General features: G+C 71.0%; 66 protein-coding genes and 1 pseudogene (2 of these 67 running past the window's edge). 18 read left to right on the forward strand and 49 right to left on the reverse strand.

Annotation, left to right across the window (positions count from 1 at the left end):
• A protein-coding gene (locus WME98_RS14330) for a hypothetical protein (protein WP_437951809.1) crosses the window boundary here: on the reverse strand, positions 1 to 1,204 show its 5' portion. 92 nt of this gene lie to the left of the window's left edge; 1,204 of the gene's 1,296 nt are visible here — the first part of the coding sequence; it begins with the start codon at positions 1,202 to 1,204; its stop codon lies off the left edge, out of view.
• A gap of 375 nt (positions 1,205 to 1,579) precedes the next feature.
• On the opposite strand from WME98_RS14330, the gene WME98_RS14335 reads away from it, so the two are divergent.
• The 4 genes from WME98_RS14335 to WME98_RS14350 all read left to right on the forward strand — a co-directional run bounded on the left by WME98_RS14335 (position 1,580) and on the right by WME98_RS14350 (position 4,169).
• Positions 1,580 to 1,789 (forward strand): hypothetical protein, encoded by a 210-nt coding sequence (locus tag WME98_RS14335; RefSeq protein WP_063823571.1) that lies wholly within the window; start codon positions 1,580 to 1,582, stop codon positions 1,787 to 1,789.
• Positions 1,790 to 2,069: 280 nt separating this feature from the next.
• Positions 2,070 to 2,585: a hemerythrin domain-containing protein gene (locus WME98_RS14340; protein ID WP_061621474.1), complete on the forward strand. Its 516-nt coding sequence runs from the start codon at positions 2,070 to 2,072 to the stop codon at positions 2,583 to 2,585.
• Positions 2,586 to 2,767: 182 nt separating this feature from the next.
• Positions 2,768 to 3,052 carry a hypothetical protein gene (locus WME98_RS14345; protein WP_437951810.1) on the forward strand — a complete coding sequence of 95 codons (285 nt, stop codon included), beginning with the start codon at positions 2,768 to 2,770 and terminating at the stop codon, positions 3,050 to 3,052.
• A gap of 280 nt (positions 3,053 to 3,332) precedes the next feature.
• The gene (locus tag WME98_RS14350; RefSeq protein WP_437951811.1) at positions 3,333 to 4,169 is read left to right on the forward strand and encodes a CAP domain-containing protein; all 837 of its coding nucleotides are present in this window, start codon (positions 3,333 to 3,335) and stop codon (positions 4,167 to 4,169) included.
• 15 nt (positions 4,170 to 4,184) lie between these two features.
• Here WME98_RS14350 and WME98_RS14355 read toward each other — a convergent pair whose 3' ends face one another.
• The 22 genes from WME98_RS14355 to kduI all read right to left on the reverse strand — a co-directional run bounded on the left by WME98_RS14355 (position 4,185) and on the right by kduI (position 48,196).
• Positions 4,185 to 4,886, reverse strand: coding sequence for a tRNA-uridine aminocarboxypropyltransferase (locus tag WME98_RS14355; RefSeq protein ID WP_437951812.1), 702 nt, complete (start codon positions 4,884 to 4,886; stop codon positions 4,185 to 4,187).
• A gap of 128 nt (positions 4,887 to 5,014) precedes the next feature.
• Positions 5,015 to 5,824, reverse strand: a complete 810-nt coding sequence (locus WME98_RS14360) for a thioesterase II family protein (RefSeq protein ID WP_437951813.1) — start codon at positions 5,822 to 5,824, stop codon at positions 5,015 to 5,017.
• The gene (locus tag WME98_RS14365; RefSeq protein WP_437951814.1) at positions 5,821 to 7,446 is read right to left on the reverse strand and encodes a (2,3-dihydroxybenzoyl)adenylate synthase; all 1,626 of its coding nucleotides are present in this window, start codon (positions 7,444 to 7,446) and stop codon (positions 5,821 to 5,823) included. The genes WME98_RS14360 and WME98_RS14365 overlap by 4 nt, the downstream gene beginning before the upstream one ends.
• 36 nt (positions 7,447 to 7,482) lie before the next feature.
• Positions 7,483 to 8,214 (reverse strand): VOC family protein, encoded by a 732-nt coding sequence (locus tag WME98_RS14370; protein ID WP_437951815.1) that lies wholly within the window; start codon positions 8,212 to 8,214, stop codon positions 7,483 to 7,485.
• A gap of 30 nt (positions 8,215 to 8,244) precedes the next feature.
• Entirely contained in the window at positions 8,245 to 9,390 is a 1,146-nt protein-coding gene (locus tag WME98_RS14375) for a Gfo/Idh/MocA family oxidoreductase (RefSeq protein ID WP_437951816.1), read from the reverse strand.
• The gene (locus tag WME98_RS14380; RefSeq protein ID WP_437951817.1) at positions 9,387 to 10,577 is read right to left on the reverse strand and encodes a cytochrome P450; all 1,191 of its coding nucleotides are present in this window, start codon (positions 10,575 to 10,577) and stop codon (positions 9,387 to 9,389) included. Before WME98_RS14380 ends, WME98_RS14375 begins: the two co-directional genes overlap by 4 nt.
• 5 nt (positions 10,578 to 10,582) lie before the next feature.
• On the reverse strand, positions 10,583 to 12,859 hold the full coding sequence (locus WME98_RS14385; RefSeq protein ID WP_437951818.1) for a methyltransferase: 2,277 nt from the start codon (positions 12,857 to 12,859) through the stop codon (positions 10,583 to 10,585).
• A gap of 20 nt (positions 12,860 to 12,879) precedes the next feature.
• Positions 12,880 to 15,042 (reverse strand): methyltransferase, encoded by a 2,163-nt coding sequence (locus WME98_RS14390; RefSeq protein ID WP_437951819.1) that lies wholly within the window; start codon positions 15,040 to 15,042, stop codon positions 12,880 to 12,882.
• The gene (locus WME98_RS14395) at positions 15,039 to 16,148 is read right to left on the reverse strand and encodes a saccharopine dehydrogenase NADP-binding domain-containing protein (RefSeq protein ID WP_437951820.1); all 1,110 of its coding nucleotides are present in this window, start codon (positions 16,146 to 16,148) and stop codon (positions 15,039 to 15,041) included. Before WME98_RS14395 ends, WME98_RS14390 begins: the two co-directional genes overlap by 4 nt.
• A complete protein-coding gene (locus WME98_RS14400; RefSeq protein WP_437951821.1) occupies positions 16,145 to 17,884 on the reverse strand; it encodes an ABC transporter ATP-binding protein in 1,740 nt (579 codons plus the stop codon). Before WME98_RS14400 ends, WME98_RS14395 begins: the two co-directional genes overlap by 4 nt.
• Before the next feature lie 6 nt (positions 17,885 to 17,890).
• The gene (locus WME98_RS14405) at positions 17,891 to 19,654 is read right to left on the reverse strand and encodes an ABC transporter ATP-binding protein (protein WP_437953983.1); all 1,764 of its coding nucleotides are present in this window, start codon (positions 19,652 to 19,654) and stop codon (positions 17,891 to 17,893) included.
• The gene (locus tag WME98_RS14410; RefSeq protein WP_437951822.1) at positions 19,651 to 25,191 is read right to left on the reverse strand and encodes an amino acid adenylation domain-containing protein; all 5,541 of its coding nucleotides are present in this window, start codon (positions 25,189 to 25,191) and stop codon (positions 19,651 to 19,653) included. The genes WME98_RS14405 and WME98_RS14410 overlap by 4 nt, the downstream gene beginning before the upstream one ends.
• A gap of 145 nt (positions 25,192 to 25,336) precedes the next feature.
• Positions 25,337 to 31,942, reverse strand: coding sequence for an amino acid adenylation domain-containing protein (locus tag WME98_RS14415; protein WP_437951823.1), 6,606 nt, complete (start codon positions 31,940 to 31,942; stop codon positions 25,337 to 25,339).
• A gap of 82 nt (positions 31,943 to 32,024) precedes the next feature.
• The gene (locus WME98_RS14420; protein ID WP_437951824.1) at positions 32,025 to 33,410 is read right to left on the reverse strand and encodes a salicylate synthase; all 1,386 of its coding nucleotides are present in this window, start codon (positions 33,408 to 33,410) and stop codon (positions 32,025 to 32,027) included.
• 4,208 nt (positions 33,411 to 37,618) lie between these two features.
• Complete coding sequence (locus WME98_RS14425; protein ID WP_437951825.1) at positions 37,619 to 38,506, reverse strand: ABC transporter ATP-binding protein; 888 nt, start codon at positions 38,504 to 38,506, stop codon at positions 37,619 to 37,621.
• 21 nt (positions 38,507 to 38,527) lie between these two features.
• Positions 38,528 to 39,844: a hypothetical protein gene (locus WME98_RS14430; protein WP_437951826.1), complete on the reverse strand. Its 1,317-nt coding sequence runs from the start codon at positions 39,842 to 39,844 to the stop codon at positions 38,528 to 38,530.
• An 11-nt stretch (positions 39,845 to 39,855) separates the two neighbouring features.
• Positions 39,856 to 40,827, reverse strand: coding sequence for an energy transducer TonB (locus WME98_RS14435; protein ID WP_437951827.1), 972 nt, complete (start codon positions 40,825 to 40,827; stop codon positions 39,856 to 39,858).
• Complete coding sequence (locus WME98_RS14440; protein ID WP_437951828.1) at positions 40,820 to 41,275, reverse strand: ExbD/TolR family protein; 456 nt, start codon at positions 41,273 to 41,275, stop codon at positions 40,820 to 40,822. Before WME98_RS14440 ends, WME98_RS14435 begins: the two co-directional genes overlap by 8 nt.
• A 2-nt stretch (positions 41,276 to 41,277) precedes the next feature.
• Complete coding sequence (locus WME98_RS14445; RefSeq protein ID WP_437951829.1) at positions 41,278 to 42,033, reverse strand: MotA/TolQ/ExbB proton channel family protein; 756 nt, start codon at positions 42,031 to 42,033, stop codon at positions 41,278 to 41,280.
• 20 nt (positions 42,034 to 42,053) lie between these two features.
• Entirely contained in the window at positions 42,054 to 44,807 is a 2,754-nt protein-coding gene (gene mxcH / locus WME98_RS14450; RefSeq protein WP_437951830.1) for a TonB-dependent siderophore myxochelin receptor MxcH, read from the reverse strand.
• Positions 44,808 to 45,103: 296 nt separating this feature from the next.
• On the reverse strand, positions 45,104 to 46,495 hold the full coding sequence (locus WME98_RS14455) for an MATE family efflux transporter (protein WP_437951831.1): 1,392 nt from the start codon (positions 46,493 to 46,495) through the stop codon (positions 45,104 to 45,106).
• 855 nt (positions 46,496 to 47,350) lie between these two features.
• Entirely contained in the window at positions 47,351 to 48,196 is an 846-nt protein-coding gene (gene kduI, locus WME98_RS14460) for a 5-dehydro-4-deoxy-D-glucuronate isomerase (protein WP_437951832.1), read from the reverse strand.
• Positions 48,197 to 48,650: 454 nt separating this feature from the next.
• Here kduI and WME98_RS14465 point away from each other — a divergent pair, with 454 nt between their 5' ends.
• Positions 48,651 to 49,016, forward strand: coding sequence for a hypothetical protein (locus tag WME98_RS14465; protein ID WP_061628992.1), 366 nt, complete (start codon positions 48,651 to 48,653; stop codon positions 49,014 to 49,016).
• A 101-nt stretch (positions 49,017 to 49,117) separates the two neighbouring features.
• Here WME98_RS14465 and WME98_RS14470 read toward each other — a convergent pair whose 3' ends face one another.
• Positions 49,118 to 49,987, reverse strand: a complete 870-nt coding sequence (locus tag WME98_RS14470; RefSeq protein ID WP_437951833.1) for a DUF998 domain-containing protein — start codon at positions 49,985 to 49,987, stop codon at positions 49,118 to 49,120.
• On the opposite strand from WME98_RS14470, the gene WME98_RS14475 reads away from it, so the two are divergent.
• From WME98_RS14475 to WME98_RS14485, 3 genes and pseudogenes are all read left to right on the forward strand, one after another.
• Positions 49,986 to 50,966 carry a LysR family transcriptional regulator gene (locus tag WME98_RS14475; RefSeq protein ID WP_437951834.1) on the forward strand — a complete coding sequence of 327 codons (981 nt, stop codon included), beginning with the start codon at positions 49,986 to 49,988 and terminating at the stop codon, positions 50,964 to 50,966. The two genes, WME98_RS14470 and WME98_RS14475, sit on opposite strands and share 2 nt — an antisense overlap.
• A 196-nt stretch (positions 50,967 to 51,162) precedes the next feature.
• Positions 51,163 to 51,723, forward strand: a complete 561-nt coding sequence (locus tag WME98_RS14480; RefSeq protein ID WP_437951835.1) for a hypothetical protein — start codon at positions 51,163 to 51,165, stop codon at positions 51,721 to 51,723.
• A 106-nt stretch (positions 51,724 to 51,829) separates the two neighbouring features.
• A pseudogene (locus tag WME98_RS14485) lies at positions 51,830 to 51,988 on the forward strand (glycoside hydrolase family 3 C-terminal domain-containing protein); the annotation flags it as partial.
• On the opposite strand, the gene WME98_RS14490 reads toward WME98_RS14485, so the two are convergent.
• The 7 genes from WME98_RS14490 to WME98_RS14520 form a co-directional block, all read right to left on the reverse strand.
• Positions 51,973 to 52,338, reverse strand: coding sequence for an SUMF1/EgtB/PvdO family nonheme iron enzyme (locus tag WME98_RS14490; protein WP_437951836.1), 366 nt, complete (start codon positions 52,336 to 52,338; stop codon positions 51,973 to 51,975). The pseudogene WME98_RS14485 and the gene WME98_RS14490 sit on opposite strands and share 16 nt — an antisense overlap.
• Before the next feature lie 284 nt (positions 52,339 to 52,622).
• Complete coding sequence (locus WME98_RS14495; RefSeq protein ID WP_437951837.1) at positions 52,623 to 52,778, reverse strand: hypothetical protein; 156 nt, start codon at positions 52,776 to 52,778, stop codon at positions 52,623 to 52,625.
• A 615-nt stretch (positions 52,779 to 53,393) separates the two neighbouring features.
• Positions 53,394 to 53,528: a hypothetical protein gene (locus WME98_RS14500; protein WP_437951838.1), complete on the reverse strand. Its 135-nt coding sequence runs from the start codon at positions 53,526 to 53,528 to the stop codon at positions 53,394 to 53,396.
• Positions 53,529 to 53,782: 254 nt separating this feature from the next.
• Positions 53,783 to 55,018, reverse strand: a complete 1,236-nt coding sequence (locus WME98_RS14505) for a GDSL-type esterase/lipase family protein (protein ID WP_437951839.1) — start codon at positions 55,016 to 55,018, stop codon at positions 53,783 to 53,785.
• 327 nt (positions 55,019 to 55,345) lie between these two features.
• Entirely contained in the window at positions 55,346 to 56,185 is an 840-nt protein-coding gene (locus WME98_RS14510; RefSeq protein ID WP_437951840.1) for a hypothetical protein, read from the reverse strand.
• A gap of 158 nt (positions 56,186 to 56,343) precedes the next feature.
• Positions 56,344 to 61,905, reverse strand: a complete 5,562-nt coding sequence (locus WME98_RS14515) for a hypothetical protein (RefSeq protein WP_437951841.1) — start codon at positions 61,903 to 61,905, stop codon at positions 56,344 to 56,346.
• A 163-nt stretch (positions 61,906 to 62,068) separates the two neighbouring features.
• Positions 62,069 to 62,986: a hypothetical protein gene (locus tag WME98_RS14520; RefSeq protein WP_437951842.1), complete on the reverse strand. Its 918-nt coding sequence runs from the start codon at positions 62,984 to 62,986 to the stop codon at positions 62,069 to 62,071.
• Positions 62,987 to 63,884: 898 nt separating this feature from the next.
• Here WME98_RS14520 and WME98_RS14525 point away from each other — a divergent pair.
• From WME98_RS14525 to WME98_RS14535, 3 genes are all read left to right on the forward strand, one after another.
• Entirely contained in the window at positions 63,885 to 64,988 is a 1,104-nt protein-coding gene (locus WME98_RS14525) for an IS1 family transposase (protein ID WP_437951843.1), read from the forward strand.
• 785 nt (positions 64,989 to 65,773) lie between these two features.
• Positions 65,774 to 66,529, forward strand: a complete 756-nt coding sequence (locus WME98_RS14530; RefSeq protein WP_437953984.1) for an AAA family ATPase — start codon at positions 65,774 to 65,776, stop codon at positions 66,527 to 66,529.
• The gene (locus tag WME98_RS14535; RefSeq protein ID WP_437951844.1) at positions 66,526 to 67,110 is read left to right on the forward strand and encodes a DUF4276 family protein; all 585 of its coding nucleotides are present in this window, start codon (positions 66,526 to 66,528) and stop codon (positions 67,108 to 67,110) included. Before WME98_RS14530 ends, WME98_RS14535 begins: the two co-directional genes overlap by 4 nt.
• A gap of 421 nt (positions 67,111 to 67,531) precedes the next feature.
• Here WME98_RS14535 and WME98_RS14540 read toward each other — a convergent pair whose 3' ends face one another.
• The 6 genes from WME98_RS14540 to WME98_RS14565 all read right to left on the reverse strand — a co-directional run bounded on the left by WME98_RS14540 (position 67,532) and on the right by WME98_RS14565 (position 79,484).
• A complete protein-coding gene (locus WME98_RS14540; protein ID WP_437951845.1) occupies positions 67,532 to 67,999 on the reverse strand; it encodes an RNA polymerase sigma factor in 468 nt (155 codons plus the stop codon).
• Between the two features lie 743 nt (positions 68,000 to 68,742).
• On the reverse strand, positions 68,743 to 69,591 hold the full coding sequence (locus WME98_RS14545) for a formylglycine-generating enzyme family protein (RefSeq protein ID WP_437951846.1): 849 nt from the start codon (positions 69,589 to 69,591) through the stop codon (positions 68,743 to 68,745).
• Positions 69,592 to 69,695: 104 nt separating this feature from the next.
• Positions 69,696 to 70,805, reverse strand: coding sequence for a PEGA domain-containing protein (locus WME98_RS14550; RefSeq protein ID WP_437951847.1), 1,110 nt, complete (start codon positions 70,803 to 70,805; stop codon positions 69,696 to 69,698).
• Between the two features lie 483 nt (positions 70,806 to 71,288).
• Positions 71,289 to 74,054: a hypothetical protein gene (locus WME98_RS14555; protein WP_437951848.1), complete on the reverse strand. Its 2,766-nt coding sequence runs from the start codon at positions 74,052 to 74,054 to the stop codon at positions 71,289 to 71,291.
• Positions 74,051 to 77,638, reverse strand: coding sequence for a poly-gamma-glutamate biosynthesis protein PgsC/CapC (locus tag WME98_RS14560; RefSeq protein WP_437951849.1), 3,588 nt, complete (start codon positions 77,636 to 77,638; stop codon positions 74,051 to 74,053). The genes WME98_RS14555 and WME98_RS14560 overlap by 4 nt, the downstream gene beginning before the upstream one ends.
• A 73-nt stretch (positions 77,639 to 77,711) precedes the next feature.
• The gene (locus tag WME98_RS14565; protein WP_437951850.1) at positions 77,712 to 79,484 is read right to left on the reverse strand and encodes a S53 family peptidase; all 1,773 of its coding nucleotides are present in this window, start codon (positions 79,482 to 79,484) and stop codon (positions 77,712 to 77,714) included.
• Between the two features lie 527 nt (positions 79,485 to 80,011).
• Here WME98_RS14565 and WME98_RS14570 point away from each other — a divergent pair.
• From WME98_RS14570 to WME98_RS14580, 3 genes are all read left to right on the forward strand, one after another.
• Complete coding sequence (locus WME98_RS14570) at positions 80,012 to 82,432, forward strand: hypothetical protein (protein ID WP_437951851.1); 2,421 nt, start codon at positions 80,012 to 80,014, stop codon at positions 82,430 to 82,432.
• Positions 82,433 to 82,900: 468 nt separating this feature from the next.
• Entirely contained in the window at positions 82,901 to 89,176 is a 6,276-nt protein-coding gene (locus WME98_RS14575; RefSeq protein ID WP_437951852.1) for an AAA family ATPase, read from the forward strand.
• Positions 89,173 to 91,194, forward strand: a complete 2,022-nt coding sequence (locus WME98_RS14580) for an ATP-binding protein (RefSeq protein ID WP_437951853.1) — start codon at positions 89,173 to 89,175, stop codon at positions 91,192 to 91,194. Before WME98_RS14575 ends, WME98_RS14580 begins: the two co-directional genes overlap by 4 nt.
• A gap of 205 nt (positions 91,195 to 91,399) precedes the next feature.
• Here the strand turns inward: WME98_RS14580 and WME98_RS14585 are convergent, their stop codons facing one another.
• The gene (locus WME98_RS14585) at positions 91,400 to 94,075 is read right to left on the reverse strand and encodes an SNF2-related protein (protein ID WP_437951854.1); all 2,676 of its coding nucleotides are present in this window, start codon (positions 94,073 to 94,075) and stop codon (positions 91,400 to 91,402) included.
• A 729-nt stretch (positions 94,076 to 94,804) separates the two neighbouring features.
• Here WME98_RS14585 and WME98_RS14590 point away from each other — a divergent pair.
• The gene (locus WME98_RS14590) at positions 94,805 to 95,452 is read left to right on the forward strand and encodes a hypothetical protein (RefSeq protein WP_437951855.1); all 648 of its coding nucleotides are present in this window, start codon (positions 94,805 to 94,807) and stop codon (positions 95,450 to 95,452) included.
• A 30-nt stretch (positions 95,453 to 95,482) separates the two neighbouring features.
• Here WME98_RS14590 and WME98_RS14595 read toward each other — a convergent pair whose 3' ends face one another.
• The 6 genes from WME98_RS14595 to ppdK all read right to left on the reverse strand — a co-directional run bounded on the left by WME98_RS14595 (position 95,483) and on the right by ppdK (position 105,123).
• Entirely contained in the window at positions 95,483 to 96,688 is a 1,206-nt protein-coding gene (locus WME98_RS14595; RefSeq protein ID WP_437951856.1) for a type II toxin-antitoxin system HipA family toxin, read from the reverse strand.
• Positions 96,689 to 96,691: 3 nt separating this feature from the next.
• Positions 96,692 to 98,320 carry a DUF262 domain-containing protein gene (locus tag WME98_RS14600; RefSeq protein WP_437951857.1) on the reverse strand — a complete coding sequence of 543 codons (1,629 nt, stop codon included), beginning with the start codon at positions 98,318 to 98,320 and terminating at the stop codon, positions 96,692 to 96,694.
• A gap of 358 nt (positions 98,321 to 98,678) precedes the next feature.
• Positions 98,679 to 99,377 (reverse strand): hypothetical protein, encoded by a 699-nt coding sequence (locus WME98_RS14605; RefSeq protein WP_437951858.1) that lies wholly within the window; start codon positions 99,375 to 99,377, stop codon positions 98,679 to 98,681.
• Positions 99,378 to 99,693: 316 nt separating this feature from the next.
• Positions 99,694 to 100,425: a PspA/IM30 family protein gene (locus WME98_RS14610; protein ID WP_061623882.1), complete on the reverse strand. Its 732-nt coding sequence runs from the start codon at positions 100,423 to 100,425 to the stop codon at positions 99,694 to 99,696.
• 169 nt (positions 100,426 to 100,594) lie between these two features.
• Positions 100,595 to 102,130 (reverse strand): hypothetical protein, encoded by a 1,536-nt coding sequence (locus WME98_RS14615; RefSeq protein WP_437951859.1) that lies wholly within the window; start codon positions 102,128 to 102,130, stop codon positions 100,595 to 100,597.
• Between the two features lie 197 nt (positions 102,131 to 102,327).
• The gene (gene ppdK / locus WME98_RS14620) at positions 102,328 to 105,123 is read right to left on the reverse strand and encodes a pyruvate, phosphate dikinase (protein ID WP_437951860.1); all 2,796 of its coding nucleotides are present in this window, start codon (positions 105,121 to 105,123) and stop codon (positions 102,328 to 102,330) included.
• Between the two features lie 159 nt (positions 105,124 to 105,282).
• Between ppdK and WME98_RS14625 the strand changes: the two genes are divergently transcribed.
• The 3 genes from WME98_RS14625 (at position 105,283) to WME98_RS14635 (ending at position 108,351) form a co-directional block, all read left to right on the forward strand.
• Entirely contained in the window at positions 105,283 to 106,218 is a 936-nt protein-coding gene (locus tag WME98_RS14625) for an FKBP-type peptidyl-prolyl cis-trans isomerase (protein WP_437315575.1), read from the forward strand.
• Between the two features lie 66 nt (positions 106,219 to 106,284).
• Positions 106,285 to 107,514, forward strand: coding sequence for an AAA family ATPase (locus WME98_RS14630; protein WP_437951861.1), 1,230 nt, complete (start codon positions 106,285 to 106,287; stop codon positions 107,512 to 107,514).
• Positions 107,515 to 107,688: 174 nt separating this feature from the next.
• Entirely contained in the window at positions 107,689 to 108,351 is a 663-nt protein-coding gene (locus WME98_RS14635; protein ID WP_437951862.1) for a PE-PGRS family protein, read from the forward strand.
• A gap of 15 nt (positions 108,352 to 108,366) precedes the next feature.
• Here the strand turns inward: WME98_RS14635 and WME98_RS14640 are convergent, their stop codons facing one another.
• The 5 genes from WME98_RS14640 to WME98_RS14660 all read right to left on the reverse strand — a co-directional run.
• The gene (locus WME98_RS14640) at positions 108,367 to 109,014 is read right to left on the reverse strand and encodes a hypothetical protein (protein WP_437951863.1); all 648 of its coding nucleotides are present in this window, start codon (positions 109,012 to 109,014) and stop codon (positions 108,367 to 108,369) included.
• Positions 109,015 to 109,188: 174 nt separating this feature from the next.
• Positions 109,189 to 110,928: an ABC transporter substrate-binding protein gene (locus WME98_RS14645; protein WP_437951864.1), complete on the reverse strand. Its 1,740-nt coding sequence runs from the start codon at positions 110,926 to 110,928 to the stop codon at positions 109,189 to 109,191.
• Between the two features lie 286 nt (positions 110,929 to 111,214).
• Positions 111,215 to 113,020 carry an acyl-CoA mutase large subunit family protein gene (locus WME98_RS14650; RefSeq protein WP_437951865.1) on the reverse strand — a complete coding sequence of 602 codons (1,806 nt, stop codon included), beginning with the start codon at positions 113,018 to 113,020 and terminating at the stop codon, positions 111,215 to 111,217.
• A gap of 99 nt (positions 113,021 to 113,119) precedes the next feature.
• A complete protein-coding gene (locus WME98_RS14655; RefSeq protein ID WP_437333852.1) occupies positions 113,120 to 113,626 on the reverse strand; it encodes a hypothetical protein in 507 nt (168 codons plus the stop codon).
• A gap of 79 nt (positions 113,627 to 113,705) precedes the next feature.
• Positions 113,706 to 115,343, reverse strand: the 3' portion of a protein-coding gene (locus WME98_RS14660; protein WP_437951866.1) for an OmpA family protein. Its footprint extends 435 nt past the window's final position; 1,638 of the gene's 2,073 nt are visible here — the last part of the coding sequence; its start codon lies beyond the right edge, outside the window; its stop codon occupies positions 113,706 to 113,708.

Here is a 115,343-nt window from a genome sequence, read left to right on the forward strand (position 1 = left end):
TCTCGAAGACGTCGGCGAGGGCGAGGCCGAGGATCACGATCTGCTGGGGTTTGTCCAGCGCGCCCACGGCCGGCGCCACCGAGCCGAGCAGCTCGAACGCCCGCCGCCACGCCTTCGCGGCGGCGTCCGGCATGTCGGCGTTGAGCGCCGCGTGCCCGGAGCAGCGGTGCATGTCCGCCGCGAACTCGTGGCTGCCGCGGCGGTCGGCGAGCTCTCCGGCGCGGGCGTACGCCTCCGACGCGTCGAGGAAGCGCCGTTGCTTGCTGTGCAGGCTGCCGAGCGAGGCGTAGGCCTCGGGGACGATCGCGGACAGCCCGCGCCGCTCTGCCTCTTTCAGCGCGGCGACGAACACCCGATGTCCCTCGTCGACCACGCCCGCGGCGATCAGCGAGCGCGCGCGCTGCATGGCGACGTGGATCGCCTCCTCGCCCAGCCCGCGGCCCGCGAGCAGCTCCTCGGCTTGCTTCTGGACCTGCGCAGCCTCGGCGTGCCGCCCCGCTTGAAAGCACTTGTCGGCCTCGTGCAGGAGGCGCCGCGCGGGGAGGAGATCCGGCGCGCGAAGGGGGGAGTCGGGCGCGATGCGAATCTCGAGGTCGGCGGGGAGGCGCTGCCCGCGCGCCGAGAGGTCGGTGAGCAGGCGCTCGAGCTCCATCATGGCCGCGCTGTCGGCCTCCGGCCACACCACGCGGGACGCGCCCTCGCCGAAGCGCGCGAGCAGGTCGCCGACGCTCGAGTGGACCGGATCGACGAGGACCCAGCGCACGAGCGCGAGCTCGGGCCGCTGCGCGAGCCAGAGGACGTCGTGGGCGTACGCGCGGGGGTCGTCGACGTGCTGCGGCGCGAGCACGAGGACGGCGGTCGCGTCCGGCGCGCGGGCGGCGAGGTGGGCCGCGAGCGCGCCCGCGAAGGCGTCGAGCGGCTCGCGCAGGGGGCCTGGCTCCGCGGTCGAGGCGGGCGGCTCGGCTGCCGCCGGGGCGCCGAGCTCGCGCGCCAGCGAGCGCTCGCGGGCGGCCCAGCCACGGCTGGGCCCGTAAACCGGGTCGGCCAGCACCCAGACGGGGCGGGGCGCCGGGCCTGCTTCGCCGAGCGCCCGCAGCAGCGCCAGCGTGTGCCCGTGGACGTGCGCCGGGACGATCACGTGCAGCAGGCGGGCTCGTTCGCCTGAGAAGATGGCGCTGAGCGCGCGGGCGATGTCGTGGATCATGTCGCGTCCCGGGGCGGATTCTTGCGCCGATCGGCACCGAGGCCAAGCGAATGCGCGCGCTCCGGCGCGCGGCCTCGCCGGCGCCTGCGCTTTCGCCCGCGGAGCGCCGCGCCCCGGCGATCGGGCGGCCGTAGCGCGTCGCAGGACGCCACGGTCGAGGCGATATGTCTCAGGGGACCTCGCGCCGGGGCGGGCGCGCGGCGCGGAGCGCGCGGCGGGGAGCGCGGAGGAGGACGCGCGGGCGCTCGCCCCCGCTTGGCCCGCGCATTGCTGAGCGGAGGAGGCTGAACCAGGCGTGAGCGTCGTTGAAGAACCGCCGAGCGCGATCGGGGCGAGGTGCCGCTGGTCGCGTTCCGGCTCGGAGGAGAAGGTACCGTGAGAACTCTGTATCTGTCGCTGCTCGTGGGCGGCGTGGTCTTGGGTTGCGGTGGCAGCAAGCCTCAGCCGGAGGGCCCGGCCGAGAAGGCCGGCGAGGCCGTGGACGACGCTGCGCGCGACGTCAAGGACGAGGCGAAGGACGCGGCGGAGTCGACCGGCGACGCCGCCGAGGAGGCGGGCGACAAGGTCGAGGACAAGACGGACTAGAACGACGACCGGGTTGAAACCCCGAAAATCGAACCACAGAGGCACAGAGGACGCAGAGGAACCACAAAATAACTCTGTGCCCTCTGTGCCTCTGTGGTTCGAATCTCTTCATTCATAAGCGTTCAAGTTGATCGGCGTCTAGCAGGGCCGGCCCCTCGGCGGCGTTGCGGTGTGAAGAAAGCGGGCCGGAGCGCCTGCGCCCGAGGCGCTCGCGGCCGAAGGTTGAACCCAGAGGACCCCGGCCGCGCCGCGGCGCGGCTCGCAGCGTGGAGGCAGGAACATGAAAGCGACATCATTGCTCGAGAAGCAGCACCGCAAGGTGGAGTCGATCTTCAAGCAGCTCGAGAGCGGCAAGGCGGAGCCGGCGCCCCTGCTCGCCGAGCTCGCCAACGAGCTCGTCGCGCACATGGCGATCGAGCAGGAGAGCTTCTATCCCGCCGTGCGGCAGATCAAGGAGGACCTGATCCTCGAGAGCTACGAGGAGCACGCGATCGCCGAGCTCGCCCTGAAGCGGCTGCTCTCGACGGACCCGGAGGACATCTCGTTCAAGGCGCGCGTGACGACGCTGAAGGAGCTCATCCAGCACCACGTCGAGGAGGAGGAGGAAGAGCTCTTCCCCAAGGTCGAGGAGGCCATCGACGAGAAGCGCCTCCTGGAGCTCGGCAAGGAGCTGAAGGCGGAGTTCGAGCAGCGGCTGGCCGAGGGGTACGAGGCGCTCCTTCCGGCGGGCTACAAGAAGACGTCGGCGGACAAGGCGAGCCACGCGAAGCACGCGAACGGCGCCAACCCGGCCTGACGGGGCCTGCGCGCGCAGAGGGCGAGCGCGCGAGATACCGGGTTCGAGCCACGGGGGCAGGGAGGACGCAGGGACGGCCAAGGCCCTGCGTCCTCCCTGCCCCCGCGGCCGTTTTGTGGGCGTTCAGGAGGGCGCGCGGCGCGTCGGCCCGGGGCGCGCGAGCGGCCGTTCGGCGGTCGACCATGGTAGAAGCAATCGGCTGGATCAGCTCCATCATCCTCGTCCTGACGGTCGGCAAGCAGGTCCACAAGCAGTGGAAGAGCAAGACGAGCGAGGGTGTCTCCAAATGGCTCTTCCTCGGCCAGCTGGCCGCCTCGGTCGGGTTCGTCGTCTACAGCTGGCTGGTCGAGAACTGGGTCTTCGTGGCGACGAACCTGCTCATGGTCGCGAACGCCCTCGCCGGCGCGCTGATCGTCTATCTGCAGCGGCGGCGGGGCGCGCCTCGGCCGGCGGGCGAAGGGCGCTGAGCCGCCGAGACGCCAAGGAGGAGAGAGCGAGAGAGAACCTTTCGCGCGCTCCTCTCCCGACCGCCTTGGCGTCTGTTTTTTTCTCCGCCCGGACACATGCACTTATCCCGCTCGACTGAAACCAACACCAACAGACGCACCCCCTGTGCGACACCCGCACTTTCCTCCGCACAGAAACGCCGCACGCTCACCAGCTGCGCCAAAACTGCTCTGAATCTACAAAAGTCCAGCACGATCGGTCGAAGTTGAGCATGAGTCCAAAGCACCATAGACTCAGCACATGCTTAACCCTTCGACTCACTCCTACGCCATCGCGCTCGCCGCGACGTTCATGGCCTCTGTGCTGTCGGGCTGCATCGGCGAGCTTGGCAGCGCGCCGCCCGAGGGCGAAGGCGACGAGCTGACCAGCGGCGCCGGCATCGAGGACGGCAACGGACCGCCGGGCGGCGGCACGACCGCGGGCAGCGGCGGCTCGACCGCCGCGGGCGCCGGCGACGGCGCCGGCACGGGCGGCTCGCCCCCCGGCGGCAGCGCCGGCTCCACCACCGCGGGCCCCGGCGGCGGCGGCTCCGCCACCGCGGGCGCCGGCGGCAGCGGCGGCGCACCCGCGGGGGGGGCCGGCGGCAGCGACGGCTCCACCACCGCGGGCGCCGGCGGCAGCGGCGGCTCACCCGCGGGGGGCACCGGCGGCGCCGGCGGGTCCGGCAGCGGCGCCGGCGGCGCGGGCGGCAACGGCGACCCGACCGGCGCGGCGCAGCTGTGCGTCGATACGATCAACCAGCACCGCGCCACGCTCGGCCTACCGCCCCTCGCGCGCTGGACCGAGGCGGAGTCGTGCTCCGACGAAGAGTCCGAGTCCGACGGAAACACAGGCCAGGCGCACGGCGCGTTCGGCGCTTGCGACGAGCGGGCTCAAAATGAGTGCCCCGGCTGGAACGGCCCGCCCGAATCGATGATCGTCCCGTGCTTGCAGCTCATGTGGGACGAGGGGCCCGGCGAGGATTTCAACAAACACGGCCACTACATCAACATGAGCAACACCGCGTATACCAAGGTGGCTTGCGGATTCCACACGTTCCCGGACGGCAGCGTCTGGGCCGTGCAGAACTTCCGGTGACCGGCGCGCGGCCGCTCACCCGCTCTCCGCGTCGTCGACCTCACGCCCGAGGAGGACCTCGGAGCCGTCCTCGGCTCCCTGGGCCGCCGCCCCGTCCGTGAGCTTTCCGGTGAGCCGCACGCACCTCGCGCGGTGCACCCAGACGTCGAACGCCTCCATCATTCGCCGCTCGACCTCCGCGCCCTCGAGCAGGCCGAGCGCGCGCGCGACCGCCTCCAGCGTCGACAGGGCGCCCTCGTGCGGGGCGCGCCGCAGCCCGTAGCGGCTCGGCGCGCCCTGCGGCAGCGCGACCGGCTCGGCGCCCTGCGCGTCCGCGTCGCGGTGAACGACCCGGCGCGCCTGGTTCCAGTTGCCGTCCGGAACGAGCAGCACCACCGGCCCGCCGCGCGCGTCGTCGGGCGAGAGGGCGCGCGCCCCGGGCGACGGATACAGCACGAGCCGGCGCCCCTCCGGCAGCGGCGGCCGCGCCCGCGGCGCGATCTCGCCGCGCACGCGCACCTCCGCGCCCTCGAGCAGGCGCGCGACGAGCCGGCCCGTGTTGGTGCTCCTCGTGCGCTCGATGCGGTGGGTGAGCAACACGACGCGCGTGCGCACCGCGAGCCGGGGCAGCGCGCCGCAGAGGCACATCGATCGCGGCAGACCGCAGCCGCGGCAGCGCGGCGTGCCCCGCGCGCGAATGGGGGGCAGATCGGGCGGCTGCAGCGGGACGAACGTCATCTCGACTCGGGACCGGGCGTTTTCGCACGCGCAGCCCTCCCCGGTCAAATGGCCCCGCCTCTGACCCGAGGCCCCGTCCGCCCCCGACCCGAGCGCGCGCCCGGCCGCTTCCGCCGCGAGCACGAACCTCAGGGGAAATAGCTCGACGGCATCTGCGCCAGTCCCACGGGACCGGTCGACCTGGACGGCAGACGGAACGTGCGCAACACCTCCGAGACAAACGCCCGCGGGTCGTGAGTGATGTAGAAGTGGTCGCCGTCCAGCGCGCGCAGCTCGGCGCGACCCTCCAGCCAGCTCTTCCACGCTTCCACCTCGTCCCGACGGGCTTCGTCGTCGGACGATCCGTAGAGCAAGAGCGTCGGCGTCCGGAGACGCGTGGTACAGCGGTCCAGCGCGAGGCGGTAGCTCTCCGAGGCGAGGAAGTCACCGCGCAGCATCGGCAGGAACACCCCTCTGAGATCGGCGCTGGTGCGGAGCTCCGCGGGGCAGCCTCCCAGGCGGATCAACTCCTCGATGAATCCATCGTCGTCGAGAGGGCTGAGCATGCGACGCGGGATCAGGTGTGGCGCGTGGCAAGCGGAAAGGACGAGGCCGGCTGGCGCGCGCCCCCACTGCTCGAGCAGGCGGCATGCTTCGAACGCGATCTGCGCCCCGACGCTGTGGCCTACCAGGAACCATGGGCCGCTGGGCGGCTCCGCGCACAGCTCGTGAGCCAGCTCGGACGCGGTGTGCTGGACGCTCCGCATGGCCGCCTCGTCCAGACGATGGTCTCGCCCCGGATAGGTCACGAGGGACGCGGAGACGTCCAGCTGAGACAGCGCCTTCCAGCTGCGGAAGGCGGTGTAGCTCCCACCGCCGAAGGGGCAGACGATCAGGTGCGGGCTGAAGGGGGTCGGAGCGCTCAAGATGCGGCGCAACATTCGAGGCGAAGTGTTCATGAGATGTCCGTGGTTGTGGCTGGAGAGGCGACGCAGACCTGCTTCACCAAGGCCCCCTTGTTGACCTTGCCCACGCTCGTCTGCGGGAAGCTCTCCAGGACCACCAAACGATCCGGCAGCTTGAACGCGGCCACGCCCAGACGGCTGAGGTAGGCGTTCACCTCGGCCAGCGCGGGCGCTTTGCCACGCGCGATGATGCATGCACAGGTGCGCTCCCCCATGGTGGAGTCCGGGACGCCGACGATGGCGACGTCACGGATCGCCGGGTGGGCCATGAGATAGTTCTCGATCTCCTCGACCGGGACCTTCTCCCCTCCCCGGTTGATCACGTCCTTGCTACGGCCTTCCACCACCAGATGACCGCTGGCCAGCCGCCGCACCAGGTCCCCGCTCCGATAGAAGCCGTCGGCGGTGAACGCCCGACGATTGTACTCTTCCGCACGATAGTACCCGCGTATGGTGTAGGGACCGCGGACCTGCAGCTCACCGACCTCGCCGTCCGCCACCTCGACATCCGAGGCGTCGACGATCCTCACCTCGTCGTCCGCGGCGACCGGCCGGCCTTGCGTGTCGATGACGATGGATTGGGGATCGTCGAGCCGCGTAAAGTTGAGCAGCCCTTCTGCCATGCCGTAGACCTGCTGCAACCCGCAGCCGAGGACGGGCCGCACGCGCGCCGCCGTCTCCGCCTTGAGGCGAGCGCCTCCTGCCTGGAGCCACTGCAAGCTGCTCAGATCTGCCTGCACCCACTCCGCCGCCTCCAGCCACAGCACGACGAGCGGCGGGATGAGGGCGGTTACGGTGATCTTCTCCTTCTCGATCAGCCGGAACGCGGTCTCAGGGCTGGGGTCTTTGCAGAACACGACGGTGCCGCCGGCGTGCAACGTGCCCAGGGCTCCAGGACACCCCAGAGCAAAATTGTGGGCGATGGGGAGGCTCACCAGGTAGCGGGTGCTCTCATTCAGGCCTGTCACCTCGGCGCTGAGGCGGACGTTGCAGACATAGTCGTCGTGCGTGCGCGGGATCAGCTTGGGAGCCCCGGTCGTTCCGCCCGACAGCAAGAGCAGGGCTACATCGCGGGGTGCCGGCCCGGCCATGGCCTCCGGCGGCGCGTCCACCTCCGACAACGACACGAACTCCTGCGCATCGCCCACCACGAGGACGTGCCGGAGGCTCGCCACCTTCTTGCAGACCGCGCGGGCGAGCGCCCGGTAATCGAAGCCTACGTGCATGTCTGCGATGACGTAGGCGACCGACTGTGAGAGCTCCGCCAGATGCACGATCTCCGTCTCTCGATGTGCCGGCAATGTCAGCACCGGGATGGCGCCGATCCGGAACAACGCAAAGCACAGCGACAGGAATTCGGCGATGTTGGGCAGCTGCACGAGGACCCGCTGCTCCTTCGCGATGCCGAGCCGGCGCAGCCCCGCGGCCATGCGATCCGCGCGCTCGTCGAGCTCCTGGTAGGTCCAGAGGCGCGCCCCGTCGACGACTGCCAGGCGCGTCGGCGCCGCTTGGGCCCGCGCGCGCAACATCTCTCCCAGGCACTCGCCCCGCCAGTAGCCCGCCTCCCTGTAACGAGCCACGAACTCATCCGGCCAATCCACACATCCACTCAACATGAGAGATCCCTCGCTTCCACCGACCCTCGTCGGCTCTCACGGTCCGGCGCTTCGTTGCGCTTGGCTCGGGTCGGACATCGGACGGGCCGGCAGCACGATCGCGCCGTGCAGCAGGGTCGGGTCGAGCTCAGCCGAAAGGCCCGTGATCTCGATGGCGCGGACCCCCGTCGCCTCGGCGGGCTCGAGCACGAACGTGGGGTCGTCGGCGACGATCCGGCGCACCGCATCTCGATCCTCGGCACGGACGCCCAGCTTCACCCGGCTGAGCCGCTTGGCGCCGTTCGGATGGCGGCTCTCTCTCGGATGTTGAGGCGGATCGTAGGGGCTCACGACGAACGGGAGGCGATCGTTCGCCGGATATGCAAACTTGAAGCGGATCTGCTGGCCGTCCGGCTTCGTTCGTCTCCACCCGACGGCTCTGCCGACGGGGACCCCTGCATTCCGCAGCGCGGCGAGCTCACGGTCGAGAGCGTGCGTATCCGTCACGACCGCGACATCGCAGAAGCCTTCGCCGTTCTCGGACCAGCGGATCATCCGCCGGCCTGAGCCGCGTCCGGCCATCAGCTCGATCGGCCACTTGAACCACTTTGCGCTGCGCGGGGTCGTGAGCAGCTCAATGATGGGGCCTTCGGTGAACCAGATGTGGGCGTGCTGAGCCTTTCGCTCGGCCGTCGCGTAGTCTACCTTGAACCCGAGCTTTCTGTAGTCGCGCACAGCTTGATGAATGTCGCGTACCCATAGCAATACGTGGCTGCAAGAAGTCGCCATGTTCACTCCTCCCGAGCGCCAGGCTCTCGTTCAACGCGCGCCGCTCCCGGCCGCCTCGGCGACCGCAGCGCGCGCCGCCGCGCGCAGCTCGTCGACGGGGAGCGGCTCCGGGGTCTCCGGACGGATGAGCTCGGGCATCCCGATCCGCTCCGTCAGGTCCCGCCACGCCAGCGACACGCCCAGGGCCCACTGGCCGCTGCGGACGCGGCGGGCCGGGTCGGCGATGTCGCCGCACAGGTCGTGCAAGGCGACGACCACGGCGTCAGGCCACGTCCGTGCAAACACGTCGTGATAGCTGCGCGTATCCTGGTCGCCCAGGATCGAGGTGCTCTTCACGGCGAGGCGGTCGGTGCCGGAGCCGCTCATGATCAAGCGCCCGGTCGCGTCGCGCGGCGAGTGCAAGCGCGGATTCCAAAGAACTGGTCCGTGCGTGTCGGCCAGGGTCAGCACGCCGGCATCACACCCGAGCGAGATCCTGTGCATCAGCAGAGAGTGATTGTCTGGATCCTCCGGGTGGACCTGGTTCTGCACGCGGAGCGTCACGGGCACTCCGCCGACGGTCGCGGTGAGGCTCTGGAACGGCTGGCCCGCGGCCGATGAGGACCGGTCACCTCGCGGCGCGCATTCCGAGAACGACCACGGTCGCAGCTCGCCCGCGGCGCGGCCAATCACGTCGAGGAGCGGATACGCGACCTGGCTGTTGCAAGCGGCGTCGATGAACTGGATACGCTGTCGTTTCCTGAGGTACTCAGCCGCCGCGAGGAACTGCCGGATCGGGCGCACGTTCGGGTAGAGCGTGTTGACCGCGTAGGCAGCGCCCCCTCGCTTCGCGGCCTTCATGCATGCGGTGATCTCCGTGGCGTGCACGGGATGCTCCTGCAATACGTGGATCCCACGCTCGAGCAGCGCCTTGGCGATGTCGGAGCCTGGGCCGCCGGTCGCCCCCGAACGCACCACGACGCAGGCGATGTCGACGTCGTCGGGGATGTCCTCCACCTTCGTGTAGAGCGGCGCGCCGTAGCGCTCCGCGCACTCCCGGGAGAAATCGCTGCCGCGCGCGAGCAGGCCGGCGAGCGTGAACGAGCCCTGCGCCGACGCGACGGCATCCAGGTAGATGCGACCGAAGGCCGTGCCGGCGACGACGACGCGCTTCTTCTTGCCGGAGCCGGCGCTCACCAGGTCACCTGCATCGTGAGCGGCCCGCGGAAGAACGTCGCGGTCTTCCACTGGACGTCCGCGGCGAGACGGAGATCCGGCATGCGAGTCACGAGCGCGCGCAACGCTTCCTGAAGCTCGATCCTGGCCAGCGACGCGCCGATGCAGTAATGCATCCCAACGCCGAACGCGCAGTGCGCTCGCGCATCTCGCTCGAAGTCGAGCCGGTCGGGAGCAGAGAACTTGCGTGGATCATGGTTGGCCGCGCCGACCGACGCAAACACGGGCTCTCCCGCGCGCACGAGCGTCTCGCCTACGTGGACGTCCTCGGTGGCGTAGTGCGGGAACATCGCCGCGGACGCGACCGGCACGAAGCGGAGCATCTCTTCGACGGCCTGCGCCACGAGGCCAGGATCGGCCTTGAGGCGCGCGAACTGCTCCTGATGGGTCAGGAGCGTGTAGATGAAGTTCGGGATCTGCGAGGACGTGGCCTCGTACCCTGCGATGAGGATGGCGATGCAGAGCTGGACCATCTCGCGCTCGTTCAGGCGATCGTTCACGTCGTGAGCCTCGATGAGCGCACTCATCAGATCGTCGCCGGGCTCGGCGCGGCGCAGACGGATCAGGCCCATGATGTACTGGGACAGCTCGCCGAGGTTCCGCTGCGTCTGTTCAGCGGTCTGCGTGTTGGTCGAGAGCAGGGAATCATTCCACTCCTTGAACTTGGACTGGTCCGCCACCGGCACGCCCAGGAGCTCGCAGATCACGGACATGGGGATCGGCAGCGCGTAATCCCGCACGAGATCCGCAGGGGGACCTTTGGCCACCATCTTGTCGATCAGCTCGTTGGCGAGATCGCGGACGTGGGGGCGCAGCTGCTCCACGCGCCGGTTCGTGAACGCCTGGGTGACCAGGTTGCGGATGCGGGTCAGCTCAGGCGGATCCATCATGACGATCCCGCCGGCGATGCGCGGGAGCGCCCTCGGAGCCTCCGGGCGCTTCGCGGCCTCCTCGCGGCTGAACCTCCGGTCGGAGAGCACGAAGCGGACGTCCTCGTAGCGGGTCGCGAGCCACGCCGGCTCGCCGTAAGGCAGCTTGACCTTGAGCAGCCCCGGCGTTCGCTGAGCTTCAGCGTACTCGGGCGCGAGCGCAATGCCGTTGAACAGGTTGAACGGATACGGGATGGGGGAATTCGGTGTGGTCGTCATTGCGATCATGCCTGTGATGCCGCCGTGGGGTTCGAGCGGGAATCGAGGCCCTGACGGCGAGCGGCCCAGTCCCGCAGCCGCTCGCGGTCGAGGGTGCCACCTGAGGTGAGCGGCAGTTCATCCACGATCTCTATCCGGGCTGCGGCCCCTACGCGCTCGCCGAGGTGTGCAGAGAGGCGCTCCGAGGTCAGCGGCACCCGATCCATCTTGGCCCGGGCCGCGAACACGCGATGGCCGAGCCGCTCCAGCGGGTGCGCGTCCCCGGGTAGCCCGAGGACGCGCTGCAGGCCAGCGCCGTCCAGCACCGCGTTCCATTGAGGCAGCGAGAGGAACGTCGACTCCGTCTCGGCCCTGCCGTCGCTGGCGTCGTCCAGCATGAACGCCTGGGACGCCATCACCCAGAACTCTTCGACCGTGGGCTCGGTGAGGACGAGCCAGCCGCCGGGGCCGAGGAGCTCGTTGAGCCAGCGGACCGAGGCGTCCGTGTTCCGCGCAGCGTTGAGCACGCCCCCGCCGATGATCACGTCGAACGAGTTCGGCTCGAAGCCCTGTTCTCGGGGCGGGGCGTTGATGTCGTAGCGGCCGAAGCGCACGGAGGGGTATCCGGCGAGCCGCGGCGCGGCCTGATCGAGGAAATACCTGGATACGTCGGTGTAGAGATAGTCGACGTCGGCGCCCGAGAGCTCCGGCAGGAGCGACTCCGATGTCGCCCCCGTGCCGGCGCCGACCTCGAGCAGCCGGATCGGTCGCTGCCCGGGCCACTCCTTGGCGATCCTACTCACGAGATGGCTCACTGCGCGATGCTGATACCGGGCGGCGATGCTCTCGCGATACAGGGCCCTGGCGAGATCGGTGCGCCCTTCCGGGAACAACAAGTGGACGGCCCGCACCGCGCCGGAGATCAGATCAGGCAATCGCTCGGCATTGCGAAGCGCATAGTCGATCGTGCCGGTCGCGCCGACCGTGGCCAGCCATTCACCCTTCAGCTCCTCCCACGCGCGCGCCAGCGCGGCGTCCGAGTATTCGCCGACCGGGCGCGCGGCGCTGAGCACGTCGCCGTCCCGGCGCAGCAGCTTCTGCTCGGTGAGCACCCTGATCCAGCGACGGATGAGCGGCCGATGCTCGGCAGCGACCCGCGCCCGCGCGAACACCTCGTCCACGGTATGCACGGCGGCCGCGTCGGTGAACAGGCCGCTCTGGCTCAGCGCGTTGAGCATCGAGAGCAGCGACGTTTGCCCCAGCCGCTCCACGGCCGCGATCGCCCTGTTCAGGTCGGTCCCGGCGAACTCGGCCTCCAGAGCGGCGGTCGCTGCGGAGACGACGCGCTGTTCGGTCGCGTCCCCGTCGGCGTCGCCGCGGGCGCGCTTCGCGGGGACCGCGAAGATCGCCCAGCCGGCGCTCTCGGACGGGATCACCGCCGCCGCCGCCACGCTGGGGCAGCTCGTCACGAGCTCGGCGATGCGCGCCGCTTCCTGCTCGGCCCGGCGCAGCTCGCGCTCCACCGGCACGAGCCCGGCTTGGCTGGCGATCCGGTCGGCGAGCTCTGCGCCAAAGACGCGCCGCACGGCCGCGGACGACTCGGCGGAGAGCGCCCCACCGACGCCGGCGTCGACCACGACGCGTCGTAGCGAGCCGAGGTCGGCGAGCGCGGCAGCCGGGTGAGCCACGAGGCTGCGCAGCAGCGTCGCGGAGAGGATCGCGCAGTCCGGAGCCGCTCGCTCGAGGAACGCCAGGGCCTTGGCCGGGTTCGCGGCCGCCGGGTGGTGGTGGACGGAGGCGCCGGCGCTGAAGCTCGCGAACGCAGCATCACCGCCGAACCCGGCCAGCGACGAGAGCACCGCCGTGCGCGCAGGAGAAGGGCCGAGCGCGTCGCGCATCGCGGCCAGCGACTCCCAGAACACCCCTGCAGACCACACGAACGGTCCGCGAACGACGGAGAACGGCGCGTCGTCCGCTATTCGGGGCTCGCAGGCTCTCGCCGCATCGAGCGCGGACAGGTCAGCGCCCGTGATCGTCAGGACATCTCCGCCGTCGCTCGCCGGCTGCTCGGCGGAGAACCGCGCGCCGAGCAGCATCGCGGCCAGCCGGGTGGGCAGGGCCTGCGGCACGTCTCCAGCGCTCCAGCGCAGCGAGCGGCCGGCGGCTCCGCGCTGGCGCAACGCCGTCACGGCGCGGTAGGTCCAGTCGAGCATCTGTGCTCCGGTCCACTCTCGCCCGCCGGAGACCAGCGCCGCGCGGATCCCAAGGCGCTCCAGCCCATCGATGATCTGTCTTACCGTCATGGCACCTCGTCCGGAGGTCGTCAGCAGGCGGTCGCGAAGAACAAGTGCTGGCCTGCCACGGCCAGCGGTGAATCGAGCGAAGGAAGGACGAACCGCGGCGCGAAGGCAGACGCCAAGAGCTCCGCATTCCAGCCGGGTGCATCGACGAACACCTGATCGGTCCCGGCGCGCCGGTCCTCGCTGCCAAGCGGCGGCGAGCCAGCCGGGGGAGACAGAAGGAACTGCATCGCCGTGAGGATCGCGAGGTTCTCTCGTGTGGAGTCCGTGAAGATGAGCCATCCCCCGGGGGCGAGCGCGCGGCGGACTCGGCGCAGCGTCCGACCCACATGCACCGCGTTGTGAAGGACGTTGCCCGCGAGCACGACGTCGGCCGCATGCGGCTCCACCCCCTGCGCCGCGAAATCGGCGTTGATGTCGAGCGTGGCATAGCGCATCCCGCGATGGCGGCCGAACCGCTCCTGCGCTGCGACCGTGAACGCGCGCGATATGTCGGTGAACAGATAATCGACCGGCGCGGCGTCGAGGGCACGCAGCGCGGCCGCCGTGGCGAGCCCGGCGCCGCCGCCGAGCTCGAGCACGCGCAGCGGCCTGTTCCGCAGCTCGGCGCAGCAGCGCACGAGGTGAGCGCCGGCGGCGCTCAGGTACGCGGTGAAGACGTTGTCCTGGTAGGCCGCGACGGAGGAGAGATCCTGCCGGTCGCGAAACAAGAGCTGCTGGATCGAGACCTCATCGCGGACGAGCTCATGCAGGCGGCGCAGCGCCACCTGGTGAACCTCCGCCATCGCGGGCGGAAAGCCGAGCGCGGCGTAGGCGTCGGGCAGGTCTGCGGCCGCGCCGGCGTCCCGCAGGGCCCGTCGCCACACGTACCGATCCGCGGTCTCGCCGAGGACACCTCGATCCGTCAGCGCGACGAGCCACCGCCGGACGAGCCATGCGTGTCGCGGCGCCGCCCCCAGCGCGCCGACGATCTCCTCCGCGGTGCGCTCTTCGCCTCCCGGATGCACGGCGCCGCTCGCGAGGAGCAGCTCCCAGATGGCCCGCAGGCTGATCGCCTCGAGCCGCTGCATCGCCCCAGGGAGGTGCGCGAGCGCAGCGCTTCCCGATGCTCGTTCCAGCAGCCCGGTGCGCCTGAGCCCCGCCTCGTGTACCTCCTCGCTCGTCGGCGCGTCGGCAGCCGCACAGCCGGCGTCGTCGGCGGCGGCCTCCACAGCCGCCGCAGCCAGATCGGCGCTCGGGACGACCGTCGCGTCAGCGCGCGCCGCCGCGGGGCCGAGCGCCGCGAGGACATCGTGCCGGAGGCGGCACAACGTGAGCTGAACCTGAGCCTCGCTGACGGCTGCGCCTGGGCTCGCCATCTCGCTGGCGAAGCTCGTCAGCTCGCCGCTGATCGCGCGGAGCCAGCTCACGGTCTCACGCTCCGCCGGCGCGTCCGGTCCGCCGAGCAGCGCGCCAGCCCCCGTAGAATGCGGGGTCCAGACGACCTGCCCATGAACCCCTGTCAGCGTCAGCTCGCCGGCGTCGCTGCCCATGACGATCTCGATCGCCATCTGCGCCTCTGGCGACGCCTCGTTGCGCACCCGCAAGACGAGGGGCGTACCCGCGAGGCTGCCCCCGAGCACGACGAGCCCGCTCGCCACCTGCATCGGCGCATGGATCTGCCAGGGACGCAGGGCGCCGAGCGCGTCTCCCATCAGGCGGAGCAGCGCCTGAATCGACGCTCTCGTGCAGCTCGCCGCGATGTACCTGACCGGCGTGCGCGCGCGGAGCGCCTGCGCTGCGCCGAGAAACCGCCGGGACGACGGCGCGGCGGAGGCGACGGCTGCCAGCCGGAAGGCCGCTCGGGCGAGGCGCGCCTGCCGCATGCACGCCGCGAGCTCATCGTGCTCGAGCGGCGCTTCGACCAGCACAGCGCTCCCACGCCCCAAGAGCTCGACCGCGCGCTCGGCGACGGGCACGCCGTGTCCGATCGCCGATACCCAGCAGCTCACGCCCGCGCCGACGGGGAGCTGATCCGGCCGGGTCCAGAGCGCTATCCTGGCCTGATCGGCGAACCTCCGGGCCTCCTCGCCGCCGTCGGCGAGCTGACCGACGAGGTGAAAGCGCCCGTTCAAGCGCCGAAGCGCGGCCAGGTGCAGAGGACCGAAGCCGGCGCCGCACAGCACAAGCGGGATTCCGGCGGTCACAGCGAGCCCTCCTCGGTAGCGCCGAGCGCGTCGATCGACGTGTCCAGCAGATCGAGCGTGCTCACCGCGCCGCTCTCGCGAAGGCGGCCCACCGCCGACACGGGTTCGAGCACGGCCGCGGCGAAGTGGCGTCCAGCGGGCACCTCCCCCTGGTCCACCGCCAGCGTGGTGAGCGCGGCCATGCTCCCGGTGAGCTCGGCGTTGCGCCGCCCGCGCATGACCAGCGTGCGCGTAACCGGGGTGCCATCTCGCAGGCCGTCGAGCTGCGCGAGGAGAACGACGTGCGGATCGCGTCCAGCGAGGTCGAGCAAGCTGGCCCGGCGCAACGCCGCGACCGCCTCGCGACGTACGAGGCTGCGCGCGCGGTCGAAGGCCGTGAGGATGTGCTGGCCGGTGAGGACAGTGTACCAGTCCCCCCGAGCAAGCCGGAGCGACGACGCGAGCCGCTCACCTTCGGTGTTGAGATGAGGCAGCAAGGTCGCCGGGCCAGGGAAGAACGGGACCTCTACGTTGCGCATCCGGGTCAGCACCCCGGAGCGACGTCCCTCTCGCCATGCTGCGAGCGGCTCGCTCACCCCGTCCGTGGCAGCCTGGAGGTAGTCGTCCGCGGCGACCTCGGTGAAGTGATCCAGCACGCCGAAGTAGCTGCGCAGGCCCTGGACCTGGCTGAACGCTCGATGCGCCGCCCAGCGCGGCAAGAGCGCGGTGAGGCCAGGCTGCAGCCCTGCTGAGAGCACCGCCGCGCGCCGCCGGCGGCGGTACTCGTCGCCGTCCAGAAGCGCGTACAGCGCATCGTCGCCGGCGGCGTCCACGTAGTCGGCTCCTGCTTCCAGGGCTGCCCGCGCCGCGCGGTCGGCGATGGAGTGCGACGGACCGGCGCAGTTGAGCACGATCCGGCACCCAGCGACGAAGCGGCGCAACGACGCGTCGTCCCGAACATCGACGGCCTGGTGATCGACCGCCTCCGCGGACAGCTCATTCGCGAAGCGGCGAGCCGCTTCGAAGTTGCGTCCACCGATGCGCAGCGGCCTGAGGCCGAGCGACAGGAGCCGCCGGGCCGCATGCGCTCCGACGTCGCCGTAACCGCCCAAGATGCCGATCGTCATCCTTCAGCCTCCACCAGCCGCCATCCGTGGGCGCGGCGGCGCTCGCTCCAGAACGCCGTGTACCGCCCGTCGCGCGCCAAGAGCTCATGGTGCGTGCCCGCTTCGGCGATACGGCCGCCGTCGAGCACGAGGATCTGATCTGCGGACACGATGGTCGGCAGCCGGTGCGCGATGACCAGCAGGGTCGACCGATCCATCAGCGTTCGCATCGCGCTCTGGATGTAGCGCTCGTTCTCCGGGTCGAGCGCTGCGGTCGCCTCGTCCAGCAGCACGATGGGCGCGTTCTTCAGCACGGCTCGCGCGACCGACACCCGCTGGCGCTCCCCGCCGGACAGCGACGCGCCGCCCTCGCCGACGCGGGTCTTCATGCCCTGCGGGAGGCGCTCGATGATCTCGTCCACGCCCGCCAGGCGGACGGCCTCGCGCACCTCCTCGTCCGTGGCGTCCAGCCGGCCCACCCGGATGTTCGCCTCGAGCGTGTCATCGAACAGATAGACGTCCTGCATGACCAGCGACAGCTGCGCCATCAAGTCCTCGGTGGAGAGCTCGCGGACGTCCACGCCGCCCACCCGGACCGATCCCGCGTTGACGTCGAAGAAGCGCGCGATCAGCCGCGTGATCGTGGTCTTCCCGGAGCCGGATGCCCCGATGATCGCCGTCATCGTCTTCGGCGCTATCCGGAACGACACGTCGCGGAGCACAGGCGCGCCCGTCTGGTAGCCGAACACGGCGCCGGAGAGCTCGATTTCCCCCGGGGCCGTGACGGGCTTGGAGCGCTCCGGCTCGGCGAGCGGCGCCTCTTCGAAGATGGCGGAAAGCCGCTCCAGATCGTTGCCCGCCATCCGGAGGAGCCCGCTCCTCCCCGCGGCCTCGGCCAGCGGCCCCACGAACCGGGCGGCCAGCGCCAGCAACGCCATCAGCTCGATCGGGTCGATGGACCGGTCGAGCGCGCGCACGACGCCGACGGCGATCAGCGCGGCGAACGCCAGCTGCACCGACAAGCCGCCGGCGAGCAGCCTGGGGAAGGTCTGGCGCAGCATCGACCCGCCCGCGACGCGCTGCGCCTCGATCGCCTCCTCCAGCGGCGCATAGCCCCCCGTCGCCCGACCGAAGGCTCGCAGCACCTGCTGGTTGCGCGCGAACTCGACCACCCGGTTGCTGGCGAGCGCCCCCGCGGCGTCGACCTGCTCCTCCGTGCGGCCGATCCACGCCGATGACCAGCGGTGCGTCAGGTAGATCAGCGGAGTGCAGACGATGGCCGTCAGCCCCAGCTGCCAGTCGAAGAACAGCATGGCGACGGCGATGGTCGCGGGCGTCAGGATACCGCTCACCACCGGCGTGAGGAGATGAGCGAACACGTTGGTGACCATCATGGTGCCGCCCGTCGCGCTCCGCGACAGGCGGCCCACCTTCTCCGAGGAAAACCAGCCGAGCGGCAGGCGGGCGATATGGTTACCGAGCCGGTTGTGCAGCGTGGTCAGGACGACCAGCGCAAGCGCGAAGCCCTTCATCGTCTGCTGGTAACGGGCGATGCAAGTCACCGCGACGACCGCGGCCAGCAGGAGAAGCCAGCGCAGCGCCGCGCCCAGGTCCCCGCTGAGCAGCGCCTTGAGCACGGGCACGAGGAACGCCATCGCCACGCCCTGGACGACGGAGTAGACGATGAGCCAGCCGAAATAGACGTGCAGCGCTTTGGTGTGCTGCGGCCCCAAGATCTTGGTCAGCTGCCGGATCATCAGGCTTCACCCCACGGCTGCGCCGGCAGCCGCCATGTCGCTCTCGACATAAGAACGCCACATCCTTGCGTAGAGCCCGTCCGCGGCGAGCAGCTCGGAGTGCTTACCGCGCTCGCGCACGCGGCCCTCGTCGAGCACGACGATCTGGTCGACGCCGGTGATCGTCGCCAGCCGGTGGGCGATGACGATCACCGTGCGCCCGCGCGCGACCGCGGACAGCGCGTCCTGGATCTGTGCTTCTGACTCTGGATCCGCGTGCGCCGTCGCCTCGTCCAGGATCAGCACCGCGGTGTCCGCGAGCAGCGTGCGCGCGATGGACAGCCGCTGCGCCTCGCCGCCGGAGAGGATGGCGTCCTCGCCGATCACGGACTGATATCCCCTTGGGAGCGCGACGATCCGGTCGTGGATCTGCGCTGCGCGGGCGGCGGCGATGACCTGTGCGTCGCTGGCCTCGGGCCGGCCAAGACGGAGATTATCCCCCACCGTTCCGTGCACCAGCTGAACGTCCTGCAGGACGAAGCCGACCTGCCGGTACAGCACGTCCGGTGCAATGTTTCGTATATCCACGCCGCCGAGGAGGACGGCGCCGCCCGTCACGTCGTAGAACCGGGGCACCAGCTTGGCGAGGGTCGACTTCCCCGCACCCGAACTCCCGACCAGCGCGGTCACCGTGCCAGGCTTGCAGCGCAAGCTCACGTCGGAGAGCACGTCCCTCGATCCATCGTAGCTGAACGAGACGTGATCGAACTGCACCTCCGCGCCGCCGGGCACCTGCGGCGTCCTGGTGATCGGCAACGACGGCTCGTCGAGCAGCGAGGCGACGCGGCCTGCCGCCGCCACGGCCTTGCGCTGCGCCGTCAGCCCCTGGTTCAGCGTCAGCACCGTCTGCGGTATGACCACTGCGACCAAGGTCTCGGCGAGCAGGTCGATGGGGCCCACCCAGCCCTCTCGAATGAACCAGGCGCCGACGGTCAAGCTCACCAGCATGATCACGGGCACCGAGAGGGCCATCGAGGTCAGCGCCTCGAGCCGGAGCAGCGGCCTCACCCAGCCGGCGTAGCGATCGCTGAAGTCGCTGACGGCGCGCTGGTAGCTCTGGTGCGCGCGACCCGTCTGGCCGAACGCCTTCACGACCGCGATGCCGTGCACGAACTCGACGATCGCGGCGCTCACCCTGGCGAAGCTCGCATCGAGCTGCATCATCTTCTCGGCGAAGCCCCGCATCATCCACGCGTAGGCAACCAGGTAGATCGGCAAGGTGGCCACCGCGAGCAGCGCCAGACGCCAGTCCAGCCAGAGCAGGTACGAAAGGCCGCCGAGCGGAAGCACGATCGCCGAGACCAGCTCGACATCGTGGTGCGCGACGAGGTGGTGCAAGTCCTCGAGGTCGTCCTGAACCGCTTTGCGGACCACCCCTGATGTCTTGTCGGAGTACCACCCCAGCGGAACCTCGCCCAGCTTGCGCACCAGCGCGCGCCGCAGGATGGCCTGCAGGCGATGGTCGGCCAGGTGAGTCAGCCACAGCGCCGTTCCGATGCACGTCCATCCGAGGCCGAGCCCGACCACGATCGTCAAAGCGATCCCGGCGACCTTCCCGCGATCGATCGGGCCCGACGCGATCAGGATCCGCGCGAGCTCGGCGATCCCGATGAACGGAACGAGCGTCGTCAGCGCCCCGATGCCGCCGAGCAAGATCCCGAGCCGCCTGAGCCCTTCGATCGGGCGGCGCAGCTCACGGAGCGCGGCTTCCTTCTGATGATCTTCTCTCATTTGCGGTCGAGCGATGCAGCGAGGTGTGCGGCCACGACGTTCACGTGCGGCGGCTCGATGACGCTGAAATGGTTGCCGGGCACGTCGATCAGTTTGAACTCCCCGAGGCAAACGCCTTCCCAGAACGGCGCCGTCAGGTGCCCCACGCCCGCGGTGATGCCGAAGGACTGTTCCTCGTCGCACCGCAAGAACGTCATATCGCCGACGTAGGGCTCGGGATCGAAGCGCGCGGCGCGCATGCTGTGCCTGCAGGTCCGGAACAGCGCCGGGATGAGCTCGGGTCCGACGGGCACTCCAGCCTGAGCGGCGGCCGCCTTCGCGTAGCCGGCCAGACGCTCCTCCTGACTGCGCGCCGACTGCCTGCGCACCGCGGCGGCCACCGCGTCCAATCCGGGGTCTCCGCCGAGCTTGGCCATGGCGCCAGCCGGTATCTTGCGATCGTACTCGACCATCAGCTTCTCGATGGCCCGATAGACGTCCGCGCTGTCGACGTCGTCGCCGAAGACGGCCTTCACCGGATCCAGGTTCAGGTTCGGGGCGAAGATCGCCTCGAACGCGAGCTCCTCGTCCGTCTCGATGAACATCGGGATGCTGTCGACCAGCGCCAGGTCCACCGACATGCCGCGCTCGAGCAGCCGCCGGGCCACCTCGGTGGCGAGCAGCCCGCCGAGGCAGTAGCCGATGAGCTGAAACCGCGTGAAGCCTTCGTCGATGAGCCGCTGCGCGTAGTCGTCGGAGACGCGCGCGACGAGCTCCTTCGGGGGGATCGCGAGGTACAGCTCGGGATCGGCGACAGCGAAGCCCAGGACCGGCCCCAGGTTCTGGGCGGCGAGCGCCCTCCCGAGGTGCTGGAAGTAGTCCATGGTGCCCAGCGCCGCGTGGAACATCACGCGCGCCGGCCCGTCCCCGCCACCGAACGAGATGATCAACGAGTTGCTGCCCTCCCGGCGCGGCGTGATCTGCGCGGTCTTGCCGCCGGTGGAGGTCGCCTGAGCACACGGCGCCGCGCCGCCCGGCGCGGGCGCGGCCCCGTCCTGCCGGCGCAGCGCGCGCGCGAGCGCGTCGACGGTCGGCTCGTTGAGCATCTGCCGCAGGAGCGTATCGTAGGCGAACGGCGCGGCTTCCGGCACCTCCTCGCGCAGCCGGCCTGCCACCCTGGCGAGGATCAGCGAGTCGGCGCCGCGATCGTAGAAGTTCTCGTCCTTGCCGATCCGCGCGATGCCGAGCGCGCTCGCCCAGAGCGCACACAGCCGGCTCTCCAGCTCGTCGAGCGTCGCGTCGGCCTCCTTCCCGGCGCTGTCGATGAACGCCGCGGGCCGCCACGCGGCGAGCGCCTTGCGGTTCACCTTGCCGTTCGCCGTGAGCGGCAACCGGTCGACGATCTGCAGATGAGCAGGCACCATGTGGCCCGGCAGCCGCTGCCCGAGGAAGCTCGTGAGCTCGTCGGTGCTGACCCGCGCCCGATCGGCCTTGAAGCGCGCAGCGAACATGTGCATGCCGTACGCCGCCATCGGGTGATCGTCGTCCGGCAGGCGAAGCACGAGCTCACCGCCGCACTTCTCGATCAGGGATTGCCACTGCCCGGTGGACAGGAACTTGGTGGAGCCGCGTTCCCGATCTGCACCCGCGGGGTCCATCATGAAACCCTGCGTGAGCAGGACGTGCGGGAGGTCGGCGGTGGGCTCGGTGAACACCAGCCATCCCCCTGGCCCGAGCAGCTCCACCGCGGCGGCGACCGCAGCCTCGATGTTCCGGGTGCTGTTGAGCATTCCAGCGCACAGCACGACGTCCGCGGAGTTTGGCAAGAGGCCCTGCGCCCGGTAATCCTCGTTCAGGTCGAACTGTCCGAATCGCACCCAGGGACGCTCCCGGAACCGCTCGCGCGCCTCGGCCAGGAAGAAGGCCGTCAGATCCGTGAACAGGTAGTCGACGTCGTGACCGTCGAGCATCGGGATGACCACACCGCTGGTGGCGCCCGTGCCGGCGCCGATCTCGATCACCCGCAGGGCGGCGCCGTCGGTACGCGCGGCGGCGATCCTGTACAGGAGCGCCGCGACGGCGTGGTTGTTGTAACGCGCGATGGCGTCGTCGCGGTACACCGCGAGCGCCACGTCGTGCTTCCCTCGTGGGAACAGCAGCTCGAACGGGTTCTGCTCGTTCTTGAGCAAGGCGTGCAGCCGCTCCACGTGAGCTTTGTGGTACTGAACGAACTCGGGCGTACACAGCCCGGACCGCGACGCCAGCTCCTCGACCCGCCGCCAGGCGTCGTGGACCGCCGTCGCATCGACCGCCCTGCGCTGCGCGTAGCGGCGGCTATCCTCGCGGTAAGCGAGCCAGCCAGCCTCCACCAGCAGCCCCAGCCACCGGCGAACGAGCCAGTGATGGCGGTCGTGAACGCGCGCCGCGCGCAGGATCTCCTCGGCGGAGTGCGTGTCCCGCGGGCTCTCGAAGAGGCCGCGCTCGACCAGCGCGCTCAACATGGACGCGAACGAGGCCTCGTGCAGCGCTCCGGTGACCTCGATCACCTGAGCCGTGGTGACGCCGCCGACCTCATTGTCGGCGAACTGCCGCGCGGCGGACACCAGACGGCCGAGCGACGTGGCCGGACCGGCGTCCGTGGGAGCGCTGCGCCGCGCGAGCTCGACGAAGCCGAGCAGGGCGCGATCCGCGTGATCTTTGCCGGCCACCACGGCCGCCGCGGCGCCGATCGCCGGATGCGCGAGCAGGGCGGCCTCGATCTCGCCGAGCTCGATCCGGTGCCCGCGAATCTTGACCTGACTGTCCTCGCGACCGAGAAACTCGATGGATCCGCCGGGGAGGTAACGCCCGAGATCTCCGGTCCTGTAGAGGCGCTGTCCATCGACAGGATGGTTGAAGAAGCGCGCGGCCGTGAGCTCCGGATCGCCCAGGTACCCCGCTGCGAGGCCGTGCCCGGTGATGTACAGCTCTCCAGGGACCCACACCGGCGCGTCGCGCAGCGACTCGTCGAGGACGCGGAAGCCCTGGTTGGCGAGCGGAACCCCGTAGGGGATGCTCGCCCACCCCGGATCCACCCGCTCGATGCGGTGGTAATTCGACCAGATGGCCGCCTCGGTCGCGCCTCCGAGCCCGATCAGCGTCAGGTAAGGCACGAACCGGCGGATCTGGTCGGGCAGCGTGACGGGGATCCAGTCGCCGGACAGGAGCGCCATCCGCAACGAGCGGATCGCGACCGGCTCTGTCTGGAGATAGCTCGTCAGCATCTGCAGCTGCGCAGGCACGGAGTTCCAGAGGGTCACCTCATGCTTCACGATGAGATCGGCCCAGTGGGAGGGATCGGCGCCGCGGTCGGGATCCGGCAGCACGAGGGTCCCGCCGAGCGCGAGCGTGCCGAAGATGTCGTACACGGAGAGGTCGAAGCCGAGCTGGGCAAGGCCCAGAACCCGGTCCGACCCGGTCACGCCGAAGCGGCGGTTGATGTCCTCGATGGTGTTCAGCGCCGCCCTGTGGGTGATCATGACGCCCTTCGGGTCGCCCGTGGAGCCGGAGGTGTAGATCACGTACGCCAGCGCGTCGGGGTCTCCCGTCGGAGCTGCGGGGAAGCTTTGCGCGGGAGCCAGCGTGTCCACGTCGATCGCGCGCAGGCCCTCCGGCAGCTTGGCCCCCGCGGAGATCCACGACTGGGTCAGGACCTGACGCACCGCCGCGTTCGACAGCACCTTCTCGATGCGCAGCCGCGGCTGGGTGGCGTCCAGAGGCAGGTATGTCCCGCCGGCGAGCAGCACCCCGAGCACCGCGACGACCTGCTCGATCCCCTTGCTCATGACGATGGCGACCCGGTCGCCGGCGGCGCAGCCGCCGTCTCGCAGCGCCTGAGCGACCGACGCCGACCTCATCGCCAGGTCGCCGTACGTCAAGCTCCCGGCGTGGCCGACCACCGCCACCGAATCGGGGTTGCGGGCAGCCTGCTCCAGGAACCCTCGATGCAAGAGGGAGTCGGGCAGCGGACCGCTGGTCTGATTGACGCGCGCGCGCTCCTGCGCCTGCCATTCGGGCAACGCGACCGGATCGACGGCATCCCACGCCTCGGGACGCTCTGCGAGATCCAAAAGGAGCCTCTGCAGCGCGGCGAACATGTCTTCGATGAGGCCTTCCGGAAAGGTGCCCTGACGTACGTCCCAGTTGACCTCGAGCCCCTCCGCGTCATCCATGACCTGGCAGTCGAGGTAGACCTGCGGCGTCTGCGTCACGCCGTAGCCGAAGCGCCTTCCGCTGCTGGCTCGCCGCCGTGGACCGAGGCCGATGGCGCTGGTGAAGACGACCGGCATCAGCGCGGCCTCCCGGCCACGCCGCCGGGTGATCTCGCGCAGCGCCTCGACCCCCGTGAACAGGCGGTGGTCGAGATCGGCGAACATCTGGTCGCCGAGCCGCGCCGCCCACTCCTTGAAGCTGCGCCCAGACTGCGCCCGCACGTCCAGGAGGCTGACCGACGTGAAGTCTCCGACGATCCGGTCGACCTGCGCGTGCAGCGGCAGGCGGTTGAGCAGCGTGAGGTTGAGGCTGAACCGCTGGCGGCGTGTCCAGCGCTGCAGCACCGCCGCGTAGGCGGCCAGCACGGCGATCGACGCCGTGAGCCCTCGCTCGCCGGCGCGTTGCCTCAGACGCTCCCAGCGCTCGGCGGACAGACGGCTGTGGTGGCGACGGAACCGTACCGGTCCAGCATCCGCGCTCGACGGCAGCGTCGGGAGCTCGGGCGCGGGGGGCAGATCGTCGACGCGCCCGAGCCAGTACTGGCGGTCACGCTGGTAGCGCCCGGTCTCGCGCAGCCGCCGCTCCGCCAAGATGTAATCGCGAAAGCGAAGGTCCAGCGGACGCAGCTCGTCGCCGCGACCGGCAAGGATGAGATCGAGCTCCTCGAAGAAGATCCCGGCGCTCGCCCAGTCCGCGATCAGCGAATCCAGCGAGAAGTGCACGACGTCGCCTCGGCTGGTGCGGGTATGCCGCAGCTCGAACAGCGGCCATGCGGTGGTCTCGTACATCCGGTGATCCATCTCGGCGCGGATGGCGCTGATCGCGCGCTCCTCCTCGGCGGCCGACGCGCCGCGGACATCCGTCGACTTGATGTGATACCGAGGCACCGTGGGGAGAACGCGCTGGTAGCCGTCCTGCTCGATGACGGCGCGCAGCATGTCATGCCGCTCGATCAGCAGGTTCCATGCGTCGGCGAGGCGCGCGGGGTCGAGATCCGGATACGTCACCTCCAGGTACCCGTGGCAGGCGACACCACCGTAGCCGAACGAGCTCTGACGCCCCAGCAGGTATGCCGTCTGCACGTCGGTGAGCGGAAACGGCTCATGACGCCCCTGCTCATCCGCGATAACGACCACCCCCTGGTTCGTGGCCAGGAAATCGATGATCTGCGCCTTGTACGCGCGCAGCACCGTCATCTTCTCTTCGGTGAGCAAACCTTTGGGTGCACGGAACCGGAGCTGCCCTGATTCCGTCCACAGATCGACACCCAGCGTCTTCAGCTCTTCGATAATCCCTGCAACGGGCATGGATGAAGCTCCTGTAGCTTGTTGAGGACAAGCGTCACGTAAGATGATGAGCCGCCGGCGACGCGCTCTCGCGAATCGCGCGGCTGCGGCGGCGCGTCCTCGCCGACCTCGCGGCGCCGGCGGCGCGCCGCCGCGGCGGATGCTGCTACAACACGCCCTCCTCGATCTCCTGGCGGGCCTCGTGCTCGGCGGCGAGCGCCGCTGCGACTTCGCGGAGCGTCGGTCCGTTGAACAGCCGCCTCAGGGGCAACATGATCGCGTGACGCTGATTCACGGCTTCGATGAAGCGCGTCGCGAGGAGGCTGTCGCCGCCCAGCTGGAAGAAGCTGTGATGCCGGCCGACGCTGGCGACCGCCAAGAGCTCCCTCCACAGCGCTGCGACCGTATGCTCCCATTCACCTTGCGGGGGCTCGAGCCCCCGCGCGTCCGTATCGGCTTCGGCCGAGAATGATCGGATGATCTCGGCATGATTGACCTTGCCGTTCGCGCTGAGCGGCAGCTGGGCCAGCACATGGATCCTCTCCGGCACCATGTGGAGCGGGAGGCGCATGGCGACATGATCGCGCAGCTGCTCCGCGCTGAGCGCCGCCGTGGTCACTGGAAGCCGGCCGTCCGGCCCATCGGCCATCGCGGCTCGCGCCTCCTCCGCGACGGCGGGGACCACGGCGGCGGCGAGGCGTCCGGAGACGGCCACGGCCACCGCATGCCGCACGCCGGGATGCGATCGGAGAGCGGCTTCCACCTCCCCGAGCTCGATGCGATGGCCGCGGATCTTGACCTGGTTGTCGGTGCGACCGAGGAACTCCAGCGTGCCGTCGGGCCAGTAACGCCCGACGTCGCCGGTGCGATACCACCGCTCGCCGTCGGCGACGAACTTGCGAGCCGTCAGGTCCGGCGCAGCGCAGTAGCCTCGCGCCACCCCGAGACCGCCGATCCACAGCTCACCCGGCACCCAGTCCGGACAGTCTCGGCCATGCGCATCCACCACACGGAAGAGCTGGTTGCGCAACGGATAGCCGTACGGGATCGAACGCCACGACGGCTGGACCACGTGCACCTCGAAGAAGTTGGACCAGATGGAGGCCTCGGTGGCCCCGCCGAGCGCGATGAACCGACACCCGGGCCGCTGCGCGGCGAGCCGCCCGGGCAAGTCCGTCCTGATCCAGTCGCCCGAGACGAGCGCCAGCCGGATGGCCCCCGGCGGCTCCGCCGCGCTGCCGACGATGAGCAGCATGTCGAGCAGGGTCGGCACGCTGTTCCAGATCGTCACCTCATGTCGGCGCACGAGCTCGTGCCAGCGCCTCGCGTCGCGCCGGGACTCCTCTTCGATCAGGACCACCGAGCCGCCGGCCGACAGGAGGCCGAAGATATCGTAGACCGACAGATCGAAATCCAGCGCAGACACGGCCAGGACGCGGTCTTCTGCGCCGACGCCGAAGCGTTGATTGATGTCCAGCACCGTGTTCAGCGCGGCGCGATGGGTGATCTCGACCCCCTTCGGATCGCCGGTCGATCCGGAGGTGAAGATGATGTACGCCAGCTGCTCTGCGTCGACCGCGGTCGGGATCGGCGCGGGCGCGGACGCCATCGCCTGTCCGAACACGCACGAGCGAACGCCCTCGGGCCAGCGCCTCGGCTCCGGGCCTGTGACGACGACGCGGACCTCTGCCTGGCCCAGCATCCGGTCGCGACGTGCATCGGGCTGGTCCACCCCCACCGGCAGGTAGGCGGCTCCGGCCGCCAGCACGCCGAGCACGGCGGCGATCTGATCCGGCCCCTTGGGCAGGTTCACGGCGACCACATCGCCTTTCGCTACGCCCTGCTGAGTCAGCGCAGCCGAGAGGCGCAGCGCGCGGTCCGCGAGCTGGCCGTAGCTCATCACGTCGGCCTCGCCCCAGCGCAACGCGACGCGTTGCGGTTGCGCGCGCGCCAGGCCGAAGAACGCTTCGTGCAAGCTCTGCCGCGGACACTCTCCTTCGGTCCCATTGACGCGCGCGCGCACTCGCCGCTGCTGCGCGGGCATGAGATCGGGCACGGGCAGGGTCCATTCGGAGCTGCTCAGCCAGTCCAGCTCGCGCAGGTACGCATCGAACATCGTGGCGATCAAGCCTTCCGGGAACAGGTCTTCGACCACGTCCCAGTTCAGGGCGATGCCGCCGTCCGCCTCGATCACCTGATGGTCCAGCCACACCTGCGGGGTCTGCGTCAGCCCCCACACCTGTCTCCTGAACGGGCCGCTGGCCGGCGCCGCGGTGCCCCCGGGAACACCGAGCGCGCTCGTGAACACCACCGGCATGCTCAGGCTCGGCGCACCGCTCAATCTGCCCAGCTCGCGGACGAGCGAGATGCTCGAGACGTCGCGATGGTCCAGCGCATCACCGAGCTCCTGCTGCACACGCCGGGCCCGCGTCGCCCAGCCTTCGCCGGGGACGGGCCGGTACCCGATCAACGTGAGCGAGGTGAAATCGCCCATGACCCGGTGGACGTCGGGGTGCACCTCGCGACGATCGAAGAGCGTCAGGTTGAGCGTGAGGTCAGGGCGGCTGCACCAGCGGCTGAGCACTTCAGCGAACGCCGTGAGCAGGATCGTCGACGGCGTGACGCCGTGCTCGCCTGCGCGTTCGACGATGCGGCGCCACCGGCGCGCGTCGACGTTGCCCTCGTGGCGCGTGAAGCACGGCCGCCCCACCTCTGCCGGGTCTTTCGCGAGCGGCAGCTGCGGAGCCGGCGGCAGCTCGGGCAGCTTCTTCGCCCAGTAGGCCCGCGCGGCAGCGAGCGCCTCCGGCCCCGGTGTGCACGTCAGCACGTAGTCACGGAAGGACATCCCGATCGGGGGCAAGGAGGCGTCGGGGGTCTCGTAGAGCGTGGTGAGCTCGACGTAGAACGTGAGGATGCTGAGCGCGTCGAGGACGAGGTTGTCGAGGCTTATGCCGAGGCGCGTCCGGTCGCCCGACCGCACCGCGCGCATGCCGAACAACGGCCAGCGGGTCGGGTCGAAGACCTTGTGCGCGTAGTCGCGCCGCAGCTCATCGTAGGCCTGTGCAGGGTCTTCGCCCGCATCGACGACCTCTACCGTGAACCGCGGCACGTCCGCGAGGATGCGCTGCTGGCCCTCCTCATCGAAGACGGCGCGCAGCATCTCGTGCCGTCGAATCAGGACGTTGACGGCCGCCTCCAGCCGGGACACGTCGAGATCGGCGACGTCGTACTCGCGATAGAACTGGCAGCCGACGCCCCCGAGCGTGAAGCTCTCGTCACGGCCTAGCCAGTACGCCCGCTGCACCTCCGTCGGCGGGAAAGGCTGGTGGCGGTGCTCCGGATCGGCGACCAGGGTCGGCAGCATCGGAGCGCTCTCGCCAAGCCTCAACGTGGCCGCGAAGTGGGCCAGCGTCGGATGGGCGAACAGCTCGGCCAGCTTGACGTCGGCGAGGCCGACCTCGCGCAGCCGGCGCACCAGGCGCGTCGCCAGGAGGGAGTCGCCGCCCGCGGCGAAGAAATTGTCCTCGCGGCCAACCTCCGGCAGCTTGAGCAGCTCGGCCCAGACGCCGGCGACCCGGCGCTCCACCTCGCCGACCGGCGCAGTCACGGTCGCCTTGGCCTGCAAAGCGAAGGCGTTCACGGCTCGCTGCAAGGCTTTGCGATCGACCTTGCCATTGGGCGTGAGCGGCAAGCTCCTACAGCGCCACAGGTGGTCCGGCACCATCACGGTGGGCAGTCGCTCGGCCAGGAACTGACGCAGCGTCGCGAACTCCGGCGGCGGCTGCCGCAGGTCGATGAACTCGCCTGCTGCAGACAGCTCGATCGTCGGATCGTCCGGGGTGATGACGGCGAAGAGCCCTCGCTCACCCAGCACCGCGATGGCCTGTGCGACGCCGGGATAGCCGCCGACCGCCGCCTCGATCTCGCCGAGCTCGACGCGGTGCCCGCGCAGCTTCACCTGGAAGTCGGCGCGCCCGAGGAACTCCACGCTGCCGTCGGTCCAGTAACGCGCGCGGTCGCCGGTGCGGTACCAGCGCGTCCCGTCCACCTGGACGAACTTCTGCGCCGTCCTCTCGCTGTCGCCGCGATAGCCGCGGGCCACGCCGGCGCCGCCGATCCAGAGCTCGCCGGGGACGAAGTCCGGACAGTCGCGCCCCAGAGGATCGACGACGCGCAGCTGCACGTTGCCGAGGGGCTTGCCATACGGAACTGACTTCCAGTGCGGAGGCACCTCGGTGACCTCGCAGATCGTGGAGTGGATCGCGGTCTCGGTGGTGCCGCCCAGAGCGATGAAGCGGCAGCGCGGGGCGTACTGCGCCAGGCGGCCCGGCAGATCCAGGGTCACCCAGTCGCCGCCCAGGAGCACCGCGCGGAGCGCCACCGGACCGGAAGCGTCGCCGGAGGCGGCGAGCGTCACGTCGAGCAGGGCCGGCACGCAGTTGAGGATCGTCACGTGATGGCGGCGCAGCAGATCGACCCAGACCGCCGCGTCGCGACGCGCCCACTCCTCGACGCAGACCACGGCGCCGCCGACCGACAGCGGCGCGAAGATGTCGTACACCGACAGGTCGAACTCGAGCGCGGACAGCGCGAGCGTCCGGTCGGTCGCGCCGAGCGCCAAGCGCTCGTTCAGGTCTTCAATGGTGTTCATCGCCGCGGCATGGGTAATCTCCACGCCTTTCGGCTCGCCCGTCGAACCTGAGGTGAACAGGATGTAGGCGAGATCGGAGTCCTCGCCGGCCAGCGGCTCCGCCAGCGACGCCTGACTCTCCGGGATGCTATCGAGCACGACGGAGGCGCCGGCGGCTTCGAGGATGCGCTGACGGCGCAGCGCGGGTTGATCCACGCCGATCGGGAGATAGGCGGCGCCCGCGGCCAGCACACCCAGAACGGCGACGATCTGGCTCGGCCCCTTGGGGAGCTGGATCGCCACCACGTCGCCCGCGCTCACGCCGTGCTCGCGCAGGTAGCCTGCCACGCCCAGCGCGCGCTGCCGGAGCTCCCCGTACGAGATCTGGTCGTCGGTGCCCCACACCAGAGCAGGCGCCTCTGGCTGCCGCGTCGCGAGCTCGAAGAAGCCGTCATGCAGGCGCTTGCCCGAAACCGGCGTACGGGTGGCGTTCGCGGCGGTGCGCACCTCCAGCTGATCTGCCGGGAGCAGCGCGGGCACCGGCTGCCGCCAGGCTTCCTCGTCCGCGAGCAGACGCTCCAGCAGCCGACCATGGGCGTCGAACATCGCGTCCAGCACGCCCGGCGCGAAGGCGTCCTCACGCGCGTCCAGGTTGACCAGCAAGCCGCCATCGAGCTCCGTGACCTGCGCGTCCAGCCACACCTGCGGCCCCTGGGAGATGATCCAGGACGGCCTCCCGAAGTGCTGCTTCACGGCCTCCGGAAACAGCTCGCCCAGGCCCAGCGCGCTCGTGTACACGACGGGCGCCAGCACCTGCTCGCCTCGCAGCCGCGACAGATCGCGCAGCACCTCGACGCCCGAATAGCCCACGTGCTCGGCGTCCGCATGGAACTGCGCCTGGAGGCGCAGGGCGCGCTCGGCGAAGGTGCCGGGCGCTGCGCCGTCCCATGCCAGCAGCACCGAGGAGGTGAAGTCGCCGACCAGCATCCCGACGTCCGGGTGCAAGGGCGCCCGGTCGAACATCGGCAGGTTCATCAGGAACCGCGGCTCCGCGCTCCAGGCGGTCAGCATCTCCGCGAACACCGCCGCCATCGCCATGGCCGGCGTCAGGCCATGACGCGCCGCCCGAGACGCGAAGGCGCGCACCTGCTCCGGAGCGAGCCAGCGATGACGCCGGACCACCCGCGTGGCGCCCACGTTCGCGTGGTACGGTGCGGCCGGCAGCTGCGGGGCAGCTGGAAGCTCGCTCAAGCGGGCTTGCCAGTACTCTCGGTCGGCGGTCCGCGACCGTACGCCCTTGACGCTCGCGCGGCTCGCATCGCGTTCGGCCAGGTAGCGCGGGTAGCTGTAGTTGATCGGAGGCAGCGACTGCGATCCGGCGTAGAGGTGCGCCAGGTCGGCCAGCAGCGCCCGCAAGCTGAGCGCGTCGGCGGCCACCATGTCCAGGTTCACGTGCAGGCGCGTGCCGCCCGCGCGGATCGCATCCGGCAACAAGGAGATCTGGATATCGAACACCTCGCCGGCAGCCAGATCCATCTTCCGGTGCGACAGCGTGCGGCGCAGCTCTGCCAGCGCTCGCTGCGCCGCCTCGGCCGACAAGGCACGGAGGTCGTGGACCTCCAGCCCACGCCACCGGCTGCTGGCCAGGATCTGCTGGCGGCCGTCGCTGAGGACCTGCACGCGCAACATGCCGTGCCGCTCGATCAGCCTTCGTACGGCAGATTCCAGCCGCGCAGGCTCGACCCCCTCGCCATCGAATTCGTTATAGAAATGCGCGGCGACGTCGCCCAGCTGCTGGCCTTGCTGGCGTCCGATCCAGTACGCGTGCTGCATCAGCGCGAGCTCGAAGGGCGCCGCCTCGTCGATGCTGGTCGCGGCGGGCGAACGCTCATCGCGCTCGCCCGTGGTACAGCTTCGCTGCCCTATCAGCGCCTTCCACGCGGACACCCGCGGGTTCGCGAGGAGCTCCGCGAAATCGACCTCGATGCCTTGCCGCCGCCACCTGCCGGCGAGGCGCATCATCGTGATCGAATCCATCCCGAGCTCGATCAGGTTGCTGTCTTCCCGAACCGCATCGACCGTCACGCCGAGCATGTTCGCGACCGTGTCCCTCAGATCGGATGAGGCGATTTCCTGGTGCATTCGCTGTGTTTGTTCGTGCATTGGCGGACTCTCGCGACGGCGAGCTCAAGATCGGATTACCACGTCTCCTACATCACACCCGCTAGCTCGCGAACTCTGACGGCACCAGGTGGCGCGCCACGCTCTGGAGCTTCTCGCAGGTCTCCTCCAGCTCTCGCTCGGGCGTGGACTGCGCGACGATCCCGGCGCCCGCGCGGAGCCACACGGTGCTTCCCCGCTGGAAGATGGTGCGCAGCACCAGCGCCGCGTCCATCGCCCCGTCGTGGTCCACCGTCAGGACCGCGCCTGAGTAGAGGCCGCGGCTCTCCGCTTCGTGCCTTCGAATCCAGTCGACGGCCTCCCTCTTGGGGATCCCCGACGCCGTGATCGCAGGGAACAGCACCTGGAACGCCGTCCACGCCGTGTTCCCCGTCTCGAGCATGCCTGAGAGCCGCGAGGCGAGGTGCTGAACGGTTCCGCGACGCGATACCGCCATGAACTCGTTCACGGTCACGCTCCCCTGCCTGCAGACGCGGCTGAGCTCCTCGAACGCCAGCTTCACAGACATCGCGTGCTCGGCGAGCTCCTTCGAATCGCTGAGCAGCTCCGCTCGCAACCGCGCGTTTTCATTGTCGTCCGAGACGAGCGCCCGGGTCCCGGCGAGCGGCTGTGTCATCACCTGCCCCTCGGCGCTCACCTCGAGCACGGTCTCCGGGCTGAATCCGGCGAACTTCAGGTCGCGGCAGTTGACCACGAACGATCGCGCAGGGGTGTTCTGGCGCCGCCCGGCGACGTAGGTCGCGATCAGATCGACGGGCGCGGGGATCGGGACGACGCGCGACGCAATCACCTTGTGGAGCTTGCGCGCCGCGATTTCATGGGTAGCCGCGGCGACCAGCTCCTTGTACTTCGCCGCGCCCGTCGTCTCGAGCACCGTGATCGGGAGCACCTGGGGCGAGGGGACCGGGGGGAGGCCGGCGACGTCCGCCATCTCGCGCGAATGGCGGCGGTCCGAGGATGCGAGGACGTCCACCATCCTCTCGAGCTCGTCCGAGGTCAGCGCTCGAACCAGGGCCGTACCGAGCCGCAGGCGGATTTCGACCTGCGGGATGGTCAGGTGAAGCAAGGGCTCTGCGCCGTGGTTCGCCTCGATGCCATGCAGCAGGTACGCGAACTCGAACGAGGCGGTGCCGTACGCGCGCCAGCCACGGAGCGGGATCGACGCGAGCCCCGCCTCGACCGCGGCGAGGCAGTCCCCGCCGGTCCAGCTCTGCTTTCCTGTCGGATCGAGGCGGTGCACGCCGTGCACGTCGGCGGTGAGCTCGAAGGCTGCGCCGAGGGCGACGCTCCATTCGCCGTCGCGCTCGTACACGAAGTACGTCGTGTGCAGGCCCGACTTGGCGAGCGCCGCCGCCAGGTCGATGGGATCTGCGCTGATCGAGACGTGGCGCTCGAAGTAATGCGTGTTGCTACTACAGAATTGTTGCATTTGAAGCATATGTCACCTCTGGTACGAGAGGCCGCACAAGAGACGTCGGTCGCTAGAGGAGCACGCGAACTTTACAGGTCGCGTCCCCGCTCGCCACGCGAAGTGTTCCAGGCGCGAAGCATGGTGTCATCGCGCCCCCGATTCGTGCTCGGATGGCGAGCCTTCGAATCGAGGCCAGGCGTCACGGTAAACGCGTCGACCGAGCGGCAGATAGTCGAAGCGTTCCTCTTCGCGCGCCTTCCATCATCGGCCCGCAGATCCTGCGAGAGTCTGCGGTCGATGCGGTCCATCTAGACAAGCTTCTCGTCAAAGCATGACAAGACGACGGCGTCAGTCCCCAGCGGGGCTGCGTCTCGGTGCTCACGCCGTCATGTCATCCACAGCTACTGCAAATGTACCCCTCCTGGCTCGCGAAACCATGCCCGCAGAGCATGGCCTGTCGAGCTCCCCTGCGCCCTCAACGAGTGGCTTACATCTTAAAGCTGCTTGTGCCTTGCATATACATACGTGTTGCATCAGGGTCAAGGTGGACGGCCGACGATTTCGTGCAGCCAGCGAGGCGCTTCCCGCAGGGCCATTGGGGCTGGCATTAAGTCGACCGACAACGATTCAGCCGCTCAGGCTACAGCCGATCATGCCGATATCGATGTGGCATCGAAACTGGCGGAGCGCGCGCTGCCCCTGGCGTCGTCCCTGCGACACGTTCAGCGGCATGGCCAGCGAGTCCCGTCGTGCCGCAGCGACACGTGATCGTCAACGAATGCTCATCCTCGTGACGCACGGGGTAGCCTCGGCGGGACGCGTTCGTCTCCATCATCAATGCGGGCCTGCCTTCCACGCATTGTCCTGCGGCGAGCGCTCGAATGAGGGCCACGCGTCGAAGACCACGAATCGGGCATTGCTCTCCAATTTTGCCGGCACGCGGGCCACGCGCGACGGCGTCTCCTCGTCGTAGAAACGTTGGACGACGTCGAACGTGCTGGAGACAGGCCGCCAGCCGCCCCTCTCCCATCGCGAGCGCTCGCCGCGAGCTTCCGGCGCGCCGCCGTCGACCGTCGCGACGGTCACGTCCGACGCCGCAGGGGGGCCCAGGAGGCGGTCGGCCATGACCGGGCCTGCTGCTCGCGCGAGCGCGTCTCGGACCGTGTTTCCGGAGCGGACCATGTCGGCGACCTGAGCGGCCGCGCGCAGCGCGTCGGCGTGTCCGACGGCCTGCGCCCACGCGAGGGTCTCCAGCGGGGCGTACGCCGCGACCCAGCTGGCGGCGCCGTCGTCGGCCAGGCCCGACACGGGCGCGTCGAGGGCGCCGAGCGCGTCCACGACGTCATCGCTGCGGCGACCCAGGAGCGCGAGCCACGCGTCGCCGCCGTCGGACCACCGCACGCACTCGAGCCCGACCCATCCCGCGACGCCGTTGACGAGCCACCGCGACCCCGGCTCCGCGCGCAGATCGGCGCGGTCCGCGAGCCAGCGCGCGGCGAGCGCCTCGGCCACCGCAGCGCGTCGCTTCACGCGGCCGGCGCCGGACGAGCCCACGTCCCAGCCGTCCCCTTCCGGCAGCCACAGGATCGCGCCGTGCACCCGGATGCCGCCGAGATCGCGAGGCGCCTGCACGATCGTCGTCACCTCCGGGATGGATCCCAGCCGCGCGCGAACACACTCGCCCATCTTCAGGGTGTCCTCCAGGACCTCACGCGCCGTATCGGCGCGGGTCGGGCCATGCCACGTCGTGATGCCCTCTCGCCGCAGCTGGCTCAGCTCCGCATCCCTGGGCAGCCACGCCACCGCGAAGTCGAGGCCCTGCGTTGTACTCCCCTCGGCAGGCGTGCTCATCCCCTCCTCGGAGAACGACACCGACCAGCGCCACTGGCCCGCCGGCGCCACGGCGAGGGTCGGTACGAGCGCCTTCACGTCGAGCGGATCGGGGCGATCCTTCAAGCCCAGCTCGCGGCGTGCGGACGGCGATCGCAGCGCTCGTTCACCATCGTGGCCGAGCCGCGGGAGGAGATCCGCCGCGCGAGCCCACACGCCAGAGCCGTCGAGCCACGGCGCCTCGCCCTCTTCGAACCAGCCGGGAGACGCGATCGTGATGTCGAGCTCGACGTCGCACCCGCTCTGCGCGCAGCTGCCCAGGTCGACCATGAAGTGCTCGTTCGCCGCGATGACCTCGCGCGGGGAGCCGTCCACCCGGACACTGTCCACGTCCATCCCGGTGCGCAGCCTCCCGTGCAGCCTCGCCGCGCCGGCTCGTACTCCTCTCAGCTTCCAGCGGACGCGGGCCGCGCGCGCGGACGGCTCGATCTTCGCCTCGACCTCGCCGCCCTCCACGGAGAACGTCGACGCCTCCTTCCAGAAACGGGCCTCCCAGGCCGCGTCGGCGGCGTTCTCTTCGCTCTTCGACGCGAAGCCGCTCCGCACCACGATCTGCTCGTGCAAGAGCGCCGCCGACGCGGCGATCGCGATGAGGCTGAGCGCTGCCAGCGCGCCCGCGCCCTGGGCGAGCTGCCGCGCTGCCCCACGGAATCGTTCGACCAGCCTCAGGGCCGTTCCGCGCGGATACGCGAGCCACGCCAGCGCGACGGCGAGGCCGACGCAGCTCAGCTTCAGGATGCCCATCTCGAGCACCGGCACGATCCACGGCGACCAGCCCGCGAGCTCGGAGAGGGCGACATGCACCGGGATCCCTACCTGCGCGGGTGGATAGGAGACGATGTCGATCTCGTGATTCACGAGCGCGATGAACGCGACCAGCATCGACGCGGCGTATGCGGTGCCCGACGAGCGCACGAGCGCGTGGACGAGGAATGTGATCGCGCCGAGCTCCAGCAAGGCCGGCGCAGCGACCAGCGCGTTCACGAGCAGCGCATTCCACGGCTCGAAGCTGGCAGGTATGGTGAGACCCGTCACGATCCACGCCGAGAGCGTCGGCGCCAGCGCGATGACGAGCGTCAGCATGAGGGACGCGACGGCGCGGCCAATCACGCGCGTGCCGAGCGGCGCCGGCGTGGCGTCGATCATCTCGTCGAACCCGGATTGCTGGTCTCGACGGGCGAGCGCCCCCACGAACCCCGCCACAGCGAACACGGAGAACACGTAGCAGAGGCGGATCAGGAACGGCGCGAGCAGCTCCGATCGTGGGACCAGCGGCCCCTCGGCGTGCCCGATCACATGGTAGAAGGCCCCTGCCACGTTCATGAGGGTCCAGAGCGCGACCGCGACACGGAACGCCCACCCTCGGGTCGTCAGCGCCAGGTGCCACCGCGCCTCCGACAGCGTCGCGCGCAGCCATGACGGTGTCGCGACCGGCGGCAGCGCCGCGGCGGCAGGCGCGGTGACCCGGAGGGTCTCCTCGCGGTTCGGCGACGGCTTGCCGGCCCGCTCGAGGACGAGCGCTTCGCGCCGCTGCCGCGCGAGCGCGAACGCCAGGACGGCGAGGGGGACCAGGGTCCAGAGGAGCCGATTGATGAGGAGAGGCGCGGTCATCGCCAGCTGCGCCGTCGCCTTCTCGTGCGGCGTCCAGCGTTTCGTCTGCGCCTCCGCCTCCCCGAAGCCGCTCACGTCGACCACCGTCGCGATGTCGGTGTGGAGATCGCCGCCCCGCAGGACGATCATGGCCACCATCCAGATCAAGATGACCACCGCGGCCACGGCGAACGGGCCGGCCGTGCTTCGGGTCCGCAGCGCCGCGGTGAGGTAGAGCGCCCCGAGGCCGACGGCGGACGGCAGCACGAACAGCGCCCACGATGACGCGATCGCGAGGACCGGCGTGGGGCCGACGGCTTCCGGCGGGAACACCCCGATCGCGGCGAGCGCGGGGACGAGCAGAAAGCCGATCGAGCTCGACGACCCCAGGACGCAAGCGAGCCCGACGGCGCCGACATAGCGCGCGATCAAGAGCCCGCGAAGCGACACGGGCGCGGAGAGCACCAGCTCGTGAAGCCCTGCCGCTCGATCGCGCGTGACGACCTGCGCGAACACCCACGCCCACGCGAAGATGAGCCAGAACGACTGCCCGGAGGTCATCAGGAAGACCACATGCGGGCTGTTGCGCGCGACGTCTGCCCCGCCCATGCCGCGCAGGTACTCCGCGCTCGAGAGCATGATGAACAGATAGCCCACGAGGCCAACGAACATGAGCGGGACGAGCGAGGTACGCAGCCCCGCCCGCAGCTCGTGCCACGCCTCGGCAACGTAGATGCGCGTCGAGCTCATGCGGCCTCCGCCTGCCGCGATTCGGCCAGCAGGTAATGGTAGGCGTCGTCGAGCTTGGGCGCATGGGCGACGAACCCGTCGCCGGGCGACACATCGCGCACCACGACGGCGCGGGTGCCGCTCGGCGTGGGCATGACGTTCAGCGCGTCCTCGGGGATCGGCTCGGCCCGCGCGTACGTCCGGGTCCACAGGCGACCCGCGAGCGGCGCGGTCAGCTCGGCGGGCGTCCCTTCGGCGACCACCCGCCCCCGGTTGACGATCGACAGCCTCCCGCAGAGGTTCTCCACGTCGTCCACGATGTGCGTCGAGAGCAACACCACGGCCTCCGCGGCGACCTCCGCGAGCACTCGGTGGAAGTGGTTGCGCTCGGCCGGGTCGAGGCCGGCGGTCGGCTCGTCCACGATGAGGAGGTGCGGAGACCCGACGAGCGCGAGCGCGATGCCGAACCGCCGCAGCATGCCCCCGGAGTAGGTCGCGACCTCGCGGTGGCCGACGTCGCTCAGGTTGACGCGCGCGAGCAGCATCGAGATCTCCGCGTCGCGCTCGCGGCGGTCCGTGCGCCCCTTCAGCCAGGCGAAGCGCTCGAGCAGAGACCGCCCCGTCACCCCCGGATACGCGCCGATCTGCTGCGGGAGGTACCCGAGGCGGCGACGCAGGCGGTCGGGAGACGAAATGACATCGATCCCGTTGAACGTGATCGTCCCCGCGTCCGGCGCCTGAAGCGTGGCGAGCGTGCGCATCAGCGTGCTCTTGCCCGCGCCGTTGGGACCGAGGAGCCCATAGAGCCCTGGTCCAACGTTCAAGTTGACGCCGTTCAGCGCTCGAACGCCGTTGGCGTACGTCTTCGTTAACCCCTTCACAACCAGTCCGTTCGAGTCTGACATTGGATCTCTCCCGGTTTCAGTTCAGCGTACGCGCAGGGCGCCCCACGCGGCGCCGGGCATGGTCAGGGCGCGCGCCGGCGCGCCGTCCCCGGTCGTCCTCACCAGCGTGGTCGAGCCGAAGCCTGCGGATGACTCGTTCTCGTAGGCGTGCTCGTCCACCTCGAACACCTTGATGCCACCGGCGAGCGGCTGGCGATCGGTGAGCTCGGCCGTCGTCGGATCGTCGAGCTCGATGCGCCACGTCTGCCACGCCGGCGCCGCGTACGCCTCCAGATGGGTGGCGTCGGCGCCGGGCGAGTAGACGTCGGTGTCCAGCACGCGCAGGTACGCCACGCCGTCGGATCCCGGCACCAGGCCGCCGGTCGGGCCGCCCGTCACGTCGTTGAGCGCCACCACGGCCATATCGAGCTCTTCCTCGCCCGCAGCCATGCGCGCCATGCACGGCGCTGGAGACCTCTCCGGATCGATCATGTAGATCGACGCGACGTACGGATCGGACGCGAAATGGATGTCCCCATTGGGCGCCTTCGCCGTGTAGTAAAGGCCTCCGCAAGGGGCGCCTTTCACCTCGAACGTGCCGTCTCTCGGGTCGAAGAAGAGGATCTTCGACTCGCCGGCCACCCGGTCGTACGCCGCGCTCGTGCCGTAGAGTGGAGCGACGAGCCGGCCGCCGTGCTCGCGAAAGCCGGGCTCTCCGAGGAACGTATAGTCCGCCGAGTCGATCAGCGCGTCGGACACGTCGATGCTCCGGGTGATCTCCATGGCCGCGAGATCGATCTCGAGCGCCTGCGCCGTGGTGAGATCGAAGAGAAAGCCTCGGTCCGGGCCGTCGAAGGCCATCCTCTCCCCGAGGAGGAAGGAGATCCCGGCTCCGCTCAGCCCGAGTCGAGCTTGGAGCTCCGGTTTGCCGCCGGCCAATCCGTATTTCGAAATGGTGAGCTCTTCCGAGCTGACGACGTAGAAGGCCTCAGCTCGCGGGACTCCCCAGATAGAGCCACTTCCAGGGAGCTCGACGGCCTCGTCGAGCTCGACGGCCCCTTCGCTCACGTCGTCCACCACCCAGACGAACATCGTGGTGTTCGAGAAATCGCTGCTCTCGACGCGGCTGGCGACCGCATAGCGGGGACCGCCGTCGTCCGGGCCCTCGACGCCGCTCTCCCCGGGGTCGCTGCCGCAGCCGGCCGCGAGCGGCAGGCACAAGAGCCACGACGTCACGAGCGGCCATCGAGCGCCCCGCTTCCGGCCGCGGTCCATCAAACGTCGCCCCCGCTCATCGGGCTGAGCGCTGGGGCGCGCGGCGGCCTCGACCTGAAGGAGCCTGGTACCTGAAGAGATCATGTCTTCCTTCCTTATTTCTCTCGCGTCGGGCTTCCCCAGGGCTCACCTGTGGCTCGCGGATGCCGCGTGAACCGCACGCGGATGGGCGGCGACGTCGCGGTGATGGGCTGACCCTCCTCGTCCGCCGCCGGCACGAAGCGCTGCTTGCGGACGCACGCGAGTGACATCTGGCCGAAGCCGTACCCCGGATCCGACAGGAGCTCCGCCGAGGCGACGGTGCCGTCGTCGCGAACGACCGTGCGAATCACGACCGTCTGTTCGTCGACCGAAAGCGCGTCGGCTTCGCGCGGCCAGGGGCAGCTCCACTCGCGCGCGGGCTGCCCGACGGGCCTTGCGCGCGAGGGGCGTCCCTGCGGACGCCCAGGAGGAGCGCTTCGGTCCACGCGCGACGCATGCACCGCTTGCGCGCTCGTCCCCGCCGAGGCGGTCACGCCCCCCGCATAGCGCTCGCCGCGGCCGACGGACATATCGAACCCCGTGAAATCGAGCGGCGCACCGGCGCTCTCCGCCAGGACGACCTGCCCTGCCTGCGCGGGGGGCGCTGCCTGCGCGGGCGCTGGAGGCGCGGCGGGGGCCTCGGGCCCACGAGCAGCGGCTGCGCGCGCGGGCGCGCGCTCGGCTGCCCTGGGCGCCGGCGCTTCTTCGAGCGGCGAGGGGCTCGGCGGCGAGGGAGGTGGCGCCAAATCGACGACGTGCTCCACCTGAAGCGGCGGGCGAGCCGCGATCGGCCCCGCTGCCGTGTCGTCCGGTCCCCAGCGGAGCGCGATCATCCCGACCGTGCCCTGCATGACGGCTGCAGGCATGAGCGCGAGCACGAGCGCGCGGACCGATTGTTCCTGGACGGCTCCGAGGATGATCCCGGCCGTGCTGTTCGCCGCGAAACCGCCGGCTCGGGCCCTCGCGCGCCGGGGCTGAGCGTGGGCGCGCGCCGCGTCGAGGACGATGCCGGCGATGCTCTCGGGGTGGAATCGCGGTTCAGTCATGGTGACCGGTCCTCTCCGCGTTACGCGGCTCGGTCTCGGGGCGGACGGCGCCGAACGCGACGCGCACGATCCCCGCTGCTTTCAGCGTGTCGAGCACCGTCATCACGCGCCCGTGCGGGACGACGCGATCCGCCTGGATCACGGCCCGGAGCTGCGGATCGCGCGAAAAGGCCGCCGCCGCGCGCTCGCGGAGCGCCGCGTCGTCGATCGCGGCTCCGTCGATCTGCACGGGCCCCTCCGCGGGCACCACCACGGACAGCACCGTCTGGAGCTCTTCGCTCTGCGAAGCTTTCGGCAGATCCAGCGGGACAGCAGGCGCGACGACGATCTTGGCGGTGACGATGAAGATGATCAAAAGGACCAGCGTGATGTCGACGAGCGGCGTCACGTTGATGCCCTCGATGATCCCGCCGCGGCGGGATCTCGCGCTCGGCCCGGCGCTCGCCATGGCTAGGCCGCCTCCGGGCGGGGCGCCTCGCCGTTCGTCGGCTCGTCGATCGCCGCTCCACGATGCACCGCGCGCGCGGGCTCGACAGGAAGAGGCTGGGCAGCCTCTCCGGTCGCCAGGTAGGCGAGCACCAGGTTCGAGAGCGTCTCGGCGTCGTCGAGGATCGCGGCGATCCGGCGCTGCAGGTAGTTGTAAGCGGCGACGGCCGGCAGCGCGACGCCGATGCCCACGGCCGTCGCCACGAGCGCTTCCGCGATCGCCGCCATGACCGCGGCGGAGGCGACCTGGCTCGCCGCCCCGGCGCCCGCGGTCCCCGTGGCCTGGCCCAGCTGCTCGAACGCCAGGATCACGCCGATGACGGTGCCGAAGAGGCCGACGAAGGGCGCGTTGTTGCCCAGGGTGCCGAGGTACGCGAGCCGCGCCTCGAGCGCCTTCCGCTCGGCGGAGATCGCGCTCTGCATCCCCCTGTCCGCCGCAGCCGAGCCGCGCTGGGCGAGCCTCAGCCCCGCGCGGGCGACGATCGCCCCGACCGACGTCATCGGCCGGAGCGCGTCGAGCGCGGCGGCGATCGAGCCGTTCGACAGGTGGGCGTCCAGCTCGGCGGCGAGCGCTCGCACGTCGTCGTCCTTCGAGCGGAAGTAGAGCCAGCGCTCGACCGCGATGGCGACGCTGCCCGCCGAGAGCGCGAACAGGAGCCACAGGACCCAGGACGCGCCGGACTGAACGAGCAGATTCTTGACGGCTACAACGGTGTGCATCTCATCTCCTCGGCTCAAGCTCAAAGCTCCGCTGTGAGCTTGATGTAGAGGCTCCTTCCCGGGCGCTGAATGCCGAAGTAATCGAATACCGCCTCGTCCGTGAGGTTCTGCACCTCGAGCATCGTGCTCAGGGTCGCCTGTCCGTCCCCGACGACGTATCCGAGCCCCGCCGAGTGCACGAGCTGCGAGGGGATGACCTGCTTGGACTCGCGCCGGCCGATGCTCTCCCAGAGGCGGAAGTACTCGTGTACATAGCGGCCGTTCCAGGTGACCGCGACCTCGTCCTCGGGGGCGAAGACGCGACGAAGCTGCAAGCGCGCGGCGCCGTTGGCGAAGAGGTACGGGCGGTTCGGGATGCGATCTCCTTCGAAGTCGCCGAACGTCCCCTCGCTCGAAGCGTTGCGGAAGTCGACATAGGTGACGTTGCCGTCGAGCGCGAGATGCCCCCCGGGCGAGGTCCATCCGACGGAGCCTTCGACGCCGAGCGACCGCGCGCCGGGGACGTTCTCGTATCTCTGCACGCGATCGTTGCCCAGGAGCATGATCAGCTGGTCCATCGCACGCACGAAGCCGTTGCCCGTCGCGCGGAAGGCGCCCGCCGGCGTCTCGCGTGCATCGAGGGTGAGCCCGAGGTTCGCGTTGTGGCTGGTCTCGGGCTCGAGTGCCACGTTGGCCGCGATCATCGCATTGTCGCCGAAGACCTCGTCGGCGCTGGGCAGCCGCGTTGCCCACTCGTAGGAGGCCTTCCCGTAGAGCCAGGGCGTGAACCTGTACCGGAGCCCGTCGCCCACGCCGAAGCGCTGGGTGCTCCGGTCGTGGCCGCGGGGTGCGTTACCGGCGGCCGGGCTCTCGCTCTCGATGCGCTGCACGTACTGCTTGACGAACAAGATGTTCTCGAGCCGATCGTCGAAGAGGTTTAGGTCGTACTCCAGGCCGTTCACCAGCGTGAGCAGGCCCCGGCGGTCGGCGAGCGGATCGGGGCTAGCCGGGTCGCTTTGCCGGCGCTCATCGCCCGTCCGCGTCAGGTACGTGGGCGCGATGGCCAGGCGAACCGCGTGTGACGGCTGGATGCGCCATACCGCGTTGAGGCGCGCGAAGGCGGAATGGTCCCAGAAGACCTGGTCGTGTGGGCGAGAGTCCGTCTCGCCCGGCTGGCCTCGCTCGCGGTAGCAGCGCCCGAGCCAGTCGTAGAAGCAGGTCGCGACGTCGAGGAAGCGCCCTCGGGTGGTTGCGTAGCCGCCGACGACGTCCAGCGACACACCGCGCCCGAGCGGCTGCTCGTAGCGCAGGTTCGCGCCAGCCGAGGTCTCCCCGTACGTCACGCCGCCGTACGGGACCGTCATGACCAGCTTGTGCTGGTACTCCTTGTCGTAGTCGGTCGCGAACGCCCGCAGGAGCAGCCGCTGCGCCCACGGTCGATCGACGACCCCGAGCTCCACGTTGCCTCCCGCGCTGCGATAACGGTCGTGGAAGCGGTAGACCCGCGCCGGAGACAGGCGCCCGCGCTCGTCGGCGACCTCGACATCGACGGGGTAGTCGTTCTTCGCGTAATCGAAGAACCCGCTCGCGCGAGCGAACAGGCCGCTTGGCCTGTGCAGGTAGCTGCCAGCGAGCGCCGCTCGGTGCGTGTCGAACGAGCCCACCTCGTAGGACGCTCCGGCGCGTGATTCGCAGAGGTCCTGCGCGGTGACCAGGTTGACGGCCCCGCCGAGCGCGTCGGCGCCGAAGCGCACCGGGACCACGCCGCTGTAGATCTCGACGCGCTCGACGAGGCCTACCGGCACGTTCGAGACGCCGAAGGGGAAGCCGGCGAGCTCGATCGGGACACCGTCGAGGAAGAACCGCACCTGGTCGTCCGTGAGGCCGTTCAGCGAGAAGCGCGTGGCCGAGCCGAGGCCTCCCTCGCGACGCACGCCGATCCCCTGCGTGCGCGCGAGCACCTCGCCCATGTCCGAGGTCTCGCGCTTGACGCGATCCGTCTCGACGACCGTCACGGCCTCGGCCGACTGCCGGCGCCGCTCGGCTTCCGACGGCCCGCGCACGGTCACCTCGATCGGAGCCGCCTCGCCGGTTTGCACGAGCCGCACGGCGATCTCGGCGACGCGCGCTTCGGCGATCTCGGTCTCGACCTCCGCCCGACCGATGCCGCTCGCCTCGGCGGTGACGACGCAGGGGCCGGGCGCGAGGCCCTCGATCTGGAAGCGGCCCTCGCCGTCGGTGCGCGCTCGCTGGGTCGAGCCGTCGTGGTGCCGCACCAGCACCTCCGCGCCGGCGACGCCGAGCGAGCCCGCGCCGGGCAAGAGCACGCGCCCGCGGAGCGCGCCGCTCGCAGGGGGCTTCGGGCGGCGAAACTCGTACGCGTAGAGGATCCGCGAGGCGACCGGGGTGTCCCCGCGTCGAGCGGGCGAAAACACGAAGCGCAGCGCTGCGGCCTGGGCCGCCTCGTCGAAGCCGTGCCCCGCGGCCTGCTCCACGTCGGCCACCGAAACGCGCCCGTCCGCCTCGATGGTGAGCCGCAGCACGACGGTCCCCTCCAGGCCCTGCGCGAGCGCCGCTGCCGGGTAGTCGGCCTCGACGAACGAGAGGAGGACCGGCGGGTGATTCTCTGGAGCCTGCTCGGAGCCGGGAGGGGCGGCCGGAGGCGCTTCGCCGTTCGGCGCGGCATCCCCGGGCGCCTCCGCCGGCGAACCCGTGCCGGCGTCCTGCGCGTACGCGACCCCGCCCGCGAGCAGCGCGCCGGCCGCGACGAGCGCGGCGACGGCGCCGACGCTCATCCGCACCCTGGACGGGAGCGCTGAGCCTCGATGCGCGGGAGCCGTGGCGGTCACGTCGCGGCATCTATAACAACCAAGGATCTATTGCAAGTGTTTTGCATTTGAACGCAGGATGCCATCCATGGCGACGCGCGCGGCGATCCGCGCGGGCATCCTGGCCGGGCAAGGGGAAGTGGAGACCGCGCACGGGAATGACGCCGCGCGCGTCGGTCGGTGCGCGCTGCCGCTGGACGATGGCCGCCTGCCGGCGTGGCGCGGCCCCAGCGCGTCGTCCGGCGGAGCTGGGAAGGCGGGGCTCAGCCGGCGGGCGCCTCTCTGAGCGCGGCGCTCGTCTCCACGTCGCGCCCGCCGAGCCTGCGAAGCTCCCGGTTCACCAGGACGAGCACGAGGACGAACATCGCCACGTCGATCGCGGTGGCCCCCCAGTAGACGCCGCTCACCCCGACGAGCCTCGGGAGGAGCCACATCACGGGCAGGTAGAGCACCACCTGCCTCAGCAGGGCGACCACGCTCGCGAGCTGCGCCCTCTCCAGGCAGGGGAACAGCACCAGCGCATTGAAGACGTACGGCAGGAGGGGCAGGACGAGGATGTAGATCCGAAAATCAAGCAGCTGCTGCGCGGTGAACTCGTACCCAGGCAGCAGGGCGCTGAGGACGGCGCTCGGGGCGACCATCATCGCGAGCCAGAACGGCAGGACGAACGCGACACCGACGAGCCCGAACAGGCTGAAGGCCCGCTTCACCCTGGTGTAGCGCTGTGCCCCGTAGTTGATCCCCTCCACCGGCTGCAAGGCGCGCATCAGCCCGAACAGAGGGGTCAGCATGAACAGGAAGATGCGGTTGCAGGCGGCGTAGAAGGCGACGTCGTTCTCCGTTCCATGGCTCGATACCGCGTTGTAGACCACGACGTTCTGGGCGATCCCCATGATGGTCAAGATCATGCCTGGCATGCCCAGAGAGACGATCTGCTTTCGGATCAGCGGATCGATGCGGATCGTGCGCCATGCTGTGTCGAACGAGGCACGCCCCCTCGCGAAATACAGGAGCCCCACGACCGAGTACACGAGCATCGCCGCGTTGGTGGCCCACGCCGCGCCTTGCACACCCCAGCCGAACGTGTGGATGAACAGGGGCTTCAGGGCGACGTCCACCAGCAGACCGAGGGAGATCATCCAGGCCGCGGTCTTCATCTTGCCCTCGCCGCGCACCGTCATGTTCACGGCCAGGCCGTGCACCCAGAACACCGAGCCGAGCGCGGTCACCTTGAAGTATTCGGTGCCGTACGCGAGGATCTCCCCAGTGCCGCCCATCATGCGCACCATCGGCTCTGCGAAGACGTAGGCGAGCACGGTGTAAGGCAAGCTGAGGACCAGCGACAGCCCGTTCACGCTCCCCAGCAGGTTGTTGAGCTTGCTCCTGTCGCCGGCGCCCAGGTAGATGCTGAGCGCCGTGCCCGCGCCGGTCCCCACCAGGCTGCCGAGACCGAGCGTGATCTGGGACAAGGGATAGGCGATACCGACGCCTGCCAGGGCGCTCTTGTTCATCAGCTGGCCCACGAACACGGCGTCCAGGAAGGCGTTGAGCCCGTAGAGGACCATGGCGAGCACGGCCGGCCACGAGAGCTCCCACATCACTCTCGTCAGATTTCCTTCGAGGATGAACTGCTTCTGCGTGTCTCTATCGCTCATGGCACAGATCTCCGTCGATTCAATGTCATCGACTCCATGCGGCCAAAACCGCGGCGCCCCCACGCGCACGTATACAATGCAGCTGGAAGGAATCTGTTCTCATGGCGTCCCTACATCAAGAGCGCAGACGCTGCGCGTCCGCAGGCACCATGACGCCATGGAGACCACCTCATTCGGACCGACGCGATCCGATAGGCAGCCCACAAGGCACACCGCACCCCAGCTCCCGCCCTGTCGAGCGCGCTTGATGTGCCTTAGCACACGGGCCGGCGCAGATGCAATTGATTTTTACTTTCATCGCCGGGGCGACCGGCTTGGGGCGGCGTTCGGCCGCGGGGCGGAGGACTTTGTCTCGCTCCGGCGCCGCGCCCGGCGGCGGTGCCAGACGCCGGCCTCATGGTCCACGACGCGGTCGGCGAGGGGCTCACGACCGGAGCGCGGTCGAGGATCCCCGTGCGGCCCTGTGTCTGCCGCTCGGCTGCGGAGCGCGCCGGTGCCAAGTTATGGATTTGATTGAACCTTGTTCGGAGCCACCGCCCGACGTGACCGAGCGCGGCGAACGGCCCGGCGCTCGGCAGGGCTGCTCAGATGCTCGGGTCTTCGGATCCGGCTGCGCGGACGGGGGACCGCGCGCGGCGGCGTGCGCCTCGATCGCCGGCAATCCGGCGCCAGGCGGGTGGTGGGGAAATGCCCCCACCCTGTCGGGATGATGGGACCGCCAAGGCGCCATAAGACGCCAAGATCTTTGTGATTTTCTGGGCGTCCTTGATGCCTTGGCGGCTCGAAGGACCGCACGTTCAGCCGAAGTACCCCCACCACCGGCAGGCGGCGATCAGGGGCGCGGGCTCGGGTGCCCTACTTCAGCTGGCAGACGTCGAGCACGTCCATGTCGGTGTAATCGAGGTTCTCGCCGCCCATGGTCCAGATGAAGCCGTAGTTCGAGGTGCCCACGCCCATGTGGATGGACCACGGCGGCGAGATCACCGCCTCGCCGTCGCCGACCACGAGGTGGCGCATGGCGTCGGGCTGGCCCATGAAGTGGAATACCCGGTTGTCGCCGGTCAGGCCGAAATAGAGATAGATCTCCGAGCGGCGGTCGTGCAGGTGCGGCGGCATGGTGTTCCAGACGCTGCCCGGCTTGAGGAAGGTCACGCCGAGGAGCAGCTGCGCCGACTGGCACACGCCCGGGATGATGTATTGATAGATGGTTCGCTCGTTGGACTGCTCGGGCGAGCCGCGCTCGAGGGGCTTGGCCTGCTCGATCGAGATCTTGGTCACCGGAAAGGCGGTGTGGGCCGGCAGGCTGGCCAGGTAGAACTTGGCCGGCGCGGCGGCGTCCGCGCTGTCGAAGGTCACGTCGGCGACGCCCATGGGCACGTAGAGCCCGTCGCGGGGCGCGAGGTCGTAGGCCTTGCCGTCGACGGTGACGCGGCCGGCGCCGCCCACGTTGACGATCCCGAGCTCGCGGCGCTCCAGGAAGGGACGGCCCTTGGCGCTCTTGGGCTCGGTCTGGGCCGGCAGCGTCAGGGTCTCCTTCGTGGGCGTGGCCCCGCCGATCACGAAGCGCTCGTTGTGCGAGTAGGTCAGCCGGGTATGGCCGGGAGCGAACAGGCCTTGCACGAGATATCGGTCGCGGAGCGCCTGGTTGTCCGCGCCCTTCATCATGTCCGGGTGCGTGGCTTGATAAGTCTTGTTGAACATGATCCATCCTTGAAGCGCGCCGCGCCCCGGAAGCCGAGGGCGCGAGCGCCGGGAGCGCGCGCGGAGCCGGTGGCTGGATGGCGTGGCAGGAGCCGTCCTGCCGCCGCTCACGACGTCCACGCCGAGCGAGTCGTGAACCGAGATGCACAGGACGTTCCAGCGCTGCGCCAGGCGCAGGATCGACGGGAGGGGCCACGCGACGACCGTCGCGTGGCGAGAATTTTCCACCCATGGCGGCTGAGATCCGGGCGTGGTGTCAACCGCGGCTTGCACCGGTTGACAGGCGCGGTTGACAGCCCGCGGGCTTCGAGGCGCGAGCGATCATGGCGGCGGCACCGCAGAGCCCGGTGCCGGGGGCAACCCCGGGGGTCCGGCGCCGCGCTGCGCCGATGCCCCTCGGCCCGGCGTCCCGTGCCGTGGTACATCTACGAGCACATCTTGAAAGGAGCGCGCAATGGCGAAGCTCATGGTGTACGAGACGTTCTCCAAGTCCAATATCGATGCGCTGCTCGATGCCGGCATCGTCATTAACCTCGCGTTCGACGCGTCGCACAGCAAGCAGGAGAAGACGGTCCACCTCGAGCTGCTCATCGACGCCAGCACGGAGGCGATCGAGCGGCTCAGGAGCCGTCACAACGATACGTACATCATGCTGAAGGGCGCGCTGATGCAGGGCGCGGGCACCTACAAGCTCGAGTGCCACACCTTCGATCAGGACATCGTCGACAGCTCGCCGAAATCCTACGAGATCCGCCAGAACCGCGCGATCGTGCGGCACGGCGACATCGGCACCATCATCCAGGACATCGGCTGGTGGTGAGGCGCGCGAGCGCGCCGGTGCGCTGCGCGCCCTAGTCTAGGGCGGATCGTCGGCCGCGCGCGCACGCATGCCCTGCGCTGCTAGCTCGTTGGAACAGCCTGTCACTCGCTCCAGGCTCGGCGCGCATCTCGATGATGTAGGCTGAGGCTGGCTGTTGCTTCAGCATCTGTAGTCGGGATGTCTCGTCCTCGCCCGCCCGAGCGTGCACAGGTCCGGCGACGCCAGATCGACGCCCCTGCACGGATGAAGCCGACCAGGATGGGATAGACGGCGCAGCGTTCGACGAGGCCGATGAGGACGTTGGTCCCCGAGCTGGCGACCGCGAGAAAGGCCACCATCGAGGCGAGCCCGAACACGCCGAGGACGACCATGGCCCTCCCGGCTTTCGGAGCGACTCCGATTTGTTGGCGCTGGCGTCCGAGAAGGATCACGAGCACGTTGCCTCCGACGATAGACGCGAAGGCCCCCAAGCCGTGATAGTCGACGGCGCCGTCGGGCGGCTCTCCGGAACCGGGGTTGAACGCCAGCAAGACGCCGCCAAGCGCTACGAGAGCTCCCAGGCTGAGCGCTGCCCAGCGGCGCCAGCTTCGCAGGCCCTTGAGCGCGGCGACACCGATGAAGAACATGATCCCGAAGAGGAAGAACCCGGTGTTCATGACCCACGCGAGTGGCGAGTTCATGAACTGGCCAAGAGCCTCGAGGGGGCCACGGACTCCCAGGTTGCTGATGTAGTGATGCGTGTAACTGTATGGAGGATCCGTCCATGCCGCGGCGGCGATGAGCTCGGCGAGGAAGAAGATCACCGCCCCGGCGACGAGCACCGCGCCGGCGGGGCGACGTTGCACCATCTGGTTCGCCTCGGGCGCGGGCCTCGCGCGCTCCCTTCGTGTCGTCCTTGACTCGACCGGCCCTGCGCCCGCGATGACGACGTCATAGGGGTGCGCCGCCGAGCCTTTCTCGTGTCGCCTCATGTTGAACAGCCTGCACCGTCGCGTTCAAGACCACCAGGACATTGATCGCAACGGTTTCAGACCCTATAGATCTGAAATCATGGAGCTACGTCACCTGCGGTACTTCATCGCCGTCGCGGAGGCGGAGCACTTCGGAAGGGCGGCCGAGCAGCTTCACGTCTCGCAGTCGCCCTTGAGCCGGCAAATCGCTCAGCTCGAAGAGGAGATCGGCGTCGAGCTCTTCGTGCCCTCGGGACGCGGGGTGAAGCTGTCCGCCGCCGGCCGGAGTTTCCTCGAAGGCGCGCGCGCGACCCTGGCTCGCGCCGCGCTCGCGGTCGACGACGCCCGCGCGACGGCGCAAGGCCGCATCGGGACGGTCGTGGTCGGATTCGACGGCGCCCTGGCTGACGCCCTCCTGCTGCCGGGGATCGTGCAGACGTTCCGCGCGCGTCATCCGCGCGTCGAGGTGCGCCTCCGGCCGCTGCCGAGCGAGGAGCAGGTCGCCGCGCTGCGCGATGGCAAGATCTCGGTCGGGTACGGCTATCATTCGCCGGAAGACAACCCGCTCTTCCGCTTCCGCGTGCTGTATCGCGAGCGCGTCGGCGTTGTGATGTCGAAGAGCCATCGCCTCGCTGCACGGCGCACACTGAGGGTCGCGGACCTGAAGCAGGAGCGCTTTATCTGGCCTCCGCGCAAGGAGGGCCCGCGCCTCCACGACGACATCATCGCCGCCTTCCGAGCGCATGATCATAAGCTCGAGCTCGCCCACGAGGAGGCCAGCAGCGATGTGATCCTCATGCTCGTGGCGAGCGGCGAGGGTCTCAGCGTGTTTCCCGAGAGTGCCGCGTCGACGCTCCTCGCCGGAGTGGTGTTCAAGCGGGTTCGGGACCTCAACGTCGTCATCCTCGGCCGCTCGGCGTGGCGCGCCATGGACGACGAGGACCCGCTCGTGCGGTCGCTCCTCGAGATCACGAATTCGGTGCATGGATCGTCACGGTAGGCGCGCGCTGGGTCGATCCCGCGACGCGGCCAGCGGATAGGAAACCGTAGAGCTCCTGCGACGGGGCGAGCGGGCGTCTGATGCGCGCAAGACGGCTCGCCCGGCGCCATTCCCGCGGAGCTTAACACGGGCGAGTTTCCTATGGTTCCCTGTCCGCGCTGCGGCTGATTAAATCGAATTGAAAAGGATCACGAACATGTCGATCATTACGAGCACGAAGAACGGCGTTCGGATGGGGTTTGCTGCCTTGGCGATCATCGGCAGCTCGCTCGGCAGTGCGCACGACGCGATGGCGGCCACCGTCACCATCAGTGACAACCTAGAATCAGGCGGTTGGGGATTTTGGGCCAGCAATTCGGCCGAAGGCGGGGCATTTTTAACGACCTGGAGTTCGACCCGTTCGCCTTCAACGATAGCCTATTTGTACTATTCGCCGTCGGCCGGCGCGCCCGATTGGCTACAATTTTACAAGGCGTTTACGGCGACAGTGACCCCGACGTCGTGCTCGGCCAGCGTCTGGCTGCGGGGCAACGGCTTTGCCAACCATGGTTCGGTCGAGATGATCGACACTGCAAGTTGGACCTATATCGGTTCGACGCCGTACTCGGGCGTGGGCGCTGCGGCTTGGGTCAAGTACACGGTCAACAATACTTACGCGTGCACCAAGAACATCACGGTGCGCGTCACGCTGGGGACGCAACCGGGAGCGTGGGAGCAGGTCTACGTGGACGACGCTTCGATCAGCTGGAACTTCTGAGCGCCGCTCGAGGCACGTCGCTCGAGGCACGCTCGCTGGCGAGACGCTCGAGCACGCCAAGCTCTACCCCGAGGACCTTGCCGTCATCGACACCATCCGCGCCTAGGCGCCGAGCGTGCCCATCGTCACGGTGTTCGTGTCGGGCCGCCCGCTCCACACCAACAAGGAGCTCAACCGGTCGGACGCGTTCGTCGCGGCCTGGCTGCCGGGCAGCGAGGGCGGCGGCGTCGCCGACGTGCTCTTCGGAGATCACGAGATCCAGGGCCCCGCCGTGTCCGTCCAGCTCTGATGGACGATGCAGCTCAGCGCGTTCTTCAGGGCAGCCGTGTTCGGGGGCAGCTTGGTGTTCCACGCCGAGCTCCAGCCAGAGCCTGGGATCTTCGGATGTGCGCCCGTGCCATCCCCAGGCGGGCTGGCCTGCGTGCCCATGCCTGCGTTCACGAACGCCCGGAACCGGCCCACGGTGATCTCGTATTTGTCGAGGTAGAAGTCGCTCACCGTCGCCGGGCAGCTCCGGTCCAAATAGTCGACGCCGTCGTAGCTTCGAGCGAAGGTTCCGCCGGGGACCAGCAGGCTCTCGCAGCAGTCCTCGTTCCCCGATGGCCCGCAGGTCACCGGGAGCCCGGCGCAGCTTGGCGCCGTTCCAGCCCAAGCGTCCGCGTGGCCGCGGCTTCGGTCCTTCGCGATCGTCTCGCCCGCGGTGCAACCTGCCGAGAACAGCAGCCCGAAGAACGCGATACCGACGGTGTGACAAGGACGGGCAAGCGAAATTATGGATCATCCACCGATCAATGCCTGCTCCCATCGTACGAGCAGGGCTCACCACCGGAGCGCGCGCAGCTACGCATGGCGCGCGCCGGTCGACATCGAAGCTCGGTCTCGTTGAGCCTGTGCTCCGATCAGCCCCCGAAGAACGCCTTCGCCTGCTCTCCCAGCACGTTCTCGCCCTTCGGGCTGCTGGCGTGGCAGCCGTCGCTGACCTCGCCCGCGTCATTGTTGAGGATGAACTTCCCGAGGTAGCTCATGTTCTCGTTGACGGTCGGGTCGTTGGCCAACTCCTGCGCCTTCATGTCGGTCCAGTCGGCGCCGCCGGCGCCCGCTCGTCCAGTTCTGGACCACCATGGCACCCGTTTGATAGTTGTCCGCGTTCCACATGATCCTGCCGCCGACGCGCTTGTAGCCAGTGCCGATGTTGTTGGCCATCGAGCAGCCAGTGTACGCGACGGAGTTGTCTCCCGTCGGGAGCAGGCCGTCGTCCGCACCGCCCGTTCCGGTGGTGCCGCCGGCGCCGCCCGTGGTCGCGGTGCTCCCCGACGCGGGTCCGCCCGCCCCTGCGCCGCCGGTGCCGTCTCCGCCGGTGCCGGTGGTGCCGGCGGTGGTGTCGCCCGTGCCGGCGCCTCCACCTGTCCCACCACTGGTCGAACCTCCGGTCGTGGGACCGCCGGTGCCCGTCGTCCCTGCGGTTACGGTTGTGGCGTCTCCCGACCCCGAACCGTCGACCGGGTCACTCTCCGAACCGCAAGCGCCGAGGCAGAGCGCGGTTATCCCAACGGCGCAGCGGACCATCCATCGGTGGGAAAGAACAAGAGAATTCATCGTCGTCACCTTCTGTCAGGGGGCGTTGGTCAGGACCTGCGAGGGCTCTCGGCTCGCGTCCGACCGTCCTTGTTCTATTGCCGCTGCGACCCGCGCGAATAGACGGCGAGATCGTCGTCGGCCCCCTTGGACAGATTTGTCATCCCCCCTAGCTCATGGACCGTCTCGCCAAGCAGGCGGCCGCCGATCCGACGCTGATCGTGATCCATCCCGGCTCTTTCGGTCGGCTCGGGCGGGGACGACCGCCGACAGCTGCCACGCGAACGCCGCGGGACAGCAGCTGCTCGGCAATCAGGCCGTCGGCTTCTTCGGCGAGTAGGCGAACCGGAGCGCGCTCGCCGGGCCGCACGCGCGGCGAGCGCAGCGCCCCGTGGGGGCGATCTCCGGGCTCACGGCAGGGTCGCGGCGGCCGTGACGCCGAGCCAGCGCTCGACGGTCGCCGGCGGCCGGGCGCGCCGGCAGTTCACGGCAGCAGGTCGCCGATCGCGTCGTACCATCGGTTCGCCATGCGGGCATAGCCGGCCGCGTTCGGGTGCACCCCGTCCGCGAGCTCCGACGTCGGAAACCCGGTATGCATGTCCACCAGCACCACGTGCTTCCCCGCCGACGCCCGGGCTTCCACGATCGACGGCAGCGCGTTGTTGTACGCGACGACGGCGGCGTTGTTGAAGCTGAGCGGAATGAGCTTCGCTACGACCACGAACGCATTGGGGGCGGCGGCGAAGATCTTGTCCAGGAGCGAGCCCAGCCGCTGCGGCGCCATGGCGAGGTTGTCGCTCTGCGACACGTCGTTGGTCCCCGCCATGAGCAGCACGATGTGCGGGGTCTCCTGCATCGAAGGCGCCGGCACGAGGCCAGCGATCTGGTTGATCTTCCAGCCGCTGTGACCCTCGTGCTTCCGCGGAAACGGAGCGCCGTCGACCGTCGCCGGCCCGTTCGTCAGAGAGCCCGTGAACGTGATGCTCTGGCCGGCGGCCAGCGCCTTCCTGAACAGCTCGATCCGATAACCGCCGCCGCCCGACACCCCGACCCCATCCGTGATGGAGTCGCCCAGCGGCAGGATCTTGCAAGGATCCCCGTTCGTCGGGCACGGCGAATACGCGCTCGAGCCCCCTGTTCCTGTCGTGGCGCCGCCGCCCGCGCCGCCAGCGCCGCCAGCGCCGCCCGAGCCGCCAGCGCCGCCCGAGCCGCCGGCGCCGCCAGCGCCGCTGCTCGCCGAGGCGCTAGAGGACGAGCTCGAGCTGCTGCTCGAGGAGGACGTGGTCGCGCCTCCCGTGCCTCCGGTGCTGCTGGCCGACACGATGGTGGGCCGCCCGGTGCCGTTCGCGCAGAACCCCCACGACGCTGTCTCCCCCTTCGCGATCGCGCCGTTGTAGCCCTCGTTGGTGACGTTCAGCCGCCCGCCTGAGGGCGTGGAGCGCGCGTTCCACAGGTTGGTCACCGTGGTTCCGCCGAGCTCGACGACCATGCCCCAGGACGTGGTGGCCGCGGTGCGGCTCAGGTTCTTGACCGTCACGTTCGCGCAGTACCCGCTGCCCCACTGCGACTGGATCGTGAGCGTCGCGTCGATCATGCCGTCCGGGCTGGTCACCCCGGACTCGAGGGAGCCGCTGTCCTCCTCCAGAGCACCCGGCTCCACCGCACATGCGAGCAGGCTGCACGCGAACGAGAGAGAGACAACTCCAAGAAAGCGATTCATGTGCATCAAAATTCTCCATGTCTGGACCGATCGATTCGCAGGTTTCCGCTCAAGATGGATAAGTAATTCGGGATTACGCCTGCGAGCTCGGCCGCTCCGTCAGGTTGGAGGTCTAGAATTCCCAGTCGACATTCTATCGATCGTGACGGTGTGCACCAGTCAAGTTCGACGGCATGCCGACCACACCCCTGATTCACCCACCCTGGCGATCGGCAGAGCACGGAAGGAATCACCTGACACGGCAAGCCGTCGCGCTCGCCATCCCCTCTCGAGGACGAGCGCCGCGCGCCGCTCCCGGCCCTCGACCGGCGCTCGTTCGTGCCTCGCTCAGGGCAGCGAATGCCGCTTCAGCGTGGCCCACCCGATCTCGGCGCTGCCCCAGGCCGCACCGCCGCCCTGCTCGGTGCACAGCGTCACCTCCACGCCGCCCGCGCAGCTCGAATAGGTCGAGCAACCGCTTTCGTCTGCTGCGCTCGGCGAGCCCGTGCACTGGTTCAGCTCGGCCCACCTCTCGAAGGTGCCGACCGCGCCGAGAAAGGTGATGTTCGCGCCGTTCGGCGCCTGCTGCGCCGATTCCACGAGGCGCCCCAGGACGGCGTCGAGCTCCGCGCGCTCGATGTGCGTCCGCTGCAGCAGCTCGTCGCGCGTGAGCGGGCCTTCTCGATAGATGATCGCCCAGGCGAGCTCGTCCACGCCCTCGCCGGAGCGAAGCGCGCGCAGCGCGCCGAGCTCCTCGTCGGACACCGCGCGATACACCACCTGAGCCCCCTGCCCCGCCTGGAAGATCAGGCGGCTCTCGCAGAGATCAAAAAGCACCCCGCGGAGCAGGACATCGTCCTCGGCGGCGAACACCCTCAGGATCTCGGCGCGCGGCGTGATTCCCCGACGGCGGATGTAGTCGAGCACGGCCTCCCAGAGCGAGCGGCCCCGCTCCACCGAGCTCTCCGTGATCCGCCGGACCCGGCGCTGATAGCTCCGCAGCCCCATACCGAACATGTCGGCGCTCACCTTGCGGCTGACCCCTTGCCGCTCGAGCTCGGTCGCGAGGTCCTGGAACACCTGGTCCGCGAGCTGGGCCAGGGGAGCACGCCAGCCCCCCGAGGTCGCCAGCTGGGCGATAAGAACGGTGGTCTGGCGAACGATGGGCTGGATCAGCTCAACGGACATACGTCTCGACGAGAAGCCTCATCGCTCGCCGAGAGTAACGCGGCGCAGGACAGCAGGGGGAGTGACAAACCGGACGCCCCCCCGGGCGCGCGGAGTGCGAGACGTATCCGACGTGCGGCACCGGCGCAGAGCCCGTCCTCTGCATCGATGCCCCTGCTCTACGGGTCTTCCCACGACGGCTCGACGGCGGGCCGCTCCCGCTCGATGAGCCCGCTCCCCTCTTCCTGCCGGTCGCGGAACGGCGTCGACTGCGGCGGGAAGTCGCGCAGGCCGCGGCCGGCGGTGTAGTCGTAGCGGGCGAAGAGCACCGCCGACAGGCGCGGTGACGTCTCCGCCGGGCTCGGGATGTCGAACAGGAACGTCCCCTCGGCGCCCAGCGAGACGCGGTGTCCGCGCGAGAGCCAGCTCCAGAACGTGAGCCCCGCGGTGAACGCGTCGCGCAAGAAGGCCTCGTCGCGCGTCTCGTTCTCGGGCCGGTAGCTCGCGAGCCAGCCGAGCTGGATCCACGGGAACAGCCCGCGGCCGGGGAGGAGGTCGAGGTCGAGCGTCGCGTCGATGCGATCGAGGGTCGATGGCACCGGGCTCAGCCGCAGCGACGTGCCCGCCGAGACGAGCGCGTCGACGAACGGCCGATGCCTGAGGCGCGCGCCGAGCGAGGCCTGCGTCCGGTGCTCGGCGGCGTACGGGGTGAAGATGTCCTTGTCGGCGCCCGGGAAACCCCGGAGCGACTCGTCGACCGCGAGGTACGTGAAGCCCGCCCACGGCGAGAGGGTGAGCTCGCCCAGCGGGATCGACCAGAACGCGCTCGCGCTCGCCCTGCCGCCCACGGCGTCGCTGGCGCCGGGCTGGAACACGACGCGGCCGCTCAGCGCCGCGCCGGGGATCCAGCCGCGCGAGCCGAGGTCGAAGCGCGCCTCCGCGCCGAAGCTCTCCGGACCGTCGCGCAGGCGCCCGAACCCCGCGGCCGCGACCCAGGCGCGCCGCTCGATGAGCTCGCGGTGCACGTCGACGCCGAGCTCGAGGAAGCGGAGCGGCAGGCGGAGATCTTCCTCCGTGAGCTCGGCGTCGACGAGGCGGGCGTAGCCGCCGACGGAGAACGGCCCGGCGTCCGGGTCCTCTCCCACCGGGGGCGCGGGCCGGAGCCGCTCTTCGGTGGGCGCGAGGGGCGACGGCGGCGGCGGCGCGGGCGGCGGCACGCGCGGCCGGGGCGCGCCGTGGGCGACGGCGAGCTCGACGCGGAGCAGCGCCCTGCCGCCGGGCGAGGCGACGCGCAGCACGTGCGGGCCCTCGGCGAGGACGGCGACGCGGGACTCGACCTCGCCACCGAGCCAGAAGAACGGCTCGCGCGTGACGCCGAGGCGGCGCGCCTCGCGGTCCTCCGAGGGGTCGAGCGCGAGGGTTCCCTCCTCCAGCACGCCGGGCGGGGCGCCGCCGGCCGCGCCGGGGGGAACGCCGGCAGCGGCGCCGGCCGCGCCGCTGCCGGCAGCGCCGGGCGCGGCCGCGCCGTCGAGCGGCGCCACCGAGAAGCGCAGCTGGCCGGCGGGCGTGGCCGCGGCGACCTCGGGGTGGCAAGCCGGATCGTCCGCGGGCGCGGCGCGCGCGCGGGGCGAGGCGACGCACTCGTAGGCGGCGCGGGCGCGGATGCGCACCACGGTCGGGCCGACGAACGCGAGCTCCAGGGGGCGGTCGGGATCGATGTCGTTCCAGGTCGAAAGAACGCGGCCCGAGAACGGCTGCGCCGCTCCGGCCGCGGTCGCGCGGATCCAGCCGAGGACGCTCCGGTCCGCCGGCGGCCGCGCCTCGATGCGGTGGCTGCCCCTGGGCACCTCCACGACGCAGCGATCGGCCATCGGCGCGGACGCCGCGGAGCACGCGACCGGCGCGCCGTCGAGCGCGATCGAGAACGCGCAGGGCGTCTCCTCGCGGTCGAGCGACCGGCAGGCGCCGTCGAGCACGATCGCGCCCGGCGCAGCCCGGTCGAGCCGGAACTCGGCGCGCGCGCCGTCCGTGATGAGGAGCGACGCCTCCGGCGCGTCGACGAGCGCGCGCCGCACCCGCACGCGGAGCGGCAGATCGCGCTCGGCCCTGGCCCGGATCTCGAGCGTGGCCGTGCCGGCCGTGGCGTCGGCGCGCGGCGGCACGTTCCAGCCGGTCACCGGGGAAAGACGCGCGAGGGCGGCCGGCGGGAGCTGGAGCGGCGGCGACGGCGCGGCCGAGGCGGGGCCGGCGGGAGGCGCGGCGGCGGGGCGGGGCGCGGCGCTCGCGGAGGGCGCGGGCGCGGTGCTCCCGGAGGCCGCGGGCGCGGCGTTCCCGGAGGGCGCGGGCGCGGCGTTCCCGGAGGGCGCGGGCGCGGCGTTCCCGAGGGCCGAGGCGTCCTGGCCCGCGGAAGCCTCGCGGGCGGCCGCCTGTAGGGCGAGCTCGGCGAGCGCGAGGGCGCGCAGGGTGAGCCGCCGATCGGGCGCCGGGGCGGCGGCAGCCACGTCGGTGGCGAGGTTCGCGGCGCGGGCGAGCGCGGCGGAGGAGCGGTGGGCGAGCCCGATCCGGGTGAAGGCGTCGGCGGCGATCCGCGCCTCGCCGGCGCGCTCGGCGAGGAGGCCGAGCAGGAGCGCGTCCGCGCCCGAGCTGCCGCCCGCGGGGCCGGCGAGCAGCGCGACGCCGCGGCGCGGATCGCCGGCGATGCGCGCGGCGCGCGCGGTAGCGAGGGGCGCGGGGTCGTCGGGCAGGGGCAGCGGCGGCACGCGCGCGGGCAGGCCGAGCGGGACGGCCGGCGGGCTGCCCGGCGGCAGGGAGAACACGGTCGACGGCGGCGCGCCCGCGGCCGGCGCGCCCGGGAGCTGTCCGGCGTCCCCGGGGTCGACCTCGATGGCGCGATCGAGCGCGGCGAGCGCCGGGAAGCCGAGGGCCTCGAGCGACGCCGCCCGCTCCGCGCGGAGCGTCGCGCGCGCCCGCGAGGCCGCTGGCGCATTGCGGAGGGCGCGCGTGGCGAGCCGGATCTGCTCGAGCGTGCCGTCGACGGGCGCGCCGGACGGCGGGCGCGCCGGCGTGACGACGCGCGGCTCGGCGGGCGCGGCCGGGTGCAGGCGCACGGCCGCGCGGAGCAGCGCGGGCGCGGCGGTCTCGACGCGCAGCTCGCCGGCGCCGGCGGGGACCGGGATCTCGATCGCGCCCGTGGCGCCCGCGCGCACCCAGGCCTCGTGGACGGCGGCGCCGACGCTGACGCGCAGCACGCGGGCGTCGCCGGCGCCGGCGGGCGGCGCGGCGGCGGGCGGCGCGGCGGCGGCCTGAGGAGCTCGCGCCGCGGCGCCTTGCGCACCGGACGATCCCGCCGCCTCGCCCATCACGGCGGCCGGCGCGAGGACTACGCGCGCCACCGTGGCGCGCTCCGGGTCGGGGAGCGCGAAGGTCACGGCGCCGTCGACCCAGGCCCACTGCATGATCTCGCGCAGCGACGCGCAGGGAGCGCGCCCGCTGCGCGGGATGCGCGCGAGCACCGGCGGCGCGCCCGCCGGCCGCTCGAAGACGCGCACCCCGGGCGCCACCGCGACGACCGAGGTGAGCCCGGCGCCGCCGTGCACCGCGGCCGGCGTGCCGTCGATGAGCACCGACGACTCGGGGACCACCTCGCTCGCGGCGCTCCGGAGGAGCACCCGCGCGTGGGCGTCCGGAGGCGCCTCGACCTCGAGCCGGGCGCGCGGCGTGTCGAGGAGCGTCCAGCGGAGCCCGGATTCCGCGTTCACGTCGCAGAGCGCGTCCGCGGCGGCGCTCTGCGATGCGCCGGCGCCTCCGGGCGGGGGCGCGTCGCGCGGCGGCGCGATCGAGCTCCACGCGATCACGCCCTCGGGGATGTCGAGCGCGTCCCACGGGGCCTCGCGCGCCCAGGTGGTGCGCGCGAGCGGCGCCGCGCTCTCGATGTCGCCGTGACCGAGCGCGTAGCGCTCCGCGAGCGGCGCTCCCACCGGCCGGCGGCCATCGAGCGGCGGCGGGAGGGCCGCGCTGAGCGCGGACACGGCCGCGACGTCGTCCGGGTGCGCGCCAGCGGCGCGATCACGCGGCGGCGCGCCGCCGGCCGGTGCCCGCGCGTCGCCGGCCGGTGCCCGCGCGTCGCCGGCCGGTACCGGCGCGCCGCCGGCCGGCGACCAGGGCGCAGCCCCGGCGCCGGCGTCCGCGCGCGCCGCGGCGAGGCGCACGAGGACGGCGCGCTGCAGGGGAACGGCGGTCGCCGCCGGCACGGCCTGCGCCGCCGCATAGGCCTGCGCTGCGCGCGCGAACGCCGCGCCGGGAGAGGGCGCCCACCGGACGGCCTCGGCGAGGAGGAGCGCCCGCAGCGGCGGCGGCACGGCCGGCCGGGTCGCGAGGTCGACCGCGGCCTTCGCGGCGCCCGGCGCGGCGGTCCGATCGGCGGCGGCGAGGAGCCGCGGCGCCTCGGCGTGGGCCGGCGCGCGATCGCCGGCGGGGCCGCGCTGCGCGGCGCGGTCGAGCAGCGCGGCGCGGTCGCGCTGCGGCGCGAGGAGCTCGGCGACGCCGGCGCACTGCCGGTAGCCGCTGGCGGCGACGGCGATCTCCCCCTCGACGACCTCGACGGTCGCCGCGCGCGCGTCGACCGGGAGCGGCACCCGGATCCACCGCGGCTCTCGCCAGCGCGCGGCGTCCGCGAGCCGGGCCCCGGTGCGCCACGCGAGCTCGCGCACGACGGCGCCGCCGGCGCGGACCACGACGCGCGTCGCGCCGTAGGCGCGCGGCCGGAGGGCGATGCGCAGCACGTCCGCGCCGGGCGCGTGGAGCCCGAGCCGCCCGCCGGCCCCGAGCGACCGCCAGGGCGTGGCGCGCTCGAGGGCCGGGAGGTCGGGGCCTTCGCGGCCTCCGCGCAGCTCGACCTCCCTCGCGACGAAGTACGGCTCGATGAGCGGCCGGAGGAGCAGCGATTCCTCGAGGTAGCGCGCGGTGAGCCATGCCGCCGCGTCGGGCGCGAGGGGCGCGGGGGCCGGCGCGGCCGGCGCGCCTGAGGCGCCCGGCGCGGCGGGTGCCCCTGCGGCCCTCGGCGCGGCCTTCGCGCCGGAGGCGCCCGGCGCGGACAGCGCGGCGCGCGCGGCGTCGACCCACCGGAGCAGCGCGGCGGCCTCGCCGGGGGCGGTGGCCGGCGCGGGCGCGCGGCCGCCGAGCCAGGCGGCGACGTCCTCGTCGAGGCGGTACCAGGCGAGCGGCGCGCTCTCGCGCGCGGCGACCCGCACCGCGACCGGCGCGCTCTCCGCGCCGCGCGAGACGGCCGCGCGCACGGCGACGAAGCGCGCGCTCGACCAGGCCGGCACCGCGACGTCGCGCGCGCCCTGCCTGAGAGGGGGCAGCGGCATCCACGTGATCGCGTCGGGCGTGTCTCCGATGCCCGAGCCGAGGCCGATGCCCGCGACCTCGCCGCGCACCTCCAGCCGGTCGCCGGGCTCCACGGGCACGAGGAGCAGCTGCCCCGCCGTGAGCGCGATCGGCCCGGTCGGATCGGCGGCGATGGGCGCGGCGGGCGTCCCCTCCGGAGCAGGCGCGGCCTGCTGCGGACCGTTGCTCCACGAGACGACCCGCGCGCTGTCCGGCGGCACCCAGGCGAGCGGCTCTGCGGCCGCGGCCTCGCGCGCGCCCGGGGCGCCGGGGGCCGCGCCGAGGGCGAGGGCGAGCGCCGCGCCGAGCAGCGCGCGGCGGGCGGCGGACGCGGCCAAGGCGTCGAGATCCACGGCGATTACCCTTGCACCATGCCCACCGTGCGCCCCGTGCGCCGTGAGGTACCGGGCTAACCGATTTCCGGCGTCGAGCGCAAGCGCGCGATCGGCGGGCGCGCGCCGGCCCTCGCGGTGGCGAGGCGGGCCGCGGCGGCCGCAGGGGGAAGCGCTCCGGGGCCTACGGCGGGGGCCAGCGCCGCTCGCGCTTCAGGCGCTCCAGCAGCGCTGCGAGCGCCGCGGCGTCGAGCTCGAGCAGCGACGCCTCGTCGTCGGGCGACAGCGTGATGCCGAGCACCTCGCACACGTCCCTGACCCCCTGCTGGAGCCCCTCCGTGCGGCCCTCGCGGAGGCTTCTCTCGCGGAGCGACGAGAGGCTCGCGTGGCCCTCGCGCTGCAGCAAGTTGGCGAGGGCGGCCTGCTGCGCTGCGGCGCGATCGTAGAGCGCCTCGACGTGGAGCGGATTCTGCAGCACGCCGGGCGCCTGCAGCAGCTCTCCCGGGAGCGCGCGCCGCGGCGGCGCGCCGGGCGCGTGCACCTCGACGTGGCGCGGGGCTTCGAGGCGGACGACCCAGACCCAGCGCGTCCCGGCGGCCAGGAGGTCGTGGATCTTCTGCGTGAGGCGCGCCTCGTCGTCGCCGAGGTCGGCGTACGCGATGGCCAGCGCCGGCGCGCCCGGCGCCCACCCCGGCGTGTCGGGCACGTTGCCCACGGCCACGTGCGGCGCGCGGAGCAGCTCGGGCGCAGGGCCGTAGCCGGTGCCGATGCCGGCCTCGCGGACGGCGGGATCCCAGGCGACGACCGCGCTGCCGAGCAGGTGGGCGCTCGAGGCGCGCCCGCCGCTGGGCAGGCAGAAGATAGGGTGTCCATGGGACAGCTCGTACGGATCGCCTGGCCGGACCTGCGCGGCGCGGAACGGCCCGCGCGGGTCGGAGCGCGTCGCGGGGAGGACCGGCGCGGCGGGGTCCGGAGGAGGTGGGGGCGCCGAGGAGGACGCGGCGGCGGGGCCTCGATGGGCGTGAGCGAGCGGTCCGGGCTGCGCGGGCGCCGTGGGGCAGGACAGGATCTCGGGAGGCTGAATGGGATACTTGGGTCGCATGCCCGTGGATTCCGGGCATGCACGAGGATGCATCACCGTTTCGGCGGCCGGCTGCGGCGGCGGTCTGCCGCGAGGCGCAGGGCACTCTCGGCCGGTCCGACCGCCCTCCGGGATCGCGAACGGCCTCGGCGGACCGGTCCGAGCGCCCCTCCGACATCGATCCAGGCACCGGGGAGCGGTCCGACCGCCCTTCCGGCATCGATACCGCGCGCCCGGGAGCGGTCCGACCGCCCTTCCGGCATCGATACCGCGCGCCCGGGAGCGGTCCGACCGCCCTTCCGGCATCGATACCGCGCGCCCGGGAGCGGTCCGACCGCCCTTCCGGCATCGATACCGCGCGCCCGGGAGCGGTCCGACCGCCCTTCCGGCATCGATACCACGCGCCCGGGAGCGGTCCGACCGCCCTTCCGGCATCGATACCACGCGCCCGGGGGCGGTCCGACCGCCCTTCCGGCATCGATGCCGGGTGGTGTCCTAATTAGGACAGACGGGCCCTCGGCCTCTTGACCGCGCGAACGCCTGCGGCCCCGCGCAACCCCGCATCTGCCTTCCTCTGTCACACCTGCCCTCACCACGCGATCTCGGCATCCGGCAGCCGTCCACGCGCCCCGGCAAGGCGTCCCACTGCCTCTAGGACGGACCATGTCACACGGCGCGGCCGTTCCCCTTGACTGAGCATAAAAGCCCGCGTTCGACGCTAGATCTGCGCAGATGGCTCGGACAACCGCTGTCATAGCTGCGCTGGAGACGCAGGAAACAAGGGTTATACTCACTTGCACAGGCAAAGCGCCCTGTCGCGGCTGGTACCCGCGACAGGGCTGCGGAACGCCGGATGGTGGGCCACCCGTCGCACGACGCACTGCGATCATGGGCCCGCCGCCGAAGAGGTGCAAGGCCCATGGCGAACGTGCTCCCAGCGGAGCGGCGGCTAGAGGTGTTCGCCGCGCTCGTGAACGGAACCAGCATCCGCGCAGCCGAGCGCATGACCGGCGTGCATCGGGACACGATCGGCCGCTTCGCGCAGGCCATCGGCGAGGGCTGCGTGCGGCTCCATGACCGGCTGGCGCGCGACCTGACCTGCCCGCTCGTAGACCTGGACGAGCAGCACTCGTGGTGCAGGAAGCGCCAGAACAAGGTGGACGCCGCGAAGGACGACGCAGCGGCCGTGGGCGAGCAGTGGACGTGGGCGGCCATCTGCCGGACCAGCAGGCTCATCATCGCCTGGCACGTCGGGAAGCGCGACCAGGAGAGCGCCGATGCGCTGGTCGAGCATGTGCGCGCGCGGCTCACGGTCATGCCGCAGATCACCACCGACGGGCTCGGCCTGTACGCGCAGCCCATCGCCGCGACCTTCGGGCCCGCCGTGCCGTACATGCAGACCATCAAGAACTTCTCCTCGCGCCGGGGCAAGCCGGGGACGTCGGAAAAGTTTGCCGTCGAGCGCGGCATGGACTTCATCCAGAAGCGCGCCGTGTTCGGGACGCCGAACCCCGCGAAGGCGACGAACTACGCCATCGAGCGAAGCAACCTCACCGCGCGGCAGTGGAACGCGCGGCTCAGGCGCCGCACGCTCGCGTTCTCGAAGAAGCTCTCGCGGCACTGCGCCGCGATCGCGCTGCACTACGTCCACACGAACCTCTGCCACATCCCGCGCAACATGCGCGCCACCCCGGCGATGGCGGCAGGCGTCGCCGACCACGTGTGGACGCTGGAGGAGTTCATGGTCGCCGCGCTAGCAGAGCCCCCGGGCGAGAAGCCGGAGCCGAAGCCGCTCGCCATCCCGAAGCCAGAGGGGCCGGCGCGGGAGCTCCCGGGCGGGCGTGGCTGGCTCAGGGTGCTGCCGGGCGGGTCGGCGCCGCCCGCACCCGTGGCGCCGCAGCCGCCGCCCGTGGCGCCCATAGCGGCTCAGCCGGAGCCGGAGCTTCCGCCGTCAGAGCCGCCGCCGGCGCCGGGGCCGCGCAGGATGGTGCAGTTGAGCTTGTTTGATAATACTGAGCGTTGAAGCAGTGCTCGGCGGTGTGCGTCTGCAACGCACGGGCTCGACGGGCTCGCCAGCCCCCCGACGACCCCGCGGCGAGTTCGGCGCCCGTGGGGTCGGCGGCGTGCTGGGAACGGGTGCGGGTTCGCGGCGGCGCGATCGCCGGGGTCGAGGTGCGCGGCACGGGGCCACGGGGTCGAGGTGCGCGGCGCGCGAGGCGCCCGCGCCGGAGCGGGGTGGCGCGGTGCGGGCTCTTGATGGCGCGGCGGACGCGGAGCGCGCTCGAGGTGCTCGGCCGGACCACGAGCCGAAGATCCCTGCGGCGCGCGCTCCAGCATATCGACGTGGCACGCCTGGCGTGATACGCGCCAGGCATGGACGACGCGGCAGGGCTCAAGCAGTCGAACGATCCGCCCACAAACCGAATCACTTCTGTCTACATGGAAAATTGGTCGGTCGCTGGAGCCGATCTGTGTGTTCAGTTCGACTCTGAACGAACTGTGCTTGTCGGAAGAAACGGCGCTGGAAAGTCGATTTTGCTTGAAAATATTCGAAATGCGGCACTTTCGGCCGCATGGAAGCCGACTGTTTCGGTACTCGGTCCAGGCAACATGCGCTTTGACTTTAATCTGGGAGGGACGCCTGTCTCGTACTCGTACCATTGGGAGTATAGACATAGGCGTGATTCGGACGAATATGAAGACAGCGTCGTGCAGTGGGAAGAACGGTGCTGCTATACAGGACAGTCAAAGTGCTTGTGGTTGGTTGCGAACAACAGGGCGGATTTCCTGGATGGGACATCCATGCCAATGCCACCTGGTACTGGGATCCTGAGTTTGCGTGGGGACCTTCCCGCTTCAACGCCTTGGGAGGCTGAGCAGGTTCGCAAGGCACTCGACGGTATACGCCTAATTCAGGCGGGGCTTCCACGATATCGAGGCGTCCGAAGGGAGCTGTTTCTGACGAAGATGAGGCCAAGGCCAGGGGCAGAGCGAGATGAATCCGGGCAGTCAGATCATCGACTGAATAGGGTATCTGCGTCGCTTGTGTCTTGGTACGAAAACAGGCCAGAACTGTTTCAGCAATTTCTCGATATCGCTCGGCGGCTCGAGGTGCTGCGGGATCTCGCTGTAAAGATAGAGGAGCATTCGGAGTTGGAGGGTGACTCTGGTGCAACAGCGTCGGCGGAGCTGTTGGTCGACGGCGTAAATTGTGGTCTTTTGTCTGACGGCGTTCTTCGTGTTGCCGAGATACTTGTATCGATTGTTGATCCAAAGTCGAAGTTTGTCATGATAGAGGAGCCTGAGACGGGTATTCATCCAGGGTTGCTGCGGAGGCTGCTGGCGGAGATCGATGCGCATGCGGTAGATCGCCAGTTTGTGGTATCTACGCACTCACCTTTGGTTGTTGATTGGGTGGCCCCGAGCGATGTCCGCTTTGTTGAGCGCACCAATGGCGTAACGAGTGTGCAGCGGCTGTCTGATGAAGAGATCTCTCGTGTTGTGCGCTATTTGAACGAAAGCCTTAGTCTTTCAGATTACGTGTACTCGAGGGGCCTGGAATGAATGCGATCGGTGTGCTTGGTGAAGATGATACCGATTGTCGAACTGTTAAGGTGCTCATCAGGCGCATAGTCTCCGAACAGGTCGATGTGCGGGTGCGCGCGCCCAGTAAAGGTGGCTGTGCTGCGCTCCGCAGATCTGCTCGTGGCTTTATGGCGGAGCTTCGGGACAAGGGGTGCGGCGCCATAGTTCTGGTGCACGATTTGGATCGGAATCCAGCGAATGGTCAGCTAAACGATGAGGCCGGGTTGCGTGCCGGTTTAGAGAGCATCTCGGTTCCGTCTGGTGTCCTCCGGCTGATATGTATTCCAGTGGAGGAGTTGGAGGCGTGGTTTTGGGCGGATCAACGCGTGCTTGATCTTGTCGGAAAAGGGGTTGGAAGGGCCGTCGTGTCGCCCGAGAATGTCCGAAAGCCCAAAGAGGCGTTGCGCGATCTTTCGTGGAAAGCGCATTACAAGCCGGTTTATTCTACAAATGACAACTGGCGCCTTGCCGAATATCTGGATATAGAGCTGTGTGCTCGAAAATGCCGCTCATTCCGGGAGCTGCGTGATTTTGCTCTGCAGGTTTGCGGATCTCAGTGACGCCCATCGTAGGGTTCACTGGATCCTCGATCGGGAATGGCGCCTCTGATGCACCGGTTTTGTGGGTGAGAGCGGTGGCGAGACAAGAGACGACCTACTCGCTGCCCAGTATCTGCACGACCACTGCGATCTCGCGCAAGACTTCGCCCGGGGTGCGGCGCTCGATGCGCGATGGCCCTGACGGCCTCTTCTAGGTGATGGGAGCGGACCTGCGGTCCCTCGACGTAGCGGTCGGTGCAGTCCGGCCCGGCGGGCGGGAGCCACACCAGAGCAACGTCGCGGGGCCATCCGGGTTGAGCCGAACGCACCCCACGGTAGCCGCGCGCGCTGAGGTAGCGCTCGACAGCGTCGGGCGAGACGGAGCGCGTGACCGGTCGGCCGGGAAGCGTGAGGCTCACCCGGCGCTTCGGGTCGCGGAAGCTCATCGGCGCCACCGTCGGAGCCGCAAGGCGAGCGCTTCCCGGGCGATCCTGAGCCGCGACGCCGCCGTCCCCGGGCTCATCCCGCGCGCCTTGGCGTACGCGACGAGCGACGAGGGCTGGTCCACGGCGAGCAGCGCCTCGCGCTGCCAATCCTTCAGCTCGTCGAGTGCGCGCAGCGTCTCCCGCGCCTCCATCTGGGCATGGATGGTCCGGCCCGACGTGCCGCGCAACCTGCCGAGCGGCTGCGGGTCAAGCACGGCGCGGCGCGCCCACGCGCTGTTGACGTAGTGCATGGATAGGTGCCGCGCGACCGAGTAGAGGTAGCCGCGCAGGGCCTTCCGAGGGGTGTCCCAGGGCGCCGGGCGGTAGAGCCCTCGCTTGATCGAGCGCCACGCGCCCATGACGACGTTCTGGAAGACGTCGGGCCGGTCGCGAGCGGGCACGCCGCTGGCGACGATAACCGCCATGATGACCGAGCGCTCGGCGCTGATCGCCTCGATGCTCGGCTTCTTCCGGGGATGTCGCGCGGCAGGCGGGCGTCGAGCCCCCTTCCGCGGTTTCCTCACCGCTCCCTCCCGCACGTCGGGCAGCGGTCCGCCGCGACGAGCCCGCCGAGGAGCTGCTCCATGGGATGCCGGCCGCCTTCGAGGCGCGCACGGCCATCGCGCGCGACCCGCCGTCGCGGCCCTTCACGATGTTGCGCAGGGTGCTCCGCGCGACGCCCATGACGCCGGCCAGGCAGTCCCAGGTGCCGTACGCGGCGCGCAGGTTCCGAAGGGTCGCCCGGAAGCGATTGCTCTGTGTGGGTGTAAGTGTGAGGCGTGGGCGGCGCACGGGCGCACGTCCGCCTTGCCCGCCGTCGGGCGGGATCAGGTACAACTGCATCGTCGGACCTCGGTGGAACGGGGTTCGGCCACGCAGCCCGGGGTGTTCCAGCACCCGCGGGCTGCACTACTTGCGGCCGAGCCTAGCCACTCACGCGAGGTCCGGAGTCAAACTAGGACAAAACAGGGCAATTTAGGACACCACCCGATGCCGCTTACCGGCGGCCGGTTCGACCGCCTCCCAAGCGGGCAGCGCTCGGTTCACCGATGTTCCTGAGTCTCAACTGCCACAGGCGCGCCCATCCGGCGATCTCAGCCCCGAAGGATGGGGCGGCCGGGCTGCCTGCTGGCCCTGTCCGATGTACCGGCAGGGGTGCGTCAGCCCACTACTCGCCCCGCGCGCAGCGCATACCGTAAAAGGACAACGTCCTCTCCGGCAGCTCGCCGATGCGGTACGTCGGGCTGAGCGTCTCCTCGCCATGGGAGAACGCCCCTCCGCGGGAGCCTCTCCCGAAGCCTCCGTCGCTCAGGGCCGCGCAGTTGACGCAGCTCCCGGTCAGCGCGAGATCGGCGTGGTAGTCGAGGACCCACTCGAACAGGCTCCCCGCCAGATCCGCCTGACCCCACACCCCATCGCCCGCCGGGGACTTGGACCCGACGGGCGGTATCGGGCACACCGTCGTCGTGGTCTCGCAGCCGTACACGGCCAGCTCCTCGCTCGGGGCCTCGTCGCCCCACGGATACGCGCGGTGCTGGTTCCCCGCGACGGCGGCGTAGTTCCACTCCGCCTCGGTGGGCAGCCGGCCCTCATCCCAGGCGCAGAACGCGAACGCGAGATACCAGCTCACGCAGTTGATGGGCGCCGCCTCGTTGCCGGTGGGCTCGTCGGTCCACGTCCGGAAGTTGGAATCGCATTGCAGCGAGGCCCGCAGCTCGTCCTTGCCCGCGGGCAAGCTCGCGTCCCACGCCGGATCCCAGCCGCTGCCCTCGATGAGCGGGTGCGCGCCCGCGCCCGCCTTCGGCTTCGTCGCCGGATATCCCTCGACGAACTGCCGAAACCGCCCCACCGTCACCTCGAAGCGATCGAGGTGGAAATCGGCCACCGTGGCCGGATAGCTCGCGTCGTTCAGGCGGTTGAACTGGCCGCCCACCACCTCTTCCTCCGCACAGCAGCTCTCATCGACCGTCGGACCACAGGTGGGCGCGACCTGGTCGCAGCGCGACAAGACAAACACGTTGGGCTCCACGTCAGGGATACACGCGCCCCCGGCGATCAGCGAGATCGCGACCGCGGCGAGCGGCCTATGAAAATGCATTCGCACGCTCTCCCCTGTGCGCATCAGAAGCTCCCGGAGATGCTGGCGCCCGCGCCGGACGGCGCGATCCACGGCAGCGCGACGGCTCCCTGCGCTCGCGCTGGCTCCTTCTCGCCGCCCGCCCCGACAATCCCGTACACCGCCACGCCCAGCGCGACGAGCCCCGCGCCGCCGAGGCCGACGAACAGCCCGACATCGCGGTTCTTGCGCGCATTGTCGGCCGCGAAGTCATAGCCGGGATTGCAGTACGTCCCGCCCGGGACCTCGCGGCAGTTGTCGCGCAATGCGCCGATCGCCGACAGATCGTCGATCAGAAACCCGACCGACGCGCCCACGAGCGCGATGCCGGCCGCCCCCGAGACCCAGGCCCACGCCGGGACGCCGCCGCCGCCCGGCGCCTCGTCCGCCTTCGCAGGCGCCGTCCCGGCTCCAGCCCCTGCCCCGGCGGCGGCCGCCGGTCGCAGCGTGAGCTCGACCGTCTCCGTCTGACCCTCCGCCATCGTGATCGCGCGGGTCTCCGTCTCGTGCCCGGGGGCGCTCGCGCGGATCTCGTGCGGGCCAGGATCGATCGGCAGCGGCTCGCCCAGCGCGGCCGCCGGGAGCGCCGTGCCGTCGCGCTGCACCTCGACGCCCGCGGGCGCGCCCTCGACCACGATGCGGAGCTTCGGTACGCGCGGCTCGAGGGCCGCGATCTCCTTCTGCGCGATCTGCTCGAGGCTCCGCTTCCGCTGCTCCCCCGCCGTCTCGCGGTTCAGGACCAGGGCTCGATTGTAATCGTGCCACGCGGTCGCGAGCTTGCCTTCGCGCTCGTGGCATCGCGCGATGTTGATCATGGTGCTCGCCGAGGGGTTGAGCGCGAGGCTCGCCTCGAACTTCGGGCACCCCGCCGCGTAATCGCCCTTGTCGACAAGCGCGCGGGCGGCCTTGAAGAGCGCCTCGGCGGCCACCGGGTCGCGCGCCGGCTCCTGCGCGCGCGCCGCCGCGCCGCAGAGCAGGACCGCCGCGGCCGACGCGAGCCCGACGACAGCCCTCCTGCCCGGCGCGAGCCCCGCGCCACGGCGGGTGTCGGCGATCTGGAACCTCGGCGCCTCGAGGTGGCCTCTCCCGAGCGGGCGCGTTGTCGTTTCCGCCATGTGTGCTCGTTCCGCTGCGGCGACCCCGCGGCCGCGCGGGGAGACCCTACAACAAAACCTGACGGACGACCAACCTGGCAAGATCCAGCGAGGCTTCGCTCGACGCGAAGAGCTCGTCGTGACCATCTCTTCGGCGCCGAGCGTGAGCGCCGCCGCGACGTGCAATGCGTCCATCCCAGCCAGGCCATGCTGCGAGGCCAGAGCGAACGCGTGCGCCGAGAGCTCGGCCGAAAGCGGTGCCCAGTCGCGGACCGCGGAGAAGAAGGTCTCGTGGGATTCGGCCTCTTCCGCGCGGCGCGAGCAGAGCGGCTTCGGCAGCACCTCCAGCTTCAACAACGCACTGACGACGAACTTTCGCCTTCATCGTCGAGACCGAGAGAGCGCGCTCTGCATGCTTGCCCGTACCTCGCGCCGCGACGCTCAAGACCCCCGCATCAACAAAGGTGCGCATCGCCCACCAGCGCCAGCGCCGCGGCGCCCCCGTCACGGATCGTCCTCCACCCACAGCCGCGGCCCGTTGTCCCGCCCCGGCGCGCGCTGCCCGACCAGCACCGCCCCCACCCACACCGCCTTCGCCGGCTCCCCCGCGTCGCCCGCCTGCGGGCCGAGCAGCGATAGCCGCACCACCCGCTCCCCCGGCGCGAGATCGTCCCCCAGCCGGATCACCCCGCGCCCCACCCCGTCCTTGCCGCGCTCCTCCGTCGCCGCCTCCCACAGCGTCGCCCGCGTCAGATCCCCGCCACGGCCCGCCAGCACGCCGTCCGGGATCGTCACCCGCCGGAAGAACGCCGCCTCCCGCGACCCAGGCTTCGCCCCCTCGATCCGGTAGCGGATGCGGTAGTCCGCGTTCTCCCCGGGCGTCACCACGAACAGCACGAGGTGCAGCGTCTCGCCCGCCGCCTGCTTGAACCGGTACGTCATCGGCCGCGCCCGCGTCAGCTCGAACACGTCGCGCCGGCGCACGATCGCCCCGCCGTTCGCCGGCGGCGCGTCCGTGTACGCCACCCCCGCGCCGCCGAGCCCCTCGATCTCGACCCGCCGCGTGCCCGCAGGCGCCGCCACGCGCAGCGCGCCCGACAGCGCCACGATCGGCTCCCTCAGCGCCACCTCGCCGTCCACGCGCACCGCGACCTCCTTGCCTAACGACACGCGCGCGGCCCGGTAGATGACCGACAGCCGGCCCGCCCGCGCCCCCTCCCCGTCCACGCGCACGTCCTTCGCCACCAAGAGCGGCGTCCACGCGTCGCCCGGCGACGCCTCCCCCGCCGACTGCCACGCCGGCATCAAGAGCCGCCGACGCACCGGCGCATGCTCCGGGAGCAGGATCCGCTCCGGGCGATCCGCGTCCGACTTGGCGCCCTCCCCGGACCGCTCGATCCGCACCTGCTCGCGCAGATCCGAGAAGCGCTCCTTCCGCTCCAGCTCGTCGAGGTTGGCCGCGCGGACGTCGGTCCACGTGCTCACGTCGAACGGCGCGTAGCGCCACGTCTCGTCCTCGGCCAGCGTGACCCGGTACGGCAGCCGGTACAGCGTCTCGTTCACGCCAGGCTCGATCGCGCGCAGCCGCACGTGCGTCCTCGCGTCCCCCGTGATCTCGATGCGCTCGACCCCCTCCGGCGGACGGAGGATCGCGAGCCGCGGCTCGGACGCGTCGAACCCGTCGGTCCACCACTCGAAGCGCGAGCGCGGGAGCGTCACCTTGAGCTCCGCGCGCTCGGTCGGACCCGGCCCCCACCGCGCCACCACCGTCGCGTCGCCCTGGTTCGCGCCGCCGCTCGCCTCGATCTCGGTCCGGATCAAGAGCCCGAGGAGCTCCTGCCCGGGCGCCATCCGCGCGATGACCGGATCGCTCGGATCCAGCGCCAGGTAGCGCACCAGGCGCACGTCCGGGGGCGTCTGGAGCCGCAACGGCGCGGCCCGCGCCGCGCCGGGGGCGTCCGTCGCCGGGTCGGCCGCCGCTCCAGCAGCCTCCGCCGCCGCGCCAGCAGCCTCCGCCGCCGCGCCAGCAGCCTCCGCCGCCGCGGAAGGCGCCGCCGCGACCGCGGGCGGGGGCATCGCCGGGTGCACGATCTCGCCGATCTGCTGCATCGCCTGCGCCTCCGGCGCGCCGAACCGCACGCCGAAATCCGGGCCGACCCCGTCGATCACCACCGTCCGGATGTCCTCCCGCGACAGCCGCACCGTCGCCCGCCCGAGCGGGCCGAGCTCGACGCTCGCGGGCGCGCTCGCGCCGTCCGCGACGCGCACGGTGCGGCCCGGCGGGCCCTCGATGTCGAGCGACAGCGGGCCGCGGAAGTTCAGCGCCGCCGCGTGGCGCTCGCCGATCACGAACTCGGACGCGCCGCGCCCCTCGGCGCGCGGGAACGGCATCCGGAACCGCCGCAAGAGGAGCCGCGACATCTCGTAGTCGATCCCCTCGCGGCCCCCGGCCTCGAGCCGCCGCGCCCAGCCCCGGAGCAGCTCCTTGCGCGACGGCTCGGGCAGGTCGGCGAAGCCGAGCGCCGATACCCGGCGCCCCATCTGCCGCCGCTCCTCGGCGTCGAGGCTCTGCTCGTAGAGCGCGCGCGACGCCTCGCTGCGCTGGTAGCGCCCCTCGAGCCGCGACAGGATCGTGAGGTCGAGCGGCCTGCCGTCGGTGTCCACGGCGGGCTTCGCCCGGAGCCGCACCTGCCCGCCCTGCGGGAGCACGTCGTGCGTGATGAGCAGCGTCGAGCGCGGATCCGTCACCGCGCCCGCGCCGCTCGCGAGCCGCGCCGCGTACTCGCCCTCGCCGAGCGGTCGGTCCGGATCGCAGCTGACCCGGCTCTCCAGGTCGTACACGTGCCGCGCGACCTCCTTGCCCCGCTCGTTCACGAACGCCGCGACGAAGCCGTAGGGATAGCGCCTCGCCGAGTCGCAGACGTCGGCCTTCACGGCCGCCCAGGTCGTCACCTCGACCGCGTCGATCTCGGCCGGGATCTTGATCGCGAGGTCCCGCTCCGGCTCGATGTGGTAGGCGAGGATCTCGTCCTCGGCCGGCAGCGAGGTGCCCAGCGGCGGCGCGCCCGGCAGCATCGAGAGCGCGAACGCCGTCACCCCGAGCAGCGCCATCGCGATGAGCCATCGCGGGTTCAGCGCCTTGCGCGGCGCGCTCACGTGCGCGCGGAAGCCCCCGGTCGCCGAGCGCGCCCGGAGCGGCGGACGCGCGGGGCGCGGCGGCGCTGGCGCGGTGTGGCCCGCCGGCGCGCGGTGCTTCGCCGGGGCGGTCACGGGGTCGCCTCCTGCCGCGGGGCCGCGCTGGGCGTCGACGACCCGGACGCAGGCGTCGACGACCCGGACGCAGGCGTCGCCGACCCGGACGCAGGCACCGACGAGCCGGACGCGGGCGCCCCCGGAGCCGCCCCGCCGCCCGGCGAGCCCGCCTCGGTCCGGAGCGCGCTCGTGCCGATGGTGACCGCGCGCCGCAGCCGCACGCCGCCGGGCACGGCGGCGCCCGGGACCGCGACGAGCGCGCCGTCGATCGGCAGCAGCTGCGCCTCCCCCGGCCGGGCCGCGATGACCCACGGTCGCCCCGTGATCACGTCGCGCCCGAGCTCCACATGGCACCGCGCCTCGACCCGCGGCGGCGGCGCCGCACCGGCTCGCGCCGCCGCGCCACCCCCCCGCGCCGCCGCCGCCGCCACGCCCCGCGCCGCCGCCGCCGCCACGCCCCGCGCCGCCGCCACGCCTTGCGGCGCCAGCGCCGGCGCATTCCCCTGCGCGGATGGCCCGGACCCGCCCCCCGGCCCAGCCGCCAGCGCCGAGAAATGCGCCCGCAGGTAGTACGGGTTCCGCTCGGTCGCGTAACGACGGAAAGCTTCCATGGCAGCAGAGAGATCGCACCCCTCGGTCACGCCCCGCGTCGGGCACGCGTCGTCCCCGCTTGCGCCCGCGCCCGAGCTCCCCGCGCACGTCGCGAGCGCCTGCGCGCGCGCGGCCACGTCGAGCGGCACGGGCGCCACGCCGAGCCGCGTGAGCCGCGCCTCGAGGCGCGTCTCCCCCTGCCCCGGCGCCGCGAAGCGCCGGAGCTCGAAGAAGCGACGGATCGCGCTGCCCAGGTACACGATCGCGAACCGCCCCTCGGCGAACCGCTTCGCGTAGGCCATCGCCATGTCCGTCGCGCCGCTGAACGGCACCTGCTCGCGCGTGCCGTCGAAGATCCCCACGCGCAGCTCCAGATCGCGCAGCGTCTCCAGCAGCGGCCCCGCGAACGTGGGCACGTGCTCCGGCCGCACGACCTCGTACCCGAACGAGATCACCGCGTCGCGCTCGTAGCTCCGGTCCGCCTCGATCGCCTGGACCGACAGCGCGTTGCCGCCGTCGCCGACCCAGACCTCGTGCGCCCGCTGGAAGAAGCTGCGCAGCCCCTCGGCGCGCCGCACGTCGGCGGCCCCGCTCGGCTCCGCCGTGGGCACCGCCCCCGCGAGCAGCAGCGACTGCGCCGACAGCGCCTCGGCGAGCGCGAGCCCCGCGCCGAACGCCCCGATCTGCCAGCGCGGCGCGGGCACCTCGACCAGCATCGCGCCCGTGAGCGCCGTCCTCACCGCCTCCGGCGAGGGCGAGACGGGCAGGATGCCGCCGATCGACGGCGCAGGGCCGGCGGGGTCCCCCCCGCGCGCGGCCGGCGGCGGCGCGGGCGCGTTCGCGAGCACGAGCCACGCCGGGTTCCCGCGGCGCTCCGGGCCGCCCTCCTCCGGCCCGGGCTCGGCGATGCCCCACGCCGCGGGCGCGGCGTCGGTCCCGCCGATGCGCACCTCGCGGAAGCCGAGGCGCCCGAGGATCGCCCGCTCCCACGCGGTCGGCGGCGGCGCGCCGGCGGCGCCGCCGGCGCGCGTCGCCGCCGCGATCAGCCGCGGCGCCACGACGCTGTCGAACAGCCGCAGCTCCTCGATCGACGGCGGGCGGAACCGGCCCGGCTGGACCTCCGTCAGGGACACCATCCGCTTCGAGAGCTCCTCCTCGAGCGTCCCGCTCCAGCGCACGACCTCCGGCGCGCCGAGCACGCGCGCGCCGACCGCCTCGGCGACGTGGCGCGGCACCCGCAGGCGCGGCGCGTCGGCGAGGAGCGTCGCCTGCTCGGCCGCCGGGCGGAACGTCATCGCCGTCTCGGCGCCGAGCCCCTCGCCGATCGACACCACCGGCAGCCCCGCCGGCGTGCCCACCACGCTGAGCTCCGGCGCGTCGCCGCCGCCCGGCTCGACGATCAGCACCTGCGGGCTCTCCAGCGCCTCGATCATCGAGGCCGCGAACGCCTCGTCGTGCCGCCGGATCGCGCCGTGGCGCGACAGCAGCACGACCCCAGCGGCGTCGAGCAGCTCCGCGACCCGGAGCGCCACCGCCGGCAGCGCCGAGCCGACCTCGGCGGGCGCCGCCAGCACCACCCACTCCGGCGACCCCGGCCCCCGGCCGGCGCGCCTCCGGATCGCCGCCCGCGGCGCGCTCGGCGCGTCCTCGGGATCGTCGAACCGGGCGCCGAGGAGGTACCACGGCCGCTCGCCGTCGCCCGCGCGCCCGACGAAGAGCCGCGCGCGCTCCGCCACGCCGAGGATCTCGTCCGCCGGCCGGCCGTCGCGCAGCACGCTGCGCGCGAGCCGGTGCGCGACCCGCCGCGACTCGATGTCGGCGGCGATCGCGGCCGCCCTCGGGCGCGGCCCGGGGCGCGGCGTCGTGTCGGCCAGCACGAGCGACAGCGCGGCGCTCTCGACGCGCGGCGGCGGGCGGACCTCGGCCGCGGGCGGCGGCGGCGCGCTGCCCCAGCCGAGCGCGACGAGCGCGTAGCCGACCCCGTTGCCGACCAGGAACGCCGTGAGCGACACCTGGATCGTCGGCATGATCACGATGCCGACGTGCTCCTTGTTCCACATCTTCACGGCGAGCAGGCTCGGGAGCAGGTAGCCGAACCCGAAGTAGTCGATCATCTGCAGCCCCGGCGCGAACCGCACCATGGCGAAGCCGATCGCCATCTTCACGATGAAGCCGAGCACGTACACGAAGATCATGCGCCTCGGCCCCACGAGCAGCATCCGGGAGAAGGGGCGGACCGAGGTGATCCAGCGCGAGAGGTAGTAGACGACGAGCGCCTCGATCGTCGTCGTGAGCAGCTTCGTCGGCTCGTACCAGGCGACGGCGAGCAGGCCGGGCACGAGGATGCCGTTGTAGTCCCACCCGTAGCGGACGTTGTTGCGGGCGCCGAGCAGCGCGCCGATGACCAGGATGATGTGGGCCTTCGGCAACTCGAGGAACTCGAGCGACAGGCTCTCGTTGAGGACCTGGAAGCGCGAGACCGAGAGGTTCGTCGTCCGGAGCAGCACGCCGAGCACGAGCGCCGTCAGCGTCGTGACGACCGCGAGCCGCGGCGCCGCACGCACGAAGCCGCTGTTCCAGAAGGCGTTCGCGATGAGCGGCACGAGCACGAGCCCGATGCTGTAGAGCTCCCGCGAGTGCACGAAGTCGTACCGCGCCGACACCTCGGGCACGACGAAGCCCTCGACGAAGAGCCGCACGATCACCGCGCCGACGATGAACAGGTAGAACCGCTCGCGCCCGAACGCCGTCGACCAGGCGCCCGTCCGGGTGATCCAGCGGCCGATCAGCGCGACGAACAGGTACGTCACGACCGACTCCGCGATGATGAACACCGCGGTGACCGGTGCCGCGAAGAACACCGTCGCGAGGTAGCCGGGCACGACGAGCCCCGCGTACGTCCAGCCGAGCGTCTCGGTGAAGAACGTCCCGAAGACGAGCCCGATCAGGACCGCGGTGTGGAGGCTCCGATCGAGCCCGTTCGGTGGGAAGAGCGGCAGGTTGTCGAGCATGCGGCGGGCGGCGGGGCGGCGGCGGGCGGGTCGGGCCTTCGCGCGGCGCCGCCCGGTCGGGCGGGGAGCGCCGCTACGGGAGCGTGGTGGCGAGGCCGATCGCGCTCGGCGCGCCCCAGCCCGTCGGGTAGTCCCAGCCGGGCCCCGCGGCAAAGAACTCCGTCTCGCCGCTCACGATATCGCGGAACGTCGCCTGCACGTCGGGCGTCGTGTAGAGGATCGAGTTGAGGAACCCGACGCGCGGCAGCCCCTGCGCCTCGCGGTAGCTGTTCACCACGGCGATGAGCCCCGCGAACGCCGGCGCGGAGAACGACGTCCCGCCGTAGCGCTGCCACTCGCCGAGGTAGTAGACCCAGTACGCGGCCGGCGAGACCGCGGCGTGCATGGCGACGTCGGCGACCGCGCGCTTGCCGTCGGAGCCCTCCACGACCCCGACCTGCCACGAGGGGATCGGGAACGAGAGCGTCGGGCCGGAGCCGGAGCGCGGCCAGGCGACCTCGCTCTCGACCTCGCCGTTCCTGGTGAGCCAGAGCGACGTCCCGCCGACGCCGGTCACGTACGGGCTCGCCGACGGCGTGTCGGTCTGCGCCGAGTCGCCGGTCGCCGCGACGACGGTGATCCCGAGCGCCGCGGCCATGCGCGCCGCGTTGTGGTACTGGAGCCGCACGGCCGGCGGCTCGGAGTCCTCGCGGTGGGCGAACGAGTCGGTGATGACCGACACCTCGCCGCGCGCGATCGCCTCGTTGAACGTGTAGACCATCGACGTGTTGCGCGCGTCGGGCCCCTGGTACACGACGAGCTCCGCCTCCGGCGCGAGGCCCCCCGACCACTGGACGTCGAGCGTCGACTCCAGGTAGCGCGTCGCGATCGGCTCCATCGTCGCGACGACCTCCGGGTTCGCCCGCTGCACGCCGAGCGCCCGCCAGAACGACTGGAGATCCCTGTACTTGAAGGTGGCGCCGACCGTGACCCCGAGCTTCACGCCCTGGCCCCGGAACCCGAGCTCGTAGAGGTCGTCGAGATCGTACGCGGCCGCGATCTTCGCGAGGGTCATCCCATCCTCGACGTCGTCCGGCGGATCCGGCGCGATGCTGCCGCCCTCGGCCGGCAGCGGCTTGGCGCTCGCCGCGAGATCCGCCGTGATGATGCCCGTCGTGCGAGCGGACACCCACGTCGGCACGGTGAGCTCGCCGAGGGTGCCGTAGACGTCGAACGGGGGATTGCCCGCCTGCGGGTTCTCGCGCTCGAAGACCCGGAGCTCGGTCTTGAAGGCCTCGTTGAACTGCGCCACCGTGCCGGTGAACTGGATCAGCAGCCGGTTCGTGGCCGTGAAGTTCACCGTGAGCCCCTGCTCCTCCAGCCAGAGCTTCACGAGGTGCACGTCGAGCTCCCGCGGCGCGTGCGCCGCGATGAGCGCCTCCGGGGTGAAGTACTGCCGGAACCGCGGGCCCTCGGGGTCGTAGATCTCCTCGATCGCCTTGTCGAGGAGCCCCGCGTTGCGGATCGGGAAGCCCATCAGCGCGCGGACGATCTCGTCGCCGCCGGCCGTGCCCTTGTCCGTGTACACGCCCGGCAGGGGGGCCGGGATGCCGTCCGTGGCCTCGGTCGGCTCGAGCTCTTCCTCGGTGAAGTCGGGCAGCTCGTCCGGCAGCGCGACCCCGCCCTCCCCGCCGGCCCCGCCGCCGCCTTCCGCCGCGCCCCCGCCGCCGCTCCCGGCCTCGGCCCCGCCGCCGCCGGTCGCGCCGCCCGCGCCGCCCGCGCCGCCGCCGCCCGCGCCGCCGCCGCCCGATGAATCGAAGACCTGCACGTCCGACTCGCAGCCACAGCTCGAGGCCGAGAAGGCCACGCTGCTTGCCAGAACGAACAACCCGAGGACAGGAGCGGCCCGGAGAGAGGGTGAAGTGCGGCGCATACCCAGAGCGATTCAAACCCCTTCCGACAGGCCGATCCAGCCCAATCTTCAGCGCGCGCCGACGTCGCATCACACGGGCGCCGCCCGCAACACAACGCGCCTCGGCGGAGGGTGCGGAGCACCACATCGCACCTTGTCTCGAACAGATCCGCCGCTGCGCCGCGGCGCGGCGGCGCGGTCGGAGCGCCGCGCCGCGCATGGGCACGGGCGCGCCGCGCCGCGCATGGGCACGGGCGCGCCGCGCGCGGGGCGCCCCGGCGCGCCCTAGGGGGCGTCCTGCTTCTCGAAGCGCAGATGCATTTGGCGCAGCGGACCTCGGTAGACAATTGTATCGATGCGACCACGATGCGACGCTCGGGCAGCCCGGGCGTCCGGCGCCCCCTTTCGCGCTGCGTTCTTCAGCGAGTATGGCGAAGACCTACCGTCCGCGGATCCCCAAGCCCTTTCGCATCCCGCGTCCGATGACCTCGCAGGCGGAGGCGGCGCGCTCCGCGTGGCTCAGGCCCGATGTGCTCTCGATCGCCGCCGGCGCGCTGATCGCCGCCGTGGCGCCGCTCGAGCGGTTCGACTACGTGGCGCGCGGCCTCACCGCGTCGGCGCTCGCCGACGCCGCGCCCTCCGCGCAGGTGCTGCTCGTCACGGCCTCGCCCGAGGCGCTGCGCGACGGGCTCTGCGAGCGCTCGCTCCCCGGGCTGCTCGAGCGCGGGCGCGCGCGGGGCGCGCTGCTCATCCCCCCGGCGGACGCGTTCTGCGGCGGCGATGCCACGGGCCGCGGCGCGGGGGCCGCGCCCGTGGTCCGGATGCCGCCGGCGCTCCTCCGCCTGAGCGCCGGCGAGGTCGTCGGCTTCTTCTCGCTGGGCGCCGAGGAGCGCGCCGCCGAGCTCGGCGCGCTCGGCGTCTCCGCGGCGCCCTGGGTGATCAAGAAGGCGCCGCAGAGCGTCCCCGCGGTCAGCCTCCGCGATCTCGCGGACGGCCAGGTCCCGGTGGCCGCGCTCGAGGGCCGCGTCGCGGTCGTCGCGGTCGGCGCGGGGGGCGTCCCGCCCCAGGCGGTCGCGACGTCGGCGCTGTCGCCGGCGAAGGGCGTCGCCGCGGTGCTCGGCGGCCTGCTCGACGGCGGCCGGCGCGCCTCGGCCCCGGCCTGGGTGCCGGCGCTGTTCGTGCTGGCGGCGGGCGGGCTCGTGGGGCTCGCGCGCCGCCGCCACGGCAGCCTGGTCGCGACGGCCGCGCTGTTCCTCGCCGTGTTCGCGCTCGCCGCGGGCCAGGGCGCGCTCGCCGCGCGGGCCGAGGCGAGCCTCCTGCCGCTGCCGAGCACCCTGTTCGGCCTCGCGGTCGCGTTCGCGGGCGTGATGATCCTGCGCGGGCTCGCCGTCCAGCGCTCGGTCGATCGCGCCGCGGAGCTCATCCAGCGCGCCGCGCTGTTCCGCATGCAGGGGGTCCACACGCTGCCGGACGAGGAGTTCTGGCCGCGCGTGGCGCGGCTCGCGGAGCAGGCGCACCCGGCGGATCTCGTGCTCGTCGCGGAGCTGCCGCCGGGCAGCTGGCACCTCAAGTTCTGGAACGATCGGCAGGGCGGCGAGAGCCTCGTCGCGGAGCGCCGCCACGACGTGCGCCGCCCGCCGTACAGCAGCGAGCAGGGCGTGCCGGCGATCCGCCTGGCGCGCCGCTTCCTGACGAAGCAGGACATGCCGGCGGTCGTGGTCCCGCTCATCGCGTTCGGCGAGATCGAGGGCTACGCCTTCTTCTGCGGCCCGGTCGCGGAGTCGACGTACTCGCGCGAGCCGGAGCGGGCCGAGCACGTCGGCCGCGAGCTCGCGCTCCTCCTGCGCAGGAAGCGCCTCGCGCGCACCGCGATCGCGGAGGGCGGCGCGGGCGAGGGGCGGGCCGGCCACGCGCCGGCGGACGATCTCGTCGAGGGCGCGCGCGTCGCGCTCGACGATCTCCAGCTCTTCGGGTCGATGCTGCGGAGCGCGCCGGTCGGGCTCCTGTACGCCGACGCCTTCGGCGACGTCCGCTTCCTCGCGCCGGAGTTCGCGAAGTGGCTGCGCGCGCGCGACGTCACGGTGCCCGCGGAGAGCGCGAGCGCGGCGCTCCCGCCCGGCTCGCTCACGCTGGGCGACGTCCTCGGCGCCACGTCGGCGGGCAGCGCGGAGGTGTCGCTGTCCAGCGTGATGGCGAGCGACGAGGGCATCGAGCTCAGCGTCAGCGCGCCCGAGCCCGCGGTGATCTCGGTGCGCCCGCTGCGCCGCGAGTCCGACGGCTCGTCGTGGATCGCGGGCTACGTCGCCGCGCTGATCCCGGTGAAGCAGCCGGCGCCCGTGTCCGGGAACGTGCGGCCGCTCGCGGCGCGCGACGCGACGGATCCGCTCTGCGCCTTCCAGCTCGTCGACGTCGTGGTCGACGCGGTCGCGAGCGCCGCCCGCGCGACGGGCCGCGCGGTGCGGCTCGAGCCGATCCGCGGCGCGACGCACGCGCTCGGGCACCGGGGCGAGCTCGGGCAGGCGCTCGAGGCGTTCCTCGTCGACGTCGCGAGCCGCGGGCTCCCGGGGCACGGCCCGGTGGTGTCGGTGCGCGAGGCGCCGCAGGGCGTGCAGCTGTCGATCCTGGACGTCGGCTTCGGCCTGGGTCTGCCGGAGTCGGCGCTCCAGCGCGTGCTGACCGCGCCTGGCGCCGCGCCGGCGGGGCTCGAGCCGCTCGGCCGGCTCATCCTAGCCGTGGAGGACAGCCATGGGCAGGCGGAGCTGAAGACGAACGACGGCTGGGGCATCACGCTGACGGTGACGCTCCTCCGGGCGCACCCGCGCGTCGGCGCGGCCGTGCAGGAGAGCGGCAAGCCGGCGGCGCAGCAGAACGTGATCGCGATCGGGAGGGCGAGCCCGAAGTAGGGCGGAGGAGCGGGGGACGAGCGCGCAGGGGCGGCCCCGGGTGCGGGTTCCCGGCCGCCACGGCGTCCTGCTCTCTCTCTCTCGCCGACTGGCCCCCTCGATGCCCGGAACGACCCGATTCAGGAAGTCGACCGGCGGCTCGCCCTCGGGACGCCGCTCGTCGGCCTGGTCCTGCGGACTGCGCATCGGAACATCACACCGCGACTCGAACATACGTTAATCGCAGCTCGAACATACGTTGCGCTGCCTCCTCCGCCCTGGGTCGATTCGACGGACTCGCTCTCCCGCAGGGGCCGCCCCGTTCGGCGACTGCACCTGAACCTGGTTCGCCATGGTGTTGGCGGACCGGCGAGCGTGGGCGTTGCCAACCTCCTTGCGGCGCTGCTCGGTGCCAGACCTCCCCCCTCGGAGATATGATTTGTCGCATGCGCGACCTTTCACGGGCAGGCGAGCGAGGTTAGGTGATCGATGATCGTCAGAGGGGGCTACGCGCTCCTCGAGAAAATCGAGGAGCACGCTGATTTCAGCTTGATCCGCGCGTGCCGCGAGGGAGACGGTGTCCCTGTCTTGCTGAAAGTCCTGCGCGCGGAGAGGGCGGCTCGCGCCGAGGTCGCGCGCTTCAAGCACCAGTACGAGCGCATCGCGCAGCTCGCCTCGCCTCGCCTCGTCGCGGCGCACGGCGTCGAGGAGATCGCCGGCGCCTTGATCGTCGTCCTCGAGGACTTCCCGGGCCGCGCTCTCGCGCGGATCCTCGCCGCGCGCCCGTCGCGCGCAATGCCGATCAGCGAGGCGCTCGATCTCGCCGCCGCGCTCGCCGAAGGCCTCGCCGCGGTGCACGCGGCGGGGCTCGTCCACCGCGATCTGCGCCCGCACAACGTGCTCGTCGGCGCGGGCGGCGCCGTCAAGATCACGAGCTTCGGCGTCGACGCCGAGATCACCCGCGCGCACGAGCGGCTCTACGCGCCGGCGGTGATCGCCGACGTGCTGCCCTACGTCTCCCCCGAGCAGACAGGCCGTATGAACCGCGGCGTCGACTACCGGACGGACCTCTACGCGCTCGGCGTCATCCTTTACCAGATGCTCACGAGTCAGCGCCCCTTCGAGGCCCTGGACCCGATGGAGCTCATCCACGCGCACCTCGCCCTCGCGCCCGCGCCGCCGTCCCGCGCCGATCCGACGATCCCCGAAGCCGTCTCCGGCGTCGCGCTCAAGCTGCTCGCGAAGAACGCCGAGGACCGCTACCAGAGCGCCGAGGGCGTGCTCGCCGACCTCGATCGCTGCCGCGAGGCCCTGCGCGGCACGGGGACGATCGAGCCCTTCGTCGCGGGCCAGCGCGATCGCCAGGACCTGTTCCGGATCCACCAGAGGCTCTACGGCCGCGAGCAGGACATCGAGGCGCTGACCGCCGCGTTCGAGCGCGCGCTCGAAGGCAGCCGCGAGAGCGTCCTCGTCTCCGGCTACTCGGGCATCGGCAAGTCCTCGCTCGTGCAGGAGATCTTGAAGCCCCTCGCGCGGCAGAAGGGCTATTTCACGAGCGGCAAGTACGACCAGTACAACCGCGACGCGCCCTACAGCGCGGTCATCCAGGCGTTCGACGGCCTAGTGCGGCAGATCCTCACCGAGAGCGAGGCGCGCATCGAGCGCTGGCGCAGCGCGATCCTCGAGGCGCTCGGGCCGAACGCGCAGGTCGTCTGCGACGTCATCCCCTCGCTCTCTTACGTGGTCGGCGCGCAGCCGCCCGTGCCGGCGCTCGGCCCGCTCGAGGCGCAGAACCGCCTGAACCGGTGCTTTTTGCTGTTCGTCTCGGTGTTCGCGCGCGGCGCGCACCCGCTCGTCCTGTTCCTCGACGATCTGCAGTGGATCGACCCCGCGAGCCTGGGGCTGCTCCGCACGCTCGTCGCCGACGACGCGCTCGAGGCGCTCTTCTTCTGCGGCGCCTACCGCGACAACGAGGTGTCGCCCGGGCACCCGCTCGTCCGGGCCATCGAGGAGCTCAAGCACACAGGGCTCGTCGTGCGCGACATCGTCCTCGCCCCGCTCGCGCGCCCGCACCTGCTCCAGATGCTCTCGGACAGCCTCCAGCGCGACGACTGCGGGCCGCTCGCCGACGCGGTGCAGAAGAAGACGGGCGGCAACCCGTTCTTCGTCAAGGAGTTCGTCCGGTCGCTGCACGACCACGGCGTGCTCACGTTCTCTGCCGGGTCGGGCTGGCGCTGGGACCTCGCCCGGATCGACGCGCTCGCGTACACCGACAACGTCGTCGACCTCATGGTGCGCACCATCGCGCGCCTGCCGCCGGAGGCGGTGGAGGCGCTCAAGCTCGCCGCGGCGATCGGCAGCCGGTTCGAGCTCGACGTGCTCGCCACGGTGAGCAAGTGCTCGCCGGAAGAGGCGTACGGCCGCCTCGATCCAGCCGTCGGCGAGGGGCTCGTGCTTGCCGGGCGCGAGGGCTACCGCTTCGCCCATGACAAGGTCCAAGAGGGCGCCTACGCGATGATCCCGGAGGCGGACCGGCCCGCCTTCCACCTCCGTATCGGCCGGCTGCTCGCCGGCAAGCTGGACCTCTCCCAGAGCCAGAGCCTCTTCGACGTCGTCGGCCACCTGAACAGCGCAGGCGACCTCGTGTCGGACCCAGCGGAACGCCTGTCCCTCGCCCGCATGAGCCTCGAGGCCGCCCGCCGCGCCGAGGACTCGTCCGCCTTCGGCGCCGCCCTGCGCTACCTCGAGCTCGGCCTCCTGCGCCTTCCGGAGGACGCCTGGACATCGCAGTACCCGCTCCGCCTCGAGTACGCGATGAAGACGGGCCTCATGCTCTCGCTCTGCGGGCAGCACGACGACGCCCTCGCGGTCCTCTCCGATTGCCTGGAGCGGGCCGCGAACCGGCTCGATCGCACCGAGGTGCAGCGGCTCAAGATGAGCGTGCACGTGCTCAAGAACGACCTGCCCGCCGCGCTGGCGGAGGGGCTCGCGGCTCTGCGCCCGTTCGGGCTCGACCTGCCCCTGTTCCCTGACGAAGCCATGGTCGATGCCCAAATCCGGGCGACGATCGCTCTCGTCCGGGAAAACCCGCTCGAGGCGCTGCCAGACCTGCCGCCGCTCGCGGACCCGGAGATCCGCGCCATGCAGGACGTGCTCCAGGAGCTTTATTCTCCCTGCTGGTTCTTGAGCCCCAACAACCTCTGCATCACGGTCGCGAAGATCCTCGAGAACACGCTGCGCCACGGCCTGTCCAAGCACGCGATCTACGCCTGCGTGTCCTTCGGGGTGTCCCTCTGCGGCCGCGGCGACGTCGAGCTCGGCTACCGCTTCGGCCGCGCCGCCATCGACCTTTCGGAGCGCCACCCGGACAAGAAGTCCGAGGCGATGCTTTGTGACATGTGGGGCGCCTTCGTACAGCACTGGAGAGAGGGCTACCCCGCCTGCCAGAAGTCGCTGCTCGCGGGGATGCATGCCGGGCTCGAGACGGGCCAGTACATCTGGGCGTTCTACAGCACGGCCAACGCCATCACGAACAGCCTCCTGCGAGGCCTGCCGCTCTCCGACCTCCTCGCCGAGGCGCAGAGCTACCAGCCGATATGCAAGCTCGACGGGGGCAACACCCTCACCTGGATGGTCGGCGCGGTCGGACAGATCGCGTACCAGCTCTCGGTCGAGACCGCGCGCCCGGCCAAGCTCGAGGGCTCATGGATCGACATCGACGAGGTGATCGAGGAGGCCCGCCGGATGGACGATGTGATCACGCCTCCCTGCGCGCAGTTCTACGTCATGCTCCTCGGCGTCTTCCAGGGCGCGTTCGAGGAAGCGGCGCGCATCGCGCTCTCGCTGAATATCGAGATCCTGACCCTGGTGCCTTGGCAGGCCATCCCCGCGTTCCATTTCTACGCCGGCGTCGCATTCACGCAGGCGGCGGACGTGGTCTCCCCGGACGAGCGCGCGCTCTTCCTCGAACGCGCGGAGATTTTTGCTGAAAAACTCTCGCGCTGGGCGGATCTCTTCCCGGAGAACCTGGCGCACCGCAGCGCCCTGCTCTGCGCCGAGCTCGCGCGCGCCCGCGGTGACGCGCGCGCCGCGGCGGGAGATCGCTACGACGAGGCGATCGCCCTCGCGCAGCGCGGCGGCTACCTCCACGACGAGGCGCTCGCCAACGAGCTCGCCGGCCTCTTCTTCCGCGCGCTCGGCAAGACCACCATCGCCCGCGCCTACCTCGCCGAGGCGCACAGGGCCTACGGCCGATGGGGCGCGACGGAGGCGATGCGGCGCCTCGAGCGCGCGTACCCCGACCTCGTCCCCAGCGAGATCCTCCGCGGCGCGAGGTGCCCGGAGGCCGCCGCGCCCGCCAGCGCCGCGCTCGACCTCGGCTCGGTGCTCAACGCCTCCCAGGCCATCTCGGGCGAGATCGTCCTCGACCGCCTGCTCGACGCGCTCATGCGCATCCTGGTGAAGAACGCCGGCGCGAGGCGGGGCTGCCTGCTCCTCGCCCGCGCCGAGGCCCTGCGCTTGGCTGCCGAGGCGAGGGTGGAGGGGCCCCGGATCGAGGTGCGTATTCCCCACGAGCCCGAAGCCTCCCCTTCGAACCTGCCGGCGTCCCTCCTCAACTACGTCCGGCGCAGCCGGGAGAAGGTGATCCTGGACGACGGGACGGCACGGAATCCCATCGTCGCCAGCGACGACCTCTACCGGTACCCCAAATCCGCCCTCTGCCTGCCCATCCTGCGGCAAGCGGAGCTCGTAGGGCTGCTCTACCTGGAAAACGACCTCATCGCCGGCGCGTTCACCCCGGAGCGGCTCTCGGTGCTGGAGCTGCTGTCGGCCCAGGCCGCCATCTCGATCGCCAATGCCACGCTCTACGCCGACCTGCTCCAGGAGAACAGCGAACGCCGGCGCGCGGAGCAGGCCGTGCGTGACAGCAAAGAGCTGCTGCAGTCGATCGTCGACAACTCGACAGCGAGCATCTACCTCAAGGATCTCGACGGGCGCTACCTGATGATCAACCGGCGCTGCGCCGAGCTGTTCCACGTCAGTGAGCAAGCGATCGTCGGCCGGACCGACTACGATGTCTTCCCCAGGGAGCGGGCCGATGCCTTCCGCGCCGCCGACCAAGAGGTGCTGGCCACCGGAACGGCGCTGCAGGCCGAGGAAGAGGCGCCCCAGGACGATGGGATGCACACCTATCTCTCACTCAAGTATCCCCTGTGCAACGCGGCGGGGCAGCCCTATGCCGTCTGCGGCATCTCCACCGACATCACCGAGCGCAAGCAGGCCGAGGCGGAGCGCCAGGCCCGCAAGACGGCCGAAGCCGAGAGCCGAGCGAAGACCGAGTTCCTGACGAACATGAGCCACGAGCTGCGCACGCCGCTCAACGCCATCCTCGGCTACGCCCAGATCCTCAAGCGCTCCCCGGGGCTCGACGACCGCCAGGCGACGGGGCTGGATACCATCCAGCAGAGCGGCCAGCACCTCTTGACCCTCATCAACGACCTCCTCGACCTGGCCAAGATCGAGGCGGGCAAGATCGAGCTCTACCCCGAGCCGATCCACCTCTCGGCCTTCCTGACGGTCGTCGCCGACATCATCCGCGTCAGGGCGGAGCAGAAGAGCCTCTACTTCGTCTACGAGGTCACGCCCCACCTGCCTCGGGCGGTGCTGGCCGACGAGAAGCGTCTGCGCCAGGTGCTGCTCAACCTCCTCGGCAATGCGGTGAAATACACCGATCGGGGGCGGGTGCGCTTCGGGGTGCAGGTGCTCGCCCAGGACGAGACCGGGGCGCGCCTGCGCTTCGAGGTGGAGGATACCGGCGTCGGAATGACGCCGGAGCAGCTGGCCAAGCTCTTCCAGCCTTTCGGGCGGGTAGGCGATGTGCGGCGCCGCGCGGGTACCGGCCTCGGGCTGATGATAAGCCGCCAGCTGGTGCACCTCATGGGCAGCGAGATCCACGTGGAGAGCCGGCCCGATGAAGGCAGCCGGTTCTGGTTCGAGGTGGCGCTGCCGGTGACCGAGATCGCAGCGCCCCTCCGGCCTTCCGAGCGGGTCGCGGTCGGCTACGAGGGGCCGCGCCGGAAGGTGCTGGTCGCCGACGATGTGGTGGGCAATCGGGCGGTGCTCTCGGACCTGATGAGCGGCCTGGGCTTCGAGGTCTGCGAGGCGGCCAATGGCCAGGAGGCCGTCGATCTGGAGATGGAGGCGTCGCCGGATCTGGCGGTGATGGATATGGTCATGCCGGTGATGGGCGGCCTGGAGGCCATCCATTGCATTCGTCGCAATCGCCAGGCTCGGGGGCTCGCGCGGCTGCCGTCCATCGTCGTCTCCGCGAGCGCCAACGAGGAGGACCACGCCGAGAGCGTCGCCGCCGGCGCCGACGCCTTCCTCACCAAGCCGATCGACCAGGAGAGGCTGCTGCGGATCATCGGAGCCCAGCTCGGGCTCACCTGGATCTATAGCAGACCAGCCGAGAAGCAGGCCGTGGACGGGGAGACCGCGGAGCTCGTGGTGCCGCCCCGCGAGCAGATGGAAGTCCTGCATGCCCTGGCCCTGAAGGGCAACATGCGCGACATCCACCAACATGCGGCCTGCCTGACCACCCTTGACGAGCGCTACCGCCCCTTCGCCGACCGCCTGCATCGCCTGGCGCAGGGCTATGAGTCCAGGGCGATCCGCAGCCTGGTCGAGAAGCACCTGCACGGATTCGAGCCGAACGCGAGGCTGGAGCCGAAGGGGCGGCGCATCGGGGGCGGCCAGCGACCATGAGCAGAGCCACAGCGCCCAGCGATCGCACCGGCACGATCCTGATCGTGGATGATACGCCAGCCAACCTCGGCGTGCTGGTGGATCATCTGGAACGCATCGGTCATCAGATACTCATCGCCCAGGATGGTGAAGAGGCCCTGGAACGGGCCAGCCTCATGAGACCCGACCTGATCCTGCTGGACGTGCTGATGCCGGTCATCAACGGTTTCGAGACGTGCCGGCGCCTGAAGGCGGTTGAGAGCACCCGAGACATCCCGGTGATCTTCATGACCTGTCTTACGGATGCGGCTGACAAGCTCGTGGGGTTCACGGCGGGGGGCGTCGATTACATCACCAAGCCGTTCGATGTCGGAGAGGTGATCGCGCGGGTCACGACGCACCTGAGCCTGCGCGAGGCGCAAAAGGAGCTCGAAGAAAAGAACGCGGAGCTGCGGCGCATCCATCAAGAGCTGGAGCAACGGGTGCGAGATCGCACGGCCGATCTGACCAGATCGAACGCCGCTCTCCGCGAGAGCCAGCATCTGCTTCAGGCCATCGTCGACAACACGACCGCCGTCATCTTCGCGAAGGACATCGAGGGCCGCTACATGCTCGTCAACCGCGGGTTCGAAGAGCTCTTCCAGATGCGCCGCGAGCAGGTCATCGGCAAGACCGACCACGACATCTTCCGACGCGAGCAGGCCGATGAGTATCGCGCCAACGATTTGCTCGTCCTGGCGCAGAACCGGGCCATCGAGCTCGACGAGCCGGCCACCCAGAGCGACGGCGTGCGCACGTACATCTCTCTCAAGTTCCCACTCCGCGGCCCCGCCGGGGGGCCTGAGGGCGTCTGCGGTATCTCGACCGAGATCACCAGCCGCAAGCACGCCGAGGACGTGCTGCGCCATTCCTACTCGCTCCTCGAAGCTACGCTCGAATCGACGGCGGACGGCATCCTGGTCGTCGACGGCGCGAGGCGCGTCGTGCGCCATAATCACAGGCTCGCGCAGATGTGGCGCGTCCCCGACGACGTCCTCGCCGACGGATCGGCCGACGTGTGCCTCGCGTTCGCCTGCGGCCAGGTCCGCGAGCCCGAGCTCTTCGTGAAGAGCGTCCATGACCTCTGTGCCGAGCCCGAGGTGAGCGCCGTCGACACGTTCGCGCTCCTGGACGGGCGGGTCTTCGAGCGTTATTCGCAGCCACAGCGCCTCGGTGGGCGCGTGGTAGGGCGGGTCTGGAGCTTCCGCGATATCACCGCGCGCGTGCACGCCGAACAGCAGCGCGATCGGCTCCTGCTCGAGGAGCGGCGCACGCGCGCGGCGGCGGAGGAGGCCACCCGTCTGCGGGACGAGTTCCTCCTCGTCGCCTCGCACGAGCTCCGTACCCCGCTCACCAGCCTGCAGCTCTCCATTCAATCCCTGGGACAAAGGCTCTCGCGGGGCATGGACGTCGAGCGCGTGCGATCCGCGGTCGCCCTCTCCGGCCGCCAGATCAAGCGCCTCGCGACCCTCACCGACATGCTCCTCGACGTCTCCCGGATCCAGGCGGGGAGGCTCGATCTGAACAGGGGGCCCGTCGATCTGCGCGAGCTGGTCACCGAGATCGTCTCCCACCTCGCCGACCAGCTCGCGCAGTCGGGCAGCACGCTCGCCATGCGCGCGGAGCAGCCGGTCATCGGCTGGTGGGACCCGTACCGCCTGGAGCAGGTCGTGACCAACCTCCTCACCAATGCAATCAAGTTCGGGGAACGCTCGCCGATCGAGATCGCCATCACCGGGGAAGATCGGGTCGCACGGCTCTCGGTGACGGACCATGGAATCGGGATCCCGGCTGAGGTGCAAGCGCATCTCTTCGAGCGATTTCGTCGCGGCGTCTCATCGCGGCATTACGGGGGGCTCGGGCTCGGCCTCTACATCACGCGCACCATCGTCGAGGCGCACGGCGGGCGAATCTTCCTATCGAGCGAGGTCGGCCGGGGCTCGACCTTCTGCGTCGAGCTGCCGCTCTCGACTGAGAGCGCAGAGAGCCGCTATACATAGCCGGGCGAGCGCGATCGCTCGCGCGGGCACGCTGGGACCGGTCCTCGGTCAGCGCCGATGCGGTCCGATCCTGTGTGCCAGCGCGCCCTTTCGATCGAGCGCATAGGCCACGTCGGCCCGGAGATCGTGGGATGATCCGCGGGATTTCTGACACGCGGATCCAAGGCCGGTCTCGCGGGCGACGGCGCTCCTCCACGTCAGCACGTCAGCGCTCCGCCGGCAGGAGGCTCTCTTCCGCGGCCCGGTGGGCGACCGAGCCGCCGGGTCGGGCGGCGCCCTCGCCCTCCAGCCGGCCGATCCAGGTCGCCGCCTCGTCCACGGCGGACCTTGCGAGGGCCGCGTCGAGCGGCACGCCCGCGCGCGCGAGGGTGCCGAGGTCGTGGAGCCGCGCGAGCGCGGCGTGCGCCTCGACGGGCAGCCCGCCGCCCGGCACGAGATCGCGATACACGCCCGCGATGAGCGCCGCGTGCGACTCGGGCGCCGGCCCCTGCAGCATGCCCGCGATCGTCCCGGCGAGCGCCTCGTAGGCCGCGCGGGCGGCGTCCGCCGCGAAGCCGGCGTCCAGCACCACCCGCGCGAGCCGCAGCCGCTCCGCCGCCTTGCGCGCGGTCTCCGCCCCGGGGCGGGGGCGCACCGGAGGCGTGCGCGCCTGTCCGCCGCCTGCTTCGTCGCCCGCAACGGCGACCTCCGTCGCGGCGGTCTCCGCACCGGCGCCCATCACCGCGGCGTCGTTCGCCGGCGCGGCCTCTCCCCCCGGCCATGCCGCGACCGCCCCCGGCGCGGCCTCCCCCCCCGGCCATGCCGCGACCGCCCCCGGCGCGGCCTCTCCCCCGTCGCCCTCGCCCTTCGCGGGCAGGGCGGCGGCGCTCCCCGGCACCTCCGCGCTCTCAGGCACCTCCGCGCTCCCCTCGCTCGCCCCGGCCCCCTCCGCCGCCGCCAGCACCTGCCGCATCTCGCGCAGCACCACCGCGAAGCTCGGCGCCGCCAGCTCCTCCACCGCGGCATCGGCGCGGAGCGACGCGCTCAGCACCTTGCGCTTCTCGGACAGAATGCCCTCGATCCCCCGCTCGATGCCCTCCTCGGCGCAGAGGTAGGTCACGCTCACGCCGCGCGCCTGACCCATGCGGTGCGCGCGCGCCGTGCGCTGGTCGAGCCGCGCCGGGTTCCACGGCAGGTCCAGGTGCACCACATAGCTCGCCGCCTGCAGGTTCAGCCCCACGCCGCCGGCGTCCGTGCTCAGGAGCACCCGCACCGCCGGATCCTCGCGGAATCGATCGAGCAGCGCCGGGCGGCGCTCCGTCGGCACGTCGCCGTGGAGCGCCACGTGGCCCACGCGGAGCCGCTCGAGCCGCTCCCGCGCCAGCGCCAGCATCCCCACCCACTCGGAGAACACGATCACCTTGCTCCGAGGCTGCGCCGTGATCTCGGCGATCAGCGCCTCCAGCTCGTCGAGCTTCGGCGACGCCCTCTTCTGGCGCCTCGGATCGCACAGCTCGAGCGCGTTGCACGCCTGCCGCGCCTTCATGAGCAGCATCATGAGCCGGTCCAGCTCTTCCTTGCGCAGCGTCCGGCGCTCCGCGATCGCGACCAGGCGGGCCGCCTGCGCGCGGTAGTCCGCGTCGAGCTCGCGCTGCTCCCGGGTGAGCGGCGTGTACCGCGTCTGCTCGAGGAGCGGCGGCAGGTCGAGCAGCACCTCGGCCCGCTCGCGCCGGAGCGCGACCGGCGCGACGCGCCGCCGCAGCTCGCCGAGGTTCTTGTAGCCCACGATCCTGCCGCGCTCGTCCTGGCGGTGGAAGTCGGCGTTGAACCGCCAGAGCGGCCCGAGGAGCGCAGGATCGACGAGCTGGAGCAGCGCGTACAAGTCGTCGAGGCGGTTCTCGACGGGCGTCCCCGTGAGGACGAACAGGAACCGCGACGGGAGCGCCCGGAGCGTCGCGGCCGTCTTCGTGCGGAAGTTCTTCGCGCGCTGGGCCTCGTCGAGCACGAGCGCGTCCGCCGCGAGCGCCTGGAGCCGCGAGAGCTCGCGCCAGGTGAGCTCGTAGCTCAGCACCGTGTACGCCGCCTCCGCCGCGAGCGCGCCCGAGCGCTGGGCCGGGGAGCCGCCGAGCACCGCGGCGCGCTCGCCCGTCCACCGAGCGATCTCCTGCGCCCACTGGTGCTTGAGCGACGCCGCCGTGACGATGAGGATCCGCCGGGCCTCGCCGCGGCGCCGCAGCAGCTCGCACGCCGCGATGGCCTGGAGGGTCTTGCCGAGGCCCATGTCGTCGGCGAGCAGCGCCCGCCCGTTGCGGAAGAGGTGGAGCACCCCCTCGCGCTGGTACGGGAAGAGCGGCAGCCCGAGCTCATCGATCGCGGCCTGCGCGCGGCCCCCTCGCGCATCGAGCGCGCTCCGGCGGCGCTTGTGCCAGATCGCCGCCGCGAGCCGCTCCGCCGCCGGCAAGGCCGCGTGGACGACCCGCGGCGCGGCCGCCTGCTCCCCGGCAGCCCTCGCCGACAAGGCCTTGAGCAGCCCGCCCGCCTGCACCAGGCGCGCGCGCTCCGCGCGGAGCGCCTCGGGCCACGCCCCCACCGCGACCAGGCGCAGGCCGTCCTGCGCGTCGACCGTGAGGGTCGGCCGCGTCGGCGCGTCGAGCCGGGCGAACGCGCGGCGCCACGCCGGACGCTCCGCGACCGCGCGGCGCACCGCCTCGAGGTGCTTGCAGGTGCCGAGCCGATTGCTCAGGAAATCAGGGCAAGAGCAGGTGTCGTATCGCTCGCTGCTGTCCACGAGATCGACCACGTACCGGCCCCCGGTCCCGCTCGCCACGGCGTAGTCGCCGTCGACGCGATCGCTGAGCGGCGCGACGCCGAACGGCTCGGTATGCGCGCGATGGACACGCACCTCGCGCTCGTACCGGCGAACGGCATCGGGGTCCTCATAATCATGACATTGCGGGGTGTTCCAGCGGATCGGTTCGAGCGATGCAGGGCGCACGGCGCACCTTTGCCGCAGCCTCCCGGCCGTCGCAACGGTGGAGAGGGGCGGAAGACGCATTGCGTTTTCAATCAGCAATTTCTCACATCATTCGAACACGGGCTCGCTTGGCGCGGGGGGCGTGCGAACCGGAACGCAGCGAGGGGCCGACCGGCTCGCCGGGGCTCGTCAGAGCGCCGGCGAGCGAGCCGCGCAGGCGGCGGCCGCTCGAGCTGCGCTCCTCATGGTGGAGAGGGAGCCCGGAGCAGGTCGAACCCGGGGCGAGGCAGGCGCCCTCCGGGGCCGTGATGGCTGCCGCCTCCAGGTAGAGGGCGCAGCCTCCGGGGGACGTGCCGCAGCGCCCCGCCCGGCACAGGTCGGCGACGAGGATCAAAACACGCGTAATTTCGAAGACTTATCTGTTTTTCACCGCGCGAAAACGCGCCTCGCCCGGCTCGCCGGACAGGCCCCGCTCCGGCCGATCCCCCATCCCCACGCACTGGTATATCCGTTGCTCTATAGGTCGGCGTCCGGCGCGCGAGAGACGCCGCCGAACCAACAGCAACGCATTCGCGGCGCGCCGCGCTATGGCCGCGGACCGAGCACCTTCGGTCCGACCGGCCCCGTGCGGTCCGCCGCAGGAGTCAGGAGATCGTCATGAACACCTATCGCATCGTCAACGGGCTCGGTTTCGTCTGCTTCGGCGTCGTCGCTATCGCGCTCGCGGGTTGCGCGGTCGACGCCACCGACGAGGACGCGCTCGTCGATGACGTGGTGGAAGAGGACGTCGCCGAGGCCGAGCAGGCCAGCGGCATCGAGTGCGCCGGCGCCGCCGCCACCGCGACCTTCGTCGGCGGCATCAACTACACCTCGCCCCAGAGCTACAGCACCGCGAGCTGCTACAAGGGCGTCGTCCTCGACGTGCAGAGCTACTCCTCGCTCTACGCCCAGAATCCGAGCGGCTCCGTCTCCCCGGGTCGCACCACCGTCGAATGGGCCGACGGCCTGCCCACCCTCGCCGACCCCGACCGCATCGCCAAGTGCGAGAGCACCTACCTCGCCGCGGATCTCTTCGAGAAGGTCGGCCCGAGCTGGGTCTACAAGACCACCAAGGAGTCGCTCGGCATCTGGACGCCCTTCTTCGACGGCGGCTTCTGCGCCGGCCCGGGTGTCTCCTTCTCTTCCGAGATGCAGGCCGGGAAGACCTACCGCATCTCCGCCACCGCGCGCACCCACAAGAGCAGCTCCGCCGCAACTCGCAAGCTCCACGTCGAGTCCCGCGAGCCCGTCAAGGCGCCTCGCTGAGGCGCCCGGCGCGGCTGCGCCCGCACGCCGTCAAAGCTGGCTCGTGTTCAGGTGCTGCTCCAGCGCCTCTCGCGCGCCGGGGGCGATGGGCAGCGATCCGCGCAGCCGGGACCAGGCGTCGCGCACACGCAATGCCGTATCGGACACGATGTCGCTCGTGAGCTCGGGCGACGCCTTGATCCTCTCCGCCAGCCTTTCGAAGTGAGCTCGGGTGACCCGGGAGAATTCCTTCTCGCCGGAGAGCCGCAAGGCGAGGCGCTGGTCCAGACCCGGGCCATAGGCGATCGTGGAGACCAGATCGTAGGCAGGCGAGAGCCGCGCGCGGCGGCCGTCGGGGTACACGAGCGACCAGTTCTTCAGGTGCGCATCCGCGTTTCCGCTCAGCACGACGAAGACGAGGCGGCGCACCAGTTCCTCGTAATCGGCCTCGCCCGACACGGTGCGCACGATGTTGGCGATCGTCGCGTAGTTGTGACCCTTGTACTTGTCCCGAGGCCGCACGTTGAGGACCTGGGCGAAGTCTTCCTGATGGATGCGGGCTCCTTCTTCGTCCCGGTCGAAGCGACGGATTGCGAGCGCCAGGGTCTCGTCGAAGCGGAGCTCGTCGGGCAACCCTTGGATATCCGAGACCTGCACGAGATTGAAATCCGGCACGGAGATACCGGCTTCGCGTGCCCATGCCAGCATGGAGTACTCGTTCTCTGGAACCCTGGGGTAACGCCTGTCCGGCAGCTTGACGATCCAGCGCCCGCCCTGGCCAGCGACCGGGAGCGTGAAGCGCGTTTCCTGTTGAAGCACCGAGAACTTGAGCTGCATGCCGGCCAGAGAAAACCGTAGAGCCTCGTCGTCGGCCGGGGATGATGGCGCCGGCTCGTCGAGCTCGTCGCCACCGGCTACCGGATCTTCGGCGCGAACGACGATGGCTCCGGGGAGGTCACCGCCGAGCACGGCCAGGAGGGGTAGCTCCTGGTTTTCCCGTACGCCCGCCTTGCGTGCCAGCAGCGTGCGAAGCGCGCTGTCCTCTTCCGGCAGGTAATTCTGGAAGAACGGAGGCAGTCGGCCGCTCTGCCCGGTGTACTCCAGAGGCGGGGCCAGATGATCCTCGAACCAGCGGCCGAGCACGGGGCGGTCGGGGAGCGCCAGGTAAGCCTCGTCGAAGCGGAAGACGACCCGCCCATCCTGGTGCCGTTCGATCATGCCGACCGAGGCGTCACGGAGCAGAACGCGCAACATCATGGCTCAGTCCTCGCTCACGATCATGGAGGAGAGGGATGGGCTGTCGTCAGCGTTCCACTCGCCCTGGCGCTGGAAGTAGCGATGGACCGTCTGCCACAGGACCACCTCGCGGAGCGCGAGGAACCGTGCCGCGTTGCCAGCGCGCAAAGCCGCACGCGCCTCGCTCGAGATCGCATGCGAAGCGAGCGTCGGCTCATCGCTCGTCGTGGTGATGGCCTTGATCATGTCTCGCGTCGGTAGCCGTGGGTGCAAGATGCGGTTCGCCAGGCCGGAAGCGCGTTCGTCCTCGGCGAGCTTGCCTCGAAGCACGGTGGGCACCTTCTCTTCCCCTGGAGCGGAGAAGAGCGCCGTCACGTCGAGCAATTCCCCGCTCATCAGGTCCCGCGGGCCGAGCGACGCGAGCGCGCAGCACTGCAGCTTGCTCCGCGCCCTGGCGAAGTGAAAGCTGTCGAGGTGATGGATGTCCTCTGCCGGTGCGGTACCTGCGAGCGCCAGCAGCCGCTGGACCGATCCCTCCTCATCGTCCTTCCGAATACAGGCGAGATGCTGCCTCATCCCCACGGTCGCTCCGGTCAGGCGAGCGCCGAGCGCTCCGCGCCACAACCAGCGGCGCAGCAGCAGGCGGCTGCGATCCCGCGGCGTCGGAAACTCGTGGAAGAACTTGGACAGGACCACGATGGGCAAGGTGTAGGGCAGCAGCTCGACGTGCGCGAAACCGGCATCCCGCCTGAGGAAGACGATCGTCTCCCGCAGGGCGGCTTCGGTGGCCCGGAGCGCGGCAGGCACCTCATCGCGATGCAGCGCGTCCGTGAAGTCACGATCGAGCGGCAGCCCTTTCACAGCAAGCAGCGCGCTGAGCACATCGCCATCCGCCAGCGGACCGAACCCCATTTCGGACGCTCTTTGTGCAACGTGGCGCAGATCCGAAGGCTGATTCTGGCTCAATGATCCAAAGAGCGCATTGAACACCTCATGGTCGTCGAGCGGGCGACCCGAGCGGTTGATGCGGTGAAAGATGGTCCTGAGCACTTGCTCGTCGCTCGTCTCGACGATGTAACAGGGCATCTGATATTCTCGGATGCGCTTTCCGACATCGAGGGCGAGAGCGCGCTGCGCCGGGCCGAGCTTGGGATGAGCGAACAGCCATTCGAGAAGCTGGTTGGAGTCCAGCACGACAGCCATCGGCAGCCTGGGGAGCCCGCTCTCGCTGGCTTCTTGCCGTGCCTTCGCGTAGATGAACTTCATCTCTTTCAGATCGAAATGCATGGCACGCTCGTCGGATGCCAGGCGCCCGAGCAAGGTCTCGGCGAGCGTCGTAATACGCTGTTGCCCGTCGACGACCCACAGAGCATCGGAGCGCGCAGGCGCGTCGATGTTCAGCTTGCCCAGGGAGAGCCGCCCTGCGGGCGCCTGGCGCTGCCAGAAGAGCAGCGTTCCGATCGGATAGCCACGGTAAATGCTGTCGAAGAAGTCAATCCGGTCCGAGTCTTCCCACCTGAGCGCACGCTGGAAAGGGGGGACACGGATCTTCCCCTCCTGTACCCTGGGAAGAAGCTCGTCGATCTGAAAAGCTCTCGCCTCGGGACGACGATCGAGCTGCGGCGGTAACTCGGCGGAGCGGGGCGTGGCCATGCCGCACCGAGTATATTCCGCTCCGTCTCGCGTGTCAGTCAGCAAGCGGACGCGCACAGCCGTGTTCTAGCCACCCCTTCCGCGGCGCATCCCGCACGTCTGCACCGGTCGCACGGGTCACGCCAATCGGTATTTTCGGGATGACCTTTCGCGCTCACGAGGATCGTGATCCGGGCGCGGCCGTGCAGGACGGCATGCTCCCTCCGGGGAGCGCCTGCCCAGGCGCGCCGCCGGCCAGAGGGCAGCATCGCCGTCCACCCGCGCCAACGCGGTGGCGCGATGCGCCCGGTAGCCCGGCTGACGCGCCCCTCGCGGGGCGCAGGTTCATCGCTTGCTGGCCAGAGTTCGCGCCGTCCAGCTACTCGATCGACAGGGTGACGCTATCGTCCGTGAGCGACGTCACGTTCAGGCTCCCTGAGAAGATCTTCTCGAACGCCGTGTCGAGGAGGATGAACGAGGAGCTCGTCTCTTCGATCCGCGCGGCGGCGCTCAGGAAGCTGTAGTTCAGATCGTAGGCGTCGATGGTCCCCGCGAAGTCGCGCGACGAGATCCAGTAGGCATCCCCATCGACCATCACGGGCACCAGGGCGCAATCGTAGTTCGTGGGCTCGCCCCCGAAGAACTCGGTTTCGTCGACGTCCCAGACCCCATCCACGAACGTCGCGCAACCGGCCGTGCCGTCCTCGTCGGCAGCGATAGCGAGCTCTGTCGTAGCGAGTCCGCCGTCCGAGCCCCCGCCGCCCTCCGCATTGCCGCCTGACCCCGCGCCCCCGCCACCTTCGGCATTGCCGCCCGACCCCGCGCCGCCGCCGCCCTCCGCATTGCCCCCGGAGCCCGCGCCGCCGCCGCCCTCCGCATTGCCGCCCGACCCCGCGCCGCCGCCGCCTTCAGCATTGCCGCCCGACCCCGCGCCGCCGCCGCCCTCCGCATTGCCGCCCGACCCGGCGCCCCCGCCGCCTTCAGCATTGCCGCCCGACCCCGCGCCCCCGCCGCCCTCCGCATTGCCGCCCGCGCCGCCGGTGCCGGGGTTGGGATCATCGTCCCCGCAAGCGATCAACAAGCATCCAAGAAAGACAATCGATGTCCATTTCATTCGCACCTCAGCTCTCTCTGTGGTGCGACAAAGCGTACCATGAGCCACATGCACGCCAAAGGAATCGACCCAGACGGGCCCGGCGCGCGCACGCAACCGCCGCCCTCCCCTGACGTGCGCACGCAGCCCGCGCCGGTCCGAGACGCGGCCGTCCCCCCCCCAAGATTGGCAATCGCGGTTCGCAGAATGGCGCTCGAGCAGCGCCCGCCCCGCGGCGTGCAGCCCGCGAGGACGAACGCCGCCTGCCCCTTCCCCCGCGCCGCTCTCCCCCGCCGGTCCCTCAGGAGCCGATCCGGATCCTCTTCTTCAGCGCGGCGAGCTCATCATCGACCGCCGACCCGCCGGGCCTGTCCGCGTCGGCGCCGCCCGCGCTGCCGCGGCCGTGCTCGAGCTGGGCGAACTTCGCCTCCAGCTCGGCCGCCGACAGCCCGCCACCGGAGATCGCCTCCTCGACCTCGCGCGACGCCGCGACCTGCGCCACCTGCCCCTCGACCTGCTCCTCCATGCGCCGGAACTCCGAGAACGCGCTCTGGCCACCCCGCGACCCGAGCCCCTCGGCCCCGCCGCCGGCGCGGTGCTGCTGGATCTGCGCCGCGAGCGTGCCCTTCCGCGCCTGGAACTCCTCCTGCTTCGCCTCCATGCGCTCGAGCTCGGTCTTCATCGACAGGACCGCCGAGCGCTGCTCCGCGCGCATCGCCTCGGCCCGGTCGCGCTCGCCCACGACCCGCTTCTTCTGCACGAGCGCCTCGCGCGCGAGCTTCTCGTCGTTCGCCTTCAGCGCGAGCTCGGCGCGCTTCTCCCACTTGTCCGCCTCGGCGTCGAGCTCGTCGACCTTCTTGCGCAGCACCTTCTCCGCCGCTACCGCGTCGACCAGCTCCTTCCGCGCCGCGCGGACCTGGTCCTTCATCTCCTCGACGATGAGATCCAGCGACTTTTTCGGATCTTCCGCCTTGTCGAGGAGCGCGTTGACGTTGCTCGAGATGACCTTTCCCATCCGGTCGAAGATGCCCATGCCGGTAGCGTGCACCGCCCCGCCGCCCCTGTAAAGCGCCCGCGCGCCGCGCCGCGGGCGCCCCCTCGGCGCGCCGCCGGCGCCCCCTCGGCGCGCGCCTCCCGCCCCTCGCGGCGCGCCCGCCGACCCCTCGCCGCGCGCCCGCCGCGACGCGCCAGGGGACCGGCCCTCAGGGCGGCGGCGGATAGCCCGGACCGACGCTCGTCTCCACGAACGAGCGCGTCGTCAGCAGCGGGGTCTTCACCGTCTCGTCCTCGTACAGCGGCCTCACCACGCACGTGTCCTCCCCGCACTCGCCGCCGTCGATGAACGCGACGTCCGCGACCAGCCAGTACCGGGTGCTCCCGTCGCCCGACGAGAACGTGACCGGCGCCTCCGGGTCGTGGAACCCCGTCGGCCCGAGATCCGCCCCGAGGGCGCCGTTGCAGAAGATCTTCACCCGCGGGTGGACCGCATAACGCCGGCCGTGGCTCGAATAATAATGGACGCCGATCCGCATCCACTGCCCGAACGGCGGGAAATCGACGTTGATGTTCTCGGGCGCGCAGAAATCGTCGCTGTTCGGGTCCGTCACGTCGGGATCGCACGTGATGTTGTCGATGTCGAGCCGCGGGTTGTGGCACCCCTGGCCGAGGGCGCGCCACGCCTCCCCGGCCCCGCGCGGCGCGTAATAACAGGTGTTCTTGGCCTCCACCGGGTCGAGGAACCAGCTCACCGGCTCCGGCGGCGACGCGGTGTCGCTGAACCAGCGGATCTCCGGGCTCGAGTCCAGCGCCTCCACCGTGCAGTTGTTGTACCCGCAGTCGCTCGCCGATCCGCCGACCCGCCACGGCTGCGTGTCGTTCGGCTGGTGCAGGTGCAGATCGAGATCCACCCCGTCGCCGCCGAGGTCGTGCTCCCACTCGAGCTCGACCCGCAGGCCGGGCGCGCCGACGTAAAGGGCATACTCGCAGGAGCCGGTCGTGCCGTCCGCGAGCCGCTTCGTGTAAACGACCTTGTACTCCCCCGACTGGAGCGGTTTGTAATCATCCGCCGGGTCGACCCCGGACACGGCCGGACACGGCTCGATGCCCGCCGGGCAAACCACGGTCCACGTCTCCGATCCGGGCTCGGCGTCCGCGCTGAACGTGCCTGTCCCCTCCTTCAGGTTCACGTCGGCGAACGGCGGCGCCTGCAGCGCGTGGCAGCCCGCCGGGCTCTCGCTGAAGCAGCTCTCGGTCGCGTGACGGCCGCCGAGGCACGGCCCCCACACGCCGACCTCGTTGCACAGCTCGGTGCCCGAGAAGCACCCCTCCACCGCGCGATACGACGGATCGCCCATGAAGCACGCGTGCGCCTGCCCCGCGACGCAGGAGCACGTCTCGTCGACCTGACCGTCGCAGTCGTCGTCGAGGCCGAGGTGGCCGACGTCGCAGAGCTCCTCCGGCCCGCACTCCGTGCCGCACGGGTTCACGGCCCCGTCGACGACCCCGGCGTCCTCGCCGGGGGAGACCGCCCCGCCGAAGCCGGGCTCCGAAGGGGCGCCGCCGCCGCCGCTCCCGGCCGCGCCGCCGTCGCCGCCGCCGCCGCCCGCGCCGGCGGCCGCGCCGCCCGCGCCGGGATCGCGGCGCGGGCCCGAGGCATGACAGCCGACCGCGACGAACGCACCCGAGGTCGCGGCCCCCAGAACAGCGAGGAGCGCAGAGGAGACGCCGAGATGACGCATGAGACCTCCAGTCGCCAGCGCGCGGTGGAGCAGCTTGGGCAGGCAGACGCGCCAAGCCAGACACCGGCGATGAACGGCGAGGCTCCTGTCTTAGCAGACTCGGCGCGACACCAAAGCTCGCTCGCGCGCGCGCAAAGCACGCTCGTGAGAACGGATGTCGCGCCGACCAGCCAGCGTATGTCCCGGGGCGGAGATGGTCAATCCGTCGCGCGCGGACCCCTCGAGGACTCGGCCGCGAGCGCCGCCTGCGCGGCCGCGAGGCGGGCCACGGGGACGCGGAAGGGAGAGCAGGACACGTAATCGAGCCCGGCCCGCTCGAAGAACGCGATCGAGCTCGGATCGCCGCCGTGCTCGCCGCAGACGCCGAGCTTCAGCCCGGGCCGCGCCGCGCGCCCCCGATCCCGCCCGATCTCCACGAGCTCCCCGACGCCGGCCGCGTCCAGCGACTGGAACGGATCTTTCGCGAAGATGCCGGCCTCGACGTACGCGCCGAGGAACCGGCCCGCGTCGTCGCGCGAGATGCCGAGCGCCGTCTGCGTGAGATCGTTCGTGCCGAAGCTGAAGAACTCCGCCTCCTCCGCGAGCTCGCCGGCCACGAGCGCGGCGCGCGGGAGCTCGATCATCGTCCCGAACCGGACGTCGACCCTCCGCCCCTTCTCGGCGAACACCTTCTCGGCGACCGCCTCGACGAGCGCGCGCGTGATGGCGAGCTCGCGCCGGGTCATGCTGAGCGGGATCATGATCTCGGGCTCGACCTCGATGCCCGCCGCCGCGACCTCGCACGCCGCCTCGACGATGGCGCGCGCCTGCATCTCGTAGATCTCCGGCGACGTGATCGCCAGCCGGCAGCCGCGGTGGCCGAGCATCGGGTTGTACTCGGCGAGCTCCTCGTTCTTGCGCGAGAGGTCCTGCGCGGGGACGCCCATCGCCTTCGAGAGCTGGTGGAGCTGCGCCTCGTCCTGCGGCAAGAACTCGTGCAGCGGCGGATCGAGCAGGCGAATCGTCACGGGCAAGCCGGCCATCTCGCGGAAGACGCCCACGAAATCGCCGCGCTGGAACGGCAAGAGCTTCGCGAGGGCGCGCCGCCGCCCCGCCTCGCCGTCCGCGAGGATCATCTCGCGCATCGCCTGGATCCGCTCCTCGTCGAAGAACATGTGCTCGGTGCGGCAGAGCCCGATGCCCTCGGCGCCGAAGTTGCGCGCCGTCCTCGCGTCGTGGGGCGTGTCGGCGTTCGACCGCACGCGCAGGCGCCGGACCGCGTCGGCCCAGACCATGAGCTCCTCGAACTCGCCGCTCAGCGCCGCCGGCACGGTCGGCACCGCCCCGAGGTAGACCGTGCCGGTGCCGCCGTCGAGCGTGATCAGGTCGCCCGCCTTCACCGTGATCGTGTCGGTCGGGTGCCCGTGATCGTCGTAGAGCGTCACCGCCATCTGGCCCTGGCTCACGCTGATCGCCGAGCAGCCGGCGACGCAGCTCTTGCCCATCCCCCGCGCCACCACGGCCGCGTGGCTCGTCATGCCGCCGCGGGCCGTCAGGATGCCGCGCGCCGCCTTCATGCCGTGGATGTCCTCCGGCGACGTCTCGGACCGCACCAGGATCACCGCCTTGCCCTGGCCGGCGCGCCGCTCCGCCTCGTCCGCGCTGAACACCACCTGCCCCGTCGCCGCCCCCGGGCTCGCCGGCAGGCCGCGCGCGAGCAGCTTCTTCGGCGCGCTCGGGTCGATGCTCGGGTGGAGCAGCTGATCGATCGAGCCCGGCTCCACCCGCAGGATCGCCTCGCGCTGGCTGATCAGGCCCTCTTTGGCCATCTCGACCGCGATGCGCACGGCCGCCCGGCCCGTGCGCTTGCCGGTGCGGCACTGGAGCAGAAAGAGCTTCTTCTGCTGGATCGTGAACTCCAGGTCCTGCATGTCGCGGAAGTGCCGCTCGAGCGTGGCCTGCACCTCGACGAGCTCCGCGTACACGTCGGGCATCTGCGCCTCGAGCGAGCACGCGTCGTCGACGCCGCCCGCACCGGACACGCCGCCCGCACCGGACACGCCGCCCGTACCGGACTTCGACAGCGGGTGCGGCGTGCGCACCCCCGCCACGACGTCCTCGCCCTGCGCGTTGGGGAGCCATTCGCCATAAAAGCGCCGCTCGCCGGTCGACGGATCGCGCGTGAACGCGACGCCCGTCCCGGAATCGTCGCCCAGGTTGCCGAACACCATCGCCTGGACATTGCAGGCCGTCCCCCACGCCTCCGGGATGTCGTGCATCTTCCGGTACACCTGGGCCCGGTGGTTCTTCCAGCTGTCGAATACGGCGCGGATCGCGCCCCAGAGCTGCGCGTACGGGTCGTCGGGGAACGGCCGCCCCGTGGCCCCGAGGACGATGTCCTTCTGCCGCTGGATCAGCGCGGCGAGCGACTCCGGATCGAGCAGCGAATCAGGCACCTTGCGCTCGAGCTCGGCGGCGTTCAGGCGCGTCGCGTCGACGCCGAGCCGCGCCGCGGCCTGCTCGCGCGCGCGGCCGAGCGCCTCCTCGAAGCGGTCGCGGGGCACGCCGAGCACGATATCGGCATACGTCAGGATGAAACGCCGATAGGCGTCCAGCGCGAATCGCTCGCTGCCCGTGCGCTCCGCGAGCCCCCGGGCGATCTCGTCGTTCAGGCCGAGGTTCAGGATGGTATCCATCATTCCCGGCATCGACGCGCGCGCGCCCGAGCGGACGGACACGAGCAGCGGCGCCTCGGGGCTCCCGAACCGCGCGTCGAGCAGCGACTCCAGCCGGCCGATCGCCGCCCTGATCTCGTCCTCGACGCCGGCGGGGAGCGCTTTGCCCGCGGCATAGTACGCGTTGCAGACCTCGGTGGTGACCGTGAAGCCCGGCGGCACCGGGATGCCGAGGCGCGTCATCTCGGCGAGCCCCGCGCCCTTGCCGCCGAGCAGCTCCTTCTGTTGTGCGTCCCCGTCCGCCTGCCCCCCGCCGAAGAAGTATATCGATCTCCCCATGGCCGGGGCACGCTAGATCGTCCGCGCAGTCGGGTCGAGATCCCTCGAACGCCGCGCGCGGACGGCCGGCGGCGGCGCCGGGTCCGCAACCGACGGAATCGCGCCGCGCACCTCACAAAAATACCGGCTCTCGACGGCGGACGAGCTATGAAGCGGCGCATGAAGCGCGGATACCTCGTCCTTGTTGCGATGCTTGCCGTCCCCCTCGCCGCCTGCGATCAGAAGCCGGCCCCGCAGGCGACCGCCGACGCCCCAGCGGCCGCGTCTGCCAAGCCGGCCGCGCCGCCCACGCACGCGGCCGAGCCCACCGCAGAGCCGACTCCGCCAGAGCCCGCCGGACTGCCCGCGCCCCCGGACGTCGCCGCGCCGCCCGCGGACGCGCAGAAGACGGCCTCGGGCCTCGCGTTCAAGGTGCTGACGCCGGGCAAGGACAAGGAGCATCCCGGCCCCGACGACAAGGTGAAGGTCCACTACACGGGGTGGACCACCGACGGAAAGATGTTCGACAGCTCCGTCCTCCGCGGCGAGCCGGCGAGCTTCGGTGTGGGCGGCGTGATCAAAGGGTGGACGGAGGCGCTCCAGCTCATGAGCAAGGGCGAGAAGCGCCGCCTCTGGATCCCGGGCAACCTCGCCTACGGCGACCGGCCGATGCAGCCGGGCGCCCCGGCCGGAATGCTCGTGTTCGACGTCGAGCTGCTCGACTTCGCGCCCGCGCCGAAGCCCCCGCCCGTGCCGAAGGACGTGAAGGCGCCGCCCAAGGCCGCGAAGAAGACCCCCTCCGGGCTCGCCTACGAGGTCCTCCAGAAGGGCACGGGCACCGAGCACCCCAAGCCGACGAGCCGCGTCACCGTGCACTACACGGGGTGGACCACGGACGGGAAGATGTTTGACAGCTCCATCGTCCGCGACGAGCCGATCACCTTCCCGCTGGGCGGCGTGATCAAGGGGTGGACCGAGGGCGTACAGCTGATGGTGAAAGGCGAGAAGGCGCGCTTCTGGATCCCGGCCGAGCTCGCGTACGGCGAAAAGCCGACGCGCCCCGGCGCGCCCGCCGGCATGCTCGTGTTCGACATCGAGCTCCTCGACTTTCGCTGAGCCGTCGGCCGGCGCTTTACATCCGGCCGAGCGCCTGGCTACATGGAGAGCTGCGAGCGGCCAGGCATGCTGACATCCATTCGACTCAAGAACTTCAAGAGCTTCGCCGATCAAACGGTGGAGCTGTCCCCCTTCACGCTGCTGCTCGGGGCCAACGGCTCCGGCAAGAGCAATTTCCTCGACGCCCTGCGCTTCTTGCAGGGCGTCGGGCTGGATCTCCCCCTGTGCGACATCTTCCGCGGCCGCGTCGACGGCAGGCGCGAGATCTGGCCGGGCCTGCGCGGCGGCACGCAGGGGGCCACGCACAAGGGAGCCAAATCGTTCACCATCGAGAGCCGATGGGCGATAGGGAAGGAGGAGCTCACACACAAGATCACGTGTCAGGTCGAGCCCGACGTGATCGTCGAGCACGAGTCGCTCGAGGCGAAGTCGGCCGGCGGGCCGCTCTTCGACACGCCCGCGTCGGCGCTGAAGGGCCTGGAGGGGTTCGCCGCAGCGGGCGCGCTGATGTCGGCGTCGAAGAAGGGCCGCTCGATGAGGATCGCGTCGATGGATCGCAACCCCGCGCGGCGCAGCCTGCTCGGCCAGATCGAGCACCACCGCGGGCGCGGCGACGACGTGAGCCTCTCGGACGTCATCGCGCTCTGCAACGCGCTCCAGGTCGCGATGCGGGGCACGCTGTCGATCGACATCGACCCTTCGCGGATGCGGGGTTACGTGCCGCACGAGATCGAGAACCTCGGCGCCGGCGGGCAGAACCTCTCCGCCGTGCTCCGCTGGCTCTGTCAGGAGGCCGATCACAAGGCCGACGTGCTCGGGTGGGTGCGCTCGATCTTCGCGCCCGAGATCCTCGATATCGAGTTTGCGGAGACGGGCCTCGGCGACGTGATGATGGTGCTCGTCGAGAAGGGCGGCGCCCGCGTCCCGGCGCCGAGCCTCCCGGACGGCGCGCTGCGCGCGCTCGGCAAGATCGCCGGCGTGCTCACCGCGCCGGAGGGCTCGCTGCTCCTCGTGGAGGACCCCGACGCCGGCATGCACCCCGAGCGAGCGGGCGTGCTCGCGCAGCTCCTGGAGGGCGCGGCGCGGCCCTCCGTCTGTCAGATCGTGGCGACGACCCACTCCCCCGCGCTGCTCCGGGGCGTGTCGAAGCAGGGCCTCAGCCGCGCGATCTCGTTCGAGCGCGACCCCGAGACGGGCGCCACGACGGCGCGCCGGCTCGCCGAGCTCCCGCGTTTCGAGGAGATGGCAGAGCGCGATCCGGGAGAGCTGCTGTCCTCGAGGGCGCTCGCGGGGTAGCGCGCCGGACAGCGCGGTACAGCGCTGCCATTGAGTTGCAGTGCCGCCATTTCGCGAGGCGCTGAATATCTGCCCTTCTCGCGAAATGCGTTGTGAACGCCCCCAGAGACCTCTAGGCTACCGGCGTTCATGGCGCGGCGACCGCCGCGTCAATCCAGTGCAATGAGGTCTTCCATGCTTCTCCAGAAAACTACACTTCGACTGGCCCTCTGTCTCGCCGTCGGCCTATCGGCGGCCGCCTGCTCGGACGACGACCCCGGCGGCGAGGGCGGCGGCACGACCAGCTCGACCAGCGGCGCCACCACGGGCTCGGGCGGCGGGACCACCTCGACCAGCAGCGCCACCACGGGCGAAGGCGGCGGAAACGAGGGCGGTTCCAACGGCGAGGGCGGCGCCAACGAGGGCGGCTCCACCGGCGAGGGCGGCTCCACCGGCGAGGGCGGCTCCACCGGCGAGGGCGGCTCCACCGGCGAGGGCGGCTCCACCCCGACCGATCCGGCGTGCGGCGCGGACACCGCGACCTTCGCCGACGTGAAGGCGATCCTGACCGCGAACTGCGCGGGGTGCCACGGCAACAGCGACCACCTGCCCGGCGAGCTCGATCTCCGCGCGAACGCGGCGCACGGCGAGCTCGTCGACGGGGACAGCACGACCTGCGCCGATCGGGTGCTCGTCGTGCCGGGCATGCCGAGCCAGAGCTACATCATCAACAAGCTGCGCAACGTCGACCTGTGCAACGGCGGCAAGCGCATGCCCCCGCCGCCGAACATGGCCCTGTCCGAGGCCAACATCAAGAAGATCAACGACTGGATCTGCGCGGGCGCTCCCAGCGACTGAGCGCCGCCGCCGGTCTCAATACACCTTGCAGCGCGCGCCGCCGGCGGCGCGCGCGTAGGGAACCTTCGCGCTCCGCCCCTTCACGTAGATCGCCCCGCCCTTGGCGGGCCTCGGGATCACGGCGCCGGTCGCGAGCGGCCGCCCGGGCGGCAGCTCCTCGACCTCGATGATGACGTCGTTCCCTTCCTGATCGACCGCCGAGATCGACGGGCGACGGAGCTCCTCGTCGGCGGGGCCGCCCGGGCAGGGCACCCCGCGCGCGCTCAGGGCGACGGCGAGCGTGTCGCCCCCGGTCTCCGGGGCGCCGGCCGCCCACTGGAACCGCGGGTCGCGCGCCTCCCCCACCTCCACGGCCAGGCAGCTGCACCGCTCGGCGCGCGACGCGGCGCGCGCGAGCGCGAGGTCGTGCCGCACGCCGACCCACGCCGAGGGAGCCCGCTCCTCGGGCGTGGACGGGGCGCCGTCGAAGTCGTCGGGCGTCCCGACCGCCCGGCGCGGCGTCTTCTGCTGCGAGGCGTCCGGCTCGGCGGGCGCGGCGGGGTCGACGGTGCCGCCCTCCCAGAACGCCGCGGCGCCCGCGTGCTGGCTGCCGCCGCAGGCGGCGAGGACGGCTCCGGAGAGGAGCGCAGCGAACCGTGCGATCTGGGCGGCCGAGGGGCGCATTGTGGTGCGATCTTCGCACCGGCGCCGCCGGCGGCCAAGGTTTGTGCGGAGACGGAGGGAGGAGCTACGCGGAGCGCGCGGCGAGGTGACGAGGCGCGCAGCGGCGCGCGGAGACGCTGAAGGCGCGGAGACGCGCGCGGCGCGCCGGGTGCCCGGCGCGCCGCGCAGCGATCTTCACTTCGGCTTGATCTCGGTCAGGACGAGGAGGTAGTCCGGCGAGTTGTTCGGCGACAGCTTGGCGTACGGGTTCTCCTTGCTGGGCCACCCGACGAAGCGCTTCGTGCTGTACTCGCCCCAGGACGGGTTCTTGAACAGCGGGATGACCGGCACCTGCTGGGCGTAGATCATCTGCAGATCGTCGATGATGCTCTTCTGCTCCGCCGGATCCGTCGCGGCCGCGAACTTCTTGAACAGCGGCTCGGCCTCCTTGGCGGCGAAGCGGTGCCAGTTGCGCGTCGTGGCCTCGTTGACCGGCTTCACGAACTCCGGCGCCATGAGATCGCGGTAGAAGTTGAACGGCGTGGGCTCGGTGTTCGTCCAGCCCATCGACATGTCGAACGTGCCCTTCTGGAGCGCCTCGAAGAACGCGCTGAAGTCGTAGGTCTTCAGCGACGCGTCGATGCCGACCGCCTTCAGGTTCTGCGTGGTGATCTGGACCGCGCGCACCCAGTCGGACCAGCCGGTCACGACGTTGATGTCGAACTTCAGCGGCTTGCCGTCCTTCGCCCGGATCCCGTCCGCGCCCTTGGCGTAGCCGGCCTCGTCGAGGAGGGCGTTCGCCTTGGCCACGTCGTAGTTGGTCCAGTCGCCGGCCGCCGCGGCCTTCTCGTTGCGCCAGCGCGCGTACGCGTCGTCGAGCCCGGTCCCGTCCGCGCCGACCGTGTAGCCGTTGACCGCGATCTTGGCGATCTGCGCGCGGTCGATGGCCATGCTGATGGCCTTGCGCAGCTTGATGTCGTCGAACGGCTTCTTCGTGGCGTTCGGGTAGAGCGTCACGGTGCCGCCGACGAGCGGGAACCAGTAGTGGTTGTTCTCCGGGTCCTTGGCGACGTAGGTCTTGTCGATGTCGGGGACGAAGTTGCCGGCCCAGTCGACCTCGCCGTTGATGAGCGCCAGGTTCGCCTGGTCGTTGCCCGGGTACGCCGGGAAGCGCAGCCCCTCGACGTACGGCTTACCCTTCTGCCAGTAGTTCGGGTTCTTGCCGAGCTCGTAGATCTGGTTCTGGAACGTCTTCACCTCGGTGAAGGGGCCGGTCGCGACCGGGTTCTCGTTCGTGAACGTGACCGGGTCGGCGACGTCCTTCCACTTGTGCTCCGGCACGATCGGCTGGTGGCCGATGTAGTGGAGCCCGGGGACGAACGCCTCCTTGAGCTTGAACTCGACGGTGGTGTCGTCCTTGGCCTCGACCGAGTCGACGAACTTCCACACGCCCGAGAGATCGAGCGCCGGGAACTTCTTGAGGAGGCCGAACGTGAACGCGACGTCCTTCGCCGAGAAGGGTTGTCCGTCGGACCACTTGACCTCGGGGCGGGTCGAGAAGGTGAGCTTCTTGTTCTGGTCGCTCCACTCGTACTTCGTGGCGAGCCACGGCACGAACTCGCCCTTCATCGTGTTGTACACGATCATGGGCTCGTAGATGCCGGCGACGGTGGGGAAGCGCACGCTCCCCTCGCCGAGCAGGGGGTTGAAGTTGCGCACCCAGGACGCCTGCTGCTCCCTGGAGATGGTGACGAACTTCGCGCCGCCCTTCGCCCCGCCCTGGTCCTTGGCCCCGGGGCCCGCGGCGGCGGAGTTCGCCCCCGCCGGGTCCTTGCCGGACTCGGCCCCCTTGTTGTCACAGGCCGCCGTGGCGCCGACGGACAGGAAGAGCGCCGAAAGGGCAAAAATGCGGCGCGACATGGATCGACTCTTCATAAGCTTGCTCCCTCGCGGCGACCTCGGTCGCCCGCGACGATCCTCTCACTCGACCGACAGCACGCAGCGCCGCAGCGCAGCGACAACAGCAGACCGTACGGCGGCGCCACGGATGAGCCGCGACTGCGGCACCCTGACGCCGGCGCACTCTACCGGCCGACGTAGAGAAGTGTCAACCTGACGAATTGAGGGGGTTCCCAGGGCCGCCGTGAGGCCCGCGACCTGATCGGATGCGCACTCCGGCGCCCGCGCCTTCGCCAGAGCGCGCGTCGGCGATCTCGCGAGCTCAGAATTCGGCAGGGTCGCTGTACGTGCCCATGACGTCGCGCAGCACGTCGCAGATCTCCTGCTCGGTCGCGTACGCGCTCGCCGCCGCGATGATGGGGGGCATGAGGTTGTCGCGACCACGCGCGCTGTTTCGCACCTCGGCGAGCGCGCTTCGCACCCGGTCCTGATCGCGCTGGGCCTTGACCCGGGCCAGGTTCTGGCACTGCACCCGCTGCACCTCCTCGTCGATCCGGAGGAGGGGGATCGTCTTCTCGCCGGCGGCGGCATAGCGGTTGACCCCCACCATGATCCGCTCGTTCGACTCCAGCTCTCGCTGGAACCGGTAGGCCGACGCGGCGATCTCGCGCTGCGGATACCCCTTCTCGATGGCGGTCACCATCCCGCCCATCTCGTCGATCCGCCGGATGTACTCGAGCGCCTCCTGCTCCAGGCGATCGGTGAGCCACTCGACGTAGTAGCTCCCCCCGAGCGGATCGATGGTGTTCGCGACGCCGCTCTCGTGGGCGATGATCTGCTGCGTCCTGAGGGCGATGGTCACGCTCTCCTCGGTCGGGAGCGCGTATGTCTCGTCGAGCGAGTTCGTGTGGAGCGACTGGGTGCCGCCGAGCACGGCGGCGAGCGCCTGGAGCGAGACGCGGACCACGTTGTTGTAGGGCTGCTGGGCCGTCAGCGAGACGCCGGCCGTCTGCGCGTGCGTGCGCAGCTTCATGCTCTCGGCCCGCTTCGCCCCGTAGCGCTCCTTGAGGAACCGCGCCCACATGCGGCGCGCGGCGCGGAGCTTCGCGATCTCCTCGAAGAAGTCGTTGTGGACGTCGAAGAAGAACGACAGGCGCGGCGCGAACGCGTCGACGTCGAGGCCGCGCTCGACGCAGCTCTCGACGTAGGCGAGCCCGTCCGCGAGCGTGAACGCGAGCTCCTGCGCGGCGGTCGAGCCCGCCTCCCGGATGTGGTACCCGCTGATCGACACCGAGTTCCACCGCGGCACCTCGCGCGCGCAGAACTCGATCATGTCGGTCACGACGCGCATCGCCGGGCGCGGGGGGACGAGCCAGGCGTGCTGGGCGATGAACTCCTTCAGGCAGTCGTTCTGCACGGTGCCGCCGATCCGCTTGCGCGGGATCCCGCGCTTGTCGGCGAGCGCGATATAGAACGCGAGCAGCACCACGGCGGGGCCGTTGATGGTCATCGACGTCGTCACCTGATCGAGCGGGATGCCGTCGAAGAGCACCTCCATGTCGCGGAGCGTGTCGACCGCGACACCGCACATCCCGACCTCGCCGAGCGACCGCGGAGAGTCGGAGTCGTAGCCCATGAGCGTCGGGAAATCGAAGGCGGTCGACAGGCCCGTCTGGCCCTCGGCGAGCAGGTACTTGAACCGCGCGTTCGTCTGCTCCGGCGTCCCGAAGCCCGCGAACATCCGCATCGTCCAGAGCTTGCCGCGGTACATCGTCGGCTGGACGCCCCGGGTGAACGGGTACTCCCCGGGCAGCCCGAGCGCCGCCGCGTGGTCGGCCGGCGCGTCGGCCGGCGTCGCGAGGTCGGGCACGTCGACGCCGCTCCAGGTGGTGAAGCGCTCGCTGCGCGGCGGGAAGCGCGCCGACGCCTCGGCGACCGGGCCCTCGCGCCACGCGGCCACGGCGCGCCGGAGCGCCGCGAGCCCGTCCTGGTCGAGCCCGAGCCCGTCGCCGCCTCCGCCGTTCGTGGTGCGGGGCGCGCCTCCGTTGCTCTCGCCGTCGTGGGCCGGAGACCGGAGCGCGCGATCCGCGTCGGCCTGCGGCGGGGGGGTGGGCTGTCGTTGCGCCATGGCCCGCATTTTAGCGCGGCGCGCGCGCGGCGGTGCGGGAGAGCGCGCCGGAGAGCGCGGGGATCGCCGCCGCGCTCTCCTGCGCCGCCGCGCGGCGCGTCACGGGCAGCGCGCGTGGAACACCGCGGAGGCGACCGGCGTCGCCCCGTCCTCCAGCGAGTCCTCGATCGTCCCCGTGACGCGGATCCCCTCCGCGGCGCAGAGCGCCGCCGCGGCGTCGGCCGGCAGCGTCGTGCCCGCCGCGCCCGTATCGAAGGTGAACTCCACGGTGACGTCGCTGCCCGGAGCGACCTCGACCGGCAGCGGCGTCGTCGTCTCGGCGGGGAGCGGCGCCACGATCGCGGTCTTCTGATCGGCGCTCGAGATCTCGAACCCGCGCACGGCGACGCGGCTCGGCCCGCTCGCCCGCGGGCCCAGGTGGAGCTTCAGCGCGAAGCTCGCCTGAAGGCCGGTCCCGAGCGCGCCCGACGAGACGGTCGCCTCGGGCGCGGCGATGGAGGGGTCGACGAACACGGCGGCGTCGGTGTCGATGCAGCCGCCCGCCAGGGCGGCGAGCGCCGCCGCCGCGAGGGCCGCGGCGGCGGAGAGCGGGGCGCGGGCGTTCATGGGGCCACTCTCCCCCGGGCCCGCCCGTCCTGTCCAGATCGGCCGCGCGCGGGCGGCCGCCGCGGGGGGCGCGCGCCGCTCAGGGCGGCGGCGGGACGACGCCCTTGGAGCGGGCCAGCGCGCAGCCGAGCTCCACGTTGGTCGGCCCCTTGTCGGTGCGCACGACCTTGAACTCGACGCGCCGGTTCTTCTCCCAGGCCGCCGCGTTGTGGGCGGGATCGATCGGGCAGTACTCGCCGTAGCCCATCGAGCGCACCGCGTTCTTGTTGACGCCGCGCTGCGCGAGCGCCGCCGCGACCGCGTCCGCGCGGGCCTGCGTCAGCTTGAGGTTGTAGGCGTCGGCCGAGCGCTCGTCGGCGTGCCCCTGCACCTCGATCAGCGTGAACTCCGGGTGGTGCTTGAGCGTCTCGGCGACGGCCTGCACGATGCCGAACGACTCCGGGAGGATCTCCGCGCTGCCGGTCGCGAACTGGATCTTCTCGAGGATGACGATGTTGTTCTCCTCGATCACGACGCTGCCCTTGTCCGGGCACCCGTCCTCGTCCTCGAGCCCGTTGAACGTCTCGGGATCGTTCGGGCACTTGTCGGCCACGTCGGGGATGCCGTCGCGGTCGTTGTCGGGATCGGGGCAGCCGTCCTCGTCCTCGAAGTCGTCCCGGTCCTCCGGGTCGTTCGGGCACTGGTCGGACTTGTCGGGGATGCCGTCCTTGTCGTTGTCCGGATCCGGGCAGCCGTCCTTGTCCTGGAAGCCGTCGCGGTCCTCCGGCTCGTCCGGGCACTTGTCGCGCGAGTCGAGGATGCCGTCGCCGTCGCGGTCGCCGTCGCTCCCCTCCGGGCAGCCGTCGTCGTCCTCGTCGCCGTCGCGGTCCTCCGGGTTGTTCGGGCAGCGGTCGTCGACGTCGAGGATGCCGTCCTCGTCGTTGTCCGGATCCGGGCAGCCGTACTTGCCGGGGGGCGAGTCCGCCTTGGTGTCCTGGAAGCCGTCGTAGTCCTCCGGCTCGTCGGGGCAGTCGTCCTGATCGTCCTTGATGCCGTCGCCGTCGCGGTCGCCGATCGACGGCTCGAAGACGAACCCGATGGTCGCGCGCTGCTCCGCCGCCTGGAAGCCGGGCGTGTACCCGAGCCCGGCGCCGAGCATGAGGAAGCTGTTGCGCTCGATGAAGAGCTTGATGCCGCCGACCGCCTCGGCCGACAGCTTCTGCTTGCTGCTCTCGCCGCCGCCGACCTGCTGCGTCAGGTACGTCTCGGCCACGAGGTCGAGGGGCGTGAGCACGCGGTAGCTCATGCCGAACCCGCCGGTGATCAGGTCCGAGTACTCGAAGTCTCCGTGCTTCAGCTGGTAGGTCGCGCCGTCCGAGCGCAGGCCGAACGCCGGGTTCTTCCCGGTGTGGCCGCGGTAGCCGGCGTTCAGCGCGATCCGGAACGGGTTGGTGATGCCGAACCGCTTCTCCAGCACGATCTGCGGCCAGAAGAAGAACCCTGGGTCCGCGGCGAAGTCCTCCGCCCCGGCGACGCCGACGCCGGCCTGGGCGATCACCGCGAGCCCGATCACGTCCTGATCGGGGCGGAGCAGGCGCACCTTGGCGTGGATCGCCAGGTTGCCGAGCGCCTGGGCGTCGAGCGAGTCGTCGTCGTAATTGCCGCCGGGGCCCGGGCCGATGTCGTTGATCGCGTTGGCCCCGTTGAGCACCACCGGCGCGGAGAGGCCGACGACCAG

The sequence above is a fragment of the Sorangium sp. So ce296 genome, assembly GCF_051529605.1.
Classification (GTDB): Bacteria; Myxococcota_A; Polyangia; order Polyangiales; family Polyangiaceae; genus Sorangium; species Sorangium cellulosum_D.

Excerpts from the sequence above, each read along its gene's own strand:
- ppdK (WP_437951860.1), bottom strand. The coding sequence starts at position 105,123 with ATGGGGAGATCGATATACTTCTTCGGCGGGGGGCAGGCGGACGGGGAC.
- WME98_RS14410 (WP_437951822.1), bottom strand. The coding sequence starts at position 25,191 with ATGCCCGTTGCAGGGATTATCGAAGAGCTGAAGACGCTGGGTGTCGAT.
- WME98_RS14480 (WP_437951835.1), top strand. The coding sequence starts at position 51,163 with ATGTCGATCATTACGAGCACGAAGAACGGCGTTCGGATGGGGTTTGCT.
- WME98_RS14580 (WP_437951853.1), top strand. The coding sequence starts at position 89,173 with ATGAGCAGAGCCACAGCGCCCAGCGATCGCACCGGCACGATCCTGATC.
- WME98_RS14650 (WP_437951865.1), bottom strand. The coding sequence starts at position 113,020 with ATGGCGCAACGACAGCCCACCCCCCCGCCGCAGGCCGACGCGGATCGC.
- WME98_RS14345 (WP_437951810.1), top strand. The coding sequence starts at position 2,768 with ATGGTAGAAGCAATCGGCTGGATCAGCTCCATCATCCTCGTCCTGACG.
- WME98_RS14575 (WP_437951852.1), top strand. The coding sequence starts at position 82,901 with ATGATCGTCAGAGGGGGCTACGCGCTCCTCGAGAAAATCGAGGAGCAC.
- WME98_RS14625 (WP_437315575.1), top strand. The coding sequence starts at position 105,283 with ATGAAGCGCGGATACCTCGTCCTTGTTGCGATGCTTGCCGTCCCCCTC.
- WME98_RS14645 (WP_437951864.1), bottom strand. The coding sequence starts at position 110,928 with ATGAAGAGTCGATCCATGTCGCGCCGCATTTTTGCCCTTTCGGCGCTC.
- WME98_RS14360 (WP_437951813.1), bottom strand. The coding sequence starts at position 5,824 with ATGAACACTTCGCCTCGAATGTTGCGCCGCATCTTGAGCGCTCCGACC.
- WME98_RS14415 (WP_437951823.1), bottom strand. The coding sequence starts at position 31,942 with ATGCACCAGGAAATCGCCTCATCCGATCTGAGGGACACGGTCGCGAAC.
- WME98_RS14385 (WP_437951818.1), bottom strand. The coding sequence starts at position 12,859 with ATGACGGTAAGACAGATCATCGATGGGCTGGAGCGCCTTGGGATCCGC.
- WME98_RS14365 (WP_437951814.1), bottom strand. The coding sequence starts at position 7,446 with ATGTTGAGTGGATGTGTGGATTGGCCGGATGAGTTCGTGGCTCGTTAC.
- WME98_RS14630 (WP_437951861.1), top strand. The coding sequence starts at position 106,285 with ATGCTGACATCCATTCGACTCAAGAACTTCAAGAGCTTCGCCGATCAA.
- WME98_RS14465 (WP_061628992.1), top strand. The coding sequence starts at position 48,651 with ATGGCGAAGCTCATGGTGTACGAGACGTTCTCCAAGTCCAATATCGAT.
- WME98_RS14560 (WP_437951849.1), bottom strand. The coding sequence starts at position 77,638 with ATGCTCGACAACCTGCCGCTCTTCCCACCGAACGGGCTCGATCGGAGC.
- WME98_RS14530 (WP_437953984.1), top strand. The coding sequence starts at position 65,774 with ATGCCACCTGGTACTGGGATCCTGAGTTTGCGTGGGGACCTTCCCGCT.
- WME98_RS14505 (WP_437951839.1), bottom strand. The coding sequence starts at position 55,018 with ATGAATCGCTTTCTTGGAGTTGTCTCTCTCTCGTTCGCGTGCAGCCTG.
- WME98_RS14550 (WP_437951847.1), bottom strand. The coding sequence starts at position 70,805 with ATGGCGGAAACGACAACGCGCCCGCTCGGGAGAGGCCACCTCGAGGCG.
- WME98_RS14520 (WP_437951842.1), bottom strand. The coding sequence starts at position 62,986 with ATGCGACCCAAGTATCCCATTCAGCCTCCCGAGATCCTGTCCTGCCCC.
- WME98_RS14350 (WP_437951811.1), top strand. The coding sequence starts at position 3,333 with ATGCTTAACCCTTCGACTCACTCCTACGCCATCGCGCTCGCCGCGACG.
- WME98_RS14405 (WP_437953983.1), bottom strand. The coding sequence starts at position 19,654 with ATGAGAGAAGATCATCAGAAGGAAGCCGCGCTCCGTGAGCTGCGCCGC.
- WME98_RS14590 (WP_437951855.1), top strand. The coding sequence starts at position 94,805 with ATGAACACCTATCGCATCGTCAACGGGCTCGGTTTCGTCTGCTTCGGC.
- WME98_RS14655 (WP_437333852.1), bottom strand. The coding sequence starts at position 113,626 with ATGAACGCCCGCGCCCCGCTCTCCGCCGCCGCGGCCCTCGCGGCGGCG.
- WME98_RS14455 (WP_437951831.1), bottom strand. The coding sequence starts at position 46,495 with ATGAGCGATAGAGACACGCAGAAGCAGTTCATCCTCGAAGGAAATCTG.
- WME98_RS14535 (WP_437951844.1), top strand. The coding sequence starts at position 66,526 with ATGAATGCGATCGGTGTGCTTGGTGAAGATGATACCGATTGTCGAACT.
- WME98_RS14500 (WP_437951838.1), bottom strand. The coding sequence starts at position 53,528 with ATGGATCACGATCAGCGTCGGATCGGCGGCCGCCTGCTTGGCGAGACG.
- WME98_RS14470 (WP_437951833.1), bottom strand. The coding sequence starts at position 49,987 with ATGAGGCGACACGAGAAAGGCTCGGCGGCGCACCCCTATGACGTCGTC.
- WME98_RS14425 (WP_437951825.1), bottom strand. The coding sequence starts at position 38,506 with ATGTCAGACTCGAACGGACTGGTTGTGAAGGGGTTAACGAAGACGTAC.
- WME98_RS14510 (WP_437951840.1), bottom strand. The coding sequence starts at position 56,185 with ATGTCCGTTGAGCTGATCCAGCCCATCGTTCGCCAGACCACCGTTCTT.
- WME98_RS14440 (WP_437951828.1), bottom strand. The coding sequence starts at position 41,275 with ATGGCGAGCGCCGGGCCGAGCGCGAGATCCCGCCGCGGCGGGATCATC.
- WME98_RS14540 (WP_437951845.1), bottom strand. The coding sequence starts at position 67,999 with ATGGCGGTTATCGTCGCCAGCGGCGTGCCCGCTCGCGACCGGCCCGAC.
- WME98_RS14595 (WP_437951856.1), bottom strand. The coding sequence starts at position 96,688 with ATGATGTTGCGCGTTCTGCTCCGTGACGCCTCGGTCGGCATGATCGAA.
- WME98_RS14525 (WP_437951843.1), top strand. The coding sequence starts at position 63,885 with ATGGCGAACGTGCTCCCAGCGGAGCGGCGGCTAGAGGTGTTCGCCGCG.
- WME98_RS14475 (WP_437951834.1), top strand. The coding sequence starts at position 49,986 with ATGTTGAACAGCCTGCACCGTCGCGTTCAAGACCACCAGGACATTGAT.
- WME98_RS14615 (WP_437951859.1), bottom strand. The coding sequence starts at position 102,130 with ATGCGTCATCTCGGCGTCTCCTCTGCGCTCCTCGCTGTTCTGGGGGCC.
- WME98_RS14370 (WP_437951815.1), bottom strand. The coding sequence starts at position 8,214 with ATGGCGACTTCTTGCAGCCACGTATTGCTATGGGTACGCGACATTCAT.
- WME98_RS14420 (WP_437951824.1), bottom strand. The coding sequence starts at position 33,410 with ATGCAACAATTCTGTAGTAGCAACACGCATTACTTCGAGCGCCACGTC.
- mxcH (WP_437951830.1), bottom strand. The coding sequence starts at position 44,807 with ATGAGCGTCGGCGCCGTCGCCGCGCTCGTCGCGGCCGGCGCGCTGCTC.
- WME98_RS14600 (WP_437951857.1), bottom strand. The coding sequence starts at position 98,320 with ATGGCCACGCCCCGCTCCGCCGAGTTACCGCCGCAGCTCGATCGTCGT.
- kduI (WP_437951832.1), bottom strand. The coding sequence starts at position 48,196 with ATGTTCAACAAGACTTATCAAGCCACGCACCCGGACATGATGAAGGGC.
- WME98_RS14395 (WP_437951820.1), bottom strand. The coding sequence starts at position 16,148 with ATGACGATCGGCATCTTGGGCGGTTACGGCGACGTCGGAGCGCATGCG.
- WME98_RS14635 (WP_437951862.1), top strand. The coding sequence starts at position 107,689 with ATGCTTCTCCAGAAAACTACACTTCGACTGGCCCTCTGTCTCGCCGTC.
- WME98_RS14445 (WP_437951829.1), bottom strand. The coding sequence starts at position 42,033 with ATGCACACCGTTGTAGCCGTCAAGAATCTGCTCGTTCAGTCCGGCGCG.
- WME98_RS14435 (WP_437951827.1), bottom strand. The coding sequence starts at position 40,827 with ATGACTGAACCGCGATTCCACCCCGAGAGCATCGCCGGCATCGTCCTC.
- WME98_RS14400 (WP_437951821.1), bottom strand. The coding sequence starts at position 17,884 with ATGATCCGGCAGCTGACCAAGATCTTGGGGCCGCAGCACACCAAAGCG.
- WME98_RS14570 (WP_437951851.1), top strand. The coding sequence starts at position 80,012 with ATGACCTCGCAGGCGGAGGCGGCGCGCTCCGCGTGGCTCAGGCCCGAT.
- WME98_RS14340 (WP_061621474.1), top strand. The coding sequence starts at position 2,070 with ATGAAAGCGACATCATTGCTCGAGAAGCAGCACCGCAAGGTGGAGTCG.
- WME98_RS14640 (WP_437951863.1), bottom strand. The coding sequence starts at position 109,014 with ATGCGCCCCTCGGCCGCCCAGATCGCACGGTTCGCTGCGCTCCTCTCC.
- WME98_RS14610 (WP_061623882.1), bottom strand. The coding sequence starts at position 100,425 with ATGGGCATCTTCGACCGGATGGGAAAGGTCATCTCGAGCAACGTCAAC.
- WME98_RS14355 (WP_437951812.1), bottom strand. The coding sequence starts at position 4,886 with ATGACGTTCGTCCCGCTGCAGCCGCCCGATCTGCCCCCCATTCGCGCG.
- WME98_RS14430 (WP_437951826.1), bottom strand. The coding sequence starts at position 39,844 with ATGATCTCTTCAGGTACCAGGCTCCTTCAGGTCGAGGCCGCCGCGCGC.
- WME98_RS14380 (WP_437951817.1), bottom strand. The coding sequence starts at position 10,577 with ATGACGACCACACCGAATTCCCCCATCCCGTATCCGTTCAACCTGTTC.